The 88,371-nt window shown below is 73.6% G+C and carries 87 protein-coding genes and 1 riboswitch; of the genes, 21 read left to right on the plus strand and 66 right to left on the minus strand.

Translation table 11 applies throughout. The features are described from left to right. Positions 1 to 524: 524 nt before the first annotated feature. The gene (gene tyrS, locus KBX43_RS24250) at positions 525 to 1,808 is read right to left on the minus strand and encodes a tyrosine--tRNA ligase (RefSeq protein WP_104114322.1); all 1,284 of its coding nucleotides are present in this window, start codon (positions 1,806 to 1,808) and stop codon (positions 525 to 527) included. A 101-nt stretch (positions 1,809 to 1,909) separates the two neighbouring features. Here tyrS and KBX43_RS24255 point away from each other — a divergent pair, with 101 nt between their 5' ends. The 4 genes from KBX43_RS24255 (at position 1,910) to KBX43_RS24270 (ending at position 4,278) form a co-directional block, all read left to right on the plus strand. Further along, positions 1,910 to 2,299 (plus strand): PaaI family thioesterase, encoded by a 390-nt coding sequence (locus KBX43_RS24255; RefSeq protein WP_374226019.1) that lies wholly within the window; start codon positions 1,910 to 1,912, stop codon positions 2,297 to 2,299. A 71-nt stretch (positions 2,300 to 2,370) separates the two neighbouring features. After that, positions 2,371 to 3,597, plus strand: coding sequence for an NRAMP family divalent metal transporter (locus KBX43_RS24260; RefSeq protein WP_043324904.1), 1,227 nt, complete (start codon positions 2,371 to 2,373; stop codon positions 3,595 to 3,597). After that, positions 3,594 to 3,974: a hypothetical protein gene (locus KBX43_RS24265; protein WP_043324905.1), complete on the plus strand. Its 381-nt coding sequence runs from the start codon at positions 3,594 to 3,596 to the stop codon at positions 3,972 to 3,974. The genes KBX43_RS24260 and KBX43_RS24265 overlap by 4 nt, the downstream gene beginning before the upstream one ends. Beyond that, positions 3,961 to 4,278, plus strand: a complete 318-nt coding sequence (locus tag KBX43_RS24270) for a PRC-barrel domain containing protein (protein WP_210887273.1) — start codon at positions 3,961 to 3,963, stop codon at positions 4,276 to 4,278. Before KBX43_RS24265 ends, KBX43_RS24270 begins: the two co-directional genes overlap by 14 nt. A 25-nt stretch (positions 4,279 to 4,303) precedes the next feature. On the opposite strand, the gene KBX43_RS24275 is transcribed toward KBX43_RS24270, so the two are convergent. From KBX43_RS24275 to KBX43_RS24285, 3 genes are all read right to left on the minus strand, one after another. After that, positions 4,304 to 5,659 carry a hemolysin family protein gene (locus tag KBX43_RS24275; protein ID WP_043324907.1) on the minus strand — a complete coding sequence of 452 codons (1,356 nt, stop codon included), beginning with the start codon at positions 5,657 to 5,659 and terminating at the stop codon, positions 4,304 to 4,306. A gap of 143 nt (positions 5,660 to 5,802) precedes the next feature. Then, entirely contained in the window at positions 5,803 to 6,429 is a 627-nt protein-coding gene (locus tag KBX43_RS24280) for a hypothetical protein (protein ID WP_043324908.1), read from the minus strand. A gap of 9 nt (positions 6,430 to 6,438) precedes the next feature. Beyond that, positions 6,439 to 6,942, minus strand: a complete 504-nt coding sequence (locus KBX43_RS24285; protein WP_113973125.1) for a GNAT family N-acetyltransferase — start codon at positions 6,940 to 6,942, stop codon at positions 6,439 to 6,441. A 133-nt stretch (positions 6,943 to 7,075) separates the two neighbouring features. On the opposite strand from KBX43_RS24285, the gene ppdK reads away from it, so the two are divergent. The 5 genes from ppdK (at position 7,076) to pflA (ending at position 14,474) form a co-directional block, all read left to right on the plus strand. Beyond that, on the plus strand, positions 7,076 to 9,736 hold the full coding sequence (gene ppdK / locus KBX43_RS24290) for a pyruvate, phosphate dikinase (RefSeq protein WP_210887276.1): 2,661 nt from the start codon (positions 7,076 to 7,078) through the stop codon (positions 9,734 to 9,736). A 12-nt stretch (positions 9,737 to 9,748) separates the two neighbouring features. After that, a complete protein-coding gene (locus KBX43_RS24295; RefSeq protein WP_210887279.1) occupies positions 9,749 to 10,204 on the plus strand; it encodes a hypothetical protein in 456 nt (151 codons plus the stop codon). Between the two features lie 170 nt (positions 10,205 to 10,374). Beyond that, positions 10,375 to 11,385, plus strand: coding sequence for an alcohol dehydrogenase AdhP (gene adhP / locus KBX43_RS24300; protein WP_069087697.1), 1,011 nt, complete (start codon positions 10,375 to 10,377; stop codon positions 11,383 to 11,385). Positions 11,386 to 11,448: 63 nt separating this feature from the next. Beyond that, positions 11,449 to 13,692, plus strand: coding sequence for a formate C-acetyltransferase (gene pflB, locus KBX43_RS24305; protein WP_210887282.1), 2,244 nt, complete (start codon positions 11,449 to 11,451; stop codon positions 13,690 to 13,692). After that, complete coding sequence (gene pflA / locus KBX43_RS24310; RefSeq protein WP_051611069.1) at positions 13,689 to 14,474, plus strand: pyruvate formate-lyase-activating protein; 786 nt, start codon at positions 13,689 to 13,691, stop codon at positions 14,472 to 14,474. The genes pflB and pflA overlap by 4 nt, the downstream gene beginning before the upstream one ends. A 12-nt stretch (positions 14,475 to 14,486) precedes the next feature. On the opposite strand, the gene KBX43_RS24315 is transcribed toward pflA, so the two are convergent. Then, entirely contained in the window at positions 14,487 to 14,957 is a 471-nt protein-coding gene (locus KBX43_RS24315; protein WP_210871722.1) for a cyclic nucleotide-binding domain-containing protein, read from the minus strand. Between the two features lie 159 nt (positions 14,958 to 15,116). Between KBX43_RS24315 and KBX43_RS24320 the strand changes: the two genes are divergently transcribed. Further along, positions 15,117 to 16,025 carry a universal stress protein gene (locus KBX43_RS24320; protein ID WP_043324913.1) on the plus strand — a complete coding sequence of 303 codons (909 nt, stop codon included), beginning with the start codon at positions 15,117 to 15,119 and terminating at the stop codon, positions 16,023 to 16,025. Positions 16,026 to 16,096: 71 nt separating this feature from the next. Then, the gene (locus KBX43_RS24325; protein WP_210887284.1) at positions 16,097 to 16,981 is read left to right on the plus strand and encodes a universal stress protein; all 885 of its coding nucleotides are present in this window, start codon (positions 16,097 to 16,099) and stop codon (positions 16,979 to 16,981) included. A gap of 143 nt (positions 16,982 to 17,124) precedes the next feature. Here KBX43_RS24325 and KBX43_RS24330 read toward each other — a convergent pair whose 3' ends face one another. Both KBX43_RS24330 and KBX43_RS24335 read right to left on the minus strand, forming a co-directional pair. Further along, on the minus strand, positions 17,125 to 17,751 hold the full coding sequence (locus tag KBX43_RS24330; protein WP_043324915.1) for a CE1759 family FMN reductase: 627 nt from the start codon (positions 17,749 to 17,751) through the stop codon (positions 17,125 to 17,127). Beyond that, positions 17,748 to 18,848, minus strand: a complete 1,101-nt coding sequence (locus tag KBX43_RS24335) for an LLM class flavin-dependent oxidoreductase (protein ID WP_043324916.1) — start codon at positions 18,846 to 18,848, stop codon at positions 17,748 to 17,750. The genes KBX43_RS24330 and KBX43_RS24335 overlap by 4 nt, the downstream gene beginning before the upstream one ends. 139 nt (positions 18,849 to 18,987) lie before the next feature. On the opposite strand from KBX43_RS24335, the gene KBX43_RS24340 reads away from it, so the two are divergent. From KBX43_RS24340 to KBX43_RS24350, 3 genes are all read left to right on the plus strand, one after another. After that, positions 18,988 to 19,626 (plus strand): DNA-3-methyladenine glycosylase, encoded by a 639-nt coding sequence (locus KBX43_RS24340; protein ID WP_043324917.1) that lies wholly within the window; start codon positions 18,988 to 18,990, stop codon positions 19,624 to 19,626. 146 nt (positions 19,627 to 19,772) lie between these two features. Next, positions 19,773 to 20,207 (plus strand): hypothetical protein, encoded by a 435-nt coding sequence (locus tag KBX43_RS24345; protein ID WP_030502457.1) that lies wholly within the window; start codon positions 19,773 to 19,775, stop codon positions 20,205 to 20,207. A gap of 64 nt (positions 20,208 to 20,271) precedes the next feature. Next, entirely contained in the window at positions 20,272 to 20,625 is a 354-nt protein-coding gene (locus KBX43_RS24350) for an MmcQ/YjbR family DNA-binding protein (RefSeq protein ID WP_064448489.1), read from the plus strand. A gap of 50 nt (positions 20,626 to 20,675) precedes the next feature. Here the strand turns inward: KBX43_RS24350 and argH are convergent, their stop codons facing one another. From argH to KBX43_RS24445, 19 genes are all read right to left on the minus strand, one after another. Further along, complete coding sequence (gene argH, locus KBX43_RS24355; RefSeq protein WP_210887340.1) at positions 20,676 to 22,139, minus strand: argininosuccinate lyase; 1,464 nt, start codon at positions 22,137 to 22,139, stop codon at positions 20,676 to 20,678. Between the two features lie 14 nt (positions 22,140 to 22,153). Next, positions 22,154 to 23,359: an argininosuccinate synthase gene (locus KBX43_RS24360; RefSeq protein ID WP_113973128.1), complete on the minus strand. Its 1,206-nt coding sequence runs from the start codon at positions 23,357 to 23,359 to the stop codon at positions 22,154 to 22,156. Then, positions 23,356 to 23,868 carry an arginine repressor gene (locus KBX43_RS24365; RefSeq protein WP_043324920.1) on the minus strand — a complete coding sequence of 171 codons (513 nt, stop codon included), beginning with the start codon at positions 23,866 to 23,868 and terminating at the stop codon, positions 23,356 to 23,358. Before KBX43_RS24365 ends, KBX43_RS24360 begins: the two co-directional genes overlap by 4 nt. Continuing rightward, on the minus strand, positions 23,865 to 24,791 hold the full coding sequence (gene argF, locus KBX43_RS24370) for an ornithine carbamoyltransferase (protein WP_043324921.1): 927 nt from the start codon (positions 24,789 to 24,791) through the stop codon (positions 23,865 to 23,867). Before argF ends, KBX43_RS24365 begins: the two co-directional genes overlap by 4 nt. Beyond that, positions 24,788 to 26,032: an acetylornithine transaminase gene (locus KBX43_RS24375; protein ID WP_210887287.1), complete on the minus strand. Its 1,245-nt coding sequence runs from the start codon at positions 26,030 to 26,032 to the stop codon at positions 24,788 to 24,790. The genes argF and KBX43_RS24375 overlap by 4 nt, the downstream gene beginning before the upstream one ends. After that, positions 26,029 to 26,916 carry an acetylglutamate kinase gene (gene argB / locus KBX43_RS24380; protein ID WP_043324923.1) on the minus strand — a complete coding sequence of 296 codons (888 nt, stop codon included), beginning with the start codon at positions 26,914 to 26,916 and terminating at the stop codon, positions 26,029 to 26,031. The genes KBX43_RS24375 and argB overlap by 4 nt, the downstream gene beginning before the upstream one ends. Then, positions 26,913 to 28,085, minus strand: coding sequence for a bifunctional glutamate N-acetyltransferase/amino-acid acetyltransferase ArgJ (gene argJ, locus KBX43_RS24385; RefSeq protein WP_069087688.1), 1,173 nt, complete (start codon positions 28,083 to 28,085; stop codon positions 26,913 to 26,915). The genes argB and argJ overlap by 4 nt, the downstream gene beginning before the upstream one ends. Beyond that, positions 28,082 to 29,083, minus strand: coding sequence for an N-acetyl-gamma-glutamyl-phosphate reductase (argC, locus tag KBX43_RS24390; RefSeq protein ID WP_064448492.1), 1,002 nt, complete (start codon positions 29,081 to 29,083; stop codon positions 28,082 to 28,084). Before argC ends, argJ begins: the two co-directional genes overlap by 4 nt. Before the next feature lie 171 nt (positions 29,084 to 29,254). Continuing rightward, complete coding sequence (gene pheT / locus KBX43_RS24395) at positions 29,255 to 31,801, minus strand: phenylalanine--tRNA ligase subunit beta (protein WP_210887290.1); 2,547 nt, start codon at positions 31,799 to 31,801, stop codon at positions 29,255 to 29,257. Between the two features lie 26 nt (positions 31,802 to 31,827). Continuing rightward, complete coding sequence (gene pheS, locus KBX43_RS24400) at positions 31,828 to 32,889, minus strand: phenylalanine--tRNA ligase subunit alpha (RefSeq protein WP_043324926.1); 1,062 nt, start codon at positions 32,887 to 32,889, stop codon at positions 31,828 to 31,830. Positions 32,890 to 33,057: 168 nt separating this feature from the next. Continuing rightward, positions 33,058 to 33,942, minus strand: a complete 885-nt coding sequence (locus tag KBX43_RS24405; protein ID WP_210887293.1) for an RNA methyltransferase — start codon at positions 33,940 to 33,942, stop codon at positions 33,058 to 33,060. A 32-nt stretch (positions 33,943 to 33,974) separates the two neighbouring features. After that, the gene (gene rplT / locus KBX43_RS24410) at positions 33,975 to 34,367 is read right to left on the minus strand and encodes a 50S ribosomal protein L20 (RefSeq protein WP_043324928.1); all 393 of its coding nucleotides are present in this window, start codon (positions 34,365 to 34,367) and stop codon (positions 33,975 to 33,977) included. Positions 34,368 to 34,399: 32 nt separating this feature from the next. Next, positions 34,400 to 34,594 (minus strand): 50S ribosomal protein L35, encoded by a 195-nt coding sequence (gene rpmI / locus KBX43_RS24415; protein ID WP_026267805.1) that lies wholly within the window; start codon positions 34,592 to 34,594, stop codon positions 34,400 to 34,402. Positions 34,595 to 34,613: 19 nt separating this feature from the next. After that, on the minus strand, positions 34,614 to 35,261 hold the full coding sequence (gene infC / locus KBX43_RS24420; protein WP_043324929.1) for a translation initiation factor IF-3: 648 nt from the start codon (positions 35,259 to 35,261) through the stop codon (positions 34,614 to 34,616). A gap of 325 nt (positions 35,262 to 35,586) precedes the next feature. Then, positions 35,587 to 36,060 (minus strand): PH domain-containing protein, encoded by a 474-nt coding sequence (locus KBX43_RS24425; protein ID WP_030502474.1) that lies wholly within the window; start codon positions 36,058 to 36,060, stop codon positions 35,587 to 35,589. Then, the gene (locus tag KBX43_RS24430; protein ID WP_210887297.1) at positions 36,057 to 37,019 is read right to left on the minus strand and encodes a DMT family transporter; all 963 of its coding nucleotides are present in this window, start codon (positions 37,017 to 37,019) and stop codon (positions 36,057 to 36,059) included. The genes KBX43_RS24425 and KBX43_RS24430 overlap by 4 nt, the downstream gene beginning before the upstream one ends. After that, positions 37,016 to 37,861, minus strand: a complete 846-nt coding sequence (gene hisG / locus KBX43_RS24435; protein ID WP_174534491.1) for an ATP phosphoribosyltransferase — start codon at positions 37,859 to 37,861, stop codon at positions 37,016 to 37,018. Before hisG ends, KBX43_RS24430 begins: the two co-directional genes overlap by 4 nt. Positions 37,862 to 37,904: 43 nt before the next feature. Further along, entirely contained in the window at positions 37,905 to 38,186 is a 282-nt protein-coding gene (locus tag KBX43_RS24440; protein ID WP_197494977.1) for a phosphoribosyl-ATP diphosphatase, read from the minus strand. Positions 38,187 to 38,232: 46 nt separating this feature from the next. Further along, positions 38,233 to 38,925, minus strand: a complete 693-nt coding sequence (locus KBX43_RS24445) for an alpha/beta fold hydrolase (RefSeq protein WP_210887299.1) — start codon at positions 38,923 to 38,925, stop codon at positions 38,233 to 38,235. A gap of 82 nt (positions 38,926 to 39,007) precedes the next feature. On the opposite strand from KBX43_RS24445, the gene KBX43_RS24450 reads away from it, so the two are divergent. Then, entirely contained in the window at positions 39,008 to 39,580 is a 573-nt protein-coding gene (locus KBX43_RS24450) for a helix-turn-helix domain-containing protein (protein ID WP_210887302.1), read from the plus strand. Next, on the plus strand, positions 39,577 to 40,842 hold the full coding sequence (locus KBX43_RS24455) for an MFS transporter (RefSeq protein ID WP_174534489.1): 1,266 nt from the start codon (positions 39,577 to 39,579) through the stop codon (positions 40,840 to 40,842). The genes KBX43_RS24450 and KBX43_RS24455 overlap by 4 nt, the downstream gene beginning before the upstream one ends. 83 nt (positions 40,843 to 40,925) lie before the next feature. Here the strand turns inward: KBX43_RS24455 and ribH are convergent, their stop codons facing one another. The 7 genes from ribH to rpe all read right to left on the minus strand — a co-directional run bounded on the left by ribH (position 40,926) and on the right by rpe (position 47,112). After that, the gene (ribH, locus tag KBX43_RS24460) at positions 40,926 to 41,423 is read right to left on the minus strand and encodes a 6,7-dimethyl-8-ribityllumazine synthase (protein ID WP_174534488.1); all 498 of its coding nucleotides are present in this window, start codon (positions 41,421 to 41,423) and stop codon (positions 40,926 to 40,928) included. Between the two features lie 4 nt (positions 41,424 to 41,427). Beyond that, positions 41,428 to 42,693, minus strand: coding sequence for a bifunctional 3,4-dihydroxy-2-butanone-4-phosphate synthase/GTP cyclohydrolase II (locus KBX43_RS24465; protein WP_210887305.1), 1,266 nt, complete (start codon positions 42,691 to 42,693; stop codon positions 41,428 to 41,430). After that, the gene (gene pnuC, locus KBX43_RS24470) at positions 42,690 to 43,385 is read right to left on the minus strand and encodes a nicotinamide riboside transporter PnuC (protein ID WP_030502479.1); all 696 of its coding nucleotides are present in this window, start codon (positions 43,383 to 43,385) and stop codon (positions 42,690 to 42,692) included. Before pnuC ends, KBX43_RS24465 begins: the two co-directional genes overlap by 4 nt. Then, positions 43,385 to 43,996, minus strand: coding sequence for a riboflavin synthase (locus KBX43_RS24475; protein ID WP_064448497.1), 612 nt, complete (start codon positions 43,994 to 43,996; stop codon positions 43,385 to 43,387). Before KBX43_RS24475 ends, pnuC begins: the two co-directional genes overlap by 1 nt. 1 nt (position 43,997) lies before the next feature. After that, positions 43,998 to 45,059, minus strand: coding sequence for a bifunctional diaminohydroxyphosphoribosylaminopyrimidine deaminase/5-amino-6-(5-phosphoribosylamino)uracil reductase RibD (gene ribD, locus KBX43_RS24480; protein WP_166456321.1), 1,062 nt, complete (start codon positions 45,057 to 45,059; stop codon positions 43,998 to 44,000). 168 nt (positions 45,060 to 45,227) lie between these two features. Then, positions 45,228 to 45,400: riboswitch (FMN riboswitch) on the minus strand. Between the two features lie 73 nt (positions 45,401 to 45,473). Then, positions 45,474 to 46,430 carry a response regulator gene (locus KBX43_RS24485; RefSeq protein ID WP_043324938.1) on the minus strand — a complete coding sequence of 319 codons (957 nt, stop codon included), beginning with the start codon at positions 46,428 to 46,430 and terminating at the stop codon, positions 45,474 to 45,476. Position 46,431: 1 nt separating this feature from the next. Then, positions 46,432 to 47,112, minus strand: coding sequence for a ribulose-phosphate 3-epimerase (gene rpe / locus KBX43_RS24490; protein WP_043324939.1), 681 nt, complete (start codon positions 47,110 to 47,112; stop codon positions 46,432 to 46,434). A gap of 261 nt (positions 47,113 to 47,373) precedes the next feature. On the opposite strand from rpe, the gene KBX43_RS24495 reads away from it, so the two are divergent. Beyond that, positions 47,374 to 48,261 carry a septum formation family protein gene (locus KBX43_RS24495; protein ID WP_043324940.1) on the plus strand — a complete coding sequence of 296 codons (888 nt, stop codon included), beginning with the start codon at positions 47,374 to 47,376 and terminating at the stop codon, positions 48,259 to 48,261. A 76-nt stretch (positions 48,262 to 48,337) separates the two neighbouring features. Next, the gene (locus tag KBX43_RS24500; RefSeq protein WP_043324941.1) at positions 48,338 to 49,228 is read left to right on the plus strand and encodes a septum formation family protein; all 891 of its coding nucleotides are present in this window, start codon (positions 48,338 to 48,340) and stop codon (positions 49,226 to 49,228) included. 43 nt (positions 49,229 to 49,271) lie between these two features. Here KBX43_RS24500 and KBX43_RS24505 read toward each other — a convergent pair whose 3' ends face one another. The 20 genes from KBX43_RS24505 to pyrR form a co-directional block, all read right to left on the minus strand. Then, positions 49,272 to 51,020 (minus strand): M28 family peptidase, encoded by a 1,749-nt coding sequence (locus KBX43_RS24505; protein ID WP_064448499.1) that lies wholly within the window; start codon positions 51,018 to 51,020, stop codon positions 49,272 to 49,274. A 223-nt stretch (positions 51,021 to 51,243) separates the two neighbouring features. Next, a complete protein-coding gene (locus tag KBX43_RS24510) occupies positions 51,244 to 52,764 on the minus strand; it encodes an RsmB/NOP family class I SAM-dependent RNA methyltransferase (protein ID WP_210887307.1) in 1,521 nt (506 codons plus the stop codon). Then, positions 52,761 to 53,687 (minus strand): methionyl-tRNA formyltransferase, encoded by a 927-nt coding sequence (fmt, locus tag KBX43_RS24515; RefSeq protein WP_064448545.1) that lies wholly within the window; start codon positions 53,685 to 53,687, stop codon positions 52,761 to 52,763. The genes KBX43_RS24510 and fmt overlap by 4 nt, the downstream gene beginning before the upstream one ends. A 5-nt stretch (positions 53,688 to 53,692) precedes the next feature. Continuing rightward, positions 53,693 to 54,253: a peptide deformylase gene (gene def / locus KBX43_RS24520; protein ID WP_043324943.1), complete on the minus strand. Its 561-nt coding sequence runs from the start codon at positions 54,251 to 54,253 to the stop codon at positions 53,693 to 53,695. 42 nt (positions 54,254 to 54,295) lie between these two features. Further along, positions 54,296 to 55,558: a cytochrome P450 gene (locus KBX43_RS24525; protein ID WP_104114317.1), complete on the minus strand. Its 1,263-nt coding sequence runs from the start codon at positions 55,556 to 55,558 to the stop codon at positions 54,296 to 54,298. 94 nt (positions 55,559 to 55,652) lie between these two features. Beyond that, positions 55,653 to 56,633: an AAA family ATPase gene (locus KBX43_RS24530; RefSeq protein WP_210887309.1), complete on the minus strand. Its 981-nt coding sequence runs from the start codon at positions 56,631 to 56,633 to the stop codon at positions 55,653 to 55,655. A gap of 226 nt (positions 56,634 to 56,859) precedes the next feature. Continuing rightward, positions 56,860 to 58,806 carry a primosomal protein N' gene (locus KBX43_RS24535; protein WP_210887312.1) on the minus strand — a complete coding sequence of 649 codons (1,947 nt, stop codon included), beginning with the start codon at positions 58,804 to 58,806 and terminating at the stop codon, positions 56,860 to 56,862. 59 nt (positions 58,807 to 58,865) lie between these two features. Further along, positions 58,866 to 60,056, minus strand: a complete 1,191-nt coding sequence (gene metK / locus KBX43_RS24540) for a methionine adenosyltransferase (RefSeq protein ID WP_223201130.1) — start codon at positions 60,054 to 60,056, stop codon at positions 58,866 to 58,868. 97 nt (positions 60,057 to 60,153) lie between these two features. Next, positions 60,154 to 61,362: a bifunctional phosphopantothenoylcysteine decarboxylase/phosphopantothenate--cysteine ligase CoaBC gene (gene coaBC / locus KBX43_RS24545; protein WP_210887315.1), complete on the minus strand. Its 1,209-nt coding sequence runs from the start codon at positions 61,360 to 61,362 to the stop codon at positions 60,154 to 60,156. A gap of 14 nt (positions 61,363 to 61,376) precedes the next feature. Next, on the minus strand, positions 61,377 to 61,643 hold the full coding sequence (rpoZ, locus tag KBX43_RS24550) for a DNA-directed RNA polymerase subunit omega (RefSeq protein ID WP_013285517.1): 267 nt from the start codon (positions 61,641 to 61,643) through the stop codon (positions 61,377 to 61,379). 3 nt (positions 61,644 to 61,646) lie between these two features. Continuing rightward, positions 61,647 to 62,198 carry a guanylate kinase gene (locus KBX43_RS24555; protein WP_210887318.1) on the minus strand — a complete coding sequence of 184 codons (552 nt, stop codon included), beginning with the start codon at positions 62,196 to 62,198 and terminating at the stop codon, positions 61,647 to 61,649. Between the two features lie 25 nt (positions 62,199 to 62,223). Next, positions 62,224 to 62,541: an integration host factor, actinobacterial type gene (gene mihF / locus KBX43_RS24560; protein ID WP_013285515.1), complete on the minus strand. Its 318-nt coding sequence runs from the start codon at positions 62,539 to 62,541 to the stop codon at positions 62,224 to 62,226. 175 nt (positions 62,542 to 62,716) lie between these two features. Further along, the gene (gene pyrF / locus KBX43_RS24565) at positions 62,717 to 63,556 is read right to left on the minus strand and encodes an orotidine-5'-phosphate decarboxylase (RefSeq protein ID WP_043324947.1); all 840 of its coding nucleotides are present in this window, start codon (positions 63,554 to 63,556) and stop codon (positions 62,717 to 62,719) included. 87 nt (positions 63,557 to 63,643) lie between these two features. Continuing rightward, the gene (locus KBX43_RS24570) at positions 63,644 to 64,918 is read right to left on the minus strand and encodes an adenosylmethionine--8-amino-7-oxononanoate transaminase (protein WP_210887321.1); all 1,275 of its coding nucleotides are present in this window, start codon (positions 64,916 to 64,918) and stop codon (positions 63,644 to 63,646) included. A 132-nt stretch (positions 64,919 to 65,050) separates the two neighbouring features. Next, the gene (locus tag KBX43_RS24575) at positions 65,051 to 66,064 is read right to left on the minus strand and encodes a quinone-dependent dihydroorotate dehydrogenase (RefSeq protein WP_043324949.1); all 1,014 of its coding nucleotides are present in this window, start codon (positions 66,062 to 66,064) and stop codon (positions 65,051 to 65,053) included. Positions 66,065 to 66,167: 103 nt separating this feature from the next. Further along, positions 66,168 to 69,515, minus strand: coding sequence for a carbamoyl-phosphate synthase large subunit (carB, locus tag KBX43_RS24580; RefSeq protein WP_210887324.1), 3,348 nt, complete (start codon positions 69,513 to 69,515; stop codon positions 66,168 to 66,170). After that, a complete protein-coding gene (carA, locus tag KBX43_RS24585) occupies positions 69,508 to 70,650 on the minus strand; it encodes a glutamine-hydrolyzing carbamoyl-phosphate synthase small subunit (RefSeq protein WP_210887328.1) in 1,143 nt (380 codons plus the stop codon). Before carA ends, carB begins: the two co-directional genes overlap by 8 nt. Further along, positions 70,647 to 71,924 carry a dihydroorotase gene (locus tag KBX43_RS24590; RefSeq protein WP_210887331.1) on the minus strand — a complete coding sequence of 426 codons (1,278 nt, stop codon included), beginning with the start codon at positions 71,922 to 71,924 and terminating at the stop codon, positions 70,647 to 70,649. Before KBX43_RS24590 ends, carA begins: the two co-directional genes overlap by 4 nt. Beyond that, a complete protein-coding gene (locus tag KBX43_RS24595; RefSeq protein WP_030502502.1) occupies positions 71,921 to 72,847 on the minus strand; it encodes an aspartate carbamoyltransferase catalytic subunit in 927 nt (308 codons plus the stop codon). The genes KBX43_RS24590 and KBX43_RS24595 overlap by 4 nt, the downstream gene beginning before the upstream one ends. Further along, a complete protein-coding gene (pyrR, locus tag KBX43_RS24600; RefSeq protein ID WP_043324953.1) occupies positions 72,844 to 73,428 on the minus strand; it encodes a bifunctional pyr operon transcriptional regulator/uracil phosphoribosyltransferase PyrR in 585 nt (194 codons plus the stop codon). Before pyrR ends, KBX43_RS24595 begins: the two co-directional genes overlap by 4 nt. 287 nt (positions 73,429 to 73,715) lie before the next feature. Here pyrR and KBX43_RS24605 point away from each other — a divergent pair, with 287 nt between their 5' ends. Further along, positions 73,716 to 74,204 (plus strand): transcriptional regulator, encoded by a 489-nt coding sequence (locus KBX43_RS24605; RefSeq protein WP_013285505.1) that lies wholly within the window; start codon positions 73,716 to 73,718, stop codon positions 74,202 to 74,204. Positions 74,205 to 74,267: 63 nt separating this feature from the next. Here the strand turns inward: KBX43_RS24605 and nusB are convergent, their stop codons facing one another. Genes nusB through aroB form a run of 4 tightly spaced genes read right to left on the minus strand, consistent with a single transcriptional unit; the run spans position 74,268 to position 76,823 of the window. Next, positions 74,268 to 74,678: a transcription antitermination factor NusB gene (gene nusB, locus KBX43_RS24610; RefSeq protein ID WP_174534511.1), complete on the minus strand. Its 411-nt coding sequence runs from the start codon at positions 74,676 to 74,678 to the stop codon at positions 74,268 to 74,270. A gap of 23 nt (positions 74,679 to 74,701) precedes the next feature. After that, entirely contained in the window at positions 74,702 to 75,259 is a 558-nt protein-coding gene (gene efp / locus KBX43_RS24615) for an elongation factor P (RefSeq protein WP_013285503.1), read from the minus strand. Between the two features lie 41 nt (positions 75,260 to 75,300). Next, positions 75,301 to 75,750 (minus strand): type II 3-dehydroquinate dehydratase, encoded by a 450-nt coding sequence (gene aroQ, locus KBX43_RS24620; protein ID WP_043324954.1) that lies wholly within the window; start codon positions 75,748 to 75,750, stop codon positions 75,301 to 75,303. Next, a complete protein-coding gene (gene aroB / locus KBX43_RS24625; RefSeq protein ID WP_043324955.1) occupies positions 75,747 to 76,823 on the minus strand; it encodes a 3-dehydroquinate synthase in 1,077 nt (358 codons plus the stop codon). Before aroB ends, aroQ begins: the two co-directional genes overlap by 4 nt. A 92-nt stretch (positions 76,824 to 76,915) precedes the next feature. Here aroB and KBX43_RS24630 point away from each other — a divergent pair, with 92 nt between their 5' ends. Together KBX43_RS24630 and KBX43_RS24635 are read left to right on the plus strand one after the other, a co-directional pair. Beyond that, entirely contained in the window at positions 76,916 to 77,458 is a 543-nt protein-coding gene (locus KBX43_RS24630) for a DUF2243 domain-containing protein (RefSeq protein ID WP_043324956.1), read from the plus strand. Further along, positions 77,455 to 78,243: a cytochrome c oxidase assembly protein gene (locus KBX43_RS24635; protein WP_064448512.1), complete on the plus strand. Its 789-nt coding sequence runs from the start codon at positions 77,455 to 77,457 to the stop codon at positions 78,241 to 78,243. The genes KBX43_RS24630 and KBX43_RS24635 overlap by 4 nt, the downstream gene beginning before the upstream one ends. A gap of 223 nt (positions 78,244 to 78,466) precedes the next feature. Here KBX43_RS24635 and KBX43_RS24640 read toward each other — a convergent pair whose 3' ends face one another. From KBX43_RS24640 to KBX43_RS32150, 9 genes are all read right to left on the minus strand, one after another. Then, positions 78,467 to 78,976: a shikimate kinase gene (locus KBX43_RS24640; protein WP_043324958.1), complete on the minus strand. Its 510-nt coding sequence runs from the start codon at positions 78,974 to 78,976 to the stop codon at positions 78,467 to 78,469. A 55-nt stretch (positions 78,977 to 79,031) separates the two neighbouring features. Continuing rightward, complete coding sequence (gene aroC, locus KBX43_RS24645; RefSeq protein WP_135239417.1) at positions 79,032 to 80,210, minus strand: chorismate synthase; 1,179 nt, start codon at positions 80,208 to 80,210, stop codon at positions 79,032 to 79,034. Between the two features lie 156 nt (positions 80,211 to 80,366). Further along, positions 80,367 to 81,179 (minus strand): shikimate dehydrogenase, encoded by an 813-nt coding sequence (locus KBX43_RS24650; RefSeq protein ID WP_064448514.1) that lies wholly within the window; start codon positions 81,177 to 81,179, stop codon positions 80,367 to 80,369. Then, entirely contained in the window at positions 81,179 to 82,381 is a 1,203-nt protein-coding gene (gene mltG, locus KBX43_RS24655) for an endolytic transglycosylase MltG (protein ID WP_043324960.1), read from the minus strand. Before mltG ends, KBX43_RS24650 begins: the two co-directional genes overlap by 1 nt. Continuing rightward, on the minus strand, positions 82,378 to 82,839 hold the full coding sequence (gene ruvX / locus KBX43_RS24660; protein ID WP_210887334.1) for a Holliday junction resolvase RuvX: 462 nt from the start codon (positions 82,837 to 82,839) through the stop codon (positions 82,378 to 82,380). The genes mltG and ruvX overlap by 4 nt, the downstream gene beginning before the upstream one ends. Positions 82,840 to 83,022: 183 nt before the next feature. Then, positions 83,023 to 85,704: an alanine--tRNA ligase gene (gene alaS / locus KBX43_RS24665; protein ID WP_064448515.1), complete on the minus strand. Its 2,682-nt coding sequence runs from the start codon at positions 85,702 to 85,704 to the stop codon at positions 83,023 to 83,025. Continuing rightward, on the minus strand, positions 85,701 to 86,006 hold the full coding sequence (locus KBX43_RS24670; RefSeq protein ID WP_013285491.1) for a hypothetical protein: 306 nt from the start codon (positions 86,004 to 86,006) through the stop codon (positions 85,701 to 85,703). The genes alaS and KBX43_RS24670 overlap by 4 nt, the downstream gene beginning before the upstream one ends. Positions 86,007 to 86,038: 32 nt before the next feature. After that, entirely contained in the window at positions 86,039 to 86,500 is a 462-nt protein-coding gene (locus tag KBX43_RS24675) for a DUF948 domain-containing protein (RefSeq protein ID WP_043324962.1), read from the minus strand. A 146-nt stretch (positions 86,501 to 86,646) separates the two neighbouring features. Then, positions 86,647 to 87,264, minus strand: coding sequence for a hypothetical protein (locus KBX43_RS32150; RefSeq protein ID WP_043330338.1), 618 nt, complete (start codon positions 87,262 to 87,264; stop codon positions 86,647 to 86,649). Between the last annotated feature and the right edge of the window lie 1,107 nt (positions 87,265 to 88,371).

Consider the following 88,371-nt stretch of genomic DNA (forward strand, 5'->3'; position numbering starts at 1 on the left):
GGGTATAAAACAATTGGCACTGGCTTTACAAGCACCCTGTTGAGTTCTCAAAGAACAACCACACACCAACCACCAGGCCCCGCATCAGCAGAACCCCCAGCCGGGGCATTTCGTTCAACCACCCGCCGCTCTCGCGCCGGGCACTTTTACTACGTTACCCGGTGGTTTCTGCCGTGTCAAACCGGTGTCAACCGGTTTGTCGTGCATCACCTTTTTACCGGGCACCCCGATTCAACCGACTTCCGTCGGTCGTTCCGAGGAATTCGGCAGGCCGGCCGCCCGCGGTTTCCCGCTGGCTCGTCCGTTTCCCTGCCGGCCGATAACCTTACCCGGTCGGTTCCGCCTCGCCAAATCCGCCTCCCGGCGAATCCGGGGCACCACCCGGTTCTCAGGTCCTGCGCTCCGGCCTTCCAGGTCTTTCGCCTGTTTCGTCCGTTCCGCGCTGGCAGAGAGAAAGTTACGCGCCCAGCGGAGTGATCGTCAAATCCGCTGGGCGCGTCCCGCGTCACATTGTCGACAACGGACTATCCGCGCAGCTCGACACCGGCGAACGAGCGCTTGCCCCGGCGCAGCACGAGGTACCGGCCGTGCAGCAGGTCGTCCGCCGACACGGTGGCGTCCACCTCGGAGATCCGGGTGTTGTTCACGTACGCGCCACCCTCGGCGATCACCCGGCGGGCCTCCTTCATGCTCGGCACCAGGCCGGACTCCTTGAGCAGGCCGGCGACGTCCGGCAGCTCGTCGAGACGCACCAGGCCGGCCTCGGTCAGCGCGGCGCGCAGCGTCTCCGGGGCCAGCTCGTCGAGCGAGCCCCGCCCGAACAGCGCCTGGCTCGCCGCGACCGCCTGGGCCGTCTCCCGCTCGCCGTGCACCAGCGTGGTCAGCTCCTCGGCGAGCGCCCGCTGGGCCAGGCGCGCCTGCGGGCGTTCCGCGGTCGCCTTCTCCAGCTCCTCCAGCTCCTCACGGGAGCGGAAGCTGAAGTACCGCAGGTAGCGGCTGACGTCCCGGTCGTCGGCGTTGACCCAGAACTGGTAGAACGCGTACGGGCTGGTCATCTGCGGGTCGAGCCAGATCGCGCCGGACTCGCTCTTGCCGAACTTGGTGCCGTCGGACTTCGTCACCAGCGGGGTGGTGAACGCCTGCACCGGCCCGGCGCCGCGCCGGCGAACGTAGTCCACCCCTGCGGTGATGTTGCCCCACTGGTCGGAGCCGCCGTACTGGAGCTGGCAGCCGTGCCGGCGGTGCAGCTCGAAGAAGTCGTTCGCCTGCAGCAGCTGGTAGCTGAACTCGGTGAAGCTGATGCCCGTCTCCAGGCGCGCCCTGACCACCTCGCGGGCGAGCATCTTGTTCACCGGGAAGTGCTTGCCGACGTCGCGGAGGAACTCCACCACCGACATCTCGCCGGTCCAGTCCAGGTTGTTGACCAGTTGCGCCGCGTTCTCCCCGGTGTACGTGACGAACGGCGAGAGCTGCTCGCGGATGCGCTCCACCCAGCCGGCGACCACGTCGGGCGAGTTGAGCGTCCGCTCGGCGCTCTCCTTCGGGTCACCGATCTGGCCGGTGGCGCCGCCGACCAGCAGCAGCGGACGGTGCCCGGCGAGCTGGAGCCGGCGCGCGGTGAGGACCTGCATGAGGTGGCCGACGTGCAGGCTCGGGGCGGTCGGGTCGAAGCCCACATAGAACGTGGCCTGCCCGCCCCCGAGCAGGTCGCGCAGCTCGTCGAGGCCGGTCGAGTCCTGGATCAGGCCCCGCCACAGCAGGTCGTCGGTCAGGGAGTCCCGCCCCTGCGGGAGGTTGCTGTCGGTCACGGTCACCGATTCTCCCCCATTACCGGACCCGGGCCGTACCGGGTTTGCCGAGGTGCGGCCGACTAGGCTGGCGGCGCCGTCGAACGCGAGGAGGAACCGCGGTGGACATGCCGAACCTGACCGGTGGCTTCGTGGCCCTGCTGGGCCTGACGTTCGACGAGGTCAGCGGGGACCGGGTGGTGATCCGGTGGAAGGTGCGCCCGGAGCTGCACCAGCCGTACGGGATCCAGCACGGTGGCGTCTACTGCTCGGTGGTCGAGACGGCGGCCAGCATCGGCGGCGCGCTCTGGCTGGGCGACAAGGGCAACGTGGTCGGGGTGTCGAACCAGACCGACTTCCTGCGCGCGGTGCGCGACGGCGAGCTGACCGCCGTCGGCACGCCCGTGCACCGGGGCCGCAGCCAGCAGCTCTGGCTCGTGGAGATCACCGACGCGGACGGCCGGCTGGTGGCCCGCGGCCAGGCGCGCCTGCAAAACCTGACCGCCTCCTGACGCATTCGCCCGAAACCGGGCACTGACGCCGATATCGTCGCCTCGGTGAGATCGTCCGCTCCCGAACCGACGTGAGGAAGCTGTTCGCCGCCACGCTCGGCGTACTGTCGGCCGTCGGCGGCTTCGTCGACATCGGTGACCTGGTGGCGGCCAGTCAGGCCGGCGCGCTGTTCGGCATGGCCCACACCTGGGTGCTGCTGGCCGGCGTGGTCGGCATCTGCGCGTACGCGGAAATGGCCGGCCGGATCGCGGCGGTGAGCGGGCGGGCGGTCTTCGACCTGGTCCGGGAGCGGCTCGGGCCGCGGGTGGCGCTGCTCAACCTGGTCGCGTCGTGGCTGGTCACTGTGGTCACGCTCGCCGCGGAGCTGGGCGGGGTGGCGCTGGCGCTGCAACTGGCCACCCGGGTGAGTCACCTGTTCTGGGTGCCGCTCGCCGCGCTGGCCGTCTGGCTGGTGCTGTGGCGGCTGCGCTTCGAGCTGATGGAGCGGATCTTCGGCCTCGCCGGGCTGGCGCTGCTGGTGTTCGCGGTCGCGCTGGTGGCGCTGCCGACCGACTGGCCGGAACTCGGGCAGGGCGCGTGGCAGATCAGCGCGGCCGGGCACGGCTGGCCGCTGTACTGGTTCGTGGCGGTGGCGCTGTTCGCCTCGACGGTGAGCCCCTACGAGGTGTTCTTCTTCTCCTCCGGCGGCGTCGAGGAGCGCTGGAGCGCGGCGGACCTGGCGCGGGCCCGGTCGAACGTGCTGATCGGCTTTCCGGTGGGCGGGTTCCTGGCGTTGTCGCTGGTGGCCGTGGCGACGGTGGCCTACCACCCGTCCGGGGTGTCGCTCAGTACGCTCGACGAGGTGGCGCGGCCGGTGGCCACGGCGCTCGGTGGCGCCGGCCTGGCCACCGCCGTGCTGGCGTTCTTCGCGGTGACGTTCGGCGCGGCGCTGGAGACGGGCCTGTCGGCGGCGTACGCGGCGGCGCAGTACTTCGGCTGGCAGTGGGGCAAGCGTGTCCGCCCCCGGGAGGCGGCCCGGTTCCACAGCGTCCTGCTGGTCGGTCTGCTGCTCGGCGTGGTGATGCTGATGACGACCGTGGACCCGGTGCGGCTGACCGAGTACATGCTGGTGCTGAGCGCTGTGGTGCTGCCGCTGACGTACCTGCCGATCCTGGTGGTCGCGAACGACAGGGGGTACCTCGGCGACCGGGTCAACGGGCGCTGGATGAACCTGCTCGGCGCGGTGTTCCTGCTGCTCATCGTCGCGGCGTCGGTGGCCGCGATCCCACTGGCGATCATGACGGGGATGGGTCCATGAGGGTTCAGCTGGCCAAGCGGCTGCTCGACCGGCAGATCGTCGACGTGGACGGGCGGCTGGTCGGGCGGGTCGACGACATCGCGTTCGCAGTCGACGACGAGGGCTTCCCGTACGTGGACAGCCTGCTCACCGGGCAGGGGGCGCTCGGGGAGCGGATCGGCGGGCGGGTCGGTCGGCTGCTCGTGGCGGTGGCGGACCGGTTCACCGACGACCCGCCGGTGCCGCCGTTGCGCGTACCGCTGTCGCAGGTCGCCCACGTGGACAGCGCGGTGCGGCTGCGCTGCCGGGCGGCGGACCTGCCGCCGTCGCCGGTGGAGGCGTGGCTGCGCCGGCACCTGATCGAGCACATTCCCGGGTCCGGCCGTGCGAGCGGGTGAGCTGCTCGGCCGTACCGCCTACGACCTGCACGGGCGGCGGCTGGGCCGGGTGGTGGACGTGGTGGTGCGCGGCGGGTGGCCGCCGGACCGGCTGCGGATCACCGACGTGATCGTCGCCGGGCACTGGTGGACCCGGGTGATCAGCCGCCTGATCGGCCCGGAGCTGCACCCGTCCGGGCCGTGGCTGCTGCGGATGGTGGCCCGGCTGGTCGGGCGCAGCACCCGTCAGGTGCCCGCCGACGCGGTGCAGCTGCTTCCGCCGGTGCCCGGCTTCCCGTTCGGCCCGCCGGCCGGACGCCGCTGAGGGCCGAGTTGCCGGACGCCGTCCGTCAGCGGCGCGCCTCGTCGAGTTCCGGGGCGTCGGCCGGCTCGCCGGCGTCGTCCGCGGCGTCGTCGTCCGGGGAGTCGTCGCCGCGGCCGCGCCGGCGGACCCGCACCTCGGTGATGGCCCGCTGGTCGACGTCGGCCACCGCCAGCTCCCAGCCGTCCACCGTCACCTGCTCCCCCGCCACCGTCGGGATGTGCCCGAGGCAGATCAGCACCAGCCCGGCGACGGTGGTGTAGTCGCCCGCCGGCCGGTTCGGCAGCTCCACGCCCAGGTCGGTCAGGTCGTGCACCGGGAACGTGCCGGGCAGCACCAGCGTGCCGTCCGGCTCGGTGCGCACGGAACGCAGGTCGCGGTCGGTCTCGTCGTAGATCTCGCCGACGATCTCCTCGAGGATGTCCTCCAGCGTGACGATCCCGTCGACCGCGCCGCGCTCGTCGACCACGAGCGCGATGTGCTGGCGTTCGGCCTTGAACTGACGCAGCGCGTCGACCACCGGCAGCGAGTCGGGCAGCAGCATGGGCGGGCGGGCGATCTCGTCGACCGGCCGGTCGTCGGAGACGCCGACCAGGTCACGCAGGTGGATGACGCCGACCGCGTCGTCCAGGCCGCCGTGGCGGACCACCGGCGCCCGGGAGTGGCCGGTCGCCGCCAGGACCAGCCGCGCGGCCTCGGCGGTGGTGCCGCTGTCGAGCGTGAAGACCTGCAACCGGGGTACGAGCACAGCCCGCAACTGCCGGTCCGCGATCTCCACCGCACCGGCGATGATCGTGCGCTGTTCCTTGGTGAAGCCGTGGTTGCCGGCCACGATGTCGCGCAGCTCGTCCGGGCCGATCTCGTCCGGCTCGGCCTTCGGGTCCAGGCCGAACAGGCGTACCACCAGGTCGGTGGTGGCGCCCAGCAGCCAGACGGCGGGCCGGGTGATGCTGGAGAGCAGGTCCAGCGGGCGGGCCACCAGCAGCGCCCACCGCTCGGCCGACTGCATCGCGATCCGCTTCGGGGCCAGCTCGCCGAAGACCAGCGTGACGAACGTGAGCACCAGCGTCACCGCGACGATGGCGACGGTCTCGGCGGCGTTGCCGAACACGCTGAGCAGCGGCACCAGCGGCCGGGCCAGCGAGACCGCGGCGGCGGCGGACGCGAGGAACCCGGCGAGCGTGATGCCGATCTGGATCGTGGCCAGGAACCGGTTCGGATCCTTCGCCAGGCGGGCCAGTGTCCGTCCGCCCCGGCCGCTGCGCTCCAGCCGCTGCACCTGGCTGTCCCGCAGGGACACCAGGGCCATCTCGCTGCCGGCGAACGCCGCGTTGAGGATCACCAGCACACCGACCAGGGCCAGCTGGCTCCAGTAGCTCTGCACGACCGGTTATCTCCCTCGACCCGATCCGGGCCGGCCGACGGCCGACCCACCGGCCGGCAGATCCGGTCGGCGTGGCCCCTCTGTGCCCCGCGGGCCCGCCGCTGAATCATGACCGGCGCCGGTGTCACCCGCCGGGGCCGGGTTCAGGCCGGTACGGGCAGGTCGAGCACGTACGCGCCGCCCTCGGGCCGGAATCCGAGCCGGTGGTAGTAGGGGGCGACCATGCCGGGCGGGCTGACCACGCGGCGGAAGCCCCGGTCGGTGAACAGCCGGCTGCGCCGGTAGACGAACTCGCCCGGGGTGAAGTCCCGGAACGGCGGGGTCACGTAGTCCAGGTCGATCTGGGCCACGCCGCCCGGTTCGGCGTGCGAGAGCATCACGCCGACCACCTCGTCGGCGCGTACCACCAGGAACGCCGAGCGGTCGTCGGCGTCGGCGTCCCAGCGGAAGCCCGGGTTGAAGCGGGCGATGTCGGCGGCGTGCACCCGCAGCGTGTGCGCCAGGAAGGCGTCGCCGGTGCCCACCTCGACCACCTGGTAGGTCTGCTCGTCGTGCCGGGTGGCCAGCAGCTTGCGCAGGTACCAGACGTTGATCACGGCGAGCACCACGTTCAGCCCCACCATCGGCCACACCTGCACTGCGGTGTTGTAGCCGATCAGGATGAGGCATCCGACCAGGTTGAGCGCGCGCAGCCGCAGGATCCGGGTCTGCAGCAGGGACCAGACCAGCAGCGCGGAGCCGGCCCAGCCGACGAGTTCCAGCCAGTTCACCCGGGGAGACTAGCGGTCTGCCTGGTCAGGCCCCTCGGCGGGCAGCTCCAGCACGTACTCCTCGACCTCGGCGCCGCGCGCCGGGGCGTACCCGGAGTCCTCGCCGACCACGACGAAGCCGCACTTGCGCAGCACCGCGAGCGAGGCGGCGTTGTCCTTCGCGGCGCGGGCGTGCAGCGGCCGGTGCGGCACCTCGCGCAGCAGCGCGCGCAGCGCCGCGGTGGCGTGGCCGCGCCCCCAGTACGCCGCGTCGATCCAGTAGCTGACCTCGGTCTGCTCGCCGACCGGGAACGCCGCCACCCGACCGACCAGCCGGCCGTCGACGGTGACCGCGCGGTTCACGATGCGCGCGTCGGCGCGGATGCGCGCCCAGTGCGCCTCGAACGCGGCCCGGTCGGACGGGTCCTTCGGGCCGAACGCGGCCATCCAGTTCGCCTGCGGGTCCTGCTCGTGGGCGAAGAAGGCGGGCAGGTCGTCGTCGCGCACCGGGCGGAGCAGCACCTCGTTCGTCACGGCCGGAACGATACGGGCCCCCTCCGACACGGTCGGGACCTCCGGCCCGGTGTGTGTCCCGTCCGGCCCTGCCGCACGGCCGGCCGGCCCGGTTACCAAGGAGGTGCAACGACGCAGTCGAGGAGGCCGGACCATGTCGAAGTACGTCTACGACTTCATCGAGGGTGACCGCAGCCAGGCCGACCTGCTCGGCGGCAAGGGCGCCAACCTCGCCGAGATGACCCGGCTCGGGTTGCCGGTGCCGCCCGGGTTCACCGTCACCACCGACGCGTGCCGGGCGTACCTGGCCACCGGGGCGCCGCCGGCCGGGCTGTACGAGGAGATAAACGCGCACCTGCGGGAGGTGGAGGCGCGGCTGGACCGGTGGCTGGGTGACCCGCGTGACCCGCTGCTGCTGGCGGTGCGCTCCGGCGGGCGGTACTCGATGCCGGGGATGATGGAGACGATCCTCGACATCGGGCTCAACGACACCACCGTGGCGGGGCTGGCCGCCCGCACCGGCGACGAGCGGTTCGCGTGGGACTCGTACCGGCGGCTGATCCAGATGTTCGGCCGCACCGTGCACGGCATTCCGGGCGACGAGTTCGAGCACGAGCTGGCCGCGCTGCGGGCCACCGCCGGTCCGGGCGGGCCGGGCGCCGGGCAGCTGCGCGACCTGGTCGACACGTACAAGAAGATCTTCGCCCGGCACGTCGGGCACGACTTCCCGCAGGCCCCGCACGAGCAGCTGTTCCTGGCCGTGCGCGCGGTGTTCGAGTCCTGGCACTCGGAGCGGGCCCGGATCTACCGGCGGCAGGAGCGCATCCCGGACGACTTGGGCACCGCCGTCAACGTGATGGCGATGGTGTTCGGCAACCTCGGCCCGGACTCCGGCACCGGGGTGGCGTTCACGCGCGACCCGGCCACCGGCGCACCCGGCGTGTACGGCGACTACCTGAGCGACGCGCAGGGCGAGGACGTGGTGGCGGGCATCCGCAACACGGTGCCGCTGACCGAGCTGGCGAACCTCGACCCGGTGAGCTTCCACCGGCTGCGGGAGATCATGGCGACGCTGGAGCGGCACTACCGCGACCTGTGCGACGTCGAGTTCACCATCGAACGCGGGAAGCTGTGGATGCTCCAGACCCGGGTCGGCAAGCGCACCGCGGCGGCGGCGTTCGTGATCGCCGCGCAGCTGGCCGAGGAAGGGCTGATCACGGCCGACGAGGCGCTCACCCGGGTCACCGGCGCGCAGCTCGCCCAGCTGATGTTCCCGGCCTTCGACGTCGCCGGCGCGCCCGAGCCGCTCGCCGTCGGCGTCGGCGCCTCCCCCGGCGCCGCGGTCGGGCGGGTGGTCTTCGACTCGGCCGCCGCGGCGGCGTCCACCGGGCCGGTGATCCTGGTCCGGCCGGAGACCAACCCGGACGACCTGCCCGGCATGATCGCCGCGGTCGGGGTGCTCACCTCGCGCGGTGGGAAGACGTCGCACGCCGCCGTGGTGGCCCGCGGCATGGGCCGGACCTGCGTCTGCGGGGCCGAGGCGCTGACCATCGACGTGGAGCGCGGCGAGTTCACGGTGGGCGAGCAGGTGGTGCGCGCCGGCGAGGTGATCTCGATCGACGGCACCAGCGGGCGGATCTGGCGCGGCGAGGTGCCGGTGCAGCCGTCCCCGGTGGCCCGGTACCTGACCGGTGAGCTGCGCCCGGAGGCCGACCCGCTGGTCGCCGCCGTGCACCGGCTGCTCGGGCACGCCGACGCGGTACGCACGCTCGGCGTCCACGCCAACGCCGACACCCCGGACGACGCGCGCCGGGCCCGTGAGCTGGGCGCCGAAGGGATCGGTCTGTGCCGCACCGAGCACATGTTCCTCGGCGAGCGCCGGGAACTGGTCGAGCGGCTGATCCTGGCCGACGGCCCGGCCGAGGTCGGCGCGGCGCTGGACGCGCTGCTGCCGTTGCAGCGGGCCGACTTCGTCGGGCTGCTCACCGCGATGGACGGGCTTCCGGTCACGGTGCGGCTGCTCGACCCGCCGCTGCACGAGTTCCTGCCTCCGCTCGCCGAGCTGACCGCCCGGGTGGCGGGCGCGCAGGCGCGCGGCGAGGAACCGGGCCACGACGGCGTGCTGCTGACGGCGGTACGGCGGATGCACGAGACGAACCCGATGCTGGGGCTACGCGGCGTGCGGCTCGGGCTGGTGGTGCCGGGCCTGTTCGCGATGCAGGTGCGGGCGCTGGCCGAGGCGGCCGCGCAGCGGGTCCGGGCCGGCGGTGACCCGCGCCCGGAGATCATGGTGCCGCTGGTCGGGGACGTGCGGGAACTCGCCGCGGTGGCGGACGAGGCACGGCGGGTCCTGGCCGGGGTGCCGGGCGCGCCGGAGATCCCGATCGGCACCATGATCGAGACGCCCCGGGCGGCGCTGACCGCCGGGGACATCGCCGCCGAGGCGCGTTTCTTCTCCTTCGGCACCAACGACCTGACGCAGATGACCTGGGCGTTCTCCCGGGACGACGTGGAGGGGGCGTTCTTCTCCACGTACCTGGAACGGGGGATCTTCCCGGTGTCGCCGTTCGAGAGCATCGACGCCACCGGCGTGGGGCGGCTGGTCCGCCTCGCCGTCGCCGAGGGGCGGGCGGCCCGGCCGGACCTGACCGTCGGGGTGTGCGGCGAGCACGGCGGCGACCCGGACTCGATCGGGTTCTTCGCCGCGGCCGGGCTCGACTACGTCTCCTGCTCGCCGTACCGGGTGCCGGTGGCGCGGCTGGCCGCCGGCCGGGCCGCCGTCGAGGCCCGTACCGAGAAGTCCGACTCCCGCTAGGAGGGCAGCGTCATGACCGCCATCTTCAACCCGACCGGTCCGGCGGTCGCGCCGGTCCCCCGCCCGGCGCCACCGCAGGCCGCGCCTCCGCCCGCGACGCCCACCCCCACCCCGGCCGGGCCGGTCGGCCCGGTGCTGGAGCTGCCCGGGGACGCCGCGCTGGTGCCGGTGAACCGCGACGGCCGTCCGGTCGGCGTGTTCGTCGCGGCCGGTGGCCGGGTCCGCTACCGGCGCGTGGTCGAACCGGACCAGCTCGTCGCCGCGGCCACCGGCGCGTTCGCGGTGGCCGCGCTCACCGCCGCCGTGGCGGTGTGGTCGCGGCGCCGTCCGCCGTCGGTCGGCACCGTCACCATGGGGCCGGGCGGCTGGGTCAGCCTGCGCGGCCTGCCGGCGCCCCGGCTGCGCCCGGACGACCGGCCATGGTGGGCGCGCCTGCTGCGGGCCCGCCGCCTCGTCGTCGACAGCTGACCACCCAAGGGTACGGCCGCCGGTACGTCACCGGCGGCCGTACCGCCGTTCTCCCGTCGGCCCTCGGCGGAGGGGCCGTTGGTCCCGGGTCACCGCGGTCCTGCGCCCCTGCCCGGCGGCGCCCGGACCGACGACGCTGAGGGTGAGAACGAGACCGAGGGAGGCCCCCGATGCGCGCCAGTGTCGTCACCGCGTTCGACCGTCCGATGGAGATCACCGAGCGTCCCGTGCCGGAGGTCGGCCCGGGCGAGATCCTGGTCCGCGTCGAAGCCAGCGGACTCTGCCACACCGACATCCACGCCGCCCGCGGCGAGTGGCCGGTGAAGCCCACCCCGCCGTTCGTACCCGGTCACGAGGGCGTCGGCCTGGTCGAGCAGGTCGGCCCCGGCGTCACCGAGCACGCCGTCGGCGACCGGGTCGCGCTGCCCTGGCTCGGCTGGGCCTGCGGCACCTGCGCGTACTGCGTGACCGGCTGGGAGACGCTGTGCGAGTCGCAGCGCAACACCGGTTACAGCATCGACGGCGCGCACGCCGAGTACGCGGTGGCCTCGGCCCGCTACGCGGTCCGCGTGCCCGATGGCGTGGACCCGTTCGAGGCCGCGCCGCTGACCTGCGCGGGCGTCACCACGTACAAGGCCGTCAAGGTCGCCGGGGTACGGCCGGGCGAGCGGGTCGCGATCTTCGGCATCGGCGGTCTGGGTCACCTCGCCCAGCAGTACGCGCAGATCTTCGGCGCCGAGACGGTCGCGGTGGACGTGACCGCCGAGAAGCTGGAGCTGGCCACGTCGCTGGGCGCCGCGCACACTGTCGACGCCGCCACCACCGACCCGGTCGAGCGGATCACCGCGCTGGGCGGCGTGGACGTGGCGATCGTGCTGGCCGCCAGTCCCCGGGTGATCGAGCAGGCGCACCGCTCGCTGCGCCGCGGCGGCCGGCTGGTGCTGGTGTCGCTGCCCGCCGACAACGCGATCACCCTGCCCGTCTTCGAGACGGTACTCAAGGGCATCAGGGTGCTCGGCTCGATCGTCGGCACCCGCGCCGACCTGGCCGAGGTCTTCGCGCTGCACGCCGCCGGCCGCACCCGGGTCGTCTACGAGACCCGCAAGCTGGACGACATCAACGACGCGGTGGACGACGTCCTCGCCGGCCGGGTCGCCGCCCGGCTCGTGCTCCAGCCCTGACCCCCGCCCCCGGTCCCCGCACCCGCGGGGACCGGGCCGCCGACGCCCCGGAGAGGGACCGACATGACCGCCACCGAACCCCTGGCCCCCTGGCGCGGATTCCACGCCGGCGCGTGGCAGGAGACAGTCGACGTGGCCGACTTCGTCCGCCACAACCACGAGCCGTACACCGGGGACGCCTCGTTCCTGACCGGGCCGACGCCGCGCACGCTCGCCGTGTGGGACCGGCTGCGGGAAATGTTCCCGGAGGAGCGGCGCCGCGGCGTGTACGACGTCGACGCGGCCACCCCGTCGACGATCACCTCGCACGCGCCCGGCTACATCGACCGGGAGCGGGAGCTGATCGTCGGGTTGCAGACCGACGCGCCGCTGCGGCGGGCGATCATGCCGGCCGGCGGGCTGCGGATGGTGGAGACGGCGCTGCGCGCGTACGGGCGTGAGCCGGACCCGCGCGTGCACGAGATCTTCACCCGGTACCGCCGCACGCACAACGACGCGGTGTTCGACGCGTACCCGGAGACCGTGCTCGCGGCCCGGCGCTCGCACGTCATCACCGGCCTGCCCGACGCGTACGGACGCGGGCGGATCATCGGTGACTACCGCCGGGTGGCGCTGTACGGCGTGGACCGGCTGATCGAGGAACGCCGCGCGCTCAAGGCGGCGCTGGACGACCGGCGCAGCACCGACGACGTGATCCGTGACCGGGAGGAACTGGCCGAGCAGCTCCGCGCGCTCGGCGAGCTGAAGGAGATGGCCGCCTCGTACGGCTTCGACATCTCCCGCCCGGCCGTCACCGGCGCGCAGGCGATCCAGTGGCTCTACTTCGCCTACCTGGCCGCCACGAAGGAGCAGAACGGCGCCGCCATGTCGCTCGGCCGCACCGCCGGGTTCCTCGACGCCTACCTGCGGCGGGACATCGCCGAGGGGCGGCTGGACGAGAGCGGCGCGCAGGAGCTGATCGACGACTTCGTGATCAAGCTGCGGATCATCCGCTTCCTGCGCACCCCCGAGTACGACCAGCTCTTCTCCGGCGACCCGACCTGGGTCACCGAGTCGCTCGGCGGGATGGGCGCGGACGGCCGGCCGCTGGTCACCCGCACCACGTTCCGCTACCTGCAGACGCTGTACAACCTCGGCCCGGCGCCGGAGCCGAACCTGACGGTGCTCTGGTCGCCGCGGCTGCCCGAGGGGTTCAAGCGGTTCTGCGCCCAGGTGTCGCTGGACACCAGCGCCATCCAGTACGAGAACGACGAGCTGATCCGCCCGGCGTACGACGACGACACCGCGATCGCCTGCTGCGTGTCGGCCATGCGGGTCGGCCGGGACATGCAGTTCTTCGGCGCCCGGGCGAACCTGGCGAAGGCGCTGCTGTACGCGATCAACGGCGGCCGCGACGAGCTGTCCGGGGCGCAGGTCGCCCCGCCGGCCGCGCCGGTCGGCGGCGAGACGCTCGACTACGACGAGGTGCTGGCCGCGTACGACCGCACGCTGGACTGGCTGGCGCAGACGTACGTGGACGCGCTGAACGTGATCCACCACCAGCACGACAGGTACGCCTACGAGCGGCTGGAGATGGCGCTGCACGACCACCCGGTGCGCCGGTTCATGGCCACCGGAATCGCCGGCCTGTCGGTCGCCGTGGACAGCCTGTCGGCCATCCGGTACGGCCGGGTCAAGGTGCTGCGTGACGAGTCCGGGCTGGCGGTCGACTACGCGGTCGAGGGCGAGTTCCCGACGTACGGCAACGACGACGACCGGGCCGACGAGATCGCGGTGTGGCTGGTCGAGACGTTCGCGGAGAAGCTGCGCCGGCAGCGCACGTACCGCGACGCGGAGCTGACCATGTCGGTGCTCACCATCACCTCGAACGTGGTGTACGGCAAGCACACCGGCAACACGCCGGACGGGCGGCGCGCCGGTGAGCCGTTCGCGCCGGGGGCGAACCCGATGAACGGGCGGGACACGCACGGCTTGGTCGCGTCCGCGCTGTCGGTGGCGAAGCTGCCGTACGACGCGGCCCGCGACGGCATCTCGCTGACCGGCACCGTCACGCCGGACGGCCTGGGCCACACCCGCGACGAGCGGATCGCGAACCTGGCCGGGGTGCTCGACGGCTACGCCGACGCCGGCGGGTTCCACCTCAACGTCAACGTGCTGGACCGGGCCACGCTGCTGGACGCGATGGCGCACCCGGAGCGGTACCCGCAGCTCACCGTCCGGGTCTCCGGGTACGCGGTGAACTTCGTGCGGCTCACGCCGGAGCAGCAGCGCGACGTGGTGTCGCGGACCTTCCACGGGTCGCTGTGAACGGCCGCCCGCCCGCGCCGCCGCAGGTGACTGCGGCGGCGCCGGGGTGCGTCACCGGCGCTGTGCACTCCTGGGACACCTCGGTCGGGGTGGACGGGCCGGGCACCCGGTTCGTGGTCTTCCTGGCCGGTTGCCCGCTGCGCTGCCGCTACTGCCACAGCCCGGACACCTGGTACGGCCGCAGCGGCCGCCGCCGCAGCGTGGACGAGATGGTCGCGCTCGCCGGCCGGTACCGCCGGTTCATCCAGGTGGCCGGGGGCGGCGTCACGGTGAGCGGCGGGGAGCCGCTGCTGCAACCGGCGTTCACCCGGGAGCTGCTGCGGCGCTGTCACGTCGACCTGGGCCTGCACACCGCGCTGGACACCTCCGGCTTCCTCGGCGTCCGCGCCGACGACACGCTTCTGGACGCCACCGACCTGGTGCTGCTCGACGTGAAGGCGGGCAACCCGCAGACGTACCGCCGGGTCACCGGCACCGGCCGGCTCGCGCCGACGTTGCGGTTCGCGCAACGGCTGGCCGACCGGGGTACGCCGATGTGGATCCGGTACGTGCTGGTGCCCGGCCTGACCGACGCGGTCGACGAGGTGGAGCGGGTGGCCGACATCGCGGCCGGGCTGGCCACGCTGCAGCGCGTGGAGGTGCTGCCGTTCCACCGGCTCGGTGCGCACAAGTACGCCGAGCTGGGGCTGACGTTCCCGCTGGCGGACACCGAGCCGCCTGATGCCGACCTGCTGACCCGGGTACGCGGTCAGTTCGCCGCCCGCGGTCTCACCGTCACCTGACCGCGCGCCGGTTCAGCTGGCTGCGGCCGTCGGGTAGCCGTAGAGGTCGAGCAGCCGGACCCGGGACGCCTGGAGGCGGTCCACCACCACGCTCATGAACCGGCTGGTGAGCTGGCGGCCGAGCGTGTCGTCGGACTCCATCAGCCGGCGTACCCCGTCGGCGTCGAGTTCCACGGCGGTGCTGCGCTGGGTGGCGACCGCGCCGAACTGCCAGCGGTACGGCGGGAACAGCCAGGACCAGCCGAGCACGCCGCCCGGGCCGATCGTCTCGATGCCCACGTCACCGCGGCCCGGCACCGGGAAGTCGAGTGCCACCTGGCCGCCGCGGACGAGCCAGAACCGGTCGGCTTCCGCGCCGGCGCGGAACAGCCGGTGCCCGGGGTGCCAGACCACCGGGCGGGCGTACCCGGTGAGCCGGGGCAGCCACTCGTCGGGCAGCCCGGCCAGGAAGGGGTGGACGCGGAGCATCTCCAGCGGGGTCATCGCGCCTCCAGGATCGACAGGAGGGAGCACTGGTTCCCATTCCACCTCGCGAACGGCCCCGGCCGGTAGGGGCCGATGGTCCCGGCCTTGCCGGGCGGATCGACTCTGCCCAGGTGGGAGCCGTCGGCGCAGGCTGAGGGGGAACCGAAGGAGGACGTCATGACCGACAGGACCGGTGCCCCCGTCGTGGTGGGCGTGGACGGCTCCCCGTCCGCGCTGGACGCGGTACGGCTGGCCGCACGAGAGGCGGTGCTGCGGCACCGGCCGCTGCGGGTGGTGAACGCCTTCCTGTGGCCGCTGGTCGGCACGCCGCTGGGCATGGTCGCCCCGGTGCTGCCCGACATCGAGCTGCGCCAGGAGGCCGAGAAGCTGGTCGAGGAGGCGGTGGACGAGGCCCGCAAGGTCGACGCGGAGCTGGCGGTGACCGGCGCGGTGGTCGACGGCGGGCCGGTCGCGGTGCTGCTGCGGGAGAGCCGCGACGCCGCGCTGCTCGTGCTGGGCCACCGTGGCCTGGGCGGCTTCGCCGAACTCCTGGTCGGCTCGGCGGCGGTGCAGCTCTCCGCCCGCGCGGACTGCCCGGTGCTCGTCGCCCGGGGCGAGGCCCGCGCCGACGGCCCGGTGGTGGTCGGCGTGGACGGCTCCGCGCTGTCCGACGAGGCGGTCGGGTTCGCGTTCGCCGAGGCCGCGGCGCGCGACGCCGAGCTGGTGGTGGTGCACACCTGGCTGTACCCGCAGCCGGTGAGCTACCGCGAGGCGTTCGGCGACGTCCTGCCGCTGGCGTACGAGCCGGAGCAGTTGCGCGCCGACGAGCAGCGGGTGCTGGCCGAGGCGGTCGCCGGCTGGACCGAGCGCTACCCGGAGGTCACGGTGCGGCCGAAGCTGGTCGCCGCCGCCACGCCGGCCCGGGTGCTGGTCGAGGAGTCCGTCGGGGCGCAGCTGACGGTGGTCGGCGCGCACGGGCGGGGTAGCCTCGGCTCGCTGCTGCTCGGCTCGGTCAGCCACGCCGTGCTGCACCACTGCCACAGCCCGCTGGCCGTCGTCCGGCACCGCGGGGGCCGGGAACGCTGACCCCGGTTCGGCGGTCCCGGCGCCGCCGGGACCGCCACAATGGCCTGAGCCGACCGGAGGGAACAGACCTGATGAACCGACCCGTCGTGGTGGGAGTGGACGGATCGCCGTCCAGCCTGGCCGCCGCCGACCTGGCTGCCGCGACCGCCGTGGCACGTTCCCGGCCGCTGGTGCTGGTGCACGGATACCTGCACCCGCTCGGCTACGGCGTGCCGCTCAACCCGTACGACCCGGGGGTGCCGGCGCCCACCGCGGAGGCGGAGAAGATGCTCGAGTCGGTCGCCGCCGACCTGACCGAGCGGCACCCGGGCCTGCGGGTGCAGGTGCGCCAGGTGGCCGGCGGTCCGGGCGCGACGATGGTCGAGGAGTCCCGCCGCGCCGAGCTGGTCGTGGTGGGCAGCCGGGGCGTGGGCGGTTTCGCCGGCCTGCTGCTCGGCTCGGTCAGCGGGCAGCTCGCGCAGCACGGGCACTGCCCGGTGCTGATCGTCCGCCCGGAGGAGCAGCCGATTCCGGTGGACGGGCCGGTGCTGGTCGGCGTGGACGGCTCCGACTCGGCCGCGTACGCGATCGAGCTGGCTGCCGACGAGGCCGAGCGGCGCGACGCGGAGCTGGTGCTGATGCACGTCCGGTCGCCGGAACGCGGCGCGGTGGCGCCCGAGGTCGCGGCGGAGGCCTCCACCGCCGAGCGGGCCGAGGCGGCGGGACTGCTGGCCGAGGCAGCGGAGCGGGTCCGGTCGGCGCATCCGGGCCTGCGGGTGACGGAGCGGTCCGTCACCTCCCCCTCGCCGGAGACTGCGCTTGTCGAGGCCAGCGGCGAGGCGGCGCTCGTGGTGGTCGGCTCCCGGGGCCGGGGCGGCTTCGTCGGGCTGCTGCTCGGCTCGGTCAGCCAGGCAATGGTGCAGCACTCCCACTGCCCGGTGCTCGTCGCCCACCGGCCCGAGCCGGCCGACGACTGAGCCGCCTCGCGGGCGGCGGCCCCGCGCCAGCCCGGAGTCCGCCAGGCTGCTTCGGCCCGGTCGTGCATGGCCCTACGCTCGCGTGATCGATGTGGGCGTCTACGGCCGGGTGCTTCGTGGCGCGAGCGTCAGACGCCGCGGCGTCAGGCCGGGTCGCGGCCGGCGAGCAGGTCGGCGAAGTCGGTGGTGAGCGCGAACGGGTCGGCCGGGCCGGTCGCGGGCGGGCGGCGGTCCACCTGCTCGGCCAGCTCGGCGGCGGCCCGGCGGATCCGGGACCGCAGCGCGCTGTCCCCGTCGTCACCGGCCCAGTCCTCCGGCGCGGCGAACACCGCAGTGGGCAGTGTCGCCGCCCGCAGGTACGTGAACATCGGCCGGACCGCGTGCTCCAGCGCGAGGGAGTGCCGGGCGGTGCCGCCGGTCGCCCCGATGAGCACCGGCTTGCCCGCGAGCGTGTCCCGGTCGATCACGTCGAAGAACGACTTGAACAGCCCGTTGTAGGACGCGTTGAAGATCGGCGTCACCGCGATCAGCGCGTCGGCGGCCGCCACGGCGTCGAGTGTCTGTCGCAGCGCGGCCGGCGCGAAGCCGGTGAGCAGGTGGTTCACCACGTCGTGGGCGTGCTCGCGCAGCTCCACGGTGCGCAGTTCCACCGTCGCGCCGCGCCCGGCCAGCTCGTCGCGGGCGGCCGCGGCGAGCTGGTCGGCGAGCAGACGGGTGGACGACGGCTGGGCGAGCCCGGCCGAGACGACCGCCAGGGTACGACGGGTCATCGCTGCTCCCCGTCGGCCGGAGCGGCGTCGCGGGCGGCCAGCAGGCCGGCGTGGGTGGGCGCCTCGGGCACGTGCGCGGGACGCAGCGAGTCGAACTCCTTGCGCAGCACCGGTACCACCTCCTCGCCCAGCAGGTCGAGCTGCTCCAGCACCGTCTTCAGCGGCAGGCCGGCGTGGTCGATCAGGAAGAGCTGCCGCTGGTAGTCGCCGACGTACTCGCGGAAGCCCAGCGTCCGGTCGATGACCTGCTGCGGGCTGCCCACCGTCAGCGGCGTCTCGCGGGTGAACTCCTCCAGCGACGGGCCGTGCCCGTAGACCGGGGCGTTGTCGAAGTAGGGGCGGAACTCGCGTACCGCGTCCTGGGAGTTGCGGCGCATGAATACCTGCCCGCCGAGGCCGACGATGGCCTGGTCGGGTGAGCCGTGGCCGTAGTGCGCGAACCGCTCCCGGTAGAGGCCGACCATCCGCTGGGTGTGCTCCTTGGGCCAGAAGATGTGGTTGGCGAAGAAGCCGTCGCCGTAGTACGCGGCCTGTTCGGCGATCTCCGGGCTGCGGATCGAGCCGTGCCAGACGAACGGCGGCACGCCGTCGAGCGGGCGCGGGGTCGAGGTGAACGCCTGCAGCGGCGTACGGAACCGGCCCTTCCAGTCGACCACGTCCTCGCGCCAGAGCCGGCGCAGCAGGTCGTAGTTCTCGATGGCCAGGGGGATGCCGTTGCGGATGTCCTGGCCGAACCACGGGTAGACGGGCCCGGTGTTGCCGCGCCCCATCATCAGGTCCACCCGGCCGTCGGCGAGGTGCTGCAGCATCGCGTAGTCCTCGGCGATCTTCACCGGGTCGTTGGTGGTGATCAGCGTGGTCGCGGTGGACAGCAGCAGCCGTTCGGTGCGCGCGGCGATCCAGCCGAGCATGGTGGTCGGCGACGACGGCACGAACGGCGGGTTGTGGTGCTCGCCGGTGGCGAAGACGTCCAGGCCGACCTCCTCGGCCTTGAGCGCGATGGCGGTCATGGCCTTGATCCGCTCACGCTCGGACGGCAGTCGCCCGTTTGTCGGGTCGGGGGTGACGTCACCGACGGTGAAGACTCCGAACTGCATGACCAGCTCCTCGCGTGGGGTCCGGACCGGTCGGCCCGGGATCGCTCCTCACAACATATTTGACGAGTCAACTATTCCGGTGGCCGCCCGCCCCGGCGTGGCCCGGATCACGCGCCTCCCACCGACTACCCTTGCCGCGATGACGTACCCCTGGCTCTCCGCGCCCGCCGCGCAGATCGCGCAGACCGCGCGGACGCTGCTCGGCTGGACCGTGTCGGCCGGCGGCGTCACCGTACGCCTCACCGAGGTGGAGGCGTACGCGGGCACCGGCGAGGACCCGGCGTCGCACGCCCACCGCGGGCCGACGCCGCGCAACCAGGTCATGTTCGGGCCCGCCGGGCACGTCTACGTGTACTTCGTGTTCGGCATGCACTGGTGCGCGAACATCGTCTGCGGGCGCGACGGCGAGGCGGCGGCGGTGCTGCTGCGCGCGGGCGAGGTGGTCGGCGGCGTCGAGACCGCCCGCGAGCGCAGGCCGCGCGCCGCCGACCGGGATCTGGCCCGCGGGCCGGCCCGGCTGGTCACCGCGCTCGGGATCGGGCGGGACGCGAACGGCACCTCGGCTATCGACGGCAGCGGCCCGCTGCTGCTGACGCCACCGGCGATCCCGGTCGACCCGGCGCACATCGTCGCCGGGCCGCGTGTCGGGGTCGCCGCCGCGCACGACCTGCCGTGGCGGTTCTGGCTGGCGGACGAGCCGAGCGTGAGCGTCTACCGGCGGCACACCCCGCGTCGCCGGCCCGCTCCGGCCGCCCCGGTGCGGAACTCGCCGGCCTGAATCGGCCGTTCCGGGCAACCCGGGACACCCCGCGGCGCGTCTGTGGTGGCATGACGCGCCGACCCTTCACCATGCGTTGAGGTCACGGTGTTTTATACGAGGGGCTTTCAACGGGGTGTTGACAACGGGCCATTCTTGGGTGTGGGATGGACGACATGGTCACCGTGGACAACGACCCGTTCACCGCTCCGGATGCTGCCCAGGCACGGGCGCACCGCAACTACGCGGCGCTGCTGCGGATCGCCGAGCGGCACGCCGGCACCAACTCCCGCCGCCGTCGCTACGCCCACCCCGACGTGCCCGACGCCTACGAGGCGGCCACGCTGGTGATGGCGCTCGCCGGGGGCGCCGAGCTGGACGAGGGTGAGGAGCCGGTCGACCAGGCCGACCTGATGGCCGCGCTGACGCTCATCCCGCACGTGCGCTCCGAGGTGGACGCACTGGAGGCCGGGCTGCTCCAGGTGGCCCGCGGCCGGGGCATGACCTGGCAGGCGATCGCCTTCGGGCTGGGGCTGGGCAGCGCCCAGGCGGCCCGGCAGCGCTACGAGCGGCTCACCGTCCGCACCGGCACCGGCGACTGACCGGCGGCGCGCACTGTCACAGCCGCGGGCGAGACTGCGCCGGACGACGGCACGGGAGGACGCGATGACGCGCGAGGAGATGCTCGCCTACTGCCTGGCCAAGCCGGGAGCCTGGCTCGACCGGCCGTGGGAGGGCGACGAGGTGGTGAAGGTGGGCAGCCGGATCTTCGCGTTCCTCGGCTCGCCCGAGGGTGAGGCGCGGGTCGGGGTGAAGTGCGGGGCGTCCCGGGAGGTGGCCGACGAGTGGCTGCACCGGTTCCCGGCCGACGCGCGCCCCTCCCCCTACATCGGCCGGTCGGGCTGGAACACGCTGCGGCTCTCCGGCGGCATCCCGGACGACGAGCTGGTCGAGGCGGTCGACGGGTCGTACGACGCGGTGGTGGCGAAGCTGCCGAAACGCGAGCGCCCCACCGGTTGACCGGTGTGATCCGGGGGCAGGCGGGTGCCTGCCCCCGGATCAGCCGCAGGTCAGCGGGGGACGACCCGCTCGGCGGCCCACTCACGCCAGCCGGTCAGCTTGTCCGCCGCGGCGGCGAGCTGGTCGGCGACCGGACCCGGGCCGGTGGAGCCGGGCGTGATGCGGGCGGCCAGCGCCGAACGCACCGACAGCACGTCGCGCACCGACGGGTCCAGGTGCTCGCTGACGGCGGCCAGGTCGGCGTCGGACACCTCGTCCAGCGCACAGTCCCGGGCCGCGCAGAGCGCCACCAGCTTGCCGGTGATCTCGTGCGCGTCGCGGAACGGCACGTTGCACCGGACCAGCCAGTCGGCGACCTCGGTGGCGAGCGAGAAACCCGACGGGGCGCTCGCCACCAGCCGGTCCACCCGGACCGTCATCGTGGAGATCATCCCGGCCAGCGCGGGCAGCAGCAGCTCCAGCGTGTCGACCGCGTCGAACGCCGGCTCCTTGTCCTCCTGCATGTCCCGGTCGTACGTCATGGGCAGGCCCTTGAGCATGGTGAGCACGCTCATCAGGCCGCCGACCAGGCGGCCGGACTTGCCCCGGGCCAGCTCGGCGATGTCCGCGTTCTTCTTCTGCGGCATGATCGACGAGCCGGTGGCGAACGCGTCGTCCAGCTCGACCCAGCCGAACTCCTGCGACGTCCAGAGCACCACCTCCTCGCCGAGGCGGGACAGGTGCACGCCGATCATCGCGGTGACGAACAGGAACTCGGCGACGAAGTCGCGGTCCGCGACCGCGTCCATCGAGTTGGCGAACGAGGTACGGAAGCCCAGCTCCTTGGCGACCGCCACCGGGTCCAGCGGCAGCCCCGACCCGGCCAGCGCGCCCGCGCCGAGCGGGCTGATCGCGGTCCGCTCGTCCCAGTCCCGCATCCGCTCCAGGTCGCGCAGCAGAGGCTGCACGTGGGCCAGCAGCCAGTGCCCGAACGTCACCGGCTGGGCGTGCTGCAGGTGCGTCATGCCCGGCGCGGCGGTGTCCACGTGCCGCTCCGCCTGCTCGACGAGGGCCTCGGCCAGCTCGACCAGCCGGGCCGCCACCCCGCGGGCGTGGTCACGCAGGTAGAGCCGCAGGTCGGTGGCGACCTGGTCGTTGCGGGACCGGCCGGCGCGCAGCTTGCCGCCGAGGCTGCCCAGCCGCTCCAGCAGGCCACGCTCCAGCGCGGTGTGCACGTCCTCGTCGTCGACGGTCGGGCGGAACGCGCCGGAGGCGCACGCCGCCTCCAGGTCGTCAAGCGCCGCCAGCATCCGGCCCAGTTCGTCCGGGTCGAGCAGGCCGGCGCCGGCCAGGACCCGGGCGTGCGCGCGGGAACCGGCGATGTCGTACGGGGCGAGGCGCCAGTCGAACTGGACACTCACCGACAGCCGCGCGAGCGCCTCGGCGGGGCCGCCGGCGAACCGGCCGCCCCAGAGGCTCGTCCGGTTGGCGGGGGCGCTGTTCTCGGTCAGGCTCTTGTCGTCCACCCCACCCATTGTGGTGCCCCCCATCAGACTCCTCCCATCCGGGCGTCCCGCGCCGCCGCCATCCGGCTGGGCAGGCCCCACAACTGCACGAAACCCTTCGCCAGCGACTGGTCGAACGTGTCACCGGTGTCGTACGTGGCGAGGCCGAAGTCGTACAGGCTCGCCTCGGAACGCCGGCCGGTCACCACGGCCCGGCCGCCGTGCAGCCGCAGCCGCACCTCGCCGCTGACGTGCCGCTGCGCGTCGTCGATGAACGCGTCCAGCGCGCGCTTCAGCGGCGAGAACCAGAGCCCGTCGTAGACCAGCTCACCCCAGCGCTGGTCGACGCCGCGCTTGAACCGGGCCAGGTCCCGCTCGACTGTCACCGCCTCCAGCTCCTGGTGGGCGGTGATCAGCGCGACCGCGCCGGGTGCCTCGTACACCTCGCGGCTCTTGATGCCGACCAGCCGGTCCTCGACCATGTCGAGCCGGCCCACGCCGTGCGCCCCGGCGCGCCGGTTCAGCTCCCGGATCGCCTCGTACGGGGTGACCGTCTCGCCGTCGATCGCGACCGGGACGCCGGCGTCGAACGTGAGCACCACGTCGTCCGGGTCGCGTTCCGACGCCGGGTCGACGGTGTACGCGTAGAGGTCCTCGACCGGGGCGTTCCAGATGTCCTCCAGGAAGCCGGTCTCCACCGCGCGGCCCCACAGGTTCTGGTCGATCGAGTACGGCGACTTCGCCGACACGTCGATCGGCAGCCCCTTCTCCTCGGCGAACGCGATCGCCTTGTCCCGGGTCCAGGCGAAGTCCCGGGCCGGGGCGATCACCTTCAGGTCGGGCGCGAGCGCGCCCAGGCCGACCTCGAAGCGGACCTGGTCGTTGCCCTTGCCGGTGCAGCCGTGCGACACGATCGTGCCGCCGTGGGCGCGCGCCGCGGCGACCAGGTGCTTGACGATCAGCGGCCGGGACAGCGCGGACACCAGCGGGTACCGGTCCATGTAGAGGGCGTTGGCCCGGATGGCCGGCAGGCAGTAGTCGGCGGCGAACTCGTCGCGCGCGTCCACCACCTCGGCCTCGACCGCGCCACAGTCGAGCGCGCGCTGCCGGATCACGGCCATGTCCTCGCCGCCCTGGCCGACGTCGACCGCCACCGCGATGATCTCCGCGCCGGTCTGCTCGGCCAGGTACGGAATGGCGACCGAGGTGTCCAGGCCCCCGGAGTACGCCAGCACGACCCGCTCGGTCACGTCGTGCTCCCTTCGACTGTGTCGTCCCGGCGGGCCCAGGCGGCGAGCCGCTCGCCCAGCGCCGCCCCGCCGTCGGCCTCCCGGGCCACGACGAGGATGGTGTCGTCGCCGGCGATGGTGCCGACGATCTCGGTGAGGCCGGCCCGGTCCAGCGCGCTGGCGAGGTACTGGGCCGCGCCCGGCGGGGTGCGCAGCACCGCGATGTTGCCGCTGGAGTCGACGCCGTTGAGCAGCTCACGCAGCAGCCGGACCAGCCGGGCCGGCGCGCCCTCGGCGTCGCGCAGCGGCCGGTGCCCGTCCTCCGGGATCAGGTAGACGCCCCGCCCGTCACCGCCGCGCGCGGTCACCGCCCCCAGTTCCTTCAGGTCCCGCGACAGCGTGGCCTGGGTGACCTGGATGCCGTCGCCGGCGAGCAGGTCGGCCAGCTCGGTCTGCGAGTGGATCGGGGTGTCGCGGATCAGCTCGACGATGCGGGCGTGCCGCGCGGCGCGGGTCAGCGGAGCGGTCATGCGGATTCCTCCAGGAGAAACGTCAGCAGCGCCTTCTGGGCGTGCAGACGATTCTCCGCCTGGTCGAACACCGCGCTGTGCGGGCCGTCGAGCGCCTCGTCGGTGATCTCCTCGCCCCGGTGGGCGGGCAGGCAGTGCAGCACGATCACGTCGGCGTCGGCGTGGCCGAGCAGCGCGGCGTTGACCTGGTACGGCAGGAACGGCGTGATCCGGTCCAGCCCGTCGGCCTCCTGTCCCATCGACGTCCAGGTGTCGGTGGCGACGACGTGCGCGCCGCGTACCGCCTCGGCCGGGTCGGTGAGCACCTGGACCGAGCCGCCGGTGGTGGCGGCGATCTTCTCCGCGCGGGCCACGATCTCCGGGTCCGGCTGGAACCCGGCCGGACCGGCGATCCGCACGTGCATCCCGGCGGTCGCGCCGGCCAGCAGGTACGAGTGGGCCATGTTGTTCGCCGCGTCGCCCACGTACGCGAGGATCCGCCCGGCGGTGCCGCCGAAGCGCTCCCGCACGGTGAGCAGGTCGGCCAGCATCTGGCAGGGGTGGTACGTGTCGGTGAGCGCGTTGACCACCGGCACCGTGGCGTGCTCGGCGACCTCGGCGATCCGGTCGTCGCCGTGGGTGCGCAGCACGATCGCGGCGACGTAGCGGGACAGCACCCGGCCGGCGTCGGCGAGCGTCTCGCCGCGGCCGAAGTGGGTGACCTGGGTGTCCACCACCAGCGGATGCCCGCCCAGCTCGGCGATGCCCACGTCGAACGAGATCCGGGTCCGCAGGCTCTGCTTGTCGAACAGCACCGCCACCGACTTCGGTCCGGCCAGCGGCTGGTGGCCGTACCGGTCGGTCTTCATCCGGGCGGCGAGGTCGAGCACGGCGGCCTGCTCGGCGGGCGTGAGGTCGTCGTCGCGCAGGAAGTGGCGGATCATGCGGGAGCCTCCGTCGGGGTCGTGGCGTCGGACGCGGCGTCGTCGGCGGTCGCTGCGGCGTCGGTGGAAGGGTGCGGCGCGGCGGCGGGCAGCGCGGCGGGCAGCGCGGCGACGAAGGCGTCGGCCTGCGCCACGGTGAGGATCAGCGGCGGGGCGAGCCGGATCACGTCCGGCTGCACCGGGTTCACCAGGAAACCCGCGTCGCGCAGCGCTGCCGCCGCGGCGGCGGAGACCGGCTGGTCGAGCACGATGCCGAGCAGCAGGCCGGCGCCGCGCACCTCACGGACCAGCGGGTGACCGAGCGCCTCGACGCCGCGCCGCAGCCGCTCGCCGACGCGCTTGACGTGGTCGAGCAGGCCCTCGTGCGCGATCGTGGAGACGACCGCGAGCGCGGCGGCGCAGCTGATCGGGTTGCCGCCGAACGTGGTGCCGTGCGAGCCGGGGGTGAGCAGGTCGGCGGCCCGGCCGAAGGCCAGGCAGGCGCCCAGCGGCAGTCCGCCGCCGAGGCCCTTGGCGAGCGTGATGACGTCCGGCTCGACTCCCTCGGCCTGGTGGGCGAACCAGTGGCCGGTCCGGCCGATGCCGGTCTGCACCTCGTCCAGCACCAGCAGCGCGCCGTGCGCGGCGGTGATCCGCCGGGCCGCGGCGAGGTAGCCGGGCGGCGGGACGACCACGCCGTTCTCGCCCTGGATCGGCTCGATGATCAGCATGGCGGTGTCGTCGGTGACCGCCTCGGCCAGCGCGTCGGCGTCGCCGAACGGCACGTGCGTCACGTCGCCTGGTAGCGGGCGGAACGGGTCGGCCTTGGCGGGCTGCCCGGTCAGCGCCAGCGCGCCCATGGTCCGGCCGTGGAAGCCGCCGTGGGTGGCGACCACGTGCCGGCGGCCGGTGAGCCGGGACAGTTTGAACGCCGCCTCGTTGGCCTCCGCGCCGGAGTTGGCGAAGAACACCCGGCCGGGGCGGCCGGCCAGCGCGAGCAGCAGCTCGGCCAGCGCCACCGGCGGCTCGGCGACGAACAGGTTCGACACGTGCCCGAGCGTCGCGACCTGCTTGCTGACGGCGGCCACCACCGCCGGGTGGGCGTGGCCGAGCGCGTTGACGGCGATGCCGCCGAGCAGGTCGACGTACTCCCGGCCGGTCTCGTCGGTCACGACGGCGCCGGAGCCGGAGACGAGCGCCAGCGGCGGCGTGCCGTAGTTGTCCATCATGGTGGCGTTCCACCGCTGCACCAGCGTGCTCATGAGTCGATCACCATGGTTCCGAAGCCCTCCGACGTGAACACTTCCAGCAGCGTGGAGTGGGCGACCCGGCCGTCGACGACGTGCGCGGCGGGCACTCCCCCGCGCACCGCCCGCAGGCAGGCCTCCATCTTCGGGACCATGCCCGACTCCAGGGACGGCAGCAGCTTCGCCAGGTCGTCCGCGGTGATCTCGCTGACCAGGCTGGACGTGTCCGGCCAGTCGGCGTACAGGCCGGGCACGTCGGTCAGCACGACCAGCTTGCGGGCGTCCAGCGCCACCGCGAGCGCGGCGGCGGCGGTGTCCGCGTTGAGGTTGTGCAGCACCCCGTCGGCGTCCGGCGCGACTGTCGAGATGACCGGGATCCGGCCGGCGGCGATCAGGTCGGTGACCGCCGAGACGTTCACCGACTCCACGTCACCAACCTGGCCCACGTCGACCGCTTCGCCGTCCACGTACGCGGGACGGCGCACGGCGGTGAACAGCCCGGCGTCCTCGCCGGAGAGGCCGACCGCGTACGGGCCGTGCGCGTTGATCAGCCCGACCAGTTCCCGGCCGACCTGGCCGACCAGGACCATCCGGACCACGTCCATCGCCTCCGGGGTGGTGACCCGCAGGCCGCCCCGGAACTCGCTGGCGATGCCGAGCCGGCCGAGCATGGCGGAGATCTGCGGGCCGCCGCCGTGCACCACCACCGGCTTCAGGCCGGCGTAGCGCAGGAACACCATGTCGGCGGCGAACGCCCGCTGCAGTTCCGGGTCGACCATGGCGTTGCCGCCGTACTTGACCACGACGGTGGCGCCGGAGAAACGGGCCAGCCAGGGCAGCGCCTCGATCAGCGTGGCGGCCTTTGCCTGGGCCCGGGTGAGGTCAGCACTCAGATTCATGTGGAATAGGCCGAGTTCTCGTGTACGTACGCGTGGGACAGGTCGTTGGTCCAGATGGTGGCGGTGTCGACGCCGGCGTGCAGGTCGATCCGGACGGTGACGCCGCGGCCGGTGAGGTCCACCTTGGCGCGGTCCTCGGCGGCGGCGCCGCCCCGGCACACCCAGATGCCGTTGACCGCGACGTCGACGCCGTCCGGCTCGAACACGGCGGTGGTGGTGCCGACCGCGGCGAGGATGCGGCCCCAGTTCGGGTCGTTGCCGAACAGCGCGGTCTTGACCAGGTTGTTGCGGGCCACCGTGCGGCCCACCTCGACCGCGTCGTCCTCGCTGGCCGCGCCGACCACCTCGATCGCGACCTCCTTCGTCGCGCCCTCCGCGTCGGCCAGGAGCTGCTGGGCCAGGTCGTGGCAGGCGGCGGTGACCGCGGCGGTCAGCTCGGCCTCGGTCGGCTCGATGCCGGAGGCGCCACTTGCGAGCAGCAGCACCGTGTCGTTAGTGGACATGCAGCCGTCGGAGTCGATCCGGTCGAACGTGATCCGGGTGGCGGCGCGCAGCGCGGCGTCCAGGGCGTCCGGCCCGGCCACCGCGTCGGTGGTGAGCACGCAGAGCATGGTGGCCATGGCCGGGGCGAGCATGCCCGCGCCCTTGGCCATGCCGCCGACGGTCCAGCCCGTACCCTGCGCCACTGTCGTCTTGGGCCGGGTGTCGGTGGTCATGATGGCCTCGGCGGCCGCCGGGCCGCCATCGCGGGACAGGCCGCGCACCGCGTCGCGTACGCCGGGAAGCAGCTTGTCCATCGGCAGCCGCTCGCCGATCAGGCCGGTCGAGCAGACCGCGACCTCGCCCGCGCCGACGATGAGCCGCGCGTTCGCCGCGGTGATCGCGGCGGCGGTGTGCTCGGCGGTGGCGTGCGTGTCCTGGAACCCGGCCGGGCCGGTGCAGGCGTTCGCGCCGCCGGAGTTGAGCACCACGGCGCGCACGACGCCGCCGTGCACGACCTGCTGGCTCCACAGCACCGGCGCGGCCTTGACCCGGTTGGCGGTGAAGACACCGGCGACACCGGCGTCCGGGCCGTCGTTGATCACGAGGGCGACGTCGGGCGCGCCGGAGGACTTCAGTCCGGCCGCGACACCTGCGGCGCGGAACCCACGGGGGACGGTGACGCTCACGGGGCCACTCCAAACACGGACAGACCGGTGGTCTCCGGGAGACCCACCATCAGGTTGGCGTTCTGCACGGCCTGGCCGGCCGCGCCCTTGCCCAGGTTGTCGATCGCGCTGACCACGATCACCCGCCCCGAGTCGACGTCCACCGTCGCCTGGAGGTGGCAGGAGTTCGACCCGGCGGTGGCGGCGGTGTGCGGCCACGCGCCCTCGGGCAGCACGTGCACGAACGGCGCGTCGGCGTACGCGGCGGCCAGCACCGCGCGCGGGTCGGCGTCGCCGGTGGGCACGGCGGTGACGGTGGCCAGGATGCCCCGGGGCATCGGCGCGAGCACCGGGGTGAAGGACAGGCCGGTCGCGCCGGTGGCCTGCTTGATCTCCGGCACGTGCTGGTGCGCGCCCACCTTGTAGGGCGACAGGTCGCCCATCACCTCGCTGCCGAGCAGGTGGGTCTTGGCGGCCCGGCCCGCGCCGGAGGTGCCGGAGGCGGCGACCACCACCACGTCGTCGGGGCGTACCGCGCCGGCGGCGATCAGCGGCGCCAGCGCCAGCGTGGTCGCCACCGCGTAGCAGCCGGTGCTGGCCACCCGCGACGCGGCGGCGATCTCGGCCCGCTGGCCGGGCAGCTCGGGCAGCCCGTAGGTCCAGGCGCCGGCGTGCTCCCCGCCGTAGTAGCGGGACCAGGCGCCGGCGTCGCGCAGCCGGTGGTCCGCGCCCAGGTCGACCACCTTGACCGAATCGGGCAGCGCCGCGGCGAGCGCCGCGGACTGCCCGTGCGGCAGGGCCAGGAACACCAGGTCCGCGTCGGCCAGGGTCGCCGGTTCGGTCGCGGCGAAGACCAGGTCCAGGCCGGCGAGCTGCGGGTGTACGGCGGTGACCGGCTGACCGGCCTGGGTGTGCGCGGTGGCGGCGATCAGCTCGAACTCGGGGTGACCGGCGAGCAGGCGCAGCAGTTCGCCCCCGGCGTATCCACTCGCCCCGGCCACCACTGTTCGAATGCCCATACCCACCTCCGCATGACTATGCAGAGAAGGGTACCGGTCGGGGCGACCTCATCGCAAGGTCATACGGCGCGCTGCATAGCCATGAGACGACGTTCACGGGCGGCTCGCGTGCGCGCGGTGTTAAAAGGGGCCCCCTCCTCTACCGGAGGCGTTAAGAGGGGGCCCCTCCTTTCAGGCGCCGCGCAGGGTGGCGCCGAAGCGCTCGGCGGCGACAGCGACCGCCGCGTCGCGCGCGGCCACCGCCTCCTCGCCCGCCAGGGTCCGGTCCGGGGCGCGGAACGTCAGCTTGTACGCCAGCGACTTGCGCCCCTCGCCGAGCTGCTCGGAGGTGTAGACGTCGAACAGGCGGACGTCCTCCAGCAGCGCGCCCGCGCCCTCGACCAGCGCCGCCCGCACCTCGGCGGCCGGCACCGCGTCGTCCACCACGAGCGCCACGTCGATCAGCGCCGGCGGGAACGTGGAGATGGTCGGGCCGGCGACCAGGGGGGCGGCGGGCAGCGCGTCCAGGTCCAGCTCCATGGCGCTGGTACGCCGGGGCAGCTCCAGCGCGGCCAGCACGGCCGGGTGCAGCTCACCGGCGTGGCCGACGACCACGTCGTCCACCACCAGTTCGGCGCAGCGGCCCGGGTGCCAGGGCGCGCGCTCCCCGGCCCGTACCGTCACCCGGTCGGCGGGGATCCCGGCGGCGTCGAGCACGGCCCGGCCCGCCTCGATCGCGTCGGCCCAGCCGGCCGTGCGGCCCGCGCCCCACCAGCCGGCCGGCTCGATCTCACCGGTCAGCGCGACCGCGACGTGCCGGGGCTGGGCGGGCACCACCGCGTCGGCGGCGGCGAACTCCTCGTCGGTGGGCCGCCGGTCCACGCCCATCGCGGGCGGGGCGCCGGCGCCGGGGCGCGGGTGGAAGACGGTGCCGATCTCGTAGATCGCCACGTCCCGCTGGCCCCGTCCGACGTTGCGCTTGACGATGCCGAGCAGCGGGCCGAGCAGCGTGGTGCGCAGCAGCGGCTCCTCCTCCGACAGCGGGTTCGCCAGGCGTACCGCGGGGCGGCGCGGGTCGTCGGCGGGCAGGCCGAGCTGGTCGACCAGTTCCGGCGCGACGAACGGCTGCGCCAGCACCTCGACGTAGCCGCGCTCGGCGAGCGAGCGGGCGACGGCCCGGCGGCGCTGCTGCTGCCAGGTCAGGCCCCGGCCGGGCGGCGCGGTGGGCAGCACCGACGGCACCCGGTCGTAGCCGTCGAGGCGTACCACCTCCTCCACCAGGTCGGCCGGGTCGGTCAGGTCGGGCCGCCAGCTCGGCGGCGTCACGGTCAGCACCTCACCCGCGCCGGAGCCGACCCCGGCCGTGCCCGGGTCCTCGGCGAGCCGGTCCGCGCCGCGCGTGACTGTGCAACCGACCTGCTCCAGCAGCTCCACCACGCGGTCCGGCGAGTAGGACACGCCGACCCGCCGCGACGGCAGGTCCACCGGCAGCGTCACCGGCGTACGCGGCGCGACGTGGTCGATGTCGAGCACCTCGTCGCCGGCCGTGCCGCCGGCGAGGTCGGTGAGCAGCCGGACCGCCTTGTCCAGCGCGACCAGCGGCAGCGCCGGGTCGACGCCCCGCTCCCACCGCTTCGCCGCCTCGCTGAACAGCTTGTGCCGCCGCGCGGTACGGCCGACGGTCGCCGGGTCCCAGTGCGCCGCCTCGAACAGCACGTTCGTGGTGGAGGCGAGCACCTCGCTGGTCTCGCCGCCCATCACCGCGGCCAGCGAGATCGGACCGGTGTCGTCGCAGATCACCAGGTCCTCGGCGGACAGCGAGCGGCTCACCCCGTCCAGCGTGGTCAGCTTCTCCCCCGGCTCGGCGCGGCGCACCACGAGCGGCCCGGCGATCCGGTCCGCGTCGAAGGCGTGCATCGGCTGGCCGAGTTCGAGCATCAGGTAGTTGGTGATGTCGACGGCGAGCGAGATGCTGCGTACGCCGGCCACGGTGAGCCGCTGCCGCATCCAGCCCGGCGTCTCCACGGTCGGGTCGACGCCGCGCACCATCCGCGCCGCGAACCGGTCGCAGCCGACCGGGTCACGGACCTCCACCGGGTACGCGGGCTCGGCGGTCGCGCCGGGCGCGGGCGCGTCGGCCGGGTCGCGGAACGGCACGCCGAGCGCGTGCGACAGCTCCCGGGCGATGCCGCGCACGCTCAGCGCGTACCCGCGGTCCGGGGTGATCTCCATCTCGACCACGACGTCGTCCAGGCCGACGACGGGCCGGGCGTCGTCGCCGGGCTGGGCCTTGACGTCCTCGGGCAGCACGACGATGCCCGAGTGGTCGTCGCCCAGTCCCAGCTCCTGGGCCGAGCAGATCATGCCGTGGGAGTTGCGCCCGTACGTCTTGCGCGCGCCGATCGCGAACCCGCCGGGCAGCACGCCGCCGGGGAGGATCACCACGACCTTGTCGCCCTGGGCGAAGTTGCGCGCCCCGCAGACGATCTCCTGCGGCTCGCCGGTGCCGTTCGCGGCGCCGACGTCGACCCGGCAGAAGCGGATCGGCTTCTTGAAGCCGGTCAGCTCCTCGATCTCCAGTACCTCGCCGACGACCAGCGGGCCGGTGACGGACTCGCGCAGGTCCACCACGGACTCGACCTCGATGCCGAGGTCGACCAGCGCCTGCTCCAGGTCGCCGGTGGGCAGGTCGGCCGGCAGGTCGACGTACTCGCGCAGCCAACTGACAGAAACTCGCATGACTGTTAAACCACCGTTCCCGTAGCTCAGGCGCCGAACGCGCGGGTGAACCGCACGTCGCCCTCGGCCATGTCCCGCATGTCGCTGACGCCGTGCCGGACCATCACGGTCCGGTCGATGCCCATGCCGAACGCGAATCCGGAGTAGACCTCCGGGTCGATGCCGCAGGCGCGCAGCACCCGCGGGTTGACCATGCCGCAGCCGCCCCACTCGACCCACTGCGGACCGTCCCGGTGCTCCGGGAACCAGACGTCGAACTCCGCCGACGGCTCGGTGAACGGGAAGTAGTGCGGCCGCCAGCGGGTCTTCGCGCCCTCGCCGAACATGGCCCGGGCGAAGTGGTCGAGCGTGCCGCGCAGGTGCGCCATGGTGATGCCCTTGTCCACCACGAGGCCCTCGACCTGGTGGAAGACCGGCGCGTGGGTGGCGTCCAGCTCGTCGGTGCGGTAGACCCGGCCGGGCACCACCACGTAGATGGGCGGCTTGCGGCTGAGCATGGTGCGCGCCTGCACCGGCGACGTGTGGGTGCGCAGCACCAGGCCACTGCCCTCGGGTGCGATGTGGAACGTGTCCATCAGGCCGCGCGCCGGGTGGTCGGCCGGGATGTTCAGCGCGTCGAAGTTGGTCCACTCCAGCTCGACCTCGGGACCCTCGGCCACCTCGTAGCCCATGCCGATGAACAGGTCACTGATCTGCTCCATCAGCACGCTCAGCGGGTGGCGGGCGCCACGCGGCCGGCGGTCGTACGGCAGGGTCACGTCGACCCGCTCCTCGACCAGCACCCGCTCGGCCTGCTCGCGCTCCAGGATCTCCTGCCGGGCGGCGTACGCGCTCTCGATGGCGCGGCGGGCCTCGTTGACCCGCTTGCCGGCGTCGGCCTTCGCGGCCGGCGGCAGCGCGCCGATCTCCCGGCGCGCGAGCGACACCGGGGACCGGTCGCCGAGGTGCGCGGGGCGCAGCGCGGTGAGCGCGTCCGGGTCGGTGGCGTCGGCGAACGCCTTCTCGGCGTCGGCCACTGCTCCGGCCAGGGCGTCCGGGTCGAGCAGGGCGACCTGCTTCGGGTCGTACGGATCGTTGCGGTAGCTCATGGTGAACGGGCACTCCCTCACGGCGGCGCCGACCCTCACGGGTGGCTAGGCGAGTCTACGGACGCGCGGCTTCGCCGCAGCCCGCCGGTGGGGAGTCGTGCAGGGGGAAGGGTCAGGCCCGCCGCCCGCCGACACCGGCGGGCTGGCTAAACGAACGCCGTGGCGCGTTCATGACGAGGCGGACTCCCCTGCTGTCTCTCGCGTGCCCCGGGGGACACGCAGTGCTCTGGCGGAAGAATACAGGCAGACGGCGGCAGCCGCAGCCAGGTTCAGGCTCTCCGCGCGCCCGTGCAGCGGCACCCGGACCCGGGCGTCGGCGGCGGCGGTCAGCTCCTCGGGCAGGCCGTGCGCCTCCGATCCGAACAGCCACGCTGTCGGCGCGGCCAGCCTTCCGGCGTCGGCGAGGTCGTCCAGGTCGCTGTCGCCGTACCCGGTGGTGGCGAAGATCTTCAGGCCCGCGGCCCGCAGCGCCTCGACGGCGGCGAGCGGGTCGGCGGCGCGCACCACGTCGACGTGGAAGAGGCTGCCGGCGGAGGCCCGCACACATTTGCCGTTGTAGGGGTCGACCGCCTCGCCAGCGAAGATCACCGCGCCCGCCCCGGCCGCGTCGGCGGTGCGCAGCACGGTGCCGGCGTTGCCCGGGTCGCGGATCCCGGCGAGCACCGCGACCAGTCGCGGTGCGCGCGCCACGGCCTGCGCCAGGGGTACGTCGAGGTGCCGGCACACCGCCACCAGTCCCTGCGGCGCGACCGTCTCGGCCAGCGCGGCCAGCGCGTCGTCGGTCACCTCGGAGACGGGCACGTCGGCCCGGGCGGCCGTGGCGGCGAGGTCGGCGTACCTGTCGAGCGCCGCCGGGGTGCCGAACAGCTCGACCACGGTGCCGGCGCGGGCCAGCGCCTCCCGGACCGCCTGCGGCCCCTCGGCCAGGAACCGGCCGGCCTGGTCGCGGTCGCGCCGGCGGTGCAGCCGGCGGGCCGCCACGACCCTGGGGGTACGCGGGGTGAACGGTCCGGGAACGGCGTCGAGACGCCTCCCCTGCGGATGTGACTGCATGGGAGACGCCTCGATCTGCCGTACGGGGTGGGTCAGGCGGCCTGAGCCGCGGCGCCACCGGTGCCCTCGGCCGCCACGGCGGCGCGGGCCAGCTCGACGATCGCCGCGAACGAGGCGGCGTCGTTGACGGCCATGTCGGCCAGGATCTTCCGGTCGACCTCGATGCCGGCCAGGCGCAGGCCCTGGATCAGCCGGTTGTAGGTCAGGCCGTTGGCCCGGGCGCCGGCGTTGATCCGCTGGATCCAGAGCTGCCGGAAGTCGCCCTTGCGGTCGCGACGGTCCCGGTAGGAGTACTGCATCGAGTGCAGCACCTGCTCCTTGGCCTTGCGGTACAGCCGGGAGCGCTGACCGCGGTAACCGCTCGCGGTCTCCAGCAGGGTACGACGCTTCTTCTGGGCGTTCACAGCCCGCTTGACGCGTGCCATCTCAACTCCTTCTTCGGTTCAGGTGGCTCGCGTCAGCGGCCGAGCAGCTTCTTGATGCGCTTGACGTCGGCCTTGGCCAGCTCGACGGTGCCGGTCAGCCGACGGGTCTGGGTGCTGGGCTTCTTCTCCAGGTTGTGGCGAAGGCCGGCCTGCTGGGCAACGATCTTGCCCTTGCCGGTCACCTTGACCCGCTTGCCCATACCCGTGTGGCTCTTCATCTTCGGCATTGGAACGTCTTCTCCCCTGTTACTGGCCGCTGGTCTCAGCGGTCGTACCGGTCTCGCCGGCTGCTGCGGTGTCGCCGGCCGCCGGGGTCTCGCCGGCCGGAGCGGCCGGTTCCTCCGCGGCCCGGTCGCGCGGTCCACCGCGGGACGCCGTGGCGGCGACCGCGGAGGCCTTGACGGCCCGGTGCGGAGCGAGAACCATGATCATGTTGCGGCCGTCCTGCTTCGGAGCGGCCTCGACGTATCCCAGGTCCGTGATCTCGGACTCGAGCCGGCGCAGGAGCCGGTAACCCAGCTCCGGGCGGCTCTGCTCCCGACCGCGGAACATGATCGTCACCTTGACCTTGTCGCCAGCCTTGAGGAACCGCACCACGTGACCCTTCTTGGTCTCGTAGTCGTGCGGGTCGATCTTCGGCCGGAGCTTCATCTCCTTGATGACGGTCTGCTGCTGGTTACGCCGCGCTTCGCGCGCCTTGAGTGCGCTCTCGTACTTGAACTTGCCGAAGTCCATGAGCTTGCACACCGGCGGGCGCGCCATCGGCGCAACCTCGACCAGGTCCAGGTCGACGTCCGCGGCCAGCTGCAGGGCGCGCTCAAGCGGGACGATGCCCACCTGCTCACCCTCAGGGCCGACCAGTCGGACCTCACGTGCCCGGATCTGCTCGTTCACGCGTGGTTCGACGCTGATGGGGCCTCCTCGAGTCGAGTCTCCTACGGTGCCGACTCCGCGGGCTCCCGGGCGGGAGCCGACCCGGAAAGCAGAAGGCCCCGGCGTATGCCAGGGCCCACTCGACCGGTCGGCACGATCACAGGATCGCGCATCCGGCGCCGGGACGTGCCCGAAACCGGGGACCGGACCCGGCCACCGTGGCGGCGACTCGGGTGGGAGCGGGCGCTCCGCTTCACGACCGCCCGCGCGTCAGGGACGGGGGCAGTCTGGTCGACTCCGCAACACTACACCCTCGGCCCAGGCCCGCCCAAACCGGGCTCGCTGGTCAGCGGGGTGCCGACTGGCCGGCGGACAGCGCCGCCAGGTGCGCCTGGTGCAGCCGGCGCAACGCGCGGACCGCCTCGACCGCGCTCTCCTTGTCGGCGGCCTGCAACGCGACCATCGGGAGCAGGTCGTCGTCGTGCAGCTCCAGGCTGGCCCACGGGGCGCCCCGGTCGAACCGGACCCCGCGGATCACCTCCCACGGCAGCTCGTACGAGCTGAACACGTTGCGCACCCGGACGCCCTTGGCGTCGGCGACCACGCGCGGGCGGGTGAACAGCAGGAAGCCGAGCGCACCGAACACGCCCAGGCCGATCATGGCGAACTGGTCGCCGCGCTGGAACGTGCCGTAGCCGTTGCCGGTGGCGCCGGTCAGCGACGTCGCGACGAGGCTGAACACGACGAACAGCGTGACGGCCGACACCCAGCACACGACCCGGACGCGGCGGGGTCGCACGGTCACCACGGAATCGCTCACCCGACCAGTCTGCCATCCGGTTCGCGCGCATCTTCGGCCGCCACACGGTCCAGGCCGCGCCGGCGCAGGCTGGTGACCACCACGGCGAGCAGCGTGAGCAGGGCGCCGGCCAGCACCGGCAGCCGCACGCCGGGCCCGCCGGGTAGGACCAGGTCCAGCAGCAGCGCGCCACCGAGCTGCCCGGCCACCAGCGCCAGGCCGGTGCGCAGCACCCCGGCGGCGCGTACGCCGACCAGCAGGGAGAGCACGATGCCGACGCCGAGCAGGCCGCCGGCGTAGAGCCACCACTGGCCGGGCCAGCGGGGCTGGCTCGCGAGCGCGCCGGTCAGCGCCGCCACCGCGCCGATCACCACGGTGCTGACCGCGAAGTTGACGGCGAGCCCGGCGGCCGGGCCCACGGTGGCGGCGACCCGGCCGTTGAGCGCGGACTGCGTCGCCACCGCCAGCCCGCCCAGGACGCAGAGCAGCACCAGCCCGACCGCCAGTTCGCCGACCGGGCGGCCGAGCTGGGCGAGCGCGACCGCGCCGACGCCGAGCACCGCCCCGCCGACGCGGGGCACGGTGAGCGGCATCCGCCCGGTCGCGGCCAGCCCGGCCCGGTCCACCGCCAGGCCGCCGAGGCTGCCGCCGGCCACCTGGGCGATGGTGAACACCGCCACCCCGAGCACGGGCACCACCACCGGCGCGACCAGCACGATCACCGCGCCGCCCACCCCGCCCAGGTAGGTCCACCAGGGCAGCCCGGAGCGGCGCAACGCGGCCAGCCCGGCGCGCATCGAGGGCAGCGCCACGATCCCGGCCAGCACCAGCAGGCAGCCGCCCAGGTTGTTGACCACCGCGCCGAGGACCGGATCGCCGGTCCGCTCCCCCATCTCGGCGTTGACCACGCCCTGGGCGGCCGAGGCCATGCCACCCAGGACGACAACGCCCAGCGCGGCCGGGAGCGGCAGCGGCCTCACAGCCGGCAGGCGTGGATGTTGGTGACCAGGATCGCGCGGGCGCCCAGCTCGTACAGCTCGTCCATGATCCGGTGCACGTCGTCGCGGAGCACCATCGCCTGCACCGCGACCCAGCCCTCCCGGTGCAGCGGCGAGACGGTGGGCGACTCGATGCCCGGGGTCAGCGAGCTGGCCCGGTCCAGCAGACCGGCCGGCACGTCGTAGGCGAGCATCACGTAGCGCCGGGCCACCAGGACGCCGTGCAGCCGGCGGTGCAGCTGCTCCTGCTGGGCGCCGGCGGGCGCGCCGGCGCGGCGCACCAGCACCGCCGAGGAGCGCAGCAGCGGCTCGCCGAACACCACCAGACCGGCCTGGCGCAGCGTCGCGCCGGTCTCCACCACGTCGGCGACCACGTCGGCCACGCCGAGGCGGATGGCGTTCTCCACCGCGCCGTCCAGGCGGATCACGTCGGCCTTGACGCCCAGCTCGGCCAGGTGCCGCTCGACCAGACCCGGGTACGCGGTGGCGATCCGGTGGCCGCCCAGCTCCCGGACGTCGTCCACGTCCTGCGGGCGGGCGGCGAACCGGAAGGTGGCCCGCCCGAAGTTGAGGTCGACGATCTCCTCGGCCGCTGCGCCGGAGTCGATCAGCAGATCGCGGCCGGTGATGCCGACGTCCAGGTCACCGGAGCCGACGTAGGTGGCGATGTCCTTGGGACGCAGGTAGAAGAACTCGATGTCGTTGGGCTCGTCCCGGCAGACCAGGTCCTTCGGGTCGGTGCGCTGGCGGTAGCCCGCCTCGCGCAGCATCTGGGCCGCCTTCTCGGCCAGGGCGCCCTTGTTGGGCACTGCGACACGCAGCATGGGAGTGCTCCTTCGTTCGATCGGGTGATCAGCGGACGGGCACTCACAGATGTCGGTAGACGTCCTTCAGTTCCAGGCCGGTGGCGAGCATCAGCACCTGCGCCTGGTAGAGCAGCTGGGAGATCTCCTCGGCGGCCCGCTCCGGGCCCTCGTGCTCGGCGGCCATCCACGACTCGGCCGCCTCCTCGACGACCTTCTTGCCGATGAAGTGCACGCCCTTGGCGAGCGCGTCGACCGTGCCCGAGCCCGGGGTGCCGGCGGCGGCCTTGGCCTGCAGCTCGGCGAACAACTCCTCGAACGTCTTCACGGAAGGCGATTCTTCCAGCCTGCCTGGGTGAGCACGCCCACCGGGTCCACCCGCAGGGCCTGCCTCACCGGGGAAGCACGGCGAGGAAGTCCCGTACCACGGTGGCGAACTCGGCGGGGCGCGCGGCCGGCACCGCGTGACCGGCCTCGACTGTCACCAGGCGAGCAGCGGGGATCCGGGCCGCCATCCGCGCCAGCTCGTGCTGCGGCAGGTGGCTGGCGGGGCCACCGGCCACCACCAGCGTGGGCGCAGTGATCTCGGTCAACTCCTCCCACCACGTGGGAGGAGGGGCGTTGAGTTCGGCGACGACCGCTTCGCGGGCGGCCCAGTCATAGGGCAGCGGGCCGGCCGGCCGAGGTGGCAGCCGCAGGCCGAGCGGCACCGGTGGCGGCGGTTCGACGAGCACCAGCGCCGCCACCCGGTCCGGAGACGCCCGGGCGAGCAGGTGGGCGGCCACCGCGCCGGAGGAGTGGCCCAGCACCGTGACCCGGGTCAGCGCCAGCGCGTCGAGCAGTCCTCGTACGTCGTCGCGGACCAGTTCCAGCGAGTACGCGTCGGCGGGCCCGGTCGCGCCGTAGCCGCGCAGGTCGGGGGCGTACGTGCGGGTGGTGGCGCGGAGCGCGGCCGCGAGCGCGGCCCAGCTCTCCCCCGATCCCGTGCCGCCGTGCAGTGCCACGAGCGGGCGGCCGTCGGCCCGGCCCCAGATCCGGTACGCCATCCGCAGCCCTGGCAGGTCCGCGTACCCGATCTCCATCATCGCAGCAGTCAATCACGGCGCACCGAAGGATTCGTTCAAAGCGGTTCTTTCGAAAGAGTACTTTTCAAAGTAGTCTTTCGATATGACCGGGCAACACCCTCGCGAGATCACCGACGTGGAGACGCTCCGCGCGTTCGCCCACCCCCTGCGCCTGCGCATCCTCAACGCCGTCGGCCTCTACGGCCCGCTGACCGCCACCGAGGTGGCCGAACGGGTCGGGGAGAGCCCGGCCAACTGCTCCTGGCACCTGCGACAGCTCGCCAAGTACGGCTTCGTGGCCGACGCGGGCGGCGGGACCGGCCGGCAGCGCCCCTGGCGGATGGTCACCGACGGGCACCGGTGGGGCGACGGCGACGAGAGTCCCGAACTGGCCCGCGCCGGCGACGCCGCCGCGCGGGTGCTGCTCGACCTGGAGTACCGCAAGCTCTGGGACTGGATGACGGCCCGCCGACAGGAGCCCGCGCAGTGGCGGGACGCGGGCTTCTTCAACCAGTTCATCGGCTGGTACACGGCTGAGGAACTGGCCGGGCTGCGAGAGGAAGTCCGGTCGCTGTTCGCCCGCCACCTGGACCGGTTGGAGGACCCCGCTGCACGCCCCGCCGGGTCCCGCCCGGTGCGTCTGATGGCGTGGGGCGTACCGGAGGTGGAGCAGTGAGGGCCCTGCTGCGCCGGCCGGACTTCCGGCTGTTCTTCCTCGCGCTGACCGTGAGCATGGTCGCCGAGTCGGTGCTGCTGCTGGCGCTCGCGGTGTGGGTGAAGCAACTGACCGGCTCGGACGGGCTGGCCGGTGCCACGTTCGTCGCCCTGACCGCGCCGATGGTGCTCGCGCCGCTGGTCGGCTGGGTGGTCGACCGGGCACCCCGGCGGCGGCTGTTCGTGGCACTGAACGCCGGCACTGCCGTCCTGCTGCTGCCGCTGCTCACGGTGCACGACGACAGCCGGCTCTGGGTGGTCTACGCGGTCGCCGCCGGCTACGGACTGTCCTATATCGCGCTGGGCGCGACGGTCACCGCTCTCGTGCAGGAACTGGTCCCCGGCGCGCTGCTACCCGACGCGAACGGCGCGACGCAGACCGTCAAGCAGGGCCTGCGGCTGGCCGGCCCGCTGCTCGGCGCCGGGCTGTTCGTGCTGCTCGGCGGCCCGGCGCTGGCCGGTGCCTGCGCGGCCGGTTTCCTGCTGGCCGCGGTCGCCGGGCTGGGTCTGCGGCCCGCCCCGGGCGGCACGGTCGCCGGGGGCCGCGCCGCGGGAGGGCGCGACGAGCTGATCGCCGGGATACGGCACCTGCTGGGCGAACCGGCGCTGCGGCGGGCCCTGATCGCTGTCGTCATCGCCACGGTCGGCCTGGGTTTCGGCGAGACGCTGTGGTTCGCGTACGTCGACCAGGGGCTCGGCCGCGAGCCGGCCTTTCTCGGGGTGCTCGTGTCGCTCCAGGGCGTGGGCGGGCTGGTCGGCGGGGCGGGGTCGGCCGCGCTGGTACGTCGCCTGGGCGAGCTGGGCGCCATGGCGCTCGGCGTCGCCTGCGTGGCGCTGGCCGGCCTGGCGCTGGTCCGGCCGGCTCTCGGCCTGGCGGTCGCGGCGAGTGTGCTGATCGGACTGGGGTTGCCGGTCGCCTGGGTCGGTGTGATGACGCTCGTGCAGCGGCGTACCGCCCCGGAGTTGGTGGGCCGGGCCTCGGCCGCGCTGGACGCGGTGGCCAGCGCACCGCAGGCGGTGGCGATCGGCGCGGGCGCGCTGCTGGTCGGCCTGGTCGACTTCCGCCTGCTCTACGCCGCGATCGGAGCCGTACTGACGATCGCCGCCGGCTACCTGCTCACCGGCCGCCGGCTCAGCCCACCGACGGCACCCGCCCTCCTCGGACACCATTCCCCCGCGCTCCCGCCCCGCGGCACACAGCGTCCCGCCGCGCGTCGATCATGAGGTTGGCGGCGACCGGCGTCCCTTTTGTCACCGTCAACTTCATGATCGACGGGGCTCGACGCGCGCACCGAGACCCAGGTGGGTCAGGCGAAGCCGACGCGGTGGGCGGACTGGGCGTCGAGGGCGCGCACGGCCAGCGCGGCGTCCAGCGCCGCCACCGTCGCCGACCAGCCCTTGTCCTCGGCCGAGCCGGGCAGCCCCGCCCGGTCCCGGGCCTGCTCGATGGTGTCGACCGTCAGCACCCCGTGCGCCACCGGCTTGCCCTCGTCCAGCGCCACCCGGGTCAGCCCCTCGGTGACCGACTGGCAGACGTAGTCGAAGTGCGCCGTCGCGCCGCGTACCACCACGCCGAGCGCGACCACCACGTCGAAGCGGCGGGCCATCGCCTGGGCCACCACCGGCAGCTCCACCGAGCCTGCCACCCGGGCCACCACGGCCCGCGCCCCGCACGCCTGCGCGGCGGCCACCGCCCGCTCGGTCATGTGGTCGGTCAGCTCGCCGTGCCAGCGGGCGGCCACCACGCCGACAGTCATGCCGGCGGCGTCCACCGCGCTCACGCCCGGCTCCCCGAAACCCGCCATCGCCCTACGCTCCGATCTCGTCACCGGCGACCGGGCGGCCCATCGGCGCCTCGGTCACCTCGTCCAGTCCGTCCAGCAGGTGACCCATCCGGTCCCGCTTGGTGCGCAGGTAGCGCACGTTCTCCGGGTTGGACCGCACGGGCAGCCCCTCCCGGCCGGTCACGGTGAGCCCGTACCCCTCCAGCCCGGCCCGCTTGGCCGGGTTGTTCGTCAGCAGCCGCATCGAGCGGACGCCCAGGTCGTAGAGGATCTGCGCGCCGGTGCCGTAGTCGCGGGCGTCCGCCGGCAGGCCCAGGTCGAGGTTCGCGTCCACGGTGTCGCGGCCCTGGTCCTGGAGCTGGTACGCCTGCAGCTTGTGCAGCAGGCCGATGCCCCGGCCCTCGTGCCCGCGCACGTAGAGGACCACGCCGCGGCCCTCGGCCGCGACCCGGGCCAGCGCGGCCTGCAACTGCGGCCCGCAGTCGCAGCGCAGCGAGCCGAACACGTCGCCGGTGAGGCACTCGGAGTGCACCCGCACCAGCACGTCCCGCCCGTCGCCGAGGTCGCCCATGACCAGCGCGACGTGCTCGGCCGGGTCGTGCTCGGCGCGGTAGCCGAGCGCCTTGAACACGCCGTACGGGGTGGGCATCCGCGCCTCGGCGGCCAGCTCGACCTGCTTCTCGGTACGCCGCCGGTAGGCGATCAGATCCGCGATGGTGACCAGCGTCAGGCCGTGCTCGGCGCAGAACTTCTCCAGGTCCGGCAGGCGCATCATGGTGCCGTCGTCGTTCACCAGCTCGCACAGCACCCCGGCCGGGCGCAGCCCGGCCATCCGGGTCAGGTCCACCGCCGCCTCGGTGTGCCCGGGTCGACGCAGCACCCCGCCGGCGCGGGCGCGCAGCGGCACCACGTGGCCGGGCCGGGCCAGGTCGGTCGGGTCGGTGGCGGCGTCGGCGAGCAGCCGGATGGTGTGCGACCGGTCGGCGGCCGAGATGCCGGTGCTGACGCCCTCCCGGGCGTCCACCGTCACGGTGTATGCGGTGCCGCGCCGGTCCTGGTTGGTGTGGTGCATCGGCGGCAGGTCCAGCCGGTCGCACTCGTCCTCGGTCAGCGGCACGCAGATGTAGCCGGAGGTGTAGCGGACCATGAACGCGACCAGCTCCGGGGTGGCCAGCTCGGCCGCGAAGATCAGGTCGCCCTCGTTCTCGCGGTCCTCGTCGTCGACCACGACCACGGGGCGCCCGGCGGTGATGTCCGCCACCGCCTGCTCGATCGATCCGAAAGTGGTCATGCCACTGCCTCCGAGTACGTCGCCGGGATCGGGGCGGGCGCGGTCGCGACGGCCCGGGAGGTGCGCCACCAGCTGTACAGGCCGGCCGCGCAGAACGCGCCGTAGACCAGGTACATGGCGGCCGACGGGTAGAAGCCGCCGCGCAGCAGCAGCGGTACGCCGACCGCGTCGACGGCGATCCAGATCAGCCAGAACTCGACCCAGCCGCGGGCCATGCCGTACGTGGCGAGCAGGCTGCCGACCAGGATCCAGGCATCAGGCAGCGGCCCCCACGAGCCCAGCGCGGCGAGCACCGGGTACGCGGCGGCGGTGCCGACGACGGCGGCCACGAGCAGGCCGAGCCGCTCCGGCCAGGTGGCCCAGCGCGGCACCACGGCCGGCTCGTCCCCGCCACCGGCACGCCGGTTGCGCGACCAGCGCCACCAGCCGTACACGCTGACGGCGAAGAAGAAGACCTGCCGGCCGGCCTGGCCGTAGAGGTCGTGCGCCTGCGGGGTGACGAAGACGCCGCCGAGGAACACGGTGAGCAGCAGCGCGTTGCCGATCATGCCGACCGGCCAGGCCCACACCACCCGGCGCAGCCCGAGCAGCGCCGAGGCGAGCCCGAAGCCGTTGCCGACGATCTCCCGGACCAGCACCGGCGAGCCGGCCACGTGCACCTGGGCGTCGAGCAGCCAGCCGAGCGGGCCCATCACCGCACGCTTCCCGCGCCGCGGTCGCCGAGCAGCCGTTCGACGTACTTGGCCAGCACGTCGACCTCCAGGTTGACCGGGTCGCCGACCTGCTTCGTGCCGAGCACGGTGAGCTTGAGCGTGGTGGGGATCAGGCCGACCGAGAACCAGTCGTCGCCCGCCTCGGCGACGGTCAGCGACACGCCGTCGACGGTGATCGAGCCCTTCTCCACCACGTACCGGGCCAGCCCGTCGGGCAGCCGGAACCGGACCGTCTCCCACTGCGCGGCCGGCTCCCGGGCGACGATCTCGCCGACGCCGTCGACGTGGCCCTGCACCAGGTGCCCGCCGAGGCGGCTGTTGAGCGCGGCGGCGCGTTCCAGGTTGACCGGGTCGCCGGGGCGCAGCGCCCCCAGCGCGGTGCGGCGCAGCGTCTCGCCCATCACGTCGGCGGTGAACACCCCGCCGTCGACGTCGACAACGGTCAGGCAGACCCCGTTCACCGCGATGGAGTCGCCGTGCCGGGCGTCCGAGGTGACGAGCGGGCCACGGATGGCGACCAGGGCGGAGTCGTCGCCGGTCTCGGTGCTCCGGACGATCTCGCCCAGCTCCTCGACGATGCCGGTGAACATGTCAGGCCTCCCTCTTCCGGGGCAGCGCGGTGATCCGCAGGTCGGGACCGACCCGCGTAACGTCGGTGATCTCCAGATCGATGGCGTCGGCGATGGTGCTCACGCCGGCGTCGAGCAGCGCGGTCGGGCCGGCGCCGAGCAGCTTCGGCGCGACGTACCCGACGATCTTGTCGACCAGGCCGGCGGCGAGGAACGCGCCGGCCAGCGTCGGCCCGCCCTCCAGCAACGCGGCCCGCACGCCGCGGTGGTGCAGCTCCGCGAGCAGCGCCGCCAGGTCGACCCGGCCGTCCGGCCCGGCGCCGACCTCCGCGGCGGTGGCCACCCAGGTGCGGGCGGCGCCGTCGCGGACCCGGGCCTCGGCCGGGGTACGCCCCGAGCTGTCCACCACGACCCGCAGCGGCTGCCGGATGGCCATGGTTCCGTCGCGCAGGTTGCGGGCGGTGAGCCGGGGGTCGTCGGTGAGCACGGTGCCCACCCCGGCGAGCACCGCGTCGACGGTGCCGCGCAGCGCGTGCACGTCGATCCGGGCCGCCTCGGAGGTGATCCACATGCTGGTGCCGTCGGCGGCGGCCGAGCGCCCGTCGAGCGTGGCCGCGTACTTCCAGATCAGGTACGGCCAGCCCCGGCGCATCGAGGTGAGCCAGGCGACGTTGCCGGCCTCGGCTTCCTGGGCGCGTACCCCGAGGGTCACCTGGACCCCGGCGGCGCGCAGCGTGGCCGCGCCGCCGGAGGCGACCGGGTTGGGGTCGGGCACGGCGACCACGACGCGGGCCACCCCGGCGGCGATGAGCGCGTGGCTGCAGGGGCCGGTGCGGCCGGTGTGGTCGCAGGGCTCCAGGGTGACCACAGCGGTGCCGCCGCGGGCGCGGGCGCCGGCCTGGGCCAGCGCGACGATCTCGGCGTGCGGGCCGCCGGCGTAGGCGTGGAAGCCCTCGCCGACGACCTCGCCGTCGGTGTCGAGCAGCACGCAGCCGACGACCGGGTTGGGGCTGGTGGCGCCGAGGCCGCGCGCGGCCAGTTCGATGGCACGACGCATCGCCTCGTCGACGGAGACGCTCGCCATGGCCGTCTGTCCTCCCGCTCGCCGGTCGCGCGCGGGCGGGTTCGGGAGCAGCGGCCACAAAGCCGCGGACACGCGGCGGCGGAGAACCCGGGGACGGCGTCGCCGACCCCGGGGAGCCCACGCGGCGGCTGAGGGTGCTCAGCGGCCGGCAGGGGCCTCCCCCGTTCCGCGCGCTGTCTCCCATCCGGACTGTCTGGGGGCGGACGAGCCGCACCCCAACCGTCGGCCCCGGATTCTCACCAGGTCCACCGTCCGGCCGAAGCCGTCCGGGTCGCGGGCTTACCACGGTCGGACCGTGGATCACCGCCGGTTCGGAATTTCACCGAGCCCCGCCAGCGCGTGGTGGGTATACGGGAAGTCTTACACGTTCCGGCCGGGTGCGCGCCACAGAGGCGAGCTACCTCACAGGAGCGCTCAGGTGACGCCGCGCCGGCGGTCCACCGCCACGTACGAGCCGGGCTGGCTCTTGGCCACCGTCTTCATCTCCGAGGCCACCGCGATGGCCTCCAGCGGGTCGGTGAACCGCTTGCCGGAATCGGACAGCGACACCCCGATGGAGAGCGTGACGAGCGCGGCGCGGCGGATGTTGCCGCGCCGGTCCTTCAGCTCGACGAAGCCGCGTTCCCGGTCGGTGGCGTCGTAGAGCGCGTCCGCGGCCTTCTCGAAGTCGACAACGGCCCGGCTGGTCAGCGGCCGGACCTGGCTGGGCGCGCAGACGATCACGAAGTCGTCGCCGCCGACGTGCCCGAGGAACGCCGGCGGCAGCCCGATCGACACCACCGCCCGGTGCAGGCTGCGGGCCAGCGCCGAGATGAACTCGTCGCCGCGCACGAAGCCGTACCGGTCGTTGACGCTCTTGAACCGGTCGATGTCGATGTAGCCCACGGCGTAGTCGACGCCGTTGCGGACCCGGTCGCTGATCTCCCGCCGGATCCGGCTGTTGCCGGGCAGGCCGGTCAGCGGCGAGACCTCGCGGAACTCCTTGTTGCGCCGCAGCGTGGAGTTGACCCGGGCCACCAGCTCCAGCGTGTCGAACGGCTTGACCAGGTAGTCGTCGGCGCCGACGCTGAGCCCGTTGACCTTGTCCTGGGTCATCCCCTTGGCGGTCAGCATGATCACCGGCAGCGCGGAGGTCATCGGGTCGGCGCGCAGCCGCCGGGTCAGCTCCAGGCCGTCGACGCGCGGCATCATCAGGTCCACCACCGCCAGGTCGGGCCGCTGCCGCTCGATGATCTCCAGCGCCTCCTGGCCGTCACTGGCGTGCAGCACCTCGAAACCGTGCAGGCGCAGGTTGAACTCGACGAAGCGGGCGATGTCCTCGTCGTCGTCGACGACCAGGATGACGTCGGGGCGCTCGCCGGCCGCGTCCATCTCAGGCCCCGGTCATCGCACGTTCCGCCAGGCCCCGCAGGCGGCGTACCGCCTCCGCGGGATCGTCGGCGCCGTAGACGGCGGTGCCCGCGACGAACGCGTCGGCCCCGGCCGCGGCGGCCTGCTCGATGGTGTCCGCGGCGATGCCGCCGTCGACCTCGATGCGCAGCTCCAGGTGGCCGCTGTCGACGTGCCGGCGGGCGGCGCGCACCTTGTCCAGCAGCTGCGGCAGGAACCGCTGGCCGCCGAAACCGGCCTTGATCGTCATGATCAGCAGCGTGTCGAAGCTCGGCAGCAGCTCCAGGTACGGCTCGATCGGGGTGTCCCGGTCGATCGCCAGGCCCGCCTTCGCCCCGGCCGAGCGCAGATCCTTGGCCAGCGCCACCGGGTCGTCGCACGCCTCGGCGTGGAACGTGACGTTGTACGCCCCGGCGTCGGCGTACCCGGGCGCCCAGCGGCGCGGATCGGTGATCATCAGATGCACGTCGAACGGGATCTCGGTCACGGCGCGCAGGCTCTGCACCACCGGCAGCCCGATGGTCAGGTTGGGCACGAAGTGGTTGTCCATGACGTCGACGTGCAGCCAGTCGGCGGCGGGCTCCACGGCACGGACCTCGTCGGCGAGGCGGGCGAAATCGGCGGCCAGGATGCTCGGCGCGACGATCGGCGGCGGTACGGTCACCGGGCCAGTGTACGAACGCGGTGATCCGGAGGTCGCGGCACGGCTCCCGGAGCGACAGGTGGTGAGCCTTCCGTCACCCGTGGTGCACCATCGGGCCGTCCGGAGCGGAAAATGGCACGAATAGTCGTCGGTGACTAGCCGATCGATTGAAAGATGACGAAACTCCTACAGGGACGGTCACGTATGCTGCACGCCCGGGCGCGGGGGACGCCGGTCGGGCCTATGGCGACCGGCTGCCATCTCTCCCGGAAGGGGCGGACGATGCGACGGTGGCTCCACGTGCTCGCGCTGGCCGGCGCCGCGACTGCGGTGCTCGCCGGCTGCGCTCAGACACACCGGGCCGACGGCGACCTGATCGACGACTGGGCGGCGCTGCCGGCGCCGCGGCTGTTCGTACCGGCGACAGACGCGTGCCTGCCCCGGCTCACCACGGTGGTGGCCGCCGCCACGTACGAGACCGTCGACTGCGCGGGCAGCCACCTGGCCGAGACGGTGCACGTCGGCACGTTCACCGGGCCGGAGACGCTCGGCGACCGCCCCGAGCCGGGCACCCCGGCGCTGCGGACCGCGCGCGCCGAGTGCGACCGGAGCGCCCGGGAGATGATCGGCGGGGACTGGCACGCCGCCCGGCTCACGCTGAACATCGCGCTGCCGACGGTGGCCGCCTGGGGCGCCGGCGCGCGCTGGTTCCGCTGCGACCTGGCCGAGACCGACAGCATCGACAACACCCGTCCGATCAACCGGGTCGGCAGCCTGCGCGGCGCGCTGGTCGGCGACAACCCGCTCGTGCACAGGTGCTTCGACCCGAAGCTGATCGGCAAGAACCTCAACTACATGGCCCCGGTGCTCTGCACCGAGCCGCACCGCGCAGAGTTCGTCGGCGTGTACGAGGAACGCGACATGAGCTGGGCGGAGTTCACCAAGGGCGCGCCCGCCACGCACCGGCGCTGCATGACGCTGATCGCCCAGTTCGCCGAGGTGCCGGACAACGCCGAACTGCCGTACCGGGCCGGGTCCATCTACTACCCACCGTCGCAGCGGGAGTGGGAGGAGGGCGACCGGGGGGTGCGCTGTTTCCTGTGGAGCGACGACCGCAAGCTCAACCGATCGGTGCGCGGCGCCGGTCCCGAGGGGCTCCCGGTGACCTGATCGGCTGCCGTATGCTGCACCGCCGAGGCGTACCGGGGGGCCGGTCGGCTCCGGACGCACGGGGAGGTCTGTCGCGATGCGGCGTTTGTGGGTGGCGGTCACCGTGTCAACGGTGGCGGCGCTGGCGCTCGGCGGCTGCGCCGCGCCGGCCGGAGTGGACCGCGACCTGACCGACGACTGGCCCGCGTTCGCCGCGCCGGTCGGCTTCGTGCCGAGCACCGGGGCCTGTCACCCCACCGTCGCCGACGTCGGCTACCTCAGCGGCTACCAGCCGGTCGACTGCGCCGCCACCCACCGCGCCGAGACGCTGCACGTCGGCACGATGAGCGGCCCGGAGGCGGAGCGCTCCGCCCCGCCGCGCACCGGCTCGGCCGGTATGCGCGCCGCGCACGGCGACTGCGCCCGCCAGGTCACCCAGGCCCTCGGCGGGGACTGGCGCTCCGGGCGGCTGCGGCTGTCGGTGGTCTTCCCCTCGGCGCTCGCCTGGTCCGGCGGGGCCCGCTGGTACCGCTGCGACGTCGCCGAGGTGACCGACCTGGATCAGGGCGACGTGGCCGAGCGCACCGGCAGCCTGCGGGGCGCGCTGAAGCCCGGCTCGAAGCTGGCGCTGGGCTGCTTCAACCCGAAGATGAGCAAGGACGACGTGCAGGAGATGCGGCCGGTGGCCTGCACCGCGAAGCACCACGCCGAGTTCGTCGGCGTCTACCAGGCGCCGGACATCAGCTACGCCGAGTTCGAGCGCACGCCGCTGCGTACGCACAAGGCGTGCCGCGGGCTGATCGCCAAGTACGCGAAGCTGCCCGACGACGGCAACATGCAGTACCGGGCCGGCACCATCATCTACCACCCGTACGCGGAGCAGTGGCGCGACGGCGACCGGGGCGTGCAGTGCTTCCTCTGGGTCTCCGACCGGACGCTGACCCGCTCGGTGAAGGGCGCGGGCGCCAAGGCGCTACCGATCACCTGAGCCACGGGCGGGGCGGGCCGGCGCCCACCCCGCCCGTGTCCGCTCAGCCGACCTGCAGCGTCACGTCGTCCACGACGAAGCTGGTCTGCAACGACGAGTCCTCGACCCCGGTCCACTTCAGCGTGACCGTCTGCCCGGCGTACGCGGCCAGGTTGAAGGTGCGCTGGGTGTAGCCGGTGGCCTTGTTCAGGTTCGAGTACGTGGCCAGCGTGGTCGAGCCGACCTGCACGGTGAGCTTGTCGTACGCGGTCGAGCTGGTCGTCTCGGCCGAGTCGATGTGCAACCAGAACGAGAACGTGTAGCTGCTGCACCCGGACGGCAGCGTGACCGACTGGGACAGCGTGTCGGTACGCGAGGAGCCGTACCCGTTCAGCCACGCCTTGTACGACCCGGTGCGGGCCGCCTGGCTGGAGCTGTTGGTGATCACGCCGGAGCTGGCCGTCCACGGCGTGGTGCCGGACTCGAAGCTGCTGTTGCCGATGAGCTGGCCGCCGGTGCAGCCGCCGCTCCCGCCGGTCACGGTGATCGTGTAGCTGGCGGTGCGGGTGGCCGAGCCGGTGCCGGTCACGGTGAGCGTGAACGTGCCGGTGGTGGCCGTCGACGAGGCGCTGACGGTCATGGTGGACGAGCCGCCCGAGGTGACCGAGGACGGGCTGAAGCTCACCGACACGCCGCTCGGGGCGCCGCTGGCGGACAGCGCCACGGTCTGCGCGCTGCCGGAGGTGGTGGCGGTGCTGACGGTGGCGGTGGTGGAGCCGCCCCGGGCGACGCTGCCGGAGGTGGGGCTCACCGAGACGGAGAAGTCGTTGGCGGGTGTGCCGCCGCCGACCGCGAGCGCCCAGATCGTGTACGCGACGCCGTCCGCGGCCCGGTTCAGGATGGTCGTGTTGATGTTGCTGGTGTTGTCGCAGGAGCGGTGGTAGCAGCCGTCGTACGCCGCGCCGGCGGTGCCGCCCCACTTGCTGGCCTGCGCCGACGTCTTGGTGTAGCTGGCGCCCGCCGCGTAGCCGGAGGTCTGGATGCCGGCGTTGGCGAACGAGTAGTCGTCGGAGCGGCCCTGACCCTCGGTGTTCTCCTCCGGCGAGATGCCGAACGAGTCCCAGTACGCCTTCAGCGGCGCCGCGGTGGCGGAGGTGATCCGGTTGATGAAGTAGCCGCCGTTCGGCGAGCCGACCATGTCGAAGTTGTAGTAGCCCTTGATGTAGCCGCGCTGGGTGGAGCTGAGCTGGTTGACGTAGTGCTTGGAGCCCTGCAGGCCCTGCTCCTCGCCGTTCCACCAGGCGAACCGGACCCGCTTGGTCATGGTCGGGTTCTGCGCGGCCAGCACCAGCGCGTTCTCCAGCAGCACCGACGAGCCGGAGGCGTTGTCGTTGATGCCCGGCCCGGCGGCCACGCCGTCCAGGTGCGCGCCGAACATGACGACCTGGTCCGACGGGCCCTGCGGCCACTCGGCGATCAGGTTGTTGCCCGGGTAGGTGCAGGTGGAGCAGTTCTGCTCGGTGACCGTGTAGCCGGCCGCCTGGAGCTTGCCCTTCACGTAGTTGACCGACGCGGTGTAGCCGGCCGAGCCGGCGCGCCGGTTGCCGCCGTTGCTGGTGGCGATGGAGTTGAACTGGGTGAGGTGGGCCTGGATGTTGCTGAGGGAGACGTCCGGCGCGGCGAGCGCGGCGATCGCCGGGGCGGGGGCGGCGGCCGGCGCGGGGGCGGCGGAGGCGGTGCCGGCCAGGCTCGCCGTCGTCAGGGTGGCGACGAGGGCGAGCGCGAGGCTCGTGGTCGGCGTTCTGCGTCTCATGGAGACTCCTCGTGGGGGTTCGGCGGGCGGGGTGCCGGGACCGGTGGTCGAAACAGTTACATGCATCGATCAGACAGTCAACGGGCTGTCACATCCCACCGGCCCCCTCCCCCCACCGGGATGCCGCACACGCTCCATCGCTCCCCATTTCTCCGCATGACGAGCAAGGAGTTCGTGTCCGGGCACGCGGACACGAACTCCTTGATCGACTGCGAGAGGTGGGTCAGTTCCGGCGCAGGACCGCCAGGAACATGGCGTCGGTGCCGTGACGGTGCGGCCACAGCTGCACCGTGGGGCCGTCCCCCAGGCCCGGCATGCCGGCCGGCAGCAGCGGCCGCGCGTCGACGAAATCGACGCCGAGGCCGCAGCGCCGGGCCGCCTCGGTCACCGTCACGTGCGTCTCCACCACGTGCGGCGAACACGTCACGTACGCAACCAGGCCACCCGGCCGGGCCGCCCGCAACGCGGCGGTCAGCAGCTCACGCTGCAACCGGGTCAGCGGCGGCAGGTCCGACGGCTGGCGACGCCATCGCGCCTCCGGCCGGCGGCGCAGCGCGCCCAGCCCGGTGCACGGCGCGTCGACGAGCACCCGGTCGAAGTGCCCCTCCGGCAGCTTCGGGTCGCTGCCCACGCTGCGCCCGTCGGTGTTCAGCACGGTCACCGGCAGCCCACGGGTGGCCTGCTCCACCAGCCGCGCCCGGTGCTCGGCCACCTCGACCGCCGTCAGCCGCGCGCCCCGGGTCGCGGCCAGCGCGCCGAGCAGACCGGACTTGCCGCCCGGGCCGGCGCACAGATCCAGCCACCGGCCGTCCGGGCCGTCCAGCGGCGCCGCCGCCAGCGCGTCCGCCACCAGCTGGGAGCCCTCGTCCTGCACGTGCGCGCGGCCGTCGGCCACCGCCGCCAGGTCGCCCGGCGCGCCGCCGGGCAGATAGACCGCGTACGGCGAGAACGCGCCGGGCGCGCCGCCCACCTCGTCGGCCAGCGCCACCGGGTCGGCCAGGCCCGGCCGGGCGCACAGGTGCACCGGCGGGCGCTCGTTGTCCTCGATGAGCAGCCGGGTCGTCTCGCCCATGTCGCCGCCGAGCGCCTCGGCGAACGACCGCACGATCCACTGCGGATGGCTGTACGCCAGCGCGAGGTGCCCGACCGGGTCGGTCTCCTGCGCCGGGGCGAGCTTGGCCACCCAGGCGTCGGCGTCCCGGCTGGTGATCTCCCGCAGCACCGCGTTGGCGAACCCGGTCGCGCCCGGCCCCACCGACCGGACCAGGTCCACGGTGGACGACACCGCGGCGTGCGCGGGCACCCGCATGTGCAGGATCTGGTACGCCCCGAGCCGCAGCGCGTCGCGCACCGGCGGGTCGATGCGCTGCACGTCCCGCCCGGCCGCGTCGGTCACGATCGCGTCGAGCGTGCCGGTGTGCCGCAGCGTGCCGTAGGTCAGCTCGGTGGCGAACGCGGCGTCCCGGCCGGTCAGCCCCGCCTCGCGCAGCATCGCCGGGAGCACCAGGTTGGCGTACGCGTCGTCGCGGTGCACCGCCGCGATCGCCTCGTAGGCGACCTGCCGGGGCAGGTCCACGGCCGGACGGACCGGACGCCCGCCCCGCCGGTCGCCACCGAACCGGTCCCCGCCGCGCCGGTCGCCGCCGGGCCGGTCGGAGCGCTGCCGGTCGGAACGCTGCCGGTCGCCGTACCCCCGCTGACGCTCGCCCTCGACGGGCCGGTCCGGACGCGACGGCCCCGTCACGCGAACACCTCGCCGGCGGTGACCCGGGCGCCGCGCGCCCAGTCGCCGGCGGGCATGGCCTTCTTGCCTGCGGCGCGCACCTCGCCGAGGCGCACCGGCGTGGTGGCGGTGCCGACGAGCACACCGGACTTCGTCACGTGCAGCTCCCCCGGCTTCAGCTCCGGGCCGTCGGCCACCGGCGTGACCGGACCGAGCTTGACCCGGTCGTCGCGGAACGTCGTCCACGGGCCGGGCGCGGGAGTGCAGGCGCGGACGCGCCGGTCCACCGCGAACGCGGGGTCGCCCCAGCGGACCCGGGCGTCCTCCACCGTCAGCTTCGGGGCGAGCGAGACGCCGTCGACCGGCTGCGGCACGGCGCGGGCGGTGCCGGCGCCGATCGCGTCGAGCACCGCGACCAGCAGCCCGGCGCCGGAGTGCGCGAGCCGCTCCAGCAGGTCGCCGGAGGTGTCGGCGGGGCGGATCTCGTCGGTGACCGTGCCGTAGACCGGGCCGGTGTCCAGCCCCTCCTCCAGCTCGAAGACGCTGGCCCCGGTCACCTCGTCGCCGTGCAGCACGGCGTGCTGGACCGGCGCGGCGCCGCGCCAGGCGGGCAGCAGCGAGAAGTGCAGGTTGATCCAGCCGTGCCGGGGGATCTCCAGCGCCACCGGCGGCACCAGCGCGCCGTAGGCGACCACCGGTACGCAGTCCGGCGCCAGCTCGCGCAGCCGGTCGAGGAACTCCGGCTCGCGCGGGCGGGCCGGGGTGAGCACCTCGACGCCGTGCGCGTCGGCCCACGCGCCCACGGGCGAGCGGACCAGCCCCCGGCCGCGCCCGGCCGGGGCGTCGGGGCGGGTGACCACGGCGAGCAACTCGTGCCCGGAGGCGGCGATCGCGTCCAGGGCCGGTACGGCGACGGCCGGCGTGCCGGCGAAGACCAGGCGCATCCGGGTCACCGCCCCAGGCCGAACGGGTTGCCGGCGGCGTGCGGGCTGAGCTTGACCGTGGGCGGGGCGGCCTGGTCGTACCACTCGGCCTGCCGGATCGCCTTCATGGCCTCCTTGCGGCCGGCCGGGTCGAGCCGGTCGACGAAGAGCACGCCGTCGAGGTGGTCGGTCTCGTGCTGCACGCAGCGGGCCATCAGGCCGGTGCCGACGATCTGCAACGGGTCGCCGTAGCCGTTGAAGCCCTTGGCGATCACGTTCTGCCGGCGCTTGGTGTCGAAGTAGAGCCCGGGGATGGACAGGCAGCCCTCCGGGCCGTCCTGCTCCTCTTCGTCGGGGAACTCCAGCACCGGGTTGACCAGGTGGCCGAGGACGTCGTCGACGTCGAAGGTGAACACCCGCAGGCCCACCCCGAGCTGCGGCGCGGCGAGGCCGGCGCCGCTCTGCTCGCGCATCGTGTCGGTCAGGTCGGCGATCAGCTTGCGCAGCTCGGCGTCGAAGTCGACGACCGGGTCGGCCGGCGTGCGCAGCACCGGATCGCCGAACAGACGGATGGGCTGGACGGTCACTCGGCGTGGCTCCTTGTCTGGGTCGAACGATGCGCGTCCAGTCTACGGAGTCGGCCCGGCCGCCCCGGGTGGCGTACCGGGAACGGTGACCGGGGACGCCTCCCGGCCGACGCGCACCGGCAGCGTGGCGTGACCACGAAGCGTGAGCCGGACGCGCCGCTCGGGCCGGCCCGCCACGGCGAGGCCGGGCAGCCGGCGCAGCAGCAGCGGGAACGCCACCTGCGCCTCCAGCCGGGCCAGCGCCGCGCCGAGGCAGTAGTGCGGCCCGGCGCCGAAGGACAGCGGGTGGACCTGCGGACGCCACGGGTCGAAGCGCGCCGGCTCCGGATAGCGGCGCGGATCACGGTTGGCCGCGCCGAGCATCACGATCACCCAGCTCTCCGGCGGCAGATCGACGTCGCCGTACCGGGCCGGCGCGGTGCTCATCCGGGACGTGAGCTGCACCGGCGAGTCGTAGCGCAGCAGCTCGTCGACGTACCCGGGGGCGAACTCCGGGTGCTCGGCCAGCGTCGCCGCCGCGCGCGGGTGCTCCAGCAGCGCCACCAGGCCGTTGCCGAGCAGGTTGGTGGTGGTCTCGAAGCCGGCCACCAGCAGCACGATCAGGTTGGCCAGCAACTCGTCGCCGGAGAGCCGGTCACCGCCGTCGTGCGCCTGCACCAGCGCGCTGGTCAGGTCGTCGGCCGGCGCCCGGCGGCGCGCCGACACCAGCTCGGTGAAGTAGGCGCGCAACTCGCTCGCGCCCCGGTCGGCGACCGCCAGCTCCTCTTCGGTGATCTCCGGTTCCAGCACGCCGGTCAGGTCGGTGGCCCAGCGCCGGAACAACGGCCGGTCCGCCGCCGGCACGCCGAGCAGCGCGCAGATCACCCCGACCGGCAGCGGGTACGCGAACCCGGCCATGAAGTCGACCGGCCCCTCGGCGGCGAGCATCGCGTCGACCAGCTCGTCGGCCTGCGCCCGCACCACGTCGTGCATGGCGGCGATCCGGCGCGGGGTGAACGCGCCCGCCGCCAGCCGCCGCATCCGGCTGTGGTCGGGCGGGTTGGTGCGCAGCATCGACCGGGAGATCGACAGAATCGCCGGGCTCTCCCGCCAGCCGGGCATGAACTGGTCGCGCAGCGCGTCGTCCAGCACCCCGAACCGGGCGTCGCGCAGGATCGCGTCGGCCTCGGCGTACCCGGTGACCACGAAGAAGACCGGGCCGGCCTGGACCACCGGGCCGTGTGCGCGCAGCAGCTCGTACGTCGGGTAGGGGTCGACACGACCCTCGGGGGACATCAGCAGCGCGAGCGCGTCGGCAGGATCCACGGTCCGCCTCCCCAGGCGTCGGAGACCCCCATCATGCTCCGCGCCGCCCGAGGGTGGTCAACCCGTCACGGCGAGACGGCGGTATCCACCGCGGTCAGACGCCCGCGCCCGGCTCCCCGGCCAGCACCGGGCCGCCGTCGAGCAGCGCGTGCTCGGGCAGCGGCAGCGTGATGCCGTGGGCGTCCTCCCAGTCGTGGATCAGCCCCGGCCGGGCCTGCGTGGTGAAGAAGTCGACGGCGCTCATCCCGCCGACCACCGGCTCGTCCACCTCGGCGACCAGCCGGGCGGGCACCATCGGCAGGCCGGCGCGCACCGCCGAGCTGAGCCGCCGGTGCCCGTCGACGACGAAGAAGTACTCGCCGGTGTAGCCGATGCTCAGCGGCTCCGGCTCCTCGCCGCTCTCGGCCAGCTCGGCGGCGAGGTCGGCGTCCCACAGGCCCCGCAGCGCGGACACGTCCTCGGTGGGGTAGACCCGGGTCGGGTCGAGCAGCAGCAGCGGCTGACCGGCGCGCAGCACGTCCGCGCCGAGGCGGCCCTCGTAGACGTCGATGACGTGCTGGATGACCTGCTCCGGGTTGGCCCGGGTGGTGTCGCAGATCAGGTCGTAGTTGCGCAGGCGGGCCTTGTCGACGCCGTAGCGGACGATGAACCGGCCCCGCTCGCTCTCGCTGCGCTCGCGCAGCTTGGTCCGCGCCTCCTCCAGCGAGGTGTAGCTCTCGGCCGGGCCGGACGGGCGGGCCAGCACGCGCCGGGCCGCCTCGGTCGGCTCGGTGATCATGTGCACCTTGAGCGCGTCGGTGAAGAAGTGCCAGGCCAGGCGGGAGTCCATGACCAGCGACTCGCCGGAGGCGGCGATGTCGCGCTGGAGCTGGTCGACGTAACCGTCGACCGCCTGGTCCAGCTCGGCGTGCAGGTTGAGCTGCAGAGCGGTCATCTGCCGCTCCTGGGCCATCTGGCGGTAGAGGTCGCCGACGCTGACCCGGCGCAGCCCCAGCCGCTTGGCGATCTCGACGGACACGGTGCTCTTGCCACTGCCGAGGTCACCGTTGAAGACGATCGACTGACGAACGGTCACGACTGGTCCACCCCTGCTCACCGGCTGACTGACGACATCGAGTGTCGGCCCGACGTGCTCTGGCACCCGCCGCGCCGCGTCCCGCGCGGGGAAAACCGCGCGGCTGGGCATGACGGGCGATGCTATCACCGCCCGCTACCCAATTGCCGGACCAGGTGTGCGGCAAACCCCAGCTCACGACCGTGCGCGAGGGGCCGCGTGCGCAGTGTCACGCGGCGGCGGCCGGTCAGAACAGCACGAGCGGATCGACCTGCAGGCGTACCGGATCGGCCGCCTTGCGGGCGCTGCGCTGGCCGGCGGCGGCGTGCAGCGCCTCGGCCAGCGCGGCGGCCCGGGACCGGGGCACCCGCACGAGCATCCGCTCCCGGCCCTCGTCGGCCGGCACCGGCCCCAGCACCTCGGCGCCGTCCGGCAGCCGGGCGCCGTCCAGCAGGTCGCTGACCGCCTCGGCGACGCCGGTGACGCTCGCCATCCGCACCGCCGGGGGGAAGCCCAGCTCGCGCCGCTCGGCCAGCTCGCGGGCGGCGAACCAGGCGGAGTCCCAGCGCAGCAACGCCTGCACCGGCGCGAGCGCGCCGTCCGCGACCACCACCACCCGCCCGCCGGCCGTACCGGGCCGGGCCAGCGCGGCGGCGGCCATCCACCGGCGCAGCGCCTCCTCACCGGCCCGCAGGTCGGCCCGGGTCAGCAGCGCCCACGAGTCGAGCAGCAGCACCGCGCCGTAGCCGCCGTCGGCCACCGGCTCGGCGCCCGGCGTGGCGATCACCAGCCCGGCCCCGCCCGGCACCGTGGCGAGCACCTCCTCCCGCCCCGAGGTGCGCACCGGCACGCCCGGGAACGCCCGGCCCAGCTCCTCGGCCGTGCGCCGGGCGCCGGTGACCGAGGCGCGCAGCCGCCGCCCACCACACTCCGGGCAGGCGTACGCGGCGGCCACCCGGCCGCACCAGCGGCAGGCGGGCGTGCCCTGCGCCGAGGGCAGCGCGAGCGGCCCGGCGCAGTGCGGGCAGCGGGCCGGGGTCCGGCAGTCGGCGCAGGCCACCGACGGCACGTAACCCCGGCGCGGCACCTGCACCAGCACCGGCAGGTCCGCGCGCAGCGCGTCCCGGGCGCTGGTCCAGGCCAGGCTCGGCAGCCGCGCCGAGGCCGCGCCGGGATCGCGGGCCAGTTGCGGGTCGTCGCCGGTGGGCGCCATGGCCGGGGTACGCGCGCGCACCACCGCCCGGTCGGCCACCACCTCCCGGGCCCAGGACGTCTCCACCAGCAGCTGCGCCTCGGCGCTGCGGGCGTACCCGCCGACCAGGGCGGCGGCGTCGCCGAGCTGCGCCCGGGTGAGCAGCACGTCCCGGGCGTGCGGGTAGGGCGCGCGGGGCTCGGCGTGCAGGTCGTCGCCGTCGTCCCAGATCGCCACCAGGCCGAGCCGCTCCACCGGGGCGAACATGGCCGCCCGGGTGCCGATCACCACTGCCACGTCGCCGCGCCGGGCCGCCAGGAACGCCCGGTAGCGGCGGGCCGGGCCGTCGGCGGCGGTGAGGCGCACGTGCCGCCCCGCGCCGAGCACGGCGGTCAGGGCGGCGTCGAGCCGGTCCAGGTCACGGGCGTCGGCCACCACGACCACTGCGCCCCGGCCACCGGCCACGGTGGCGGCCACCGCGTCGGCGTACCGGTCGGCCCAGTCCTCCCCCGGCAGCGCCGACCAGACCGCGCGGGCGGGCCGGCCGTCGGTGAGCGCCCGCAGCAGCGCCGGCCCGGCCGGGTAGTCCCGCCAGCCGCGCGGGTCCACCTCCGCCCGGCCTCCCGGCCTGGCGTCCGCGTCGGCGGGCGCGTCGGGGTCGGCGGGCGCGTCCGCGTCGGCGGTGACGGCCTTCTCGGCGCGGGCGTGCCGGGGCGGCACCGCCAGCCTCAGCACGTCGGCGAGGCTGCCGGCGTACCGGTCGGCGACCGCGCGGGCCAGCCGGGCCACCTCCGGGGAGAGCACCGGCACCGGCGAGACGACCTTCTCCAGGTACGCCAGTTTCGGGTGCGCGGAGGACTCGGCGCGCTCCAGCAGCCAGCCGTCGACCAGCTGCCCGGCGAAGCGCACCTTCACCCGTACCCCCGGTTGCGCCTCGGCGTCGAGCGCCTCCGGCACCAGGTAGTCGAACGGGCGGTCCAGGTGCGGCAGGGGCACGTCCACGCAGACGCGCGCGACCGGCGACCCCTGCGCGGGTCGCCGGTCGCGGCGCGTGGCGGCGGTCAGGCTCCCGCGGCCGACTTGAGGTCGGCGGCCCGGTCGGTGCCCTCCCAGGTCAGGTCCGGCAGCTCCCGGCCGAAGTGGCCGTACGCGGCGGTCTGCTGGTAGATCGGGCGGAGCAGGTGCAGGTCCCGGATGATGGCGGCCGGGCGCAGGTCGAACACCTCGGCGACGGCCTTCTCGATCGAGGCGACCGGCACCGTCTCGGTGCCGAACGTCTCGATGAACAGGCTCACCGGGTGGGCCTTGCCGATCGCGTACGCGACCTGGGCCTCGCACCGCTCGGCCAGCCCGGCGGCGACCACGTTCTTGGCCACCCAGCGCATCGCGTACGCGGCCGAGCGGTCGACCTTCGAGGGGTCCTTGCCGGAGAACGCGCCGCCGCCGTGGCGCGCGTACCCGCCGTAGGTGTCCACGATGATCTTCCGGCCGGTCAGGCCGGCGTCACCCATCGGGCCGCCGATCTCGAAGCGCCCGGTCGGGTTGACCAGCAGCCGGTAGCCCTCGGTCTCCAGGCCGAGGCCCTCCAGCTCCGGGGTGATGACGTGGTCCCGGATGTCCGGGGTGAGCAGCGACTCCAGCGAGATGTCGGCCGCGTGCTGGCTGGACACGACGACGGTGTTGAGCCGGACCGGGCGCAGCCCGTCGTACTCGATGGTCACCTGGGTCTTGCCGTCCGGCCGCAGGTAGGGGATGGTGCCGTCCTTGCGGACCGTGGCGAGCCGGCGCGCCAGCCGGTGCGCCAGCGCGATCGGCAGCGGCATCAGCTCGGGCGTCTCGGAGCAGGCGAAGCCGAACATCATGCCCTGGTCACCGGCGCCCTGCGCGTCCAGCGCGCTCTCCGACCCGCCGGTACGCAGCTCGAAGGCGTTGTCGACGCCCTGGGCGATGTCCGGCGACTGGGCGCCGATGGACACGCTGACGCCGCAGGACGCGCCGTCGAAGCCCTTCTTCGACGAGTCGTAGCCGATGCCGAGAATGGTCTCCCGGACGATGGTGGGGATGTCGGCGTACGCCTTCGTGGTCACCTCACCGGCCACGTGCACCTGACCGGTGGTGATCAAGGTCTCCACCGCGACCCGGCTGTGCGGGTCCTGGGCGAGCAGCGCGTCGAGAATGCCGTCACTGATCTGGTCGGCGATCTTGTCCGGGTGGCCCTCCGTGACCGATTCGGACGTGAAGAGACGTGTCACGGCACTCCTAAGCATGTGAAGACTTTTAAAGGTCGCTCGGCGGCAGTTTAGCCATCCTCGTTCCGCCGCGACCCCCTGAACGCGGGCCGACCAACCGTCAGGAACGTGACGGCAACCGCGGACAGACGAGGTCCCAGACGGCGTCGGCCAGGGCCTCCTTGGGCTGCTCGGCCAGCCGGTGCACGGCGCCGTCGGCGCCGATCACGGTGGCCGCGTTGGTGTCGGCGCCGAAGACCTTGTCCACGCCGACCTCGTTGACGACGATCATGTCGGCTCCCTTGCGGGCCAGTTTGGCCCGGCCGTTGGCCTCCGCGTCGTCGGTCTCCGCGGCGAAGATCACCAGCACCTGGCCGGGGCGGCGGACGCGACCCAGCTCGGCGGCGATGTCCGGGTTGGTGACCAGCTCGATGGTCGGCGCGACACCGTCGTCCGACTTCTTGATCTTCCCGGTGGCGTAGCTGGCCGGGCGGAAGTCGGCGGGCGCGGCGGCCATCACCACGGCGTCCGCGTCGGCGGTCGCCGCCAGCGTCGCCGTGCGCAGCTCCTCGGTGGTGCCCACCCGGACCAGGTCCACCCCGGCCGGATCGGGCAGCGCCACGTTCGCCGCGACCAGCGTCACCCGGGCGCCCCGGGCCACGGCGGCGCGGGCGAACGCGTACCCCTGCTTGCCGGAGGACCGGTTGCCCAGGAACCGGACCGGGTCCAGCGGCTCGCGGGTGCCCCCGGCGGTGACCACCACGTGCCGGCCGGCCAGGTCGGCCTCGGCCTCGACGCCGCGGGCCAGGGCCCGGCGGGCCACCGCGAAGATCTCCGCCGGGTCGGGCAGCCGGCCCTTGCCGGTGTCCCGCCCGGTGAGCCGCCCCACGGCCGGCTCGATCACCCGGACGCCGCGCGAGCGCAGCGTGGCCACGTTCGCCACGGTCGCCGGGTGCTCCCACATCTCGGTGTGCATGGCCGGCGCCAGCAGCACCGGGCAGCGCGCGGTCAGCAGCGTGTTGGTGAGCAGGTCGTCGGCGAGGCCGTGGGCGGCCTTGGCGAGCAGGTCAGCGGTGGCCGGGGCGACCACGACCAGGTCGGCGTGCTGCCCGAGCCGCACGTGCGGCACCTCGTGCACGTCGGACCAGACGTCGTCGGCCACCGGCTGGCCGGACAGGGCCGCCCAGGTCGACGCCCCGACGAAACGGAGCGCCGAGGCGGTCGGCACCACCCGGACCCGGTGACCCGACTCGGTGAAGAGCCGGAGCAGCTCACACGCCTTGTAGGCGGCGATGCCGCCGCCGACCCCGAGGACGATCTCGGCGGGCATCGGCGCGGGCGCGGTTACGGCTGGTCGGTCGGCTCAGCGGTGAGCAGGCCCGCGTTGATCTCGCGCATGGCGATGGAGAGCGGCTTCTCCTGCGGGGTGGTCTCCACCAGCGGGCCGACGTACTCCAGCAGGCCCTCACCGAGCTGGCTGTAGTAGGCGTTGACCTGACGGGCGCGCTTGGCGGCGAAGATGACCAGCGCGTACTTCGAGGTGGTCTTCTCGAGCAGCTCGTCGATCGGCGGGTTGGTGATGCCCTCGGGGTTGGTGGCGATGGATCCCACGAATTAAACCTCTGCGTCTCGTGCGCCGCCCGCGGGCGGTCGGGCCGGAGCCAGGAAGGACGAACCGAGCAATCCTACCAGCTCCGCCGCGGCGCGCTCGGTGTGGTCGTGTGCCACGGCGTGGGCGAAGAGGGCCGCGACGTCCGGGGCGGCCCGGTACGCCGGCGGCGCGAGCAGCACCAGCCGGGCGCCGGGCGCCGCCGCCCGTACCGCGAGCGCGCCGCCCAGGTCCAGCGGCAGCAGCACCGGCCGGCCCGCGGCGAGCCGCGCCCGTACCTCGGCCCGGGGCACCCCCCGGCGGTACGGCCCGATCCGGCACCACTCCAGCAGTTCCCCGGCGGCGATCAGCTGGTCGAAGGCGGGCGCGTCGAGGAAGACGCGGTCCACGCCGTCCCGCTCGTCGGGGCGCGGCGGCCGGGTGGTGGCGACCACCGGCACCCAGACAGACGCAAGGCGCGCCCGGACCGCCTCGACCACACTGCTCCGGCCGGCCCCGGAGGGACCGGACAGGACAGTGAGCCGAGCCGCCGAGCGCGCCTCGTCATCCGTGCTCACCGCTTGTTTCTACACGGCGGGCCGTTCAGTTCGCGGCGAACTCCCCGAGCAGAGCCTTGCGCTGCTGCTCGCCGAGGCCGCGCAGGCGACGGCTGTCCGCGATCTTGAGCTTCTCCATGATCTGGGTGGCCCGGATCTTGCCGATGCCCGGCATCGCCTGGAGCACGGCCGAAACCTTCAGCTTGCCCACGACGTCGTCGGACTCGGCCCGCTCGAGGACGGTGGCGAGGGTGGTCTTGCCCTGCTTGAGCTGCTCCTTCAGCTCAGCGCGGGCCTTGCGGATCTCCGCGGCCTTCTCCAGCGCGGCAGCGCGCTGTTCGGGGGTCAGTGACGGGAGCGGCACCAGTTCTCCTCAGGTCCCTAGTACGGCGGGCGGAGCGCCCCACCGCATCTGTGAAACGTGGTGTCGCTGGCAACCAAAGGGGTCCGTGGTTCCCAGCGCGGGGAAAACTAGCGGTCAACGGAGATTTCGGCAACGTGGGCGCGCGATGATCAACGGAAAGTGACCGAGCCGTCAGTCAGCCTACGGCGTCCAGGGCGCTCCGGCACTCGGCCAGCGCCCGCTCGGCGGCGGCGCGCAGAGCGTCCGGGTCCGGTCCCGCGCCGAGCACCTCCCGCGAGTACGACGGGAGCACCGACGGCAGCGCCGCGCCGAAGACGGTGCGCAACCCGGCGGGCGTGCCGCCCTGCGCGCCCAGGCCCGGAGCGAGCAGCGGACCGTTCACCGAGCCGAGGTCGTGACCGGTCTCGCCGACCGTCGCGCCGACCACCAAACCGAAGCTTCCGAGCGGCTCCGCACCCCGGTTGAGCTGGGAAATCTCGTCGATCACGGTCTGCGCGACGGTGCGCCCGTCGGCCCCGACGGCACGCTGCACGGAGGCGCCCTCCGGGTTCGAGGTGAGGGCCAGGACGAAGACCCCGCCACCGTGCTCGGCTGCGGTGGAGAACATCGGCGCGAGTGAACCTACTCCCAGGTAGGGGCTCGCGGTCACCGCATCGACATACATCGGGCTGGATGGATCGAGGTACGCCGACGCGTACGCGGCCACCGTCGAGCCGATGTCGCCGCGCTTCACGTCAAGCAGAACGAGCGCTCCCAGATCTCGCAACTGTCGGATAGTTGACTCAAGCACCCCGACGCCGCGCGAGCCGAAGCGCTCGAAGAACGCCGACTGCGGCTTGACCACGGCCACCCGGTCCCCGATCGCCTCCACCACGGTGCGGCAGAACCGGTCGAGTCCGTCGACGTCGTCGGTCAGCCCCCAGTCGGCCAGCAACCCGGGGTGCGGATCGATCCCCACGCACAGCGGCCCTCGCTCCGCCACGGCCCGGTGCAGTCGGGCGCCGAACGTCTCCATCGCGTCTCTCCTCTCCCCGCGGCCCCGGGCCGCCTGGGCGTGTCCGGCGACGGCCTTCCCGTCGCGCCCTGTCGAACTCGGCCGGGCTCAGCCGGCCTTCACCGCCGCGGTCACCCCGGCCGCGATCCGTGCCACGTCCGCGGCGTCGCAGACGTACGGCGGCATGGTGTAGACGAGATCCCGGAACGGGCGCAGCCACACTCCCTGCGCCACCGCGGCGGCGGTCGCCCGGGGCAGGTCCACCTCGTGGTCGAGCTGCACCACCCCGATCGCGCCGAGCACCCGTACGTCGGCCACGCCGGGCGCGCCGCGCAACGGCGCCAGGCCGGCCCGCAGGCCCTCGGCGATCCCCGCCACCCGGCCGGCCCAGTCCCCGGCCCGCAGAAGCTCCAGGGAGGCGTTGGCGACCGCGCAGGCGAGCGGGTTGCCCATGAACGTCGGTCCGTGCGCCAGCACCCCGTCGGCGGAGATCGCCCGTGCCACCTCGGGCGTGCAGAGCGCCGCGGCCAGCGTCAGGTACCCGCCGGTGAGCGCCTTGCCGACGCAGAGCACGTCCGGGGCCACACCGGCGTGCTCGGCGGCGAACATCCTCCCGGTCCGGCCGAAGCCGGTGGCGATCTCGTCGAAGACCAGCAGGATGCCGTGCTTCCGGGTCACCTCGCGCAGCACACGCAGATAGTGCGGGTGGTGGAACCGCATCCCGCCGGCGCCCTGGACCACCGGCTCGACGATCACCGCGGCCAGCTCGTCGGCGTGCCGCTCCACGGCGTCCACCAGAGCCGCCTCGTACGCCGGGTCGGGCGGCGCGTCGAAGCCGGACGGCGGCGCCGGCGCGAACACCTGCCGGGGCAGCACGTCGCCCCAGAGGTGGTGCATGCCGCCCTCCGGGTCGCAGACGCTCATCGGGTGGAACGTGTCACCGTGGTAGCCGCCCCGCCAGGTGCCCAGCCGGCGGCGCTGCGGGCGTCCCCGCGCCCGCTGGTACTGCAGGCACATCTTCACCGCGACCTCGACGCTCACCGAGCCGGAGTCGGCCAGGAAGACGTGTTCCAGGCCGTCCGGGGTCAGCTCGACGAGCGTGCGCGCCAGGCGTACCGCCGGCTCGTGGGTGAGCCCGCCGAACATCACGTGGCTCATCCGCCCGAGCTGGCCGGTCACCGCGGCGTCGAGCGCCGGGTGCCGGTAGCCATGGATCGCCGCCCACCACGACGACATGCCGTCGACCAGCTCCCGCCCGTCCGCCAGCCGCAGCCGCACCCCTTGCGCGCTGTCCACGACGTACGGCGCGCCGGCGGAGGGCATCGCGGCGTACGGATGCCACACGTGCCGCCGGTCCGCGTCCAGAATCTCCTCAGGCGTCACGTCTCCTCCTTCACCCCTCCCCGCCGCCCCCTCTCTTCCCCCGCGATCTTGCGGTTGCTGCCCCTGCCGCGCCCGGAATGAGGGGGTGTGCCGGGGCCGCGAGTGCAAGATCGCGAGGAAGAGAGGGGTGGGTCAGGGGTGGGTGGTCCGGGTTATGGCTCTCGTCAGGGCGGGGCCGCGGTAGATGAAGCCGGTGTAGAGCTGGACCAGGGACGCGCCGGCGTCGAACATGCGCGTCGCGTCGTCCGGGTCGAGGATGCCGCCCACGCCGATCACCGGCAGCCGCCCGCCGGTCTCCCGGTGCACGAAGGCGACCATCTCCCGGGCCCGCACGGTGAGCGGCCGGCCGGACAGGCCGCCCGTCTCCGCGCCGCGCGCCCGGTCGGCCGGGGCCAGCCCGTCCCGGGCGAGCGTGGTGTTGGTGGCGATGACCCCGGCGGCGCCCCGGTCGAGGCAGACCTCCAGCAGCTCGGCCACGGCCGGCTCGGTGAGATCTGGGGCGATCTTCACCAGCACCGGCTTCTCCCCCACCAGCGCGGCCAGCAGCGCGTCCAGGTGGGACCGGTCCTGAAGCGAGCGCAGCCCCGGGGTGTTCGGTGAGGACACGTTCACGGCGAAGTAGTCACCGTGTCCCTTGAGCGCCCGGTAGGAGTCGAGATAGTCCTCGACCGCCTGGTCCAGCGGGGTCACCTTGGACTTGCCGAGCGAGATGCCCAGCGGTACGCCGAGCGGGCGCGGCAACGCCGCCAGCCGGTCGGCGAGGGCCGCCGCGCCCGCGTTGTTGAAGCCCATCCGGTTGATCACCGCTTCGCTGTCGCGCAGCCGGAACAGCCGGGGCCGGGGATTGCCCGGCTGGGCGTGCGCGGTCACGGTGCCGACCTCGACGAAGCCGAAGCCGAGCGCCGGCCAGGCGGGCAACGCGAGTCCGTTCTTGTCCATCCCGGCGGCCAGCCCGACCGGGTTGGGGAAGCGCACCCCGAACACGGTGCGCGGCGCGGACCGGAAGTACGCCCGTCGCAGCGCCGCGAGAACGGCCGGCTGCCGCGACACCGCCGCGAGCCGTTCCAGGGTCCACTCGTGCGCCCCCTCGGCGTCCCCGCCCGCGAGCGAGAACAGCCGGGGCCGCACCACCTTCTCGAAGATCACGCCCCGACCCCCCGCCCGCTCTCCCCGTTGATCATGAGGTTGACGGCGGATTTGGAGATCCACATCGCCGCCAACCTCATGATCGGCGCGGTCAGGCGCGGGGTCACTCGCCCGCCCGGAGGGCGGCGTGCAGGTCCTGCAGGGGGCGGACCTTCAGGTCGCCTCGGATTCGGGCCTCGATGCCCATGACCGCGGCTGCGGCGCCGGGGACCGTGGTGACGCAGGGGATGTCGACGCTCACCGCGGCGCTGCGGATCTCGTACCCGTCCGAGCGGGCGCTCGCGCCGGAGCCCTGCGGCGTGTTCACCACCAGCGCCACGTCCCCGCCGAGGATCAGCGAGACCGCGTCCGCACCCTCACCCGACTCGTAGTGCTTGCGGATCTGCTCGCAGGCGATGCCGTGCCGGCGCAGCACCTCGGCCGTGCCGGTGGTGGCCACGATCTCGAAGCCCAGGTCGGCCAGGCGCTTGATCGGGAAGATCATGCCGCGCTTGTCCCGGTTGGCGACCGAGACGAAGATCTTCCCGGCGGTGGGCAGCGAGCCGTACGCGGCAGCCTGCGACTTGGCGAACGCCTGCCCGAAGCCGGTGTCGATGCCCATCACCTCGCCGGTGGACTTCATCTCCGGGCCGAGCAGCACGTCGATGCCCTTGCCGGAGGGGGTGCGGAACCGCTTGAACGGCAGCACCGCCTCCTTGACCGCGATCGGCGCGTCGGCCGGCATGGTGCCGCCGTCGCCGGTGGGCGGCAGCATCCCCTCGGCGCGCAGCTGCGCGATGGTGGCGCCGAGCGCGATCCGGGCCGCCGCCTTGGCCAGCGGCACCGCCGTGGCCTTCGAGACGAACGGCACGGTACGGGAGGCGCGCGGGTTGGCCTCCAGCACGTAGAGCATGTCGCCCTGCAGCGCGTACTGGACGTTGAGCAGGCCGCGCACCCCGACGCCGCGGGCGATCTCCTCGGTGTAGCGGCGCACCTGGGCCAGGTGCGAGCCGGCCAGGGTGATCGGCGGCAGCGCGCAGGACGAGTCGCCGGAGTGGATGCCGGCCTCCTCGATGTGCTCCATCACGCCGCCCAGGTAGACGTCGCCGTCGGCGTCCACGAGCGCATCCACGTCGATCTCGATGGCGTCGTCCAGGAACCGGTCCACCAGCACCGGGCGGTCCGGCGAGATGGCGGTGGCCCGGCCGATGTAGTCGCGCAGCGTGGCGTCGTCGTACACGATCTCCATGCCGCGCCCGCCGAGCACGTACGAGGGACGGACCAGCACCGGGTACCCGATCTCGTCGGCGATCGCCTTCGCCTCGTCGTACGAGGTGGCCATGCCGTGCGCGGGCGCGCGCAGCCCGGCCCGGGACAGCACCGCGCCGAACGCGCCGCGCTCCTCGGCCAGGTGGATCGACTCCGGGGACGTCCCGACGATCGGCACCCCGGCGTTCTTGAGCCGCTGGGCCAGGCCGAGCGGCGTCTGCCCGCCGAGCTGGACGATCACCCCGATCACGCCGGGGCCGCCGGCGGCCTTGCCGGAGGAGTCCTCGGCGTGCCAGACCTCCAGCACGTCCTCGAACGTCAGCGGCTCGAAGTAGAGCCGGTCGGCGGTGTCGTAGTCGGTGGAGACGGTCTCCGGGTTGCAGTTGACCATCACCGTCTCGTAGTCCACGGCCCGGAGCGCCTGGACCGCGTGCACGCACGAGTAGTCGAACTCGATGCCCTGACCGATCCGGTTCGGCCCGGAGCCCAGGATCAGCACCTTCGGCCGCGCCGAGGGCGCCACCTCGGTCTCCGAGTCGTAGGTCGAGTAGTGGTACGGCGTGGTCGCCTCGAACTCGGCCGCGCAGGTGTCCACCGTCTTGTAGACCGGCCGTACGCCGAGCCGGTGGCGCAGCGTGCGGACGCCGTCCTCGGCGGCCAGCTCGGGACGCAGCGCGGCGAGCTGCCGGTCGGACAGGCCGGCGCGCTTGGCCCGGCGCAGCAGACCGGCGTCGAGCACCGGCGCGGCCACGATCTCGGCGCGCAGCTCGACCAGCGAGGCGATCTGGTCCAGGAACCACGGGTCCATGCCGCCGGACGCCTCGGACACCTCGGCGATCGACGCGCCCAGGCGCAGCGCCCGCTCGACGGTGTAGAGCCGGCCGTCGTGCGGCGTCCGCAGCGCCGCGAGGGTGTTCTCCAACGTGGCGCCGTCCGGGTCCGGAGTGGTCCAGAAACCCGACGCCTTGGTTTCCATCGAGCGCATCGCCTTGTTCAGCGCCTCGGTGAAGTTGCGGCCCAGGCTCATCGCCTCGCCCACCGACTTCATGGTGGTGGTCAGCTCCGGGTCGGCGCCGGGGAACTTCTCGAACGCGAACCGGGGGATCTTCACCACCACGTAGTCGAGCGTCGGCTCGAACGCGGCAGGCGTCTTGAGCGTGATGTCGTTCGGGATCTCGTCCAGCGTGTAGCCGATGGCCAGCTTCGCGGCGATCTTCGCGATCGGGAAGCCGGTGGCCTTCGACGCCAGCGCCGAGGAACGCGACACCCGGGGGTTCATCTCGATCACGACGATCCGGCCGTCGGCCGGGTTGACCGCGAACTGGATGTTGCAGCCGCCGGTGTCCACCCCGACCTCGCGCAGCACCGCGATGCCGAGGTCACGCAGCCGCTGGTACTCCCGGTCGGTGAGCGTCATCGACGGCGCGACGGTGACGCTGTCGCCGGTGTGCACGCCCATCGGGTCGACGTTCTCGATCGAGCAGACCACCACCACGTTGTCGTGGCGGTCGCGCATCAGTTCGAGCTCGTACTCCTTCCAGCCGAGCACGCTCTCCTCGATGAGCACCTCGTGCACCGGGCTGGCCGCGAGGCCCGAACCGGCGATGCGCTCCAGGTCCTCGTCGGTGTGCGCCATGCCGGAACCGAGGCCGCCCATGGTGAACGACGGCCGGATGACCACCGGCAGGCCCAGTTCGGCGACCGTCTCGCGGACCGCGTCCATCGAGTGGCAGACCCGCGAGCGCGGCACCAGCGCGGACGGATCGTCCAGGCCCAGCCGTACGCCGGCCTTCGCGACGATCTCCTTGAACAGCTGCCGGTCCTCGCCCCGGTTGATCGCCTCGATGTTCGCGCCGATCAGCTCGACGCCGTACTTCTCCAGCACGCCCGCCTCGTGCAGCGCGACGGCGGTGTTCAGCGCGGTCTGCCCGCCGAGCGTCGGCAGCAGCGCGTCGGGGCGCTCCTTGGCGATGACCAGCTCGACGAACTCCGGGGTGATCGGCTCGACGTACGTGGCGTCGGCGAACTCCGGGTCCGTCATGATCGTCGCCGGGTTGGAGTTGACCAGGCTGACCCGGATCCCCTCGCTGCGCAGCACCCGGCAGGCCTGGGTGCCGGAGTAGTCGAACTCGCAGGCCTGTCCGATCACGATCGGCCCGGAGCCGATCACCAGGACGTGCTTGAGGTCGGTCCGCTTAGGCATTCTTGCGCCCCTCGATCAGCTCTGCGAAACGGTCGAAGAGGTAGTCCGCGTCGTGCGGGCCGGCCGCCGCCTCCGGGTGGTACTGGACGGTGAAAGCGGGGATGTCGACGCCCCGCAGCCCCTCGACCACGTTGTCATTGAGGCAGACGTGTGACACCTGGACACCGCCGAACTCGGTCTGGATCACCTGATCCGGCACCACCGCGCCGTCCCCGGCGCCCGGCACCTGCACCGCGAAGCCGTGGTTGTGGCTGGTCACCTCGACCTTGCCGGTGGCCCGGTCGAGCACCGGCTGGTTGATGCCGCGGTGGCCGTACCCCAGCTTGTAGGTGCCGAAGCCGAGCGCCCGGCCGAGGATCTGGCTGCCGAAGCAGATGCCGAACAGCGGGATCCGCCGGGCCAGCACCTCCCGGGCCAGCGCCACCGGACCGTCGGCGGTCGCCGGGTCGCCCGGGCCGGGCGAGAAGAAGACCGCGTCCGCGCCGGTGGCGAGCAGGTCCTCGATCGTCGACCCGGCGGGCAGCACGTGGGTGGTGACGCCGCGGGCGGCGAGCCGGCGCGGCACGTTGCGCTTGATGCCCAGGTCCACCGCGGCCACCGTGAACCGGCGCTCGCCCTCCGCCTCGACCACGTACGGCTTGGCGGTGGTCACCTCGTCGGACAGGTTCGCGCCGACCATCTGCGGCGAACGGCGCACCCGCTCCAGCAGCGCGGCCGGGTCGTCCTCGACGCTGGAGATGCCGACCCGCATCGCGCCGCGCTCGCGCAGGTGCCGGGTCAGCGCCCGGGTGTCCACCCCGCTGATGCCGACGACGCCCTCGGCGGCGAGCCGGTCCTCCAGCCCGCCGTCGGCGCGCCAGTTGGAGCTGATCCGGGCCGGGTCACGCACCACGTACCCGGCTACCCAGATCCGGTCGGACTCGTCGTCCTCACCGTTGACGCCGGTGTTGCCGATGTGCGGCGCGGTCTGCACCACCACCTGCCGGTGGTACGAGGGGTCGGTGAGCGTCTCCTGGTAGCCGGTCATGCCGGTGTTGAAGACCGCCTCGCCGAAGGTCTCCCCGACGCTGCCGTACGCCTCGCCGTGGAACGTGCGCCCGTCCTCGAGGACGAGAATCGCAGGACGTCTCTTCACTTAACTGCCTTTCCGTCCAGGACCGTCGGCTCGCCGCGCAGGAAGGTCGCCACGATGCGACCCGGCAGCGTCATGCGGGCGTACGGGGTGTTACGACTACGGCTGGCCAGCTCCGCCGGTTCGATGACGCGGCGGGCGGCGGGGTCGACAAGGGTCAGGTTGGCCGGCACGCCGGGCGCCGGGTCGACGCCGTGCCCGGTCAGCCCGGCGATGCGGGCCGGCGTGCGGGACATCCGCTCGGCGATCAGGTCCCAGCGGGGGCCGAACACGTCGAGCGCGATGGACAGGGCGGTCTCCAGGCCGAGCATGCCCGGCCGGGCGTACGCCCACTCGCACTCCTTGTCCTCCACGGCGTGCGGGGCGTGGTCGGTGGCGATGATGTCGATCACGCCCTCGGCCAGCGCCTCCCGCAGCGCGGCGATGTCCGCGGCGGTGCGCAGCGGCGGGTTGACCTTGAAGACCGGGTCGTAGCTCTCCGCCTTGGCGTCGGTCAGCAGCAGGTGGTGCGGCGTCACCTCGGCGGTGACCCGTACCCCGCGCGCCTTGGCCTGGCGCAGCACCTCGACGCTGCCGGCGGTGGAGACGTGGCAGACGTGCAGGCGGCTGCCGACGTGCTCGGCCAGCAGCACGTCCCGGGCGATGATCGCCTCCTCGGCGACGGCCGGCCAGCCGGTCAGGCCGAGGCGGGTGGACACCTCGCCCTCGTGCATCTGCGCGCCCTCGGTGAGCCGGGGCTCCTCGGCGTGCTGGGCGATCACGCCGTCGAACGCCTTGACGTACTCCAGGGCCCGGCGCATCAGCCGCGGGTCGGCCACGCAGTGCCCGTCGTCGGAGAAGATCCGCACCCCGGCGGCGGAGTCGGCCATCGCGCCCAGCTCGGCCAGGCGCTCGCCGGCCAGCCCGACGGTGACCGCGCCGATCGGCTGCACGTCGACCAGGCCGGCCTCCCGGCCGAGCCGCCACACCTGCTCGACCACGCCGGCGGTGTCGGCGACCGGCGAGGTGTTCGCCATCGCGCACACCGCGGTGTAGCCGCCGAGCGCCGCGGCCCGGGAACCGGACTCGACGGTCTCGGCGTCCTCTCGGCCGGGCTCGCGCAGGTGGGTGTGCAGGTCGACCAGGCCGGGCAGCGCGACCAGGCCGGTCGCGTCGACGACCGTGGCGTCGCCGGCGGCGAGGCCGTCGCCGACGGCGGCCACCACGCCGTCGCGGATGAGCAGGTCGGTCGGCTCGCCGCCGACCACACTGACGTTAGTGATGAGGTACGCGGTCACCGGTTGTTCCCTCCGAGCAGCAGGTAGAGCACGGCCATCCGCACGGAGACCCCGTTGGCGACCTGTTCGACGATGGTGGAGCGGGGCGAGTCGGCCACCTCGGGCGTGATCTCCATGCCCCGGTTCATCGGCCCGGGGTGCATGACGATCGCGTGCTCGGGCAGCCGGCGCATGCGCGGCCCGTCGAGCCCGTAGCGGCGGGCGTACTCGCGGGCCGACGGGAAGTAGGAGTCACCCATCCGTTCGCGCTGCACCCGCAGCATCATCACCACGTCCACATCTGGGAGAACGGCGTCGAGGTCGTAACAGACGTCGGTGCCGGGGGCCAGGGCGGCGGCGATGTCGACCGGGATGAGCGTGGGCGGGCCGATCAGGGTGACCTTCGCGCCGAGCGTGGACAGCAGCAGCACGTTGGAGCGGGCCACCCGGGAGTGCAGCACGTCGCCGACGATCGCCACGTGCAGGCCGTCGAGCCGGCCCAGCCGGGACCGCATCGTGTACGCGTCGAGCAGCGCCTGGGTGGGGTGCTCGTGGGTGCCGTCACCGGCGTTGACCACCGACCCGTCGACCCACTCGGCCAGCCGGTGCGGCGCGCCCGAGGCGGGGTGCCGGACGACCACCGCGTCCGCGCCCATCGCCTGGAGCGTCAGCGCCGTGTCCTTCAGGCTCTCCCCCTTGGCCACGCTGGAACCCTTGGCAGAGAAGTTGATCACGTCGGCGCTGAGCCGCTTGGCGGCCGCCTCGAACGAGATCCGGGTCCGGGTGGAGTCCTCGTAGAAGAGGTTGACCACGGTGCGCCCGCGCAGCGCGGGCAGCTTCTTGACCTCGCGCCCGGCCACCGTCGCCATCTCCGCGGCGGTGTCCAGGACCAGGGTGGCGGTGGCGGCGTCCAGGTCGGCGCCGGAGAGCAGGTGCCGGATCATGCGGGAGAGCCTCCGTACAGCCGTACCTCGTCGGCGCCGTCGGTCTCGGCGAGGGTGACCTTCACGTTCTCGGCCAGCGCGGTGGGGATGTTCTTGCCGACGTAGTCGGCGCGGATCGGGAGCTGACGGTGACCGCGGTCGACCAGGACGGCGAGTTGCACCGAGGCCGGGCGGCCGACGTCGCTGAGCGCGTCGAGCGCGGCCCGCACGGTGCGGCCGGAGAACAGCACGTCGTCGACGAGGATCACCCGCTTGCCGTCGATCCCGCCGGACGGCAGGTCGGTCGGGCCGACCGCGCGGGTGGCGTGCCGGCGCAGGTCGTCGCGGTAGAGCGTGATGTCGAGCACGCCGACCGGGACGGTGACGTCCTCGAACGTGCTGATCCGGTCCGCGAGGCGGCGGGACAGCGGCACACCGCGGGTGGGGATGCCGAGCAGCACGGTGTCGGCGGCGCCCTGGGTCTTCTCCAGGATCTGGTGGGCGATGCGGTCGACCACCCGCGACACGTCCGCAGCGGCGAGGATCACCTTCACCGAGGGTTGTCGCGGCGGTGACGAATGGGCAGCCGGTGGGTAGGCCACGGCGGACCTCCTTCCCCGCCTCACGGGACGGGTCGTTAAAGGACGTCTGGGTCGGCTCCGGGGGCCCGCGCGGGGCCCGGACCGGGGCTTCACGCCACGTTACCAGCGGTCACCGGGCCGCCCGCCGCCGGTACTGACCTGCTGGTCAGCCCGGAGAAATGGGGACAAGCCACACGAGCGTCCTAGACGTCGTGGACAGCAACACTTGACCGCGTGTCGCAATCCCCGTACCGTCACGCTCCGTAGCGATAGCTGGGAGAACCCCGAGCAGCACTGGGAGTGTCCGAATGCCCTCTGAATACGCCAAGTCGCTGGGCGCCCGCCTGCGCTCCATCCGCCAGCAGCAGGGCCTGTCCCTGCAGGGGGTGGAGGAGAAGTCGAACGGGCGGTGGAAGGCCGTGGTGGTCGGCTCGTACGAGCGCGGCGACCGCGCCGTCACCGTGTCCCGCCTGGCGGAACTGGCCGACTTCTACCGCGTTCCCGTCTCGGAGCTGCTGCCCGACGGCAGCGGGGTGCGTCACGAGCCCACCAGCAAGATCGTGCTGGACCTGGAGCGGCTCTACGACGAGGCCTCCGAGGACCTGGCCTACGTCGCCCGCTACGCGCGCGCCATCCAGCAGCAGCGCGGCGACTACAACGGCCGGGTGCTCTCCATCCGCGCCGACGACCTGCGCGCCCTCGCGATCGTCTACGACGCCTCACCGTCGGGGCTGATCGAGCGGCTGACCGAGCACGGCGTGCTGGTCGCCGACCCGCGGGCGTTCTTCGCGTCCTGACATCACGTACGAGAAGGGCCCGTGCCGGACGGCACGGGCCCTTTCGTCGTCGGAGCGTGGGGCTCAGCGGGAGGCGTACTCGGCGATCCGGCCGAGGATGCCGTTGAGGAACCGGGGCGAGTCGTCCGTCGACATCTGCCGGGCCAGCTCCACCGCCTCGCTGATCGCCACCGCGTCGTCGATCTCGTCGACGTAGAGCAGCTCGTACACGGCGATCCGGGCCAGGTTGCGGTCGACCACCGGCATCCGGTCCAGCGTCCACCCCTCGGCGTAGCTGGCGATCGTCTCGTCGATCCGGTCGAGGTGCGCCGCCACGCCCTCGACCAGCCCGACCGCGTAGCCGAGGTGGTCGGGGCGCGGCTGCTCGATCCGCTCCAGGTAGCCGGCGAGCACCTCGACCGGCGGGCGGTCCCGCAGGTCGGCCTCGAAGAGCACGTCCAGCGCCCGCTTGCGCGCCTTGCGACGCGCGGGCATCTGCTGCTTGGGACCCTCGGCCATCAGGCTCGGCCGAGGTAACGGCCGTCGCGGGTGTCGACCTTGATCTTCTCACCGGTGGTGATGAACAGCGGCACCTGCACTGTGGCGCCGGTCTCGACGGTGGCCGGCTTGTTGCCGCCGGTCGACCGGTCGCCCTGCAGGCCCGGCTCGGTGTAGGTGACCTCGAGCACGACCGAGGTCGGCAGCTCGATGTACAGCGGCACGCTCTCGTGGGTGGCGACGGTCGCCTCGGCCTCGGGGAGGAGGTAGTTGGCGGCCTCGCCGACGGTGCCGCCGGGGACGGTGATCTGGTCGAACGTCTCCAGATCCATGAAGACGTAGTCCTCGCCGTCGGCGTACAGGTACTGCATGGTGCGCTTGTCCACGGTCGCGGTCTCGACCTTGGTGCCCGCGTTGAAGGTCTTGTCGACCACCTTGCCGGACAGCACGTTCTTCAGCGTGGTGCGCACGAAGGCACCACCCTTACCGGGCTTGACGTGCTGGAACTCGACGACGGCCCACAGCTCGCCGTCCAGGTTGAGTACCAGGCCGTTCTTCAGGTCGTTGGTGGTGGCCATTTCCTGCCTTGATCATCAATTGGCGGACAGACCGTCCAAGTCTACTCGCCCTGTCGAATCGGACTCGCACGCTGAGCCAGATGCTGCAGCGCCAGCCGGTAGCCGTCCACGCCCAGCCCGCAGATCACCCCGGTCGCCACCGCCGAGACCACCGAGTGGCGCCGGAACTCCTCCCGGGCGTGGATGTTGGAGATGTGCACCTCGACCAGCGGGCCGCGCAGCATGGCGCAGGCGTCCCGCACCGCTACCGAGTAGTGCGTCCAGGCCGCCGGGTTGAGCACCACCGCCGCCTCCTCGTCGGCCGCCGCGTGCAGCCAGGCCAGCATCTCGTGCTCGGCGTCGGTCTGCCGGACCACCACGTCCAGCCCCAGCTCCCGGCCGTGCCGCTCGCAGTCGGCCACCAGCTGGGCGTAGCTGGTCACCCCGTACACGTCGACCTGGCGGGTGCCGAGCCGGCCCAGGTTCGGCCCGTTGAGCACGTACACCCTCATGAGCTGATCTCCGCGTACGCGGCGGCGAGCAGGTCGTCCGGCGGCGCCTCCAGGATCGCCGGGCGGGCGATCCCGTCGAGCACCACGAACCGCAGCCGGCTGCCCCGGGCCTTCTTGTCCACCCGCATCGCGGCCAGCAGTTCCGGCCAGGCGTCGGCCCGGTAGCCGGTGGGCAGGTCGAGCGCGGTCAGCACCCGGCGGTGCCGCTCGGCGTCGGCCGCGTCGAGCCGGCCGGCGAGCCGCGCGAGAGTGGCCGCGTAGACCAGGCCGACCGACACCGCGTGACCGTGCCGCCAGCGGTACCCCTCCACCTTCTCGATCGCGTGGGCGAGGGTGTGCCCGTAGTTGAGCACCTCGCGTACCCCGGATTCGCGCAGGTCCCCGGCGACCACGTCGGCCTTCACGCGGACCGCGCGCTCGACCAGTTCCCGCAGCACCGGCCCGGCCGGGTCGAGCGCGGCGGCCGGGTCCCGCTCGACCAGGTCGAGGATCACCGGGTCGGCGATGAACCCGCACTTGACCACCTCGGCCATGCCGGCGGCCAGGTCGGCCGGGGGCAGGCTGTCCAGCGTCGCCAGGTCGGCCAGCACGCCGGCCGGCGGGTGGAACGCGCCGACCAGGTTCTTGCCGGCGGCGGTGTTGATGCCGGTCTTGCCGCCCACCGCGGCGTCGACCATGCCGAGCAGCGACGTGGCGACCGGCACCCAGCGCACGCCGCGCAGCCAGGTCGCGGCGACGAAACCGGCCAGGTCGGTGACCGCGCCGCCGCCCACCCCGACCACCGCGTCGGTACGGGTGAACCCGGCGTCGCCGAGCCGCTCCCAGCAGGCCGCCGCCACGTCGACGTGCTTGCCCGCCTCGGCGTCCGGCACCTCGATCAGCAGCGGCGTCACGCCGCCCTCGCGGACCGCGTCGGCGAGCCGGTCGGCGAGCGCCTTGAGCGGCGGCGCGTGCAGGAAGGCCACCCGCTCGGCGCCCGCCAGCAGCACCGGCGGCGGGTCCAGCAGGTCACGTCCCACCAGCACGTCGTACGGCCGCTCGCCGCCGACCGGGATCCGGGTCACCTCGTCCATCGCGGGCAGCCTAGTCCAGCGCGCCGCCCCCGCGCGGCCGTTGTCCACTGGCTGGGTGTTTGTCCGGCCACATCGCGGGTAGGGCGGCCGGAATGAGTGAGACGACGGCACACGCGACCCGACCGGAGTCCGCGACGAGCATCCGGCTGCCCGCCACGATCCTCGGCGTCGGGCTCGGCGGCTTCGTCGACGGCATCGTCCTGCACCAGGTCCTGCAGTGGCACCACATGCTCAGCAGCACCGGCAGCGACCGGATCGGCGTGCGCGAGTACCCGGTGGACACCGTGCCCGGCTTGCAGATGAACACGCTCTGGGACGGCCTGTTCCACGTGGTCACCTGGGTGGCGGTGCTGACCGGCCTGGCCCTGCTCTACTCCCGGGTCACACACTCGCGGGGCCGGCTGTGGCGCTCGCCGATGCTGTGGGGCTGGGCGCTGATCGGCTGGGGCCTGTTCAACCTGGTCGAGGGCGTCGTCGACCACCACCTGCTCGGCATCCACCACGTCCGCGGCGGCCCGAACCAGCTCTGGTGGGACCTCGGGTTCCTCGCGCTCGGCGTGGTGCTGATCGCAGTCGGCTGGACGATCCAGCGCCGGGCCCGCGCGGTGGACCTCTGCGCGCCGGAGCGCCGGTGAGCCTGGCTCACGCCGGGCACGCCGACGGCGGCTTCCCGGCGATCGCGCTGATCCCGGCGGCGCTGTTCTGGGCGTACCTGGCCGCCGCGCTGCGGCTGCGGGACCCGGGCGGGCCCGGCTGGCCGCACGCCCGGACGGCGAGCTTCGGGCTGGGCGCGCTGCTGCTGGCAGGCGGGCTGGCGTGGCCGGCCGGCGACTTCGTCGGGCACATGTGGCAGCACCTGCTGATCGGCATGCTCGCGCCGCTGGCGCTGGTGCTCGGCGCCCCGGTCACGCTGCTGCTGCGCACGCTGGACCGGCGTACCGGCCGGGCCCTGGTCCATCTGCTGCGGCATCCGACAGCACGGGTGCTCGGCCACCCGGTGACCGGCCTGCTGCTCACCGCGGGCGGGCTGTGGCTGCTCTACCTCACCCCGCTGTACCGGGCCACGCTGGACAGCCCGGCCCTGCACACGCTGGTGAACGTGCACTTCCTGCTCAGCGGCTGCCTGTTCGCCTGGTCGATCGCCGGTCCCGACCCGGGCCCGCACCGCCCGCGCGTACCGGTGCGGCTGGTGGTGATCGGGTTCGGGGTGGCCGCGCACGCCACCATCGCCCAGCTGCTCTACGCCGGGCTGTTCGTGGACGTGCCGGCGACCGCCGCCGAGCTGCGGGCCGGGGCCACGCTCATGTACTACCTGGGTGACCTGGCCGAGATCGCGCTGGCGCTGGCGCTGCTCGCCACCTGGCGACCGGAGCGGAGCCCTCGCCGCAGGGCGGCCGGGGCCGTTGCGGCAAATGCCTGACCGGCCCGTCCCGACACGTTTCCCACGCACCCATGGCGTTCCACCCACCGACGCCATCGACGCCGACTGGAACGCCACGGGTGCCATAACGCTCGGGAGACACCCACGGCGTTCCACCCACCAACGTCATCCACGCCGGGTGGAACGTCATGGGTGCCACGACACCCCGGAGACACCCACCGCGTTCCACCGAGGGCGGGAGCCGGGCGCGGCAGTGCGGGTGTCAGGGCTTGAGCAGCGCGGCGATCTCCGCGGCCAACTCCTCCGGCGTACGCCCGTCCGTCACCACGGTCGCGGTTGCCACCTCGGCGTAGAGCGGGCGGCGCTGGTCCATCAGGTGCTTGAGCGTGGCGCGCGGGTTCAGCGCGAGCAACGGACGCCCGGCGCCCAGACCGACCCGCTTGACCGCGTCGGGCAGCTCCACCGACAGGTGAACCACCGTGTGACCGATCAGCGCAGCCCGGTTCTCCTCGGCCAGGACCGCGCCGCCGCCGATCGCGAGCACGCCCGCGTGCGACGCGAGCGCCGCCGCCACGGCGGCCCGTTCGAGGGTACGGAAGTGCTCCTCCCCCTCGTCCACGAAGATCTCCGGAATGGGCTTGCCGGCGAGGTTCTCGATGTCGGCGTCGGTGTCCCGGAAGTCGACGCCGAGCGCCTCGGCCAGCGCCGTGCCGACAGTGGTCTTGCCGGCACCGGGCGCACCGACCAGCACGCAGATCGGCCGGGTGCTCATCGTTGCCACCTCTCGTTCGCGACTGCGGGACTCCGCTGCGCTGCGTTCCTCGCGCTCACCGGATCACCAAGCTGTCGAGGTAACCGGTCAGGTTGCGGCGCATCTCGGCGACCGAGTCGCCGCCGAACTTCTCCACCGCCGCCTCGGCCAGCACCAGCGCGACCATCGCCTCGGCCACCACCGCAGCCGCCGGCACCGCGCACACGTCGGAGCGCTGGTTGATCGCGGTGGCCGGCTCGCCCGTGGTCACGTCGATCGTGGCCAGGGCCCGGTTCAGCGACGAGATGGGCTTCATGGCCGCCTTCACCCGCAGCGGCTCACCGGTGGTGATGCCACCCTCCAGGCCACCGGCCCGGTCGGTGATCCGCCGCACGCCGGTGGCGGTGGGCACGATCTCGTCGTGCGCCTCCGAGCCGCGCGAGCGGGCCTGCTGCCAGCCGTCGCCGATCTCCACGCCCTTGATCGCCTGGATCGACATGAGCGCGGTGGCGAGGCGCGCGTCGAGCTTGCGGTCCCACTGCACGTGGCTGCCCAGGCCCGGCGGCACCCCGTACGCGAGCACCTCGACCACGCCACCGAGCGTGTCGGCGGCCTTCTTCGCGGCGTCGACCTCGGCGACCATCCGGGCGCTGGCCTCGGCGTCGAGGCAGCGCAGCGGGTCGGCGTCGATGCGGGCGGCGTCCTCCGGGGTGGGCCGCAGGCCCGGCTTGACCGCCACCGGGCCCAGCTCGACCACGTGGGAGACGATCTCGACGCCGAGCGCCTGACGCACCAGCGCCTTGGCAACGGTGCCCACCGCGACCCGGGCGGCGGTCTCCCGGGCGCTGGCGCGCTCCAGGATCGGCCGGGCGTCGGTGTGCCCGTACTTCTGCATGCCGGCCAGGTCGGCGTGACCCGGGCGGGGACGGGTCAGCGGCGCGTTGCGGGCCTGGCTCGCCAGCTCCTCCGGGTCGACCGGGTCGGCGGCCATCACGGTGCGCCACTTGGGCCACTCGGAGTTGCCGACCCGGATCGCGACCGGGCTGCCGAGCGTCACGCCGTGCCGGAGCCCGCCGATGATCTCGACCTCGTCCTGCTCGAACGACATCCGGGCACCCCGGCCGTAGCCGAGCCGGCGCCGGGCCAGCTCGCCGGAGATCTCCCCGGTGGTCACCTCGATGCCGGCGGGTACGCCCTCCAGCATCGCGACGAGGGCGGGTCCGTGCGATTCACCTGCAGTCAGCCAGCGCAACACGACGGTCAGTGTGTCACGCCCGGTGGTCACCGGCGTACGCCGCCCGCCGCATCCCGCCCACCGGACAGGCCGCCTCCGCGCCGATCTGCCGCCTCGTGGGGCGAGGCGTTAACAAGGGCCCTTCCTCTACCGGAGGAGTTAATAAGGGGCCCTTCCTTACACCGGCAGGGCAGCGCGCATCGCGGCGCGTGGGGCGGTGACGCCGGTGAAGTGCTCGAACTGGCCGTACGCCTGGGCAAGCAGCAGGTCCAGCCCGGAGACCACCCGGCACCCGGCTGTCAGCGCCGCCGCCGCGAGCGGCGTGGGCCACGGATCGTAGACGACGTCGAAGAAGACCGACTCCGGTCGCCAGTCGAAGTTGTCGGCGAGCGGGTCGGCCACGCCCTTCGGCACCGTGGAGATCACCAGGTCGGCGCGGGCGTGCGCGGGCGCGCCGTCCCACTCGGCCCCGGCCAGCGGCACGCCGGCCGCCGCCGCGACCGGGCGCAGCTCGTCGACCGCCTCCGGGCGGCGGGCCACCACAGTCACCTCGGCCGCCCCGATCCGGGCTGCCGCCGCGATGGCCGCCCGGGCGGTGCCACCGGCGCCGAGCACGGTGACGACCGCCCCGGCGACGCAGCCCGCGCCGGTGAGCACCTCGACCATGCCGGTGACGTCGGTGTTGTCCGCGTACCAGGTGCCGTCGGCGCGTCGTACCAGCGTGTTGGCGGCGCCGACGGCGGCGGCGGCCGGTGAGACCTCGTCGGCCAGCGCGAGCGCCGCCTCCTTGCCCGGCATGGTCACCGACAGCCCGGCCCATTCCGGGCCGAGGCCCGCGACCAGGCCGGGCAGGTCGTCGGCGCCGGCTTCGATCTGGGTGTACGACCAGCCGCTCAGCCCGGCCGCCGCGTACCCGGCGGTGTGGATCACCGGGGAGAGCGAGTGGGCGATCGGCTTGCCGACCACCGCGGCGCGGCGGGGATCGGCCATCAGATGATCCCGGCCTCGCGCGCCTTCTGCTCGTTGCGTTGGTGCTCGGCGTAGGTCTCGGCGAACGCGGAGCGCCCGTCCTTGCTGATCGCCACGAAGAAGAGCCACTTGCCCGGCGGCGGGCTGAGCGCGCCCTGCAGGGCGTCCTTGCCCGGGTTGTTGATCGGGGTGGGGATCAGGCCGCGCAGCTTGCGGTTGTACGGGTTCTTCGGGTCGTCCAGCTCGGCGGCGGTCATGTCCTTCGACGCCTTGGTCGGCCGCCCGGTCAACTCCAGGTAGTAGTTGACGGTGACGTCCATCTCCAGACAGCCGCAGTCGAAGTTGCCCTTGTAGACCCGGTTGTAGGCGACCTGAGCGACCTTGCCCAGGTCGACCTTGTTGCCGGCCTCGGCCTGCGCGAGCGAGGCGACGATCAGCGCCTCGTACGGGGTGATGCCACCGCGGTCCTGCTGCACCTTCTCGGCGTACTGCATGTTCGAGGTGACGGTGAGGAAGTTGTTCACCATCAGCTTGAGCACCGTCTCGGCGGTGGCCTTCGGCGGGATCTCGTAGGTGTCGGGGAACAGGAAGCCCTCGATCGACGGCTTGACCTTCTTGCCGTCGGAGCGCTTGAACCACCAGTCCGGTACGCCGAGCGCCTCCGGATCCTTCGCCGCCGCCTCGAAGTCCTTGACCGGGATGTCGGTCTTCTCGGAGAGCCGCTTGTAGACCGTCTTCGCGGTGAGCCCCTCGGGAATGGTGATCCCGTTCACGATCCGGTTCTTCAGGTCCAGCATGGCCGCGACCGCCGCGTCGCCGCTCATCTGCTTGCGCAGCTTGTACGTGCCGGGCTGGATGTTCTTGCTGCGCGAGTTCTCCTCGGCGGCCTCGATGAACGCCTTGGTGCTCTTCACCACGTCGGCGGCGACCAGCGCGTCGGCCATGTCGGCGAGCAGCGCGCCCTGCTTGATCTCGACTGTCACCTCGCCGGTGCCGGAGCCGTCGTAGTCGGGGGTGACGAAGTAGTTCTGGACCCGGTCGAAGCCGTAGAACGCGCCGCCGCCGATGCCGCCCAGCAGGATCAGCGCGAGCGCGAGGGCGAGCAGGGTCTTGCCCCGGCCGCCGCCGGACTTGCCCTGCCGCCGGCGTACCGCGCCGCGCCGGTGCCGGCCCTTCTCCCCCCTGTCCTGCTCGTCGAAGCCCAGATCAAGGTCGTCGATCATTGCGTCCGCCTCCGCTGTGCGTCCAGCCAGCTCTGCAGAATCTCCACCGCGGCGGCCTGGTCGACCACCGCCCGTTGGCGCTTTCCCCGGACGCCCCGTTCGGCCAGCCTACGACTCGCGACGACGGTAGACATCCTCTCGTCCGTCAGCGTCACCGGAATCGGCCTTATTACATCAGCCAATCGGCTGGCATAGGCTGATACGTTCACCGCCGCGGGGCCGTGCTTTCCGGCGAGGTTGACCGGCAGGCCGACCACGATCCCCACCGCCTCGTGCTCGGCGGCGAGCCGGACCAGCTCGGCCATGTCCGCGGGCACCGCGTCCGGTTCGGCGGTCAGGTCGCGGGCCAGCGTCACCAGGGGTGTGGCGAGGATGCCGTGCGGATCACAGCGGGCCACACCCACCCGGACCTGGCCGACGTCGACGCCCAGCCGGACGCCACGGGACAGCTCGGCCACTATCGGACACCTCCCCGCCGGTACGGGCCAGGGCGGACCGGGTGGTCCGCCCTGGCGTCGATCGGTGCGCTCATGCCGTATCGCCAGGCATGCGCTCACGGCCCTCGCTCCGCTCGGTGCATTCGCTCATGCCGTGCCAGCCGGGCATGCGCTCACGGCCCTCGCTCCGCTCGGTGCGTTCACTCATGCCGTACCGGCGACCGCCTGCTCGACGGTGACCAGCAGGTTCGGCGCCTCCGCCGCGGGCAGGCCGCCGCCCTGGGCCAGGTCGTCGCTGCCGCCGCCCCGGCCGGAGAACGCCGCCTTCACGAGGTCCTTCGCGCTCAGGCTCCGCCCCCGGGCGGCCTGGTTGACGGCCACCACCAGGGACGCCTTGCCGTTGGCCCGGGCCGCCACCGCGACCACCGCCGGGCGGGCCGGGTCGATCCGGCCCCGGATCTCCTGGGCGAGGGTCCGCACGTCGTTCGCAGCCGCGCCCTCCGGCGCCTCGGTGCCGACGTACGCGACGCCGCGCACGTCCTTGGCCTGCGCGGCCAGGGCGCCGGCCCCGCCGAGCACGAGCTGGGCGCGCAGCTTCTCCAGTTCCTTCTCCGCGTCGCGAAGCTGGGTGACGGTCTGCTCCACCCGGTCGGCGACCTGCTCCCCCGGCACCCGGAACAGCTCGGCCAGCCGGGACACCAGCAGGTGCTCGCGGGCCAGGAAGCCGAACGCGTCCATGCCGACGAGCGCCTCGATCCGGCGTACCCCGGAACCCACCGACGCCTCGGAGAGGATCTTCACCAGGCCGAGCTGGGCGGAGCGGGCCACGTGCGTACCGCCGCACAGCTCCCGGGCGTAGTCGCCGACCTCGACGACCCGGACCCGCTCGCCGTACTTCTCGCCGAACAGGGCCATCGCCCCGATCCGGCGCGCCTCCTCCTGGCTGGTGACGAACGCGTGCACCTCCAGGTCGGCCAGCAGCACCTCGTTGACCTGCTGCTCCACGTCGTGCAGCACGCTCGGCGCCACACCCGTCGGGGTGTTGAAGTCGAACCGCAGCCGGCCCGGCGCGTTCAGCGAACCCGCCTGGGTGGCCGACTCGCCGAGGAAGTTGCGCATCGTCTGGTGCACCAGGTGCGTCGCGGTGTGCGAGCGGGAGATCGCCCGGCGGCGGGACACGTCGATCTCGGCGTACCCGGTCTCCCCGGAGCGCACCTCGCCGCGCACCACCTTGGCCCGGTGCACGATCAGGCCGGGCACCGGCTGCTGCACGTCGAAGACCTCGACCTGGCCGCCGCCGACGGTGATGAGCCCCTGGTCGGGCTGCTGCCCGCCGCCCTCGGCGTAGAACGGGGTGGTGTCGAGCACCAGCTCGATCGTGTCGCCCTCGACCGCGGCGGAGATCGCGGCGCCGCCGGACAGCAGCGCGCGCACCCGCGACTCGCGGCTCAGCTCGGTGTAGCCGGTGAACTCCACCGGCCCGCCGCCGTCGAGCACCGACCGGTACGCCGACACGTCGGTGTGCCCGGTCTTGCGCGCCTGCGCGTCGGCCTTGGCCCGGCTGCGCTGGTCGGCCATCAGCCGGCGGAAGCCCTCCGCGTCGACCTGCAGCCCCTGCTCGGCCGCGATCTCCAGGGTCAGGTCGATCGGGAAGCCGTACGTGTCGTGCAGCTGGAACGCCTTGTCACCGGAGAGCGCCGCCTTGCCGGCCGACTTGGTCTCCGCGATCGCGGTGTCCAGGATCGTGGTGCCGGCGCGCAGCGTGGCCAGGAACGCGTCCTCCTCGGCGTACGCGTACTGGGAGATCCGGCCGAAGTCCTCGGCCAGCTCCGGGTACGACGGCGCCATGCAGTCGCGCGCCACCGGCAGCAGCTCCGGCAGCGCCCGGTCCTGGTAGCCCAGCAGCCGCACCGCCCGGATCGCCCGCCGCATGATCCGGCGCAGCACGTAGCCCCGGCCCTCGTTCGACGGGGTCACGCCGTCGCCGATGAGCATCAGCGAGGTGCGCACGTGGTCGGCGATGACCCGCAGCCGTACGTCGTCCGGGTGCGACTCGTTCGCCGCGTGACCGGAGTGCACGCCGTAGCGCTTGCCGGTCAGCTCGGCGGCCTTGTCGAGGATCGGGCGGACCTCGTCGATCTCGTAGAGGTTGTCCACGCCCTGCAGCAGCGAGGCCATCCGCTCCAGGCCCATGCCGGTGTCGATGTTCTTCGCCGGCAGGTCACCGAGGATCGGGAAGTCCTCCTTGCCGGTGCCCGGACCGCGCTCGAACTGCATGAAGACGAGGTTCCAGAACTCCAGGTAACGGTCCTCGTCGACCTCCGGACCACCCTCGCGGCCGTAGGCCGGGCCGCGGTCGTAGTACAGCTCGGAGCACGGGCCGCACGGGCCGGGGATGCCCATCGACCAGAAGTTGTCGGCCTTGCCGCGGCGCACGATCCGCTCGGCCGGCACGCCGGTGGCGCGCCAGATGTCGTACGCCTCGTCGTCGTCCAGGTAGACGGTGGCCCAGATCCGCTCCGGGTCCAGCCCGAAACCGCCCGCCTCGACCGACTTCGTCGCCAGGTCCCAGGCGAGCGGGATCGCCCCGGACTTGAAGTAGTCACCGAAGGAGAAGTTGCCGTTCATCTGGAAGAACGTGCCGTGCCGGCTGGTCTTGCCGACCTCGTCGATATCAGGCGTCCGGATGCACTTCTGCACGCTCGTCGCCCGCGCGTACGGCGGGGTCTGCTGGCCCAGGAAGTAGGGCACGAACTGCACCATGCCCGCGTTGATGAACAGCAGGTTCGGGTCGCTGATGGCGGGCAGCGGAGCGGACGGAACCACGGTGTGCCCGTTCGCCTCGAAGTGGGCGAGGAACCGCCGCTTGATCTCCGCCGTCTTCATCGCTGGTGGTCCTCCGGGAAAATCTCTCGGTCGCCGATGCGCGGGTCCTCCCGCAGCTCGGCGAACTGGTCGTCGTACACCTCGCCGCGGGCGAAGGCCTCGTGGATCTCCTGCTCACGCTCGGCCATGCCGACCCGGACGTCGTCCACGAACGCCCGCAGCGACTCGACCAGACCGCCGGCGGACTCGGACAGCCCGCTGGCGATGCCGGCCGGGGTGTACGCCTGCGCGGTCCGGGTGGCCTTGCGCACCACCAGGACGCCCACGGCCAGCCCGATGCCCAGCCAGAACAACCGCCTCATGTTCTCATCCTTCCCGCGTACGCCGGTCGGGGTCAGCGGTTGCCGCGCTTGGCGGCGCGACGCTGCTGCTTGATGGTGTCGCGCACCTCGCGCTCGGTCTCGGCGTGCCGGCGCGCGGAGGCGGCGCGGCGCACGCCGTACCCGAACGCGGCCACCTTCACCAGCGGGTTCGCGGCGGCGGCCGAGACCACGGTGGCCAGGTTCGCCACGTTCGCGGTGACGTTCTGCGCGTGGCTGGTCATGGTGTCCACCTTGGCGAGCTGCAGGTTCACCCCGTCCAGCGAGGTCTGCACCTGCTCCAGCGCCACGTTGACGTTCTTCACCGTGGTGTTCACGTCCCCGAGCAGCGGCGCGGTGCGGTCGTTGAGCTCGTTGATCATGCGGGTCGTCGCGTCCACGGTGTGCCGCAGCCGCAGGATCGGCACCGCCAGCACGAGCACCAGCATCAGGAACGCGCCGGCCAGGACCAGCCAAGCGACCTCGCTACCGTTCACGCGCACGTCCTCCTCAAGCAGTGTCCCGGAACCCGACGCTCCGGAACGCGCGACCGTACCTACCCACTTCGCGCCACGCCGACCCGGTCACCGGGCGCGGACGGGCGTGCCAGCCCCAGACCCTACCGTCCGTGATGAAAGTCGGCTCACGACGGTGAGGGAGTCGCCTCGCCCAGCGGGTCGTCGGTCAGCGTCGGGAACGGATCCTCACCGGTGAGTGACGGATCGGTGGTCGGCGTCGGCCCGGTGCGCTCGTCGTCGATCGCGTTGCGCACCTTCACCGACACCAACGAGCCGGTGCACGTCGCCGCTGCGGGCGCGGCCGGCGCGGAGGGCGCGGGCGCACCGTCGATCGGCGGCGGCGTGCAGGCCGGGTCGCGTACCCACAGGTCAAGCGTGAGTTCGTCGCGACGCCAGCAGGTGTAGCTGCCCTCGACCTTCTCCTCCGGGCAGCGTTCGACGCTCCACCGCCGCCAGCCGTCCTTTGCCAGCGCCTGCTCGTAGACGGCGACCGTCTGCTCCCATCCCTGCTCCGACTCGACCGCGCGTTCCCGCAGCCGGCAGTCCTGCAGGCACCAGCGGCTGCCGCTGACGTTGTCGACTGTCTTCTTCTCGGCCCAGGCGGGCACGTCGAGCGCGTCGAGGGTGTCGAAGACCGGATCGCGGCTGAGCGTCCGCATGCCGAAGTAGAGCGGTACCGCGCCCAGCAGCAGGAGGCTCACCAGCGCGAGGACACCCATCCGCAGGCGGCGCCGCTCGCGCATCTGCCGCCGCAGCTCGGACCGGGCGCCGCGCAGGCCACCGGCCTCCGCGTCGGTCTCGTCCACGCCGGGACCGGCGGGTCGCGGCGCGGGCATGCCGTCCGCGCCGGGCCGTGGCCCGGCAGCCTCCCCCGGGGGTACGACAGCAGCCGCCCGCGCCACCGCCGGAGCGCCCGGAGGCGGCGCCACGCCGGCCGGGTTGCCCGGTCCGCTGCGATCCGGCTCCGGTCCGGGGCCGGCCGCCCGGCCGGTGGTCCGCTCGTCCGGCCCGACCGGTCGCGCCACACCCGCCGCCGCGCGGGCGGCAGGCGCCGGTCCGGCGGCCGCGCCCCGGGCGCCGGGCGCCACCGGTGGACGGGGTCCGCCACCGGGCGGAGGTGCCTCACCGGGCCGGACCGGGCCGGACCCGCCGGGCCCCTGTCGGGGCGGATGCGGGCCGGGACCGCCGGGTCCCTGCGGGGGTGGGTGCGGGCCGGGACCGATACGGCCACCGTCGCCGCCGGGCGGACCGGCCGGACGCGGCGGGCCACCACCGGGACGGCCACCACCGATCGGCACACCACCCGTGCGCTCGACGTCGCTCTGCGGGCCGCCACCGGGTGGTACGCCGGGGCGGGCGGCGCCCCGGGCCGGGCCGGGACGGGCGGGGTTCGCGGCCGGGGCGGGCATCGGAGGACCTGCCGGGGGCGCGATCGGGCCGGACTGATCGGGCCGGACCGGTGCAGCCGGAGGGCCTGCCGCCGCGCCACGCGCCGGCCCGCCCGGCCCGGTCGGACCGGGCCGCCGCGACGGCGTACCCGGATCGGCCGGTTCGGGACGGACCGGTGGGACGGCGGCGCCGGTACGGCCGGTCGGCTCGTCGGCCGGGCGGCGGGTCACCGGCATGGCGGGGTCGGTGTGTGGCGCGCGACCGGCCTGCCGCAACCATTCGCCCGGCCGCTGCGGACGCGGGTCGCCGGTGTCGTGAGGCGCCGCGCGACGTCCGGGCCGCGCCGCCTCGGCCGCGGCGCCGGGTTCGGCCGGCCCGTCGGGAGCGGCCCTCCGGCCACCCGGCGCGGCGCGGCGCGGCGCGTTCGCCGGGCCGCCGGACACGGGCGCGCCGGGCAGGTC

Origin of the sequence: Micromonospora sp. C41, assembly GCF_018070485.1 — a bacterium.
Taxonomy (GTDB): domain Bacteria; phylum Actinomycetota; class Actinomycetes; order Mycobacteriales; family Micromonosporaceae; genus Micromonospora; species Micromonospora chalcea.

Bases quoted from the DNA above. Each gene is read 5' to 3' on its own strand.
- KBX43_RS24375 (WP_210887287.1), bottom strand. From the start codon at position 26,032: ATGAGCACGCTGGTGCAGCGGTGGAACGCCACCATGATGGACAACTAC.
- KBX43_RS24350 (WP_064448489.1), top strand. From the start codon at position 20,272: ATGACGCGCGAGGAGATGCTCGCCTACTGCCTGGCCAAGCCGGGAGCC.
- KBX43_RS24495 (WP_043324940.1), top strand. From the start codon at position 47,374: ATGCGACGGTGGCTCCACGTGCTCGCGCTGGCCGGCGCCGCGACTGCG.
- KBX43_RS24445 (WP_210887299.1), bottom strand. From the start codon at position 38,925: ATGATGGAGATCGGGTACGCGGACCTGCCAGGGCTGCGGATGGCGTAC.
- coaBC (WP_210887315.1), bottom strand. From the start codon at position 61,362: ATGCCCGCCGAGATCGTCCTCGGGGTCGGCGGCGGCATCGCCGCCTAC.
- hisG (WP_174534491.1), bottom strand. From the start codon at position 37,861: ATGCTGCGTGTCGCAGTGCCCAACAAGGGCGCCCTGGCCGAGAAGGCG.
- KBX43_RS24330 (WP_043324915.1), bottom strand. From the start codon at position 17,751: ATGACCCGTCGTACCCTGGCGGTCGTCTCGGCCGGGCTCGCCCAGCCG.
- KBX43_RS24465 (WP_210887305.1), bottom strand. From the start codon at position 42,693: ATGACCACTTTCGGATCGATCGAGCAGGCGGTGGCGGACATCACCGCC.
- pnuC (WP_030502479.1), bottom strand. From the start codon at position 43,385: ATGGGCCCGCTCGGCTGGCTGCTCGACGCCCAGGTGCACGTGGCCGGC.
- KBX43_RS24265 (WP_043324905.1), top strand. From the start codon at position 3,594: ATGAGGGTTCAGCTGGCCAAGCGGCTGCTCGACCGGCAGATCGTCGAC.
- KBX43_RS24365 (WP_043324920.1), bottom strand. From the start codon at position 23,868: ATGACCGCTCCGCTGACCCGCGCCGCGCGGCACGCCCGCATCGTCGAG.
- ppdK (WP_210887276.1), top strand. From the start codon at position 7,076: ATGTCGAAGTACGTCTACGACTTCATCGAGGGTGACCGCAGCCAGGCC.
- adhP (WP_069087697.1), top strand. From the start codon at position 10,375: ATGCGCGCCAGTGTCGTCACCGCGTTCGACCGTCCGATGGAGATCACC.
- aroQ (WP_043324954.1), bottom strand. From the start codon at position 75,750: ATGAGGGTGTACGTGCTCAACGGGCCGAACCTGGGCCGGCTCGGCACC.
- KBX43_RS24605 (WP_013285505.1), top strand. From the start codon at position 73,716: ATGCCCTCTGAATACGCCAAGTCGCTGGGCGCCCGCCTGCGCTCCATC.
- argB (WP_043324923.1), bottom strand. From the start codon at position 26,916: ATGAATCTGAGTGCTGACCTCACCCGGGCCCAGGCAAAGGCCGCCACG.
- KBX43_RS24320 (WP_043324913.1), top strand. From the start codon at position 15,117: ATGACCGACAGGACCGGTGCCCCCGTCGTGGTGGGCGTGGACGGCTCC.
- KBX43_RS24500 (WP_043324941.1), top strand. From the start codon at position 48,338: ATGCGGCGTTTGTGGGTGGCGGTCACCGTGTCAACGGTGGCGGCGCTG.
- KBX43_RS32150 (WP_043330338.1), bottom strand. From the start codon at position 87,264: ATGCGCGAGCGGCGCCGCCTGCGGATGGGTGTCCTCGCGCTGGTGAGC.
- KBX43_RS24640 (WP_043324958.1), bottom strand. From the start codon at position 78,976: ATGAGCACCCGGCCGATCTGCGTGCTGGTCGGTGCGCCCGGTGCCGGC.
- pheS (WP_043324926.1), bottom strand. From the start codon at position 32,889: ATGAGCTACCGCAACGATCCGTACGACCCGAAGCAGGTCGCCCTGCTC.
- KBX43_RS24630 (WP_043324956.1), top strand. From the start codon at position 76,916: ATGAGTGAGACGACGGCACACGCGACCCGACCGGAGTCCGCGACGAGC.
- KBX43_RS24335 (WP_043324916.1), bottom strand. From the start codon at position 18,848: ATGCAGTTCGGAGTCTTCACCGTCGGTGACGTCACCCCCGACCCGACA.
- ribH (WP_174534488.1), bottom strand. From the start codon at position 41,423: ATGGCGGGTTTCGGGGAGCCGGGCGTGAGCGCGGTGGACGCCGCCGGC.
- pyrF (WP_043324947.1), bottom strand. From the start codon at position 63,556: ATGGAGACGTTCGGCGCCCGACTGCACCGGGCCGTGGCGGAGCGAGGG.
- KBX43_RS24325 (WP_210887284.1), top strand. From the start codon at position 16,097: ATGAACCGACCCGTCGTGGTGGGAGTGGACGGATCGCCGTCCAGCCTG.
- pheT (WP_210887290.1), bottom strand. From the start codon at position 31,801: ATGCGAGTTTCTGTCAGTTGGCTGCGCGAGTACGTCGACCTGCCGGCC.
- KBX43_RS24485 (WP_043324938.1), bottom strand. From the start codon at position 46,430: ATGGACGCGGCCGGCGAGCGCCCCGACGTCATCCTGGTCGTCGACGAC.
- carB (WP_210887324.1), bottom strand. From the start codon at position 69,515: ATGCCTAAGCGGACCGACCTCAAGCACGTCCTGGTGATCGGCTCCGGG.
- KBX43_RS24475 (WP_064448497.1), bottom strand. From the start codon at position 43,996: ATGTTCACCGGCATCGTCGAGGAGCTGGGCGAGATCGTCCGGAGCACC.
- KBX43_RS24345 (WP_030502457.1), top strand. From the start codon at position 19,773: ATGGACGACATGGTCACCGTGGACAACGACCCGTTCACCGCTCCGGAT.
- KBX43_RS24595 (WP_030502502.1), bottom strand. From the start codon at position 72,847: ATGATCCGGCACCTGCTCTCCGGCGCCGACCTGGACGCCGCCACCGCC.
- efp (WP_013285503.1), bottom strand. From the start codon at position 75,259: ATGGCCACCACCAACGACCTGAAGAACGGCCTGGTACTCAACCTGGAC.
- KBX43_RS24405 (WP_210887293.1), bottom strand. From the start codon at position 33,942: ATGCAGTCACATCCGCAGGGGAGGCGTCTCGACGCCGTTCCCGGACCG.
- mltG (WP_043324960.1), bottom strand. From the start codon at position 82,381: ATGATCGACGACCTTGATCTGGGCTTCGACGAGCAGGACAGGGGGGAG.
- KBX43_RS24670 (WP_013285491.1), bottom strand. From the start codon at position 86,006: ATGAGGCGGTTGTTCTGGCTGGGCATCGGGCTGGCCGTGGGCGTCCTG.
- nusB (WP_174534511.1), bottom strand. From the start codon at position 74,678: ATGCCCGCGCGTCGCAAGGCGCGCAAGCGGGCGCTGGACGTGCTCTTC.
- KBX43_RS24340 (WP_043324917.1), top strand. From the start codon at position 18,988: ATGACGTACCCCTGGCTCTCCGCGCCCGCCGCGCAGATCGCGCAGACC.
- rplT (WP_043324928.1), bottom strand. From the start codon at position 34,367: ATGGCACGCGTCAAGCGGGCTGTGAACGCCCAGAAGAAGCGTCGTACC.
- fmt (WP_064448545.1), bottom strand. From the start codon at position 53,687: ATGCGCCTGGTCTTCGCCGGCACGCCGGCCGTCGCCGTACCGGCCCTG.
- rpmI (WP_026267805.1), bottom strand. From the start codon at position 34,594: ATGCCGAAGATGAAGAGCCACACGGGTATGGGCAAGCGGGTCAAGGTG.
- ribD (WP_166456321.1), bottom strand. From the start codon at position 45,059: ATGGCGAGCGTCTCCGTCGACGAGGCGATGCGTCGTGCCATCGAACTG.
- pflB (WP_210887282.1), top strand. From the start codon at position 11,449: ATGACCGCCACCGAACCCCTGGCCCCCTGGCGCGGATTCCACGCCGGC.
- aroB (WP_043324955.1), bottom strand. From the start codon at position 76,823: ATGGACGAGGTGACCCGGATCCCGGTCGGCGGCGAGCGGCCGTACGAC.
- alaS (WP_064448515.1), bottom strand. From the start codon at position 85,704: ATGAAGACGGCGGAGATCAAGCGGCGGTTCCTCGCCCACTTCGAGGCG.
- KBX43_RS24295 (WP_210887279.1), top strand. From the start codon at position 9,749: ATGACCGCCATCTTCAACCCGACCGGTCCGGCGGTCGCGCCGGTCCCC.
- KBX43_RS24315 (WP_210871722.1), bottom strand. From the start codon at position 14,957: ATGACCCCGCTGGAGATGCTCCGCGTCCACCCCTTCCTGGCCGGGCTG.
- KBX43_RS24650 (WP_064448514.1), bottom strand. From the start codon at position 81,179: ATGGCCGATCCCCGCCGCGCCGCGGTGGTCGGCAAGCCGATCGCCCAC.
- KBX43_RS24505 (WP_064448499.1), bottom strand. From the start codon at position 51,020: ATGAGACGCAGAACGCCGACCACGAGCCTCGCGCTCGCCCTCGTCGCC.
- argH (WP_210887340.1), bottom strand. From the start codon at position 22,139: ATGGGTGGGGTGGACGACAAGAGCCTGACCGAGAACAGCGCCCCCGCC.
- argC (WP_064448492.1), bottom strand. From the start codon at position 29,083: ATGGGCATTCGAACAGTGGTGGCCGGGGCGAGTGGATACGCCGGGGGC.
- argF (WP_043324921.1), bottom strand. From the start codon at position 24,791: ATGATCCGCCACTTCCTGCGCGACGACGACCTCACGCCCGCCGAGCAG.
- KBX43_RS24450 (WP_210887302.1), top strand. From the start codon at position 39,008: ATGACCGGGCAACACCCTCGCGAGATCACCGACGTGGAGACGCTCCGC.